The sequence below is a fragment of the Marinibacterium profundimaris genome, assembly GCF_002210095.1.
GTDB classification, from domain to species: Bacteria; Pseudomonadota; Alphaproteobacteria; order Rhodobacterales; family Rhodobacteraceae; genus Marinibacterium; species Marinibacterium profundimaris.
The window spans coordinates 1-94,619 of the sequence record NZ_AQQR01000015.1 but is presented as its reverse complement, the minus strand read 5'-3'; the positions used below and the strand labels follow the sequence as shown (position 1 = coordinate 94,619).

Below are 94,619 nucleotides of genomic sequence, written 5' to 3'. Positions count from 1 at the left end.
TAACCTGAAGGTCAGAGGTTCAAATCCTCTCCCCGCAACCAAAATAATTTGCGTTTTCAAATGCTTAACCGCCGCCCTCTGGGGCGGCGTTTTCGTTTCAAACGCCCGTGGAAGCACTGTGGAAGCAAGAAGGGCCGAAGTCCTTCATATCGCTTCGTAAATCCGTGCCTGCTTCCCCGCGGCTGGACACGCTCGACGCCAGGTCACGCGCTAGTGTTCCCCACCTGACGGAGGATTCCAAGCATCAGGCCGACGTGTCAGTGTCGGGGCATGAGACGCGATGACATCTGCCTTTACCTGAGCCCCGCTGACCGAGCCGAACTCCAATCCCTGATCGCCGACCGGAACACGCCGCGCAAGCTCGTCTGGCGGGCGAAGATCGTTCTGGAGACGGCGGATGGTCACGGCACGGGCGAGATCATGCGGCGCGCGCATACGTCGAAGCCCACCGTCTGGCGCTGGCAGGAACGATACCTCGATGAGGGCTTGGACGGCCTGAAGCGCGACAAGACCCGCCCCTCTCGGGTCCCGCCGCTACCGCGGGAGACACGCATGAAGGTGATCGCCAAGACGGTGAGGGAGAACCCTCCGAACGCGACCCACTGGAGCCGCTCGATCATGGCCGAGGCGGTCGGCATCTCGCCGTCGAGCGTGGGAAGGATATGGGCGGACGCCAGGCTGAAGCCGCATCTGACGAAATCCTTCAAGGTCTCGAACGATCCGATGTTCGAGGAGAAGGTCACCGACATCGTCGGGCTCTACCTCGACCCGCCGGAGCGCGCGGTGGTGCTCTGCGTCGATGAAAAATCCCAGATCCAGGCGCTTGACCGGACCCAGCCGGGGCTGCCGCTGAAGAGGGGTCGCGCCGCCACGCTGACCCACGATTACAAGCGCCATGGCACGACAACGCTGTTCGCGGCGCTCGACGTCAAATCCGGCAAGGTGATCGGCGAGTGCCTGCCGCGCCATCGGGCCAGGGAATTCCTGAAGTTCCTGCGCCGCATCGACCGGCATGTGCCGAAGTCGCGCGAGGTGCACCTGGTGCTCGACAACTACGCGACCCACAAGATACCCGAGGTGACGGCCTGGCTTTCGAAGCACCCGCGCTTCAAACTGCATTTCACGCCGACCAGCGCGTCATGGCTGAACATGGTCGAACGGTTCTTCGCCGAGATCACGTCACGGCGCATTCGGCGCGGCAGTTACACCAGCGTCGGCGACCTCGAGGCCGCCATCTACGACTACCTCCTGCAGCATAACGCCAACCCGAAGCCCTTCACTTGGACCAAGTCGGCAGAGGACATCCTCGCCCGCGAGCGCCGCGCGCTGAATGCCCTCGATGAAATCCGCGGAAACAGGTAGCAAGCGTCAGACTCGGAACACTAGGTTCCGAGCCCGCATCAGGCAGCGACTCAAGCCGGGGCGTCGCCGTCTGGCAAGAACGGAACGTTGGGCCCCTCACAGGGAAAGGCGAGGTCAATTTCCTTTGCGACCAGCGACTGCATTCTCCAGAGATACGAATCCCGGATGCCCATCTCTTCGAAGTGGACGACCGTGTTGTAGAGGTAGTCGGCGCAGCTCCCAGCGTGCCCCACGGCGGTGGCAAGGCGCCGGGCCTGTTCCTCCTCGGGAAGATAGATGAAGTCGTCGTCGGCGGAGTGTGCGCAATAGAAGGCCAGTGCGCGAACGGCCCCAGTAGACGACCTCGCGCTCACCCAGCGCAAAGATGGAAGGTCTACCAGATAGGAGATCTCGCGCCGCAGGAGCGTCAGGATCCGTGCTTCGCGATCATCATCGGGCAAACGGAAGACGGCCCCGAGGCACGAACCCCCACGCGCCAGGGCCAGCATGAGACCAGGTGCATCTGGTGTCGCGCGGTAGTTTCTGATGTTGAGGCAAAACGCGCGCCGCCACCCGTGGACCACTGCACGCCGCCTCTCCACATGATCGAACGCGGGTTTCCAGAGAAGCGAGCCATACACGAACACCCACAAGGGTTCTCCCTCACAGTCGCTGGCAAGCCGAGCGGCGAGTTCCGACATCTCGGACTCCGTCAGCGGGGTGAGATGGGGTGAAGTGGGCTGGGCCGGTTTCTCGACCACCCGGTGAGCGCGCCTGACATGCTCTTCCGTCAGCGAGAGCCTACGTAGACGCACATTCTGCGTCATGCGCAAACGCCCTCTCTTCTTCCGCGCATGGTAACCGCGCCTCCCCACGCGCTCGCTGACTTCGGCATGAGCCTGACCTCCTCCGCGAGGCCCGATCAGACCGGCCCGATCCGGGCCGCGACCAGTTCCTGCAGGCGCCAGAGGCCGGGGTCATGCATCCCGCGCGCCTCGAGTTGCATCACCGTGTTAAGAAGGTACTCCGCCCCCGTACCGAGGTGGCCGCAGCTTCTCGACAGCACATCGGCGATCTCTTCCGGTGTCAGGTCGCCGGCATACTGAGGCGCTCGGCGATTCATCACGAAGACGAGTGCCGGCATGGGGCCATCATCGGTCTGCACGTTGAGCCAGCGAGGGATGTTGGTATTCGGCTTGATCGTGAACTCGCGCCGGAAGAGCGTGTTGAACTGCGTCTCCAGATCTTCGTCCGGCAACTGGAACAGGACGCCCTGGCACCTCCCGCCACGATCGAGCGACATCATGAGGCCGGGGTACTCCGGTGATCCGCGGAACCGCCACTGCCGCAGGCAGAATGACCGGCGCCAGCCTCGCAGGATACCGCCCTGCTCCCCCAAATGCTCGATCTCGGGCCTCCAGATCAGGGATCCATAGGCGAACAACTGCGTCGGCCTGTCTGGTGCAGGATGCGAGGCGAGTATGCGGGAGACCCAGTCCGCGTAGTCCTCGTCCGTCTGTGGCTGAAGGCCGGGAGGTTGCCCCTCATCCGTCATGTCCCGATGAACGAGTGCGACATGCGCAGGGGTGAGCGACAGCTCTCTCTGGCCACCTGCCATCGGCTTCATGGAAGGCCCGCCCTTTTCGCGCGGATGACGGTGCTCGCCAACGCGCCGTCGGCCAGACTTCGGATGTAGTTGATCCGACGCTCGACGAAATCGGGGCCGAGCAGCACTTCGTTCGCCTGGTGCTGGCCCGTCAAAGGAGCAGCTCCGGCCGCCTTCATGCGCCGCGCGAGCTCCACATGCGCATCGGTCTCGTCGTCGACCGATAGCACGTCAAACCCCGCGTCTCGGAAGTGACCGATCAGCTCTTCGCTGGCGTCGACGTGGCTTCCTGCCGCGTCCCGCGCCCATGGCAGGGGATACTGCGGCTCGCCCGCGTTCGAGGTGACCTCGGTCCAGAGCAACGTGGCCCCCGGCTTCAGGACCCGGATGCATTCGCGCAGGACCGCCGGTCTGTCGGGAAGGTTCATGCCCACGTAGAAGCAATAGGCGTGGTCGAAGATGCCCGCGCCGAAAGGCATGTTCGCCGCATCTGCCTCGATGAAATCCACCTCATCCGCCAGTTCCGCGAGACGCGTCAGTTCGGTGGCCGCCACGACGAACTGGGGAGTCAGGTCGATCCCGGTCACACGGCATCCGAAGACGCTCGCGAAGTACCGCGCCGGCCCGCCGATGCCGGACCCCACGTCGAGGAGATGGGCACCCCTCGCTGGGTTCAGCTTCGCCGCGTGGTCCCGCGTCGCAAGGAGTTCCCGACCGTGCAGCTGGTCGAAGGGAAAGAGTTGCTCGGCCGCGAGCGGCTTGCCATCCGTCGCCGCCCACGGAACTGCGGCGAGGATACGCTCCACGATGTCCGCCGAGGCGTAGTGTTCCTGAACGCGGGCCGACATTAGACGGCCCTCTTCTTGACCGTCTGGATTTCTGCCCCTGTCGTCGAGAACATCCAGAACATCAGCAGTGTGCCCAGGACCACGAGAACGGATCCCGGCGGCGCAAGCGCTCCGCCGCCGCCGCGGTCGATGTCGAACTTCCCGGCAACAAGGACCAGCGCACCGATCTGGAAGAGCGCGAACTGCGGCCAGGCCAGCCTGCTGGACAGGAGCGCGGGCCAGTTGCGGTAGAGCAAACCGAAAAGCACGGAGAGCACGAACCCCAGTAGGTTTGCGTGCGCATGCGAGTTGGCGAACTGCAACTGGTCGGTGATGCCGAGATAGATCCCGAAGATCATGCCGGCGACGAGCCAGAGAAACCCTGCGAGTACGTAGAGGCGATCCATCTTCACGAGCCTGCACTCCTTTCAAAGAAGGCGGCCGCTGGTCACGCGGAAGCGTGCGTGGTCAGACAGTCTTGGAAGCGTTGCGCCTCTTCTCGCCCTTTGACAATGGAAACCTTGTGATGCCCAGCCTCCGAGCGGCGTCCCGTCTTCAGAAACCGCAACGCTTTCCACCCCTTCAGGTTTTGGCCCTGAAGGTCTGAGGGTAGAAAACACCCTTAAAACAATGCGTTGCCGTGATCTCAGTTTTCGCGCAACTTCGCAGAAATGCGACGCTTCTCATAACCTGAAGGTCGTAGGTTCAAATCCTACTCCCGCAACCAGTTTTAGCGAACAGGCCGCACCCGAAAGGGTAGCGGCCTTTTTGCTGTCCGAAAAACTCAACAGTTCCAACAGCTTGCCGCGGATCTCCAGCGTGTGTAGCTCCGCATCCTCGTCCCACGAGACGACCACCGTCTCGACCAGCGTATGCAACTCGTCAGCCGCCGGGCCCGCCACGGCTTCGTCCATGAGCGTTCCCACCAGATCCTCAACATGGGACCGGTAGAGCGCGGGCAGATCCGTTGGAAGCTCGATCGGCGCAGGGACGAGCGTGTCGCGTTCTGCTTGTAGCGCGGAAAGTTCAGCGTCGACCGCGTTCAGGCGCTTGATGACCGGGGATGAATAGTCGCCGTTCTCTACTGCAGCCATCAGTTTGTAGTGGGTCTTCTGGACCTCCCGGATCCGGGCGTCGTGTCGCTGGAGCACTTTCCCGCTTTCCTGCTCCTCCGCGCGCTTCCTGGCGATATAGCTTGAGCGAAACTGTTCGTAGGCCTCCTCCTGCATCAGCCCTTCGCGCAGGCCGCCGAGGATCGTCTCTGCGGCGTCGGCCTCCGAGATGCCGGGCATGCCGGTGCAGACGGCCGCGCCCTTCTCCTTGGCATTGGCGCAGTAGTAGCGCCTCCGAGTGCCTTTGCCGGCCACGGTGAGATTGCCGCCGCACTGACCGCAGGTCAGAAGCCCCGAGAGAAGATACTTCCGCCGTCGCGCGCTCTGTGCCGCTCCGGCACCGGTCTTGCCGTCAGCTTCGGCCCGGGTGCGGGAGTTGTCGATCAGGTCCTGGCGTGCCTTGACCTTGTCCCACAAGTCCTCGTCGATGATCCGCAGTTCTGGCTTCTCGGTGGTGAGCCATTCTTCGGGTGGGTTGGGCTTGGAGACCCGGCGACCGGTCTCGGGATGCTTGGAATAGCGCTGCCGGTTCCAGACGTGCCGCCCGATGTAGAGTTCGTTGTTGAGGATTCCGGTGCCGCGTGCGCGGTGTCCGTAGATCGTGTTGGCCTTCCAGTGACCGCTGCCAGCGCCGCGTCCCCGTGGGGCAGGGACGGCGGACGCGTTGAGGTCGGCCGCGATCTGTCGAGGCGACTTGCCGGCGGCATATTCCTCGAAGATACGGCGCACGATCGCAGCCTCTTCCGGGTCGATCTGCATGATGCTGCCGTCCGACTTTCCGCCCCGGGGCGGGAGAACCTCCGAGCGATAGCCGTAGGCCCGCCCGCCGGTGTTCTTGCCGGCCTCGACGCGGCCGACGAGGCCGCGACGGGTCTTGTGCGAAAGCTCTTCCAGGAACAGCTGTGCGAAGGTCCCGAGGATCCCGATATCGAAGATCCCGAGCTTTCCGCGGTGCAGCTGATGCATCTCGACATCGGCGTAGTTGGCCTTCTTGTAGAACATCATCAGCTGCTCGAGGTCGCGCGCCAGCCGGTCGAGATGCTCGAAGAGGACGATGTCGCAGCCACCCTCCGAGATGAAGGCCTGCAGAGCCTTGAAGCCCGGGCGGCCCGCCATCGCGCCGCTGATCGCCACGTCTTCGAAGACCTGCACCACGGTCCAGCCATCCTGTCGCGCCGCGTGCTGACGGCAGAGCCGCACCTGGTCCTCGATCGAGGTCGGGTTCTGCAGATCGCTGGAATATCGCGCGTAGATGGCGACGCGGACGGGCTTGGCGGATTGGATCATTCGAAACCTTCAACAGGGGGCGGCCGGGCGACAGAAGCTGACGCATTCGTCACGCGCTGTCCAGTCTCAGTCCAAACACGGAAATCCGGATGAAAATATGACGGGCGTTCCATAAATCGGCCCGAATCCACCGGCACAACGCGACTACCGCGTCCGGAGTGTCCGCCTTCGTGTTGCCCTCCCGGGCAGTCCGCTTGGCGGCAACTTCGGCGATGAGGTCGATCAGGTTCGCGAGGGCCATGCGCTTCTCCTTCGGCTGTGGACACCGAAAACCGACAGACTGGCGAGAGCAGCGCCCTCGGGTGTGATTGACGAGCCCGTGCAGGCAGGACCTGCACGGGCTTCTCATTTGGCGGGCGCGCCGACATCTGTAGCAGCAGAAGGTTCGTCGGCGCGCCCTGACGCGGGTGTTCCGGCCCGCGTGTTTCCTCAGGCTGCTGCGCGCAGCCCCTCCAGGGCTTTCTCGGCGCGCAGGATGTCGTGCACCGCCGAGAGGGTGGCGTAGAGCTCGATGACCACGGCGAGGGCGTTCGAGAGGCGGTCAGCCTCCGGCGTGAGCCGTTCCTGGCCCCAGGTCTTGTAGTCGGAGACGTTCTCCGGGCTGTGGTCGTAGCGCGTCTCGACGTAGGTGCCCTCGGCGATCTCGGCGTCGAGAACGCCGACCAGCTCGTGGAGCATCGCCAGAATGCCCTTGTCGAAGATCTTGCCGGCCCGCAGCAGCGCGGCGAGCTTCTTCGCCTCCTGCTTCGGCTTCGGCGCTACGAGGTCGAGCACATCCTGGTCGATCCCGGTGGCAGCGGCCCGCGCCAGCGGGAAGCACGAGGCAGCCATGGCGGTGATCTCGGAGGCGGATTTGAATGGCATATCCATTGGTCTTTCCTTGTGTTGATCGAGAGGGGAGGAGCAGCGGCGAGAGCGCGGTTCCCTATTGGAAACCGCGGTCTTCGCGCGCCTGCTCTTCCCGCCGCTGTTCTTCGCGGTAGTAGGCGGCAATGTCGGCTTCGGCCTGGATGCGCGCCCGGATAGCGTTCATCCGCTCCAGAAGGGCTTCGTCCAGGCGGCCGATGATCTGCGGGCCCTTGGTCCGGCCATGGAAGCCGCTGTGGTTCACGTGCACGATGATGCGCCGTGCGCAGACGAACCGCGTGGGCTTCGACAGCCCGGCTGTCTCCCGCGCGGAGGGTTGCTTTACGATGACCTCGTAGCCGCGGTTCGCGCGCGTATCGGCGGAGGTGCCGTAGGCGATCTCGACGAAGCGATCGTCGCCCTTGGCCAGCGTGTCGAGCACCAGGCAGGGACGGCGCTTCGGCGCGCCGGCTTCGTCATCCTCTTTGGCGAGAGGAAAGCGGAACAGCACGACGTCGCCGCGCAGCAAATCCGCGCTTGTCGCAACCGGCGTGAAAGGCTGGGGATGATGATACATGAGGGCCTCCTGTGGCGTGGGAAAACGACGCCAGCGGGAAAGCCTATCTACTCAAGGCGGTGGTTCAGCTGCGCGTCACAAAGACCGCGCGGCTGAACCACAGCCAAATCGGGAGAGCGCCGAGAGGGGGGGCCCTCTGGGCAAAATCTGCCCATGGAGGATCGGAGAGCCACAGCCGGACGCAGAAGAAGAGGCATGCGCGCCACGAACGGCACCACAAAAGTGTCGTGAAACGGCCCAAAGCCGACGACCTTACCAGAGTAGCGCGCTGCGTCATACAGCCCAAGGCTGCCGATGCGACTGTCTACAGCGCAAACTGGTTGATTTATTCAGGATACACCCAAGGAAAACATCCACGGCCTCGCACTAGAAGACGGCGCAGTTGCAGTAGCACACGGCACACCTTATCAGTTGTATTTGGGACATAAACAGGATGGCAAATGCCCTCGAAGCCGCGCGCAAGTAAATATATCAGCCTTAATGTGTTAAACGATCTTGGCTCACGATCCGCCCGCAGGCGGTTCATTTGGACGTTTATCATTCTGGCCGCTGTTACAGCTCTTTCCTATTGGTCTGCATCTCTGTTGGAGCCGGAGAATACATGGTCAAATTTCATTCGGTCCGTGTCATCCAACCTCTTTTCCGCAGCTCTAACTGTTCTGGTTGTCTACGGCGCATATATTTATTTTATCCGAGAGGATATCGAGAGACCGGAGATCGAAACGCTGCGACCTGGGGATATATCCGATGAGATAAAGGAACTGCCTGAAGATACGGCGTTCTACTTTCTTTGGGCGAGATCAGCGACATACTTCCGGGCCGAAACGCTTCAACGGTTGAGTGACAACGCGCGAAAGGCTCGGAAAACCATAGATGTCACTATTCTGCTGCCTGACCCTCAAATAAAAAATCTGTCCGAGGTCTATGAAGATATGGTAGGTATTCTGGGGGAGAATGACGGGAAAGACAAGCTATTCAAGAATGCAGTCGCCACCTCTGCGGCATGTGCCTTGGCTGCCGCGAACAATCGAAACCTCAAAGTTCGAGTTTGCTTATCAAACTTCATACCATCATTCCGAATAGATATGTCGGATCGAGGTGCAATCCTTACCGAAGACGACAAGTCTCTATATGCGCTAAAATTTTCAAGACAGAGCCAATTTTTTGAAATGTTTCGCTCAATGATTATCAGTGAGGTGGAGCTATCTCGGACAGTTGATTTGTCCGCCTACCAGTGGAAAAAGCACCGTGCCGGCGATGAAGACATTCCCGTAGAAGCGCTTCTCAGCTTTGGCTTCCCAGAAGATAGAGTCAGAGAGTATCGTGAGGAGATATTCTCTATAATCAAGCCGAAGGATCACCGCTACAAATGAAAGTTGAAAAGCGTCACATTCGGAGTTTTCGCGTTCACCCGCTTGGCTTTTACTATTTGGTTTTGTCCTCTGGCGAAGTGACCCGTCGCCTTCATGTTTACAGCGAAAATGCCGATTTCTCGGCAGATAACACGTGGCACACCCATGAGTTCGACTTGGACTCCAACGTTCTCGCTGGATCTATTAAGAACTATATAGCTGAGTTCGTTCCGGATAGAGAGGCAAACCTGAAGGAATTTTCGGTGACCTACGATGATGGTAGGTCGATACTGCATGAGACGGGGAGGCTTGGAGCAATATCAGAGGTGGTAAACTTTACCTGCGGTGCGGGGCAGCACTACTTTATTAAGGCCGGAACGATACACCGCGCTAAAAATATGGATAGCCCGTGCGTGACTCATGTAAGAATGAGGCATCAAGGGCAGAAAATATTCAGCTACGGATCTGAGGAATCTCCATTCTTGCGGAGGCAGGTTAGTGATACCGAGTCTTCTGAGATATTCGAGATACTTCGTGAAAATGACTTAATTGCATTTTGATAGGCAGCCGGGCGCGATTTATTTTAACCGATCTGTCTCGAATGCTGCTTCTTGCCTTCGTGAACGTAGTCGCCAAATCTTGCTGTCGACACTTAGCTCACAGTCGCTAATCGTTCGTTGCGCAGCGAATGGCGGCTGTGAGTCACTTTCAGTCTCTCGCGACCTTTCCGATGCTGCGGCGTGGGAGGCTTGATGCTGTAGACGACCCTGGGTCAAAAACCCATTTGAGCGTAGTAGGGATCCTTCTTGAGCGCAGGATGATCCACATGTAGGTTGGGAGCCAATGAAGCGCTGCTGCCATTCTTCGCGGCGGCCAGTAGGATCAAGACCTTGGGAAAGAAGAGTGCCTGAGGAAAGGTGTGATTTGGAGCTTTGATGTAAGCTTTGAGCGATTGGCTAAAGCTGGTCGAGCTACTTACCGACAGTAGATACTCGTATACATCGTCGGCATCTTGCGAGTTCAGCTTGCGAATGAAGTCAAGATACTGACCCCATTCGGATTCACCAATGAACAGAGACGTCAGCCCCGCAGCGGCCCGGCTGAGCCAGAAGTCGTCTGAAATTCGCTCGATATTGTCATCCAGAAGGCATTGTATTTGTGGGCGATCTAGAAAGCGAGCTGACACGAATATTGCACAGTGCAAGCCAATATCGCTCGTTGACGCGGCGTGTTTGCAGAATTCTTCCGCCCGAAGTGTGCATGCTTTGGTCTTGCGAAACTTGGCGTGAAGCATGAAGCCCGCCACATCTACGTATGCAGCATCGTCAACGAACACGCCGCTTCTCACCATTGCGATCAATTTCTTGAGGACTGTATTTCCTCTACTCGTTCTGGAGAGGTATCGCAGTGCTGTTGGCCGCATTGAGGGATTATGCTCGACCTGCCAGAGGAGGTCCTCTTCACTGACGCTTCCACCTGCTTCGTAGATCAAAGTCAATACATGTTTATAGATCTTTGGGCCATTGCCCCTAATGAAACGCGATTTCTCGCTCGGACCGCCAGCAGAGGTCCGATCAAGCCAAGCCTCATATTTCGAGGTTAAGATCGCCTTGGCGAACTTTAAGAATCGTTTCTTCTCGATAAGCGCCTCTACCCGTGAGAGCGTCAAATTCTCCGAAATACAGAAATGAGCGAATGCCTCCTGCTGTGATAGTATTTGAGTCTTCGAGGAGTTGAGCCTGAGTTGGCGTGATTGTAGGGTTAGATCAATATCTCGAACAATGACCTTTGCTTTCTCAACAGAACTCACGCCGATATCCATGTCGTCCATAAATCTGGCGTAGTTAGACACCGCTGAGTGCTCGCAAAGCTTGTCCACCTCGTAGAGCATAGCGTTCGCCAAAACACGTGTTGCTGATGTCTCAATTTGAGGCATGCCGACTTGTGTCAAAGGCATGAAATCTGGCGTCCATGTCAGGCGGTTCAGCACATGGATCAGCAGGTCGAGAATGGACTCGCGGATGTCTGCCAGGGAAGAGACGATGTTTCTAAGGTGCTGAAAGTTGATAAAGTCGTAGAAATTCGCGACGTCGGTTATTACGATGTAGTTGTTCTCCTTTGCAAAGCCAAAGATGCTCTTTTGAAACTTCTTCCAGCTTGCAAATGATCCGTACTCGAAGTCGCTTTGCTTAAAACCCTTCGTGAATTTTCCATCATCGGGCTCGAAAAAAGCTGACTTGCTTGGAGCTTTATGCTTCAACTCAAAGTACACCGACCTGGAGAGCCTTTCCAGAACGAGTAGGTCTTTTGGGTGTATCAAAGTCATTTGTCGGCAAAGGCCGCGAGACTTCTCAGCCAGATACCTCTTTGGCATGCGTACGACATAGTTGCCCTCACTGACCTCCCTGTGTACGCGTTGAAGTAGACGAGTTATATCTTGGTCAATGTCTCTATATTCAACCGCGTCGAATATGAGCTGCTTCCGTATTTGCGGCTTCGTTCGCTTCTTCCACTCCTCCTTCAAGAGGCTTATATCGAAGACGTCCTTGATATCACTTTGTAGAAACTGAAAGTTCGGAGATTGCAAAACCAGCCTCGCACATTGGTCGCTTAGTTATCGGACTGAGTGGCCTCGCTGGCAAGGGGGGACGCATCATGAGGTTTTGCTTTTGGACAGCGCGTCGACGTCGCAAATGCGACGAAGTGGTGTGCTCCGATCAGGTCAGTTAGTGAACGGCTACATGCGGATCGCCGCCATTCGAGCGGACCGCCGCGAATGTCTGGAAACCCATCATCATTACCCCGACCGGCGCCGGTGATGAGAACGCTCCGAAAAGCGTTCTCTTCTCCGGCGCGGTGCGCCTCGCACTAACGGCCTCGGGGTGCAGGGGCGTGGCGAACGGCCCCTGCGAGCAGGCGGGGGTTCGGGGGAGGAGTGCGGAACGACGCTCCCCCGGGAGCAGGGGTTGCAAGGGGAGTGCGGAACGATGACCTTGCCGCCCTCCGCGGAGGAGTGCTCGCCGCACAGGCGCCCCCGGCGGGCGGGGTTCCGGGGCAGCGCCCCGGGCGAACGGCAGGCCGAACGCAGGCACCGCAGGTGCCGAAGTGCGGGCTGTTTAGTGAGTAATGACCCCACACATCCGTTCGCGGCTGCGTCTGGCCGGTTTCTCCGGTGCGGGAAAACATCAACCCATTTTCTGACCTCAACGTTTGGAGGTCAGACATGGCAAGCAAGAAGCACCCGGTGGTCCTGCGGTTCGAGGGCATGGACCCGAGCGATATCGGTGGCTACGAGGCCCACCGCTATCGCAAGGGCGGTGACCTCGGACACATCGACCGGAACAAGCCGAAGCCCCGTCGGCTGATCGGCTCACAGATCTGGGCGGAAGAGGCGCGTGCCGAGATTGAGCTGATGAAGGTCGAGACTTTCGCAGCTGAGCTCGAGGACCTCGACCGGCGGAACCGGCGAAAGGATCTCGAGAAGCGGCGGATCGAAGGGCCCCGCGATCCCTGGCGGGCGTCGCGGCACGGACCGATGCGCGAACTCATCCTGACTGCCAACAAGGACTGGTTCGAGCAGACCGAGAGCAGCGATGTGGAGTTCAGCACCTCGCGCGAAGAACTGTTCGAGGAACGGGCCGTCGCCTGGTTGCGCGAAAACTTCGGCGACGACGTCATCCATGCCCGCGCCGATCTCGACGAACAAGCCTATCACATCCACGCTGTCATCATGCCGCGCGCGACCGTCAGGAAATACGGGATCGAGTGCCGTGTTCTGCAGCCCTCGATCCATCCGCTTATCAAGGACTACGAGGCCGCGCAGGACAGCGTCGGCGAGTGGTTCAGCGAAATCGGTCTGGTGCGCGGCGAGAAACGAAAGCAGGCCATCCGCGACGCGCTGAACGACGGTCGGACACCTCCGATCAATCCGCGGCATGTCCGACCCACAGAGTGGCGCGCGAAAGAGGAAAAGCGCCTCGCCGAGAAGGCCGCTGAAGTCGAGACCCGCGAGCGCGATCTCGTCGAACGCGAAGACGACGCGGCAACCGTCCTGGCCTTTGCCGAGGCGGTGGCGGCGGGCGAGATCGACACTGACGGGCGTCCGGCCAAGAGCGCCAAGGCAAACGGGAACCCCCAAACGCAACCATCGGTCAAGAAGGCAACTCTCGGATTTGCTGCCGCGCGCAAGGCCTTCCGGGCAGTTGCAAAGCGGCTCGGTGCGATGGCCGAAGAGAAGGCGCGTCGTGAGGCGCAAGAGCACATCGCGTCCGAGATTGCGGAGATCAGGGCCGCAGACGAAATCATCCTCGAGATCGCTCGCACGATCTCGCAAGACCAGCGGAACCGGATTGCGCAGATCCGGCGAACGCTGACCGCGAAGATCATGGCGCTCGATCCGCGGGCGAAGGGGCGTTCGAAGGGGCCGAACTCACGGTTCGAGGAGCCGCAGTGATGGCGCACAGGTACCGATTCTTTCACCAGAAAGGTCCTACTGAAGAAGAAGTGTTTTCTTTTCAGTCGTTTGGCTTGGCAAGTGCAATTTTCTCGTTTCCGTCCGCTGAAGCGCGAAAATTTTCGACTCCACATTAAGCGCAAGCCGGATGCGGCGGGCGGCAAACCCAAGGCTCCGGTGACATCGCAACCGCAAACCCGGAGTATTCCAAATGAAGAAATCGCTGTCCCAGAAACCCGCCCGCAAGCCCCGTTCGACGCAGTTCGAGATGACCCCCGCCATGGAGGCTCGCATGCAGAAGGCGATGGTTTCGATCGCCAATATCGCCGACCAGAAGGCCCGCAAGAACGACAAGATCCAGCGAGAGGCCCGCATGGCCATTGCCGAAACTTTCGACGCTTGGCTCGACTGGCTCGAAGAAGCCGCACCCGAGCAAATCGAGGAAATCTTCTTCGAACTCGGCTGCTTCGCCACCGCCACCAACCGCCGCCGGATGTTCAAGCACGCCAAGGCACCGGAAGGCGTCGCAGAGCGCGCGCAGCAGCAGGTCGATCGGTGGAAGGCCGATGAAGAAGCAGCCAAGGCAGCCGCCGACGATGACGTGCAATCAAAGCCTGATGCCGCCGAAAGCCAGGCGTGAGGGCTTCGCCCCGCGCGCAGAATGCGCGTGGAGGCGCAGATCACCGTCTCACCTGCAAAATCGTTCGCCAAAGACCAAATCCTGCTCCCGCAACCAAAATCCTACGCGTTATCAAACGCTTGAACGCCGCCCTCCGGGGCGGCGTTTGCGTTTGGGACCACCGTGGAAGCACTATGGAAGCAAGAGGGAACGAAGTCCTTCATATCGCTTCGTAAATCGATGTCTTCGATGTCCTTTGCTTCCAGTTCCGCTCGATAGGGATCATCGCATCAATTCCGGCCGGGATCCCGCTGCCAAAGGCGAGCTCTCGAACATCGACCGCGACAACATCCAGTACCGGCCGCTGTTCGGTCATGAGCACGAACTCGGTGATGGTGAAGTCCTAAACTTGCTGGAAATTCGGCTGGGGTGCCGCCCTGCTGGGAGGTGACGGAACCACCTTCGCCGGTTGCCGCCGGCGCCAGCCCGGGAGCACCCCATGAGCAAGAGAGTACCGCCGTCGATGCGCACCCGCGAGACACTGTCGTCGCTGATCGAGGGGCGGCTGTCGTCGCCCGACGGGCGCTCGGAGCTGGTGAAGCTGGCCACCCGGCTGATCCTGGAGGAGGCGCTTGAGGCGGAGACCCGGGATGCGCTGGGGCGGGACTACTACGAGCGCGGCGCGGAGGAGGGCCGGGGTTATCGCAACGGCTGCCGCACCGGGCGGCTGAAGACGGCGGAGGGGGCGATCGAGTTCTCCGCGCCGCAGGTCGCCGGGCGGGACGAGCCGTTCCGCTCCGAGATCCGCGAGCACGCCAAGGGCCGGACCGAGGCGCTGGAGGAACTGGCGGTGGAGATGCTGGCGCGGGGCCTGTCGGTGCGCGACATCGAGGACGCCTTTCGCGCCGACGACGGGCGGCTTCTGCTGTCGCGCACGGCGGTGTCCGAGCTCGGCGAGCAGCTCTGGCGGGACTATCAGGAGTTCGCCGCGCGGGACCTGAGCGAGCACGAGATCGTCTACCTCTTCGTGGACGGCATCGCCGAGCGCGTCCGCCCGGGTCAGCGGCGCGAGCCGGTGATGGCGGCCTGGGGCTTCACCGCGACCGGGGCGCGGGTTCTCCTGCACCTGATGGCCGGATCGAAGGAGGACGCCGAGACGGTGTCGGCCTTCTTCCAGGACATGCGCGCCCGCGGGCTGGGAGACCCGGCCCTGGTGGTCTCGGACGGCGCGCCCGGCGTGATCAAGGCGATCGAGACCTGTTTCCCGCGCTCGGCGCGCCAGCGCTGCCTCGCGCACCGCATGCGCAACCTCGCCGCCAAGGTCCCCGAGGACGTCTGGCCGGAGGTCAAGGCGCGCGTGCAGGCCGTCTACCAGGCCCCGAGCCGGGCGATCGCGCGCGATCTCGCGAAGGGCGTCGTCGAGGACTTCGGACGGGACCTGCCCTCGGCCGTGACCTGCTTCGAGGACGACTTCGAGGCGTGCATCGCGCACCTGCGCATGCCCGTCACCCACCGCCGGGCGATCCGGACCACGAACCTTCTGGAGCGTCTCTTCGTCGAGGAGCGCCGCCGGCTGAAGATCATCCCCAACGCCTTCGGCGAGCGCCCGGTGCTCAAGCTCATGTTCGGCGCCATGACCCGCGCCGCCGAGCGCTGGCGCTCGATCCGCTTCACCGAGTTCGAGCGCCGTCAGATCGAGGCCGTCCGGCAGGAACTCGCCGCCGAATACGAAGCCGCCGACACCACCGCCACTGCCGCCCGGCAGGCTCGCCCCGTCACCGGAATTTCCAGCAGTTCTCAGACTTGACCCTCGGTGATCCCGATGGACAAACGCAAGGTCGCTCAGTGCGCTCTAGACTTTGGATCGTCTCGTCAAGTGATACACAGCGGCCGACACAACCAAGTTCGCTTGAGCCGGCGATCGCGAGCCCCTTGAACCATCGCGGGCGTGGGGCGTTGGCGGTCGGCACGGCGGGTCGCGCGGTCGATCGTACGCGCGAGTGCGTCGCAGCAGCGCATAGGTTTGGATGCGGGAAACATAACGTTATTTGACTTGACATATCCTACGGGACATATCTCCAGCCTAGGAGGACGCCATGACTGTGCACGACGCCGCAGCCTATATTTTGGAGCAGGGCGGCGAGATGACTGCGATGAAGTTGCAGAAACTCGTCTACTACTCGCAGTGCTGGTCCCTGGTTTGGGACGAAACCCCTTTGTTTGAAGAGGTTATCGAGGCATGGGCTAACGGTCCCGTTAGCCCTGATCTGTATGCGGCTCACAAGGGCAGGTTCAAGGTTGCACCTGGCTCCATTCCCGGCAACCCTTCGACCCTCAGCGCAGATCAGCGGGCGACCATAGACGAGGTCATGAAGTTTTACGGGGCCAAGTCTGCACAGTGGTTGAGTGATCTCACTCACCTTGAAGCGCCTTGGCGGATGGCACGCGAGCGGGCAGGCGCCTCAGATGGGCAGAACTGCCAAGAGCCAATCACGCTGTCCGACATGCATGAGTACTATTCGGGTCTCGGCCAAGAGCCTGCGAAGGAATAGATGTCGCGCAAGGAAGCGCGCATTGCTCGCAAGATTCAAAAACAACTCAAAGACAGCGAGAAGAAGGCCCGACTTGTGGAAGCGGTCACGGTTGACCACGAGCCGCGCGTCCTTATCGAGCCTGATGAAACGAAGTCTGTTCGTGCCGGTGCTAGCCCGGAGAGCATTATGCAGATGAGCATGGCTTACAAGTTGTTCGACTATGCTGACCGCGATGGAGCGTGGACTTGGGGGCAGGCGCGTAATTGGTGTTCGCCGGACGCGAGAGCGGGAGCTGGCTGCGCTGTCCGGGCAGCAATGGATGCGATGAGCAGCCTTACGTGGTCCGAAATCCTCTCCCAGACTACCGGTGGGAAGGAGCGCCACAGGAAGCACCACTCCCAGTCATGGGACAGTTTGTGCGACGAAGCCCAAGATCGCTGGATCGAGATCGAGCGGACAGAGGAAGAGCTGTTTCGGTTCAGAGTCGGCGGCAAGGAACGCATCTGGGGCGTAAGGCAGGGCGCAACATTCTTTGTCGTTTGGTGGGATGCCGAACACCAAATCTACCCAACCGAAAAGAATTGATCCCTCCGCCAGGCTTTTTGCGCGCACTGTTCATTTGTCGATTTTCCTCTTTCCTCGGAGAGACTCATCTCGAGGCTTCCGTGACGGGTATGCCGAGCTCAATCACGCCGTTTAACAGAGCGACGCGGGCCGGATTCCAGAGAGCGATTGCTTTTGCGCCATGTGGTCGGCTTTGCGAAACCGGCCAGTTCCACTTGCCGGAGTAAAACTGAGCTCAATCTCTCCGACCGTGGCAATGTTTGAACTTTTTTCCTGATCCGCAGGGGCAGCGTTCATTCCGTCCAATTTTTCGTCCACCTGGACGCGTAGCCGACGTTACAACAGGCTCAGTTCTACCCATCTGCTTTGCGATGTTGGAAAGTGAGCATGGAGGAGCAGTCAGCCGTTGAGGAGGGGGCCCACGCAGCGCCTCGAGGAGCCGCCCGTCCGGCAGCACCGCCCATTTGTAGATCTGGATTGCTGTCCAGCCGGTCGCTTTGCAGCCCCACTCGTTGAAGCTCATCAGCTCGCCGCGAAACTCGACACGCTTCCCGTCCACCACGGTAGCGGCGCTATCTGGTCGGTCTTTTATCGTGAGGATGGTGCCAACCGGCAGAAGCCCCTCGTCGACCATTTCGCGTGTCTTCATCAGCCGCGCTCGGCCCGACTTGGCTGGCGCGGGTGGCACTTCCTCAAGCGACGCTTCGGCGAGCTTGATGCTATCGGTCGTGGTCGACGTCTCGGAAAGCCTGTCGAGCTTGGCCATGAAAGCCTCTACCCGCGGATAGAAGCTCCGCAGCCCTGATCGCCGTAGCGAGGCGCGGACTTCGCCTGCGGTGAGGCCAGCGGCCCGTTTGGCGACCAGACGGACAAACGCGTCGTCTTCCGTAATTGCGTCGAGGACGGCCTCGACCTGCCGGTCCACCCGCCACTCCGTCCAAAGCGCGTCGATCGCGCGCGCCTGCATCCGGCCGCGGGACAGGAGCGAGAGCGTAGCGGCGATGTCTTCGATCGCGGCAGACGGGTCGTCGAGCAGGACCGTCAGGAACAGTTTCTCTTCCGCTTCGACCGGTGCGTGGACCTTGTAGATCCTCCAGGCCGCGCCATTGGTGAGCACGCACCAGTCCACACCGGCGGCGTTGGCATAGTTCAGGGTCTGCAGGAGCGGCTTGCGGTCATCCAGGCTGACCCCGAGCGCCTTGGCCTCAACGAAGAGCGCCGGAGTGCTGTGGAGGAAAAGGGCATAGTCGACAGGATTGTCAGCAGCCGTGTGGCGGTATTCGCTTCTGACCTCTTCGACGTCCTGAAGATCCCATCCGAGCGCTTCGAGGACGGGAAGGATCAACACGCGTATCGTATCGGACTCGGTCAGGCGAACACGGCGATCCCGATAGCTTAGGATTCGTGTCCGAACAGTTGGGAGACAAGCCGCCAATGCGTTGAGTGAGTCTGCTATCGTCATGCTGCCCCCTCGAGAACCAGATCGCGGTTGAGCAGAACAATCTGCTGATCCTGAGGGCGGCGGGCGCTCGGGTCGGTATCGAGCCCGAGCCGTCTCAGCGCGTAGTAGAGGAGCGCTCGTCGGACCTTGATCTTGGCCTTGCCGCTACGCATTCCGTAGTCGAGCGCGATGACCTTGGCCTGCGTCTCCGAAAGTTCTGGATGGGGTCCGACCTCCAGGGTGACCACGGAATGCCAGTCGCGATCTTGTTCGGCCGACGTTTCACTCTCCCGCGATCCGCGGATGCCGAGGATCCGTGAGAGCAGGAAGTCCTTGAAGCACTCGTCGGTCAGACAGAACGCCCGCGTGTGCCAGCGGAACCCGTCGAACGCGATGGCGTGCGGCGCGATCCACCGCCAGCGTGGCTCCGGGCTGGACAGGGACTGATATTTCACCTCGGTCGCCTCGGAGCGGCGGATGGCGCCGACAACAGCCCGCAGCGTCACAGGATCGACACCACGCACTGGCGTGGGGGCGGATGCGTAGGGTGGCAGGTCAGGGATCCAGCAGTCCTCGCGCTCCAGCACGTCGTCGGCAACGAGGCGGAGCTGTGAGAGGTAGTGCGCGGCGTCTGGAGGGCGGAACTTGCAGTCGAAGTCGGACCCGCGGACATAGGTGCGCGCGCTCTTGTCGTAGACCATGTTGTCCGGCGCCAGCGCGATGTATCGGTTCAGGTCGGAGGATGCCTGGTTCACCGAGACGCCGAACTGCTGCATCACGTCGATGCGATTGACGTGCCCCTCCCAGAACAGGCGGAACTCGATGAACTCGAGGCGCTGCTCGATTCCCCAGCGTAGTTCGGCCTTGTCCCTGTCCACTCTGCACTCCCGCCCGGCCCTGCGCGCACGCGAACTGTGCGCGCCCAATTTCTGGGCTTTCTTGGAGGGTAGCCGCGAGGGATTGTGCAATCAATCGAAAAGGGGCGCAGCGGCGCGCGATTATCCCAAGGATTGCCTGAGGTTCTGCGCCACCGCATCGGCAGCCATCCGCACCGGCTCGGCCGCCAGATGGGCGTAGCGCGCCGTGGTCTGGACCTGCGTGTGGCCAAGGAGCTTGCCGATCATCGGCAGTCCCTGACCCGAGGCGACGGCGGTCGACGCGAAGGTGTGGCGCAGGTCGTGTATGCGGACGTCCTTCACCCCGGCGCGGGCGCGAACGCGCTGCCAGAAGGGCTGGAGATCGCTCAGGCGCTTGCCCGGCAGGGTGCCGGTGATGACCCACGGGTTCTCGTCGATGCGCTGAGCGTCGCGGAGCAGATCGACGACGGGCTGGCCGAGATGGACGACTTTGGCGCCGGACTTGGAATCCGGCAGGCGCAGGACGCGCTCGGCCAGATCGACGTATTCCCATTTCAGCGTCATGATCTCATTCAGCCGACACCCAGTCAGGATCAGCAAGCGCGCGGCGAGGATGGCCGAGGGCAGTTCGATCCCCTCTACCTCCATCTCGCGCAGGACCTCGCCGATCCGGCGGAGTTCGGCCGCGCTGAGAAAGCGCTCGCGCTTCTCCTCGGGGTATTTCCGGATGTGCTTTCGCGGGTTGGTGCCGTCCGGACGCAGGCCCCACATCTCGGCGAGGCTGAACATCTTCGAGACCACTTCGAGGCAGCGGTTCGCCTGATAGGGGATATGGCGGAGGTCGTGGTGGAACTTCGCCACGTCCGCCAGGGTGGTGCCCGTGACCGTCAGCTGCCCGAGCGCGGGCAGGATGAAGCGTTCGAGGTTCCGGCGATATTCCTTGGCTGTGCTGGCCTTCACGCGGATCGCGATGTGTTCCTTGTCGAACCGCTCGGCCAGCTCCTTCACCGTGATCGCCCTGCGCCCTGCGTCCCGCTCGGCGGCGGGGTCCGCGCCATTGCGCGCGGCGGCGACGATGGAGATGGCGCGGTTGCGCGCCTGCTCGCAGGTCAGCACCGTGCTGGGCCCGAGGCTGATCCGCCGGGACCGGCGTCCGGCGCGATACTGGACCACGTAGCCCTTGCGCCCGCTCGGCAGCACGCGCAGTCCGAAGCCGGGGATCTCGCTGTCCCAGACGAAGTATTCGGCGGGTTGGGCTTCTGCGGCGTCAACTAGGCGTTTGGTGATCCTGGGCATGGCGCTCTTCGGTGGTTCTCTCGAAGTTCCACAGTGCTGAAGTGCGGGCGACAGTCAACGAACACATTGAAATTGCGAAGAAAAAGGAAGTGGCTCGCATTTCCGCGCAGGGCGTTTCGGCGCGCTGGCGCGGGAAATCGACGAACCGCGCGAATCAGAACGCAGGTTTCGGACCCGGTGGACCGCTGATAGGCTCGGGGAAAAGAAACTGGCGATCCGATGGCTTCCAAGACCACCCTCAATGCGAAGAACCTCGAAGCGCTGGGCGCCGAGCGCCTGGCGCAACTACTGATCGAGGTCAGCACCGGCAACGCGGCCGCCAAGCGCAAGCTGCGGCTCGCGCTGGCGGGAGCCCAGAGCCCGAGGGAGGCCGCGCGGGAGATCACCAAGCGGCTGACAAGCATCGCCCGCGCCCGCAGCTTCATTACCTGGAAGAACCGCAAGGCGCTGGTCACGGATCTCGAAACCCAGCGGCGCGCCATCGTCGAGCAGATCGCGCCTGCCGATCCGGACGAGGCGCTGGCGCTGATGTGGCGGTTCATCGCGCTCGCCACGCCCGTCTTCGAGCGCTGCGACGACTCCAGCGGCACGGTCATCGGCATCTTCCACCAGGCCTGCGCCGATCTGGGCCAGCTCGCCGAAAAGGTTCGGCCGGATCCGCAGGCGCTCGCCGGCTCTGTCCTCGATGCGCTTCAGGACAACGGCTATGGCCAGTATGACGGCCTGATCGGCATCATGGCCCCGGCGCTCGGCGACGAGGGGCTGGCGGCCCTGAAATCGATGGCCGAGGACCTCGGTCGTTCGCCTGTGCCGGTTCCGCCTAAGGACCAATGGAAGGCGGTGGGCTGGGGCCCGGGCGGCACCACCTACGAGCACGAGATGCGGGCGCGCGAGCGCGCGAGCACGGTCGCCATGGCGCTCAAGGACATCGCCGACGCGCAGGGCGACGTCGACGGCTTCATCGCCCAGTACGATCCGAAGACGCGCAAGGTGCCGCAGATCGCGGCCGAGATCGCGCAGCGCCTGCTCGCGGCCGGCAGGGCAGGCGAGGCGCTGGGGTTCCTCGAGCGCGCGGAGCTGGGCGACGGCCTGCGGGTGCCGCTGGCCTGGCAGGACATTCGCCTGCAGACGCTGGAGGCGCTGGGTCGAGGCGAGGAGGCGCAAGCGTTCCGGTGGGACTGCTTCGAACGCACGCTCTCCGACAGCTACCTGCGAGCCTATCTCAAGCGGCTGCCCGACTTCGACGACATCGACGCCGAGGAGCGGGCGATGGCGCACGCCATGGCCTATCCGAGCCTTCTTCACGCCCTGCAATTCTTCCTCGACTGGCCGGCGCTGGATCGCGCCGCAGAACTCCTGATGGCCCGGCACGACGAGATCGACGGCGACCACTACGAGTATCTCGCGCCCGCGGCGGAGGCCCTGTCAGAACGTCATCCGCTGGCTGCAACGCTGGTGCTCCGCGCGATGATCGACTTCACGCTCACGAGGTCGCGGGCGAAGCGGTATCGCTATGCCGCCGAGCACCTGGTCTCATGCGCCCGGCTCGCGCGCGACATCCTGGACTTCGGTGCGTTCGAGACGCACGACGCGTATGTCGCCCGGCTGAAGGAGGAGCACGGCAGGAAGTTCGGTTTCTGGTCGATTACCGCTGCCTGATGGTCGTGCTACCGGAAAATCAGGTCTCGGCCCCTTGGAAGCATTGTGGAAGCACGAGGCCGAAAGACGCTGCGCAATCCTGACAGATCGTGCGCAGCGGGGTCGCTTCGCCGGCATCGGCAAGTGTCGGAAACTGCGCAAGAACTCGCGGTTCCGAGTGATTGTTCATGGTTCGTTCGACACGACTCATAACCTGAAGGTCAGAGGTTCAAATCCTCTCCCCGCAACCAAATATTCCTGAAAAGCGCCCTACAGGGCGCTTTTTGCATGGAGGTCCTCCAAATAGCGTCAGCGGCCTCGTTCAGCTCTCGGTGCATCGACCCACCGGAGTCTGCTCAGGCCAACTGAACCGCTGATCGGAATGCCTCGACAGGCGTTCGCAAGGAAAACGCCGGAAGTGGGGGGAGGGGGCCGTCTGCCCGCTTTGCTTAAGGCCGGTCCACCGCTTCGCTTTCTCAGACGTGATCAACGGCGCATCGGGGTCACCGGATCTCCATCGTGACCGATTTTTCCGACAGGGCCTCGCCGTCGCGAAGCAGGGTCACGGTGCCGGTGTAGGTGCCGTGAGGCCAGGATGGCTGGCTCAGGCGCCGTCCGGCGGCGCGAAAAAGCTGGGCCTGCGGTCGATCGAGCTTGGCATCCTGGGCAAGGAACCGCCCCTCGGGGCCGTCGATCTCCAGCCGCAGGATGTCGCCGGCCCGGCTGCCGTAGGCAAAGCCGAAAAGCACCAGCGCGGGGGCCGTGTTGGAAAGGCGCCCGATCGCCGCGTCACCTGCCTTGATCGCGTCGAAGTCCGGAACCGAACTGGCGAAGCCTGCGTCGATCAGCCCTCCCGGGGGCACGGCGGGTGTTTCGGCCCAGAGGCCGGACGCCGGGGCGGCACAGTCTTCGCCTGCGGGGCGGAAGGGGTCTATCGGATGGCCGTCCTTGCGGACGGACAGGTGCAGGTGCGGGAACTGGGTCTGGCCGGAAAGGCCGACCTGGCCCAGCGGATCGCCCGCGACGACACGGTCGCCCGAACGCACGGTGATCGAACCCGCGCGCATGTGGCAGTACTGGGTTTCCCAGCCGTCCCCGTGGCGCAGCACGACGCCGTTGCCACACTCGCGTCCGTCCACGGAGGCGTCTTCGTTGGGGGAGTAGAGCCGGTCCGGCATCCCGTCGCGCAGTCCTGCCACCACGCCGGGGGCGGCGGCGCGGACGGTTACGCCGCGATCCATATCGGCCAGGGTTGGCAGGGCGAAATCTGTGCCCTTGTGGCCGTCATAGGTGAGAGAGCCGCACAGGTAATCCCGGGCGTCAGGGCCCGGGTCGTGGTCCATCAGCTGCTGGATGTAGCAGGTGTCGCCCAGGGTGCAGTCGATTGGCATCTCCAGAACGACATCGCTCGCCGCGGGGAGCGCGGCGAGCGACAGGAGGGCGGCGGCAGCCGCCCGTCTCATTATTCAGCCGTCAGCAGGGGCGGCTTGTCGCCCGAGAGGCGAGGCTTGCCGGGGCCTTCGATCTGCAGGTCGATCTCGCCATCCTTGACGCCGACCTTCACGACGCCGCCCTTGGCGAGCCGGCCGAACAGAAGTTCCTCGGCCAGCGGTTTCTTGATGTTCTCCTGGATCACGCGGCCAAGCGGGCGGGCGCCCATCTTGTCGTCGTAGCCCTTGTCGCCCAGCCATTGCGCGGCCTCGGGCAGAAGCTCGATCGTGACATTGCGATCCATGAGCTGCGCCTCGAGCTGAAGCACGAACTTCTCGACCACCTGCAGGATGACCTCTTTCGGCAGCGGCGCGAAGGAGATCACGGCATCCAGACGGTTGCGGAATTCCGGCGTGAAGGTGCGTTCGATCGCGGCCGTGTCCTCGCCCTCGCGGCGGTCGCGGCCGAAGCCGATGGCTTCCTTGGCCTGTTCCGCGGCACCGGCGTTGGAGGTCATGATCAGCACCACGTTGCGGAAATCCACCGTCCGGCCGTTATGGTCGGTCAGCTTCCCGTGGTCCATCACCTGCAGCAGGATGTTGTAGACATCCGGATGCGCCTTCTCGATCTCGTCGAGCAGCAGGATGCAATGCGGATGCTGGTCCACGCCATCGGTCAGCAGCCCGCCCTGGTCAAAGCCGACATAGCCCGGGGGCGCGCCGATCAGGCGGGAGACCGCGTGTTTCTCCATGTATTCCGACATGTCGAACCTCAGCAGTTCCACGCCCAGCGAATCGGCGAGCTGCTTGGCCACCTCGGTCTTGCCGACACCCGTCGGCCCGGCGAACAGGTAGTTGCCGATGGGCTTCTCGGGCTCGCGCAGACCCGCGCGGCTGAGCTTGATTGCCGAGGCCAGCGCCTCGATCGCCTTGTCCTGGCCGAAGACCACGCGCTTGAGCGTCGCATCCAGATCCTTGAGCACCTCGGCATCGTCCTTGGAGACGTTCTTCGGCGGGATGCGGGCGATCTTGGCGACGACGCCCTCGATCTCCTTCACGCCGATGGTCTTGCGCCGCTTGCTCTCGGCCACCAGGTGCTGCGCCGCGCCGGCCTCGTCGATCACGTCGATGGCCTTGTCGGGCAGCTTGCGGTCGTTGATGTAGCGCGCCGACAGCTCCACCGCCGACTTGATCGCGTCGGAGGTGTATTTCACCGCGTGGTGCTCCTCGAAATAGGGCTTCAGGCCCTTGAGGATCTTCACCGTGTCATCGACAGACGGCTCGTTCACGTCGATCTTCTGGAACCGGCGGCTCAGCGCGCGGTCCTTTTCGAAATGCTGGCGGAACTCCTTGTAGGTGGTCGATCCCATGGTGCGCAGCTTGCCGCCCTGAAGCGCGGGCTTCAGCAGGTTGGAGGCATCCATGGCCCCGCCCGAGGTGGCGCCGGCACCGATCACGGTGTGTATCTCGTCGATAAACAGGACCGCGTCGGGATGCTCTTCCAGTTCCGAGACGACGGCCTTCAGCCGCTCTTCGAAATCCCCACGATAGCGGGTCCCGGCAAGCAGGGCGCCCATGTCGAGCGAGTAGATGGTGGTGTTGGCCAGCACCTCGGGGGTCTCGCCGGCAACAATCTTGCGCGCGAGGCCTTCCGCGATGGCGGTCTTGCCGACGCCGGGGTCACCCACCAGCAGCGGATTGTTCTTGCGCCGGCGGCAGAGCACCTGAATACACCGCTCGACCTCGCTGTCGCGGCCGATCAGCGGATCGATGCTGCCTTCGCGCGATTTTGCATTGAGGTCCACGCAATACTTGGCCAGCGCGCTTTCCTTTCCATCGTCTTCAGGCTGTGACGCCTGCGAGGTTTCTTCCTGCGGAGAATCGGCGCCCTGGACCGGGCGGCTTTCGCCGAAGGCGGGGTTCTTGGCGACGCCATGGGCAATGAAATTGACGGCGTCGTAGCGGGTCATCTCCTGCTCCTGCAGGAAATAGGCGGCGTTGCTTTCGCGTTCGGCGAAGATGGCGACCAGCACGTTGGCGCCGGTGACCTCGGTACGGCCGGAGCTTTGAACATGGATGGCGGCGCGCTGAATGACACGCTGGAAGGCTGCGGTCGGCACTGCTTCGGAGCCGTCCACATCGGTGACCAGGTTGGCCAGTTCTTCGTCAATGAATTCAACAAGGGTCGACCGCAGCTCGTCGAGTTCGACGTTGCACGCTTTCATCACGCGCACGGCGTCGGGTTCATCGAGCAGGGCAAGGAGGAGATGTTCGAGCGTTGCAAATTCGTGACGTCGCTCGTTGGCAAATGCCAGCGCTGCGTGAATGGCCTGCTCGAGGGAGTTCGAAAATGATGGCACCTGGCGTGCTCCTCTGATCTGGGCCGGCGTGAGGGGGGTCAGCTCGGGCCGGTCCCCCAAGACCAACCATGTGCTCATAGTATTAGAGTTTGGTTGATCATGGGTGGGCTTCAAGTTTTTTCTGCGCTTGCGCGATCACATTTCCCGCCGGATCTGCGCGGACGAACAGAATTGGGGCGCTGTTGCGGGGCGGTCGGGAAAGGCCGTCCCGGACAGGATCGGCAGGCGCGCCGACAGCGGTTCGAGGGAAGGATAGACAAGTATATATGGCGCGATCCCGGAATTTCATCTCTCCTCTCCGACTCGTTAACGATAACCCGTTACCGGGGCGTTAAGCGCGGTCTGACGATGCGGACCGGCTTTGCCCCGGCGCGGGCCGGATGGCGGCGGATTGGACCAAAGGATGAGGCCGAACGCCTCTGCGCACCTGTCCGACGGCCCGTTTCGCCGCGCCCGCGCCCGTGAAGACGCCGTGTCACGGCGCCGGATCACGATGTGTTACGGGCCGGGCGGGGCAGTGGCCCATCAGAAACTGTCCTTCCGCCGCCGGATCTCGCCGAAGACCTCCGCCGGGTCGGCGCCGGCCATGCCCAGCTGCTCGGCCAGGGCGGGGGCGCGCAGGAAGGGATTCGTCGCCTTCTCCAGCGCCAGGGCCGAGGGCACTGTGGGCTCGCCCTTGTCGCGCGCGGCTGCAATATCGGCGACGCGGGCCTGCAGATCCGGGTTGTCGGGATCGACCGACAGGGCGAACCGCCCGTTGGCCTGCGTGTATTCATGCCCCGAATAGACGACCGTGTCATCGGGCAGGGCGGCCAGCTTCGACAACGAGGCCCACATCATCGGCATGGTGCCTTCGAACACCCGCCCGCATCCCAGCGCCATCAGGCTGTCGGCGGTGAAGGCGGCGTTGCTGTCGGGGAAGTGGTAGGCGATGTGCCCGACCGTATGGCCCGACACGTCCATCACTGTCCCGGTCGAGCCGCCCACGGTCACCGTGTCGCCCTCGGCCAGCGCCATGTCGAGCTTTGGCAGGCGGTCGGCATCGGCGGCATGGCCCACGACCTTGGCATCGGGATGCGCGGAAAGCACCTCGTCCAGCCCCTGGACGTGGTCGGCGTGGTGATGGGTGATCAGGATGTGCGACAGTGTCCAGCCCTTCTCGGACAGCGCCGCCAGGATCGGCGCGGCCTCTGGCACGTCGACCAACGCGGTCTCGCCCGAGGCCGCGTCATGGGCCAGGAAAGCGTAATTGTCGGAGAGGCAGGGAACGGTGACGATCTTAAGGGGCATGGCCTTTCCTTTTCGCGCTGCTAAACTTCAGCAGAGACTGACTGATCCCCGGACCGCCCGCAATGCATCTCGACGTCCAGGACCTGCGTAACTTCTACTACCGCAGCACGCTCGGCCGTGCGGCGCAGCTGTCGCTGCGCACGCGGCTGCTGGAATACTGGCCCGAGGCCAAGGCGATGACGGTGGCGGGATTCGGCTTTGCCGTGCCGCTGCTGCGTCCCTACCTGCCGGATGCGCGCCGCGTCGTGGCGCTTATGCCCGGGCCGCAGGGGGTGATGCCCTGGCCGGCGGGGCAGCCCAATGTCTCGGTGCTGGTCGAGGAAACGCTCTGGCCGTTTGAAACCGGGCGGCTGGACCGGCTGGTCTTGCTGCACGGGCTTGAGACATCGGAACATCCCTCGGCCCTGCTGGAAGAAGTCTGGCGCGTGCTGGGGCCCGGCGGCAAGGCGATGTTCATCGTGCCCAACCGGGGCGGGCTGTGGTCCCGGTCGGACAACACGCCCTTCGGCTTTGGCCGTCCCTACACGCTGACGCAGCTGGAAACACAGCTGAAGAAGCACGGCTTCCTGCCCGAACGCCACACCGCGGCGCTTTACCAGCCACCCACCGAACGCCGTTTCTGGCAGAAATCCGGACGCCTGATCGAACGCATGGGCCGGTCGATGCCGACGCGTCTGGCCGGCGGTGTCTTCATGGTCGAGGCGTCCAAGCGGGTTCACCCGCCGCGCGGTACGGTAGAACGCCGCGGGGTGCGCGATCCGCTGCAGATCCTCGAGGGGATGACGGAGCCGGTGGCCAAGCCGGTCTGAGCGCGAACGGGATCCGAGCCCCAACCATGCGTCCCCTCTGCCTTTCTCTTCAGCACCGGCGCATGTCTCATGACACGTCCGCCCCGGATCCGGCGCAACCGTGAGGCGCGAAAGGGGCGGGGGAATCACGCGAGCGTGCCCATTTCGTGAACGTTTCAAGTCACGCCCGGCGCGCAAACCGTCGCACTTGCGCTAACGGCCCATATTAAGCTGAAATTTGCCTCCCAGCTATTTCGTTAATGCTTGTTGCGGGGTGGGGGAGGCTCTGCTAGACCCACGCTGATTTTGCCGCCCCGGTATTTTCCGGGTCGGTCAACATGCCTACGCGCGCCGACTGGGCGGTGCCGGGGCCCGAAAGATCGGAAGGGTGGACGTGTCCGAACCAGCTTCGATTTCCGCCGGCATTGCAGCACGCTATGCCTCCGCGATTTTTGAAATCGCGAAAGAAGAATCCAACCTCGACAGCCTCGAATCCAGCGTTGACGACCTGTCAAACGCCCTGTCCGAAAGCGAAGACCTGCGGTCGCTGATCTCGTCCCCGATGATCTCGCGCAGCGAGCAGGGCGCGGCAATCGCGGCCATCGCGGACAAGATGGAACTCGCCGACGTGATGCGCAAGGGCCTGGCCCTGATGGCGCAGAAGCGCCGTCTGTTCGTGCTGCCTCAGCTGCTGACCGCCCTGCGCGAGAAGCTGGCCGAGAACCGCGGCGAGGTGACCGCAGAGGTGACCAGCGCCGTCGCGCTGTCGAAAACACAGTCCGAAAAGCTCGCCGCTATGCTGCGCGACAGCGCCGGCAAGGACGTTTCTCTCAAGACCACCGTCGACGAAGCACTCATCGGCGGCATGATTGTAAAGCTGGGCTCGACCATGATCGACACCTCGATCCGGTCCAAGCTCGCCTCCCTCCAGAACGCCATGAAAGAGGTCGGATAAATGGGTATCCAAGCTGCAGAGATTTCTGCGATCCTGAAGGACCAGATCAAGAACTTCGGCCAGGAAGCCGAAGTTTCCGAAGTTGGCCGCGTGCTCAGCGTGGGTGACGGGATTGCACGCGTCTTCGGCCTCGACAATGTTCAGGCCGGCGAGATGGTGGAATTCCCCGGCGGCATCCGCGGGATGGCGCTGAACCTCGAAACCGACAACGTCGGCGTCGTGATCTTCGGCTCCGACCGCGACATCAAGGAAGGTGACGTCGTCAAGCGCACCAACTCGATCGTGGACGTTCCGGTGGGTGACAACATGCTCGGCCGCGTCGTCGACGCGCTTGGCAACCCGGTCGACGGCAAGGGCCCGATCGAAACCTCCGAGCGCCGCGTCGGCGACGTGAAGGCGCCGGGCATCATCCCGCGCAAATCCGTGCACGAGCCCATGGCGACCGGCCTCAAGTCGATCGACGCCATGATCCCGATCGGCCGCGGCCAGCGCGAGCTGATCATCGGCGACCGTCAGACCGGCAAGACTGCCGTGGCACTGGACGCCATCCTGAACCAGAAATCCTACAACGAAGCCGCCGGCGACGACGAGAGCAAGAAGCTCTACTGCGTCTACGTGGCCGTTGGCCAGAAGCGTTCGACCGTTGCGCAGCTGGTGAAGAAGCTCGAAGAGACCGGCGCGATGGAATATTCCATCGTCGTGACCGCAACCGCGTCCGAACCGGCCCCGATGCAGTACCTGGCGCCCTACACCGCGACCGCGATGGCGGAATTCTTCCGCGACAACGGCCGCCACGCGCTGATCGTCTACGATGACCTCTCCAAGCAGGCCGTCGCCTACCGCCAGATGTCGCTGCTGCTGCGCCGTCCGCCGGGACGTGAAGCTTACCCGGGCGACGTGTTCTACCTGCACTCCCGCCTGCTGGAACGCTCGGCCAAGCTGAACGAAGACAACGGCTCGGGCTCGCTGACGGCTCTGCCGATCATCGAAACCCAGGGCGGCGACGTGTCGGCCTTCATCCCGACCAACGTGATCTCGATCACCGACGGCCAGATCTTCCTGGAAACCGAACTGTTCTACCAGGGCATCCGCCCCGCCGTGAACACCGGTCTGTCGGTTTCGCGCGTCGGCTCCTCGGCCCAGACCTCGGCCATGTCCTCGGTCGCCGGCCCGGTGAAACTGTCGCTCGCCCAGTACCGCGAGATGGCCGCCTTCGCCCAGTTCGGCTCCGACCTCGACGCCGCGACCCAGCAGCTGCTGAACCGTGGTGCGCGCCTGACCGAGCTGATGAAGCAGCCGCAGTATTCGCCTCTGACCAACTCGGAAATCGTCTGCGTCATCTTCGCCGGCACCAACGGCTACCTCGACAAGCTGCCGGTGAACCAGGTTGGCAAGTTCGAAGCCGGTCTGCTGAACTTCCTGCGGACCAAGAAAGCAGACTTCCTGCAGTGGATCACCGACGAGGACCCCAAGTTCAAGGGCGGTGAACCGGTTGAAAAAATGAAGGCTGTTATCGACGAATTCGCAGCCGACTTCGCGTAAGGGGACTGGTCGATGCCTAGTCTCAAGGACCTCAAGAACAGGATCGAGTCGGTCAAATCGACCCGCAAGATCACCAAGGCCATGCAAATGGTGGCCGCCGCGAAACTGCGGCGGGCACAGGAAGCGGCCGAGGATGCGCGCCCCTATGCCGAACGGTTCAATGCCGTGATGGCGGGGCTGGCGGCTTCGGTCGGCGAGAGCGACACGGCACCCAAACTGCTGTCCGGCACGGGCAGCGACAAGGTGCACCTGCTGGTCGTGATGACGTCCGAACGCGGGCTGTGCGGTGGCTTCAACGCCAATATCGCCAAGCTCGCCCGGACCAGGATCGCCGAGCTGCGGGCCGAAGGGAAGACGATCAAGATCCTGACCGTGGGCAAGAAGGGCCGCGATGCCCTGCGCCGCGACTACAAGGATCTGTTCGTCGACCATGTCGACCTGAGCGAAGTGAAGACGCTCGGCTACGCCAATGCGCAAGAGATCGCGCAGGCGGTGCTGGACCGGTTCGACGAAGGCGAGTTCGACGTCGCGACGATCTTCTATTCGAAGTTCGTCAACGTGGTCAGCCAGGTGCCGACGGCGCAGCAGATCATCCCGGCCTCCTTCGATAAGCCCGAGGAAGATGCCGGCGCGTCGACGCTGTACGACTACGAGCCCAGCGAAGAGGCCATCCTGGCCGATCTGCTGCCCAAGGGCGTTGCGACGGCGATCTTCTCGGCCCTGCTCGAGAACGGCGCTTCGGAACAGGGTGCACGGATGTCCGCCATGGACAACGCGACCCGCAACGCCGGCGAGATGATCGACAAGCTGACGATCCAGTACAACCGTTCGCGTCAGGCCGTCATCACGAACGAGCTGATCGAAATCATTTCCGGCGCCGAGGCGCTGTAAAAAGACAACCGGAGACGAAACATGGCTAACGCAAAAGGCAAAGTGACCCAGGTCATCGGCGCCGTTGTCGACGTTCAGTTCGATGACCACCTGCCCGAGATCCTGAACGCGCTGACCACCGAGAACAACGGCAAGAAACTGATCCTGGAAGTCGCGCAGCACCTGGGCGAAAGCACCGTGCGGACCATCGCGATGGACGCGACCGAAGGTCTGGTGCGCGGTCAGGAAGTGACCGACACCGAAGGCCCGATCTCGGTCCCGGTGGGCAACGCCACCCTCGGCCGGATCCTCAACGTCGTCGGCGAGCCCGTCGACGAAGGCGGCCCGGTCAACGCATCGGAAACCCGCCCGATCCACGCCACCGCGCCGGAATTCGCGGAACAGGCGACGGAATCGGAAATCCTGGTCACCGGCATCAAGGTCGTCGACCTGCTGGCGCCCTATTCGAAGGGCGGCAAGATCGGCCTCTTCGGCGGTGCCGGCGTGGGCAAGACCGTTCTGATCATGGAACTGATCAACAACATCGCGAAGGTGCACTCGGGCTATTCCGTGTTCGCCGGCGTGGGCGAGCGGACCCGTGAAGGGAACGACCTCTACCACGAGATGATCGAATCCAACGTGATCAAGCCGGACAACCTGGAAGATTCGCAGGTGGCCCTGGTCTACGGCCAGATGAACGAACCGCCGGGAGCCCGTGCCCGCGTCGCCCTGACCGGCCTGACCTTGGCCGAGCAGTTCCGCGACCAGTCCGGGACCGACGTTCTGTTCTTCGTGGACAACATCTTCCGCTTCACGCAGGCGGGCTCCGAGGTGTCGGCTCTGCTGGGTCGTATTCCTTCGGCCGTGGGCTATCAGCCGACGCTGGCCACCGACATGGGCCAGATGCAGGAACGCATCACCTCGACGAAAGCCGGCTCGATCACCTCGATCCAGGCCGTCTACGTTCCCGCGGATGACCTTACCGACCCCGCGCCTGCAACGACCTTCGCCCACCTCGACGCAACGACCGTTCTGTCGCGTGCGATCTCGGAACTCGGCATCTACCCGGCCGTGGACCCGCTCGACAGCTCGTCGCGGATTCTCGACCCGCAGATCGTCGGCGAAGAGCATTACCAGGTTGCCCGTGACGTCCAGGGTATCCTTCAGCGCTACAAGTCGCTGCAGGACATCATCGCCATCCTCGGGATGGACGAACTGTCGGAAGAGGACAAGCTGACCGTGGCCCGCGCCCGGAAGATCCAGCGCTTCCTGTCCCAGCCCTTCGACGTGGCCAAGGTCTTCACCGGCTCGGACGGTGTCCAGGTCCCGCTGGAAGACACGATCAAGTCGTTCAAGGCGGTTGTTGCCGGCGAATACGACCACCTGCCCGAAGCGGCCTTCTACATGGTTGGCGGCATCGACGAGGTGAAGGCCAAGGCCGAGAAGATGGCGGCAGACGCTGCATAAGCCAGCGGCGGGCTGACCCCCGCCCTGCGCGGCCCCAACCGCCGGGTGTCGGGCGGGGGTCTCCCCCGCCGCTCCCGCACAGGAGAACAATATGGCAGACTTGATGCAGTTCGACCTCGTCAGCCCCGAACGGCGCCTCGCGTCGCTCGAGGCGAGCGCGGTGCAGATCCCCGGCGCCGATGGCGACATGACGGCCATGGCCGACCATGCCCCGACCATCACCACCCTGCGCCCCGGCATCCTCAAGGCGGAAACCCCGCAGGGCGCGTCGGAATATGTCGTGACCGGCGGCTTTGCCGAGATCTCTGCAGGCGGCATCACCGTGCTGGCCGAAAAGGCGATCCCGGTCGACGAAATGACCCGCGATCACCTGGACGAGCTGGTCGCCGGCGCCCGCGCCGCGCATGAGCAGGCCAAGAAGGGTGAGACCGACCAGTCCTTCGTCGACGAGGCCGCCAAGCTTCTGGCCGACATGGAGGCGCTCGGCGACCACATGTCGCTGTGATGCGCCGGCTGCGTGCCGAACCGGACAATCAAGGGGCTTCCGTACCGCGGAGGCCCCTTTTCTTTGGCCCTTCCTTCCGGCCTTTGCCCCGGGCGCATGACGCTTTCTCTTGAAACCCGCCCGAATATGCGACTTCCTTGTCGGACATAAGTACGAGAGGCGGGTCTCCGCGCCGGCCTCGAAGCCTCCACGGACGCGATGAAACAACTGCGCAATCACCTGGTCGGGATCGATCAGGGTGAAATCAACCTGTTCTCCGACTTCCAGGACGGCGGGGACATGTGGACGGGCAGGGGCCCGCGGGAACGGCGCGGGACGGTGCGGTTCTCGTCCCGGTTCCGCCAGCCGCCGGCGGTGCATGTCTCGGTCTCGCTGTGGGACGTGGATACCGAAAGCCACATGCGCGCCGATCTCTCGACGGCCAACATCACCCCCGAGGGCTGCGAGATCGTGTTCCGCACCTGGGGAGACAGCCGCGTCGCGCGCATCCGCGTGGCCTGGATGGCGATCGGGGAATTGCCGCACGCGGATGACTGGCAGCTGGACTGACAGCCGCCGCGACGGCCAGGGCGCGCGGGCCCCCGGGCGGGGGCCGGCACAGGTTCCGTTCGAAGTGACCCGCCTCAGCGGATGCCGGGATACAGCGTCTCGTAGATCGGTGTCAGCGTGTCCTGCTCAAAAAGCGAAGAGACCGACGTGCCGTTCCAGATGTTCAGGATCGCCTGCGCAAAGACCGGCGCGGTCGGCACGATCCGGATGTTGTGCGCGCCCATCACCGGCTCGGTCGGCTGGATGGAATCGGTGATCACCAGCGAGGACATGACCGACTTGGTGATCCGCTCCACCGCCGGGCCCGACAGCACGCCGTGGCTGATATAGGCATGCACTTCCTTGGCCCCGTTCTCCATCAGCACCTCGGCCGCCTTGCACAGCGTGCCGGCGGTATCGCAGATGTCGTCGACGATCAGGCAGATCTTGCCCTCGACCTCGCCGATGATGTTCATTTCCGCCACTTCGCCCGGCTTCTCGCGGCGCTTGTCCACGATCGACAGGGGCGAGTTGATCCGCTTGGCCAGTTCGCGCGCGCGCGCCACGCCGCCGACATCGGGCGAGACGACCATCAGCTCGTCCATCTGCCCCTGGAAGCGCGAGATGATGTCCAGCGCGAAGACCGGCGAGGCATAGAGGTTGTCGACGGGGATGTCGAAGAAGCCCTGGATCTGCGCCGCGTGCAGGTCCATCGTCAGGATCCGCTCGATCCCGGATCCGACCAGCATGTTGGCCACCAGCTTGGCGGTGATCGGGGTGCGCGCCTTGGTCCGGCGATCCTGCCGGGCATAGCCGAAATACGGGATCACGGCGGTGATCCGCGCGGCCGAGGACCGGCGCAGGGCGTCGGACATGACCAGAAGTTCCATCAGGTTGTCGTTCGCCGGGTTCGACGTCGACTGGATGATGAACATGTCCTCGCCGCGCACGTTCTCGTAGACCTCGACGAAGATCTCGGCGTCGTTGAACCGTTCGACCCGCGCGTCGACAAGCCCGGTGTGGACGCCACGGTGCATGGTCATGCGTCGGGCGATGGCCTCGGCCAGGGGCAGGTTCGCATTCCCGGCGATAAGCTTGGGTTCGTTGAGTTGCGGCATGAATAGATTTTCCTCGGGCGGCGACGGGCCAGAACGTCAGATTCGCTGTGTTGACACCGATTATCACGCCCGTACGGTCGCGCAAAGGTGATGGTCCCGCGCAGGGGCGGGCAAACGGATCATGGGGGCGAATCGCGGTTATGAAAGACGGCATTGGGGGCAGCTCGACCCGCGACGGCGCTTGTCCCGGGGGCCCCGCGGTTCACGTTACGCGCATGGGACAGGGCCCGCGCCAGCTGCTGGCCCTGCATTGCACGCTGGCCCAGGCCAGCGCCTGGAAGGGGGTCGCGGCCCGGCTGGACCGTATTGCGCGGCTGACGGCCTTCGACATGCCGGGCCATGGCCGCAGCGCCGACTGGGACGGGCAGGGCGATTACCTGGAAACCGTGGCCGGCATCGCCGCAGGGCTGATGGAGGGGCCGATGGATGTCGTCGGCCATTCCTTCGGCGCGACCGTGGCGCTGTGGCTGGCGCTGACCCGGCCCGAGCTGGTGCGCAGCGCCACCCTGATCGAGCCGGTGCTGATGTGCGCCGCCCGAGGGACCCGGGCCCTGGCCGAGCACGAGGCGCGGCTGCAGCCGACGCTGGATGCGCTGGCGCAGGGCGATCGCGCGACGGCGGCGCGCCGGTTCAACGCCATGTGGGCGGACGAGGACGCGATCGGCTGGGATGACCTGCCCGCGCCGGTCCGGGCCGGCATGACCCGGGCGATCCCGCTGGTTTCGGCGGCCGGCGAGACGCTGACCGGGGACCGGCTGGGCTTTCTCGCGCCCGGGCGGCTGGAGGGGCTGCGCTGCCCGGTGCAGCTGATCCGGGGCAGCGACACCGACCCGGTGATCGGCGAGATCAACGACCAGCTTGCGGCGCGCATCCCCGGCGCCGAGAACAAGATCATCGCCGGGGCCGGGCATATGGTGGCGATCACCCATGCCACCCAGACCGCGACCGAGATCCGCGCCTTCATCGACCGCCACCCGGACTGATCCCTCTCCGCCGGGCGCCGCGCCCCGGGCAGCCCTTCGCAACTGCGGGCTGCCCTTCGGTGAAGGGCGGACGGCTCTGCGCACCGGGGGAGGGGGCGCGGACACCCCTTTGCCCGGCCGGGGCCCGGCGGGTGGTGGGCCTTGGCCCTCGGGCGATACGCGACGCCTTCCCGGCCGATGATCCGCAATGCGGGACAATGCTGACACTTTTAAAGACATTGTGTACCCTGGCGCAATCCAGTCAGGGCGGCTCAAGATGACCAATCTCGAAGATGTGGCGCAGCACTACCACTCCGGGCATCTGCTCAAGCGGATTTCCGATGGATGCGCAGCACTTGACCTGACCCCACCTATTCCCCACGACGCCCTGGCCCCGGTGGATGAATTCCACATTGGCGGTCGCCTCGCCACGGCCCCCTTCGTGCAGTCTCTGAACCTGTCACCCGAAAGCCGGGTCGTGGATCTGGGCTGTGGCCTTGGCGGCCCGGCACGTTTTGTGGCGTCGGTCACCGGGGCGCATGTCACCGGTGTCGACCTGACCGCGGAGTTCGTGGAAACCGGGCGCCATCTCACGGAATGGACGGGCCTGTCGGATCGGGTCCGGCTTGTCGAAGGCAGCGTGCTCGATCTGCCGCTGGATACCGGATCCATGGACGCCGCCTACATGATCCATGTCGGCATGAACATCGCGGACAAGACGGGTCTAGCGCGGGAAGCGAAACGGGTGCTGAAACCCGGCGGCATCTTTGCGATCTACGACGTGATGCAGGTCGGAGAGGGCCAGATGGACTATCCGGCGCCCTGGGCGTCCTCTTCGGATCTGAGCGCGCTTGCGTCGCCTCAGACATATGAGGCGGCTTTGAAATCCGTCGGATTCGAGGTGACCGACCGGATCGACCGCACCGCATTTGCCAAGCAGTTCTTCGCGGATCTCGCCGCCGCGCAAAGCCGTGCGGATGGCCCGCCGCCGCTGGGGCTGCATCTTGTCATGGGCGAGGATACGGCGTTGAAGGTGCGGCACATGATTCAGAACATAGAACGCGGATTGATTGCGCCGATTGAACTGCACGCGCGTCTGCCGGTTTAGCCCCTGGTGGCCGCCGCCGGCTCGTGGCCGGCGTTCCCGCATGATCTTCGCACCGCGCCTTTTGCCCGATCCTCGAAGACCTGGATCCGGCGGGAAAGGCGCCTGTGCCTGATGCGCGACACCTGTGCTTTTCCTGCGCCGCAGGGGGATGCGTATGTTACCAAACGGTAAATGCGCGCTCGCAACCCATTGATTCCTATAAGGGCGGAAAGTGTCCCACGCGTGGGACACTCCCCCGGGCTCAGCCCTTCAGAACCTCGAGGAACCGGTCGATCCCGTCCTCGCTCACCGACCAGTCGCAGACCAGCCGCGCGGTCAGCCTCTCCTCCGGATCGGCCCCGTCCAGGTCACCTTCCCAAACGTAATATTTCGCCCCGGCCTCATGCAGGGCCTGGTGCCGTTTCCTGGGGAAGGACGGGAAGATCATGTTCGCCTGCGGCTCCCACTCGAACCCGGCCCCGGCGTCCTTCAGCCCGTCTGCCAGCTTTGCCGCGCCATCGTTGGCCATCCGCGCCAGCCGCAGCCAGAGGTCATCCTGCAGATAGGCCGCCATCTGGGCCGACAGGTAGCGGTGCTTGGAGAACAGATGCGCCCCCCGCTTGCGCCGCAGCTCGAATTCCCAGGCCTTTTCGGCATCGAAGAAGACCACCGCCTCGACCCCCATGCAGCCGTTCTTGGTGCCGCCGAAGGACAGCGCGTCGACCCCGGCGCGCCAGGTCATCTCGGCCGGGGTGGCGTTGGTGGCCACGAGCGCATTGGCAAAGCGCGCGCCGTCCAGGTGGACCGGCAGGCCGAACTCCTTCGCCACGGCGCAAAGCCCGGCCACCTCGCCAGCGGTATAGACCGTGCCCCGCTCGGTCACGTTGGTGATCGACACCGGCCCGCGCTGCGGCCCGTGGACGCCGCGCGTCTCCTCGCCCGCGATGGCCGCGCGCAGGGTCTCGGGCGTCATCTTGTCCGCATCGCCCACCAGCGTCAGCTTGGCGCCGCCGGTGAAGAATTCCGGCGCGTTGCACTCGTCCTCATGGATATGCGCGACCGGCGAGCAGAACACCGTCTGCCATGGCGTGGACAGCGTCGCCAGCGCCAGCGAATTTGCCGCCGTGCCGGTCGCGACCAGGTAGACGACGGCCTCCGGCGCCTCGAAGATCTCGCGGATCCGGTCCTGGACCTCCGCCGCCAGCGCATCGGCGCCGTAGCCCATCGCGTAGCCCTCGTTCGCCGCGGCCAGCGCGGCCATCACGTCGGGGTGCACGGGGCCGGTATTGTCGGAGGCAAAGAACATCAGATGGGCTCCTCGATGATATGGTCTTCCCAGTCGTCCTGGTCGATTTCGAACTCGGGCACGGTGCGCAGGCGCATCGACACGCCGGCCGCGTGCACGCTTTCGGGATCGCCGGTGATCAGCGGATGCCACTCGGGCAGGGGCTTGCCCTGCCACAGCAGCCGATAGGCGCAGGTCTCAGGCATCCAGTAGGCGTGGGTGTCGAGATTGGAGGGCTTCAGCACGATGCATTCCGGCACGAACTGGTGGCGGATGTCGTACTGGGCGCAGCGGCAGGTGGTGTCGTCGAACAGGCGGCAGGCCACGCGGGTCAGGGCGACCTCGCCGGTGTCCTCGTCCTCCAGCTTGTTCAGGCAGCACTTGCCACAGCCGTCGCAGAGCGCCTCCCATTCCTTCGGGCTCATCTGGTCCAGCGATTTGCGTTCCCAGAAGCGCGACTTCAGCCCCTTGCGGTCGATCGGGTCGCTCATAGCGCGGCCAGGATCTGCCGGGCGCGGGCGCAATCGGCATCCATCTGGGCGATCAGCGCATCCAGCCCGTCGAACCGCGTCTCGGGGCGCAGGAACTCGACCAGCCCGACCGACAGGGTCGCGCCGTAGAGATCCGCGGAGAAATCGAAGAGGAAGCTTTCAAGGTTCGGCACGTCGCGGCCGAACATCGGGTGCAAGCCCAGCGAGGCGGCGCCGTGATAGCTGCCCGTGTTGGGCCCGTCGAGCACATCGACCAGCACCGCATAGACACCGGACGCCGGGGCATGCAGCCCCTCGATCGAGATATTGGCGGTGGGATAGCCCAGCTCGCGGCCCTTCTGTTCGCCGCCGATGACGGTGCCCTCGATCCGGTGCCAGTGGCCCAGCATCCGCGCGGCATCGCGCGGGCGGCCCTCGGCCAGCGCCTCGCGGATCGCGGTTGAGGAGACGGTGACGCCGGTATCCTCGACCAGCGGCGCGATCGTGACGCCAAAGCCCATCTCCGCGCCAAAGCGCTCCAGGTCCTCGGCGGCGCCGGCGCGATCCTTGCCAAAGCGGAAATCCCGGCCGACGATCACGTGGCTCAGCCCCAGCCCTTCGGAGATGACGATGCGGGCGAAGTCTTCGGGGGTCAGCCCGGCCAGCGCGGCGTTGAAGTTCAGCTGATAGAGCCGTTCGACGCCGAGCTTCTCCAGCCGGTGCGCGCGGGCGCGGGCGTCCATCAGCCGGAAGGGGGGCGAGTCGGGCGCGAAATAGCTGCGCGGATGCGGCTCGAACGTCAGCACGCCGAGCGGGGCGCCAGGCGCGACCTTCCGGGCGATGTCGATTAGAGCCTGGTGACCCAGATGCACGCCGTCAAAATTGCCAATCGCGGCGCAGGCGCCGCGATCCTGGGCTTCGACGAATTGATAGTCCCGGATGATCCGCATGGCGCAAGCCGTACCCGCGAGGGCAGGGAGGATCAAGCGCCTGTTGCGGGCCTCCGGCAGGCGGAGGGAGCTTTCTCTGCACCGCCCCGGTCGCTGCTTTTCCCTGTGGCACCGCGATGGGGGGAGAGAGGCGTAGGGTGGGGTTTCACCCCACCGCCTGCGGGGCGTCAGTCGAACTTGCGCGAGGGCGCCAGCACCGTGGCCTCGCCGACAAGGACCTTCTTGCAGTCCACAAGGCATTGGCAATCCAGCGTCACCCGGCGTTTCGCCGGGTCGATCGCGGTCACCGTCACCTCGGCCCGGACCATATCGCCGGGACGCACGGGGCCCAGGAACTTCAGCGTCTGGCCCAGGTAGACGGTGCCATGACCCGGCAGCTGTTCTCCGATGACGGCCGACACCAGCCCGGCGGTCAGCATGCCATGGGCGATACGCCCCTCGAAGATCGTGTCGCGGGCGTAATCGTCGTCCAGGTGCACCGGGTTCCGGTCGGTCGAGACCTGGGCGAACATCTCGATATCCTGGTCGGTCACCACCTTCTGCAAGGACCGGGTCATGCCCATTTCGATGTCTTCGATGCAGATCGTGCCGCGGGGCAGATTGTCCAGCATGGTCCGAGCTTCCGGGATTGGTGGGGTAACAAAATACTTTCTGAGATCCTTCTATAGTAATTAAATTACTTTGCAAGTGCAGAAAGTCAAGGGCGGCGCTGTACTTTAGGGGGATGTCAGCTTTGGGGGCGCTGCCCCCGTCGCCCGATGGCGACTCCCCCGGAGGTATTTGGGCCAAGAAGAAGACGTGAAGAGACACCGCGCCGGCGGTGGGCCGGGCGGTGACGGATTATCTGGCTGGGGGTCAGCTCAGCGCAGGTGGCCGATGGAGAAGGTGGGCTGGCGGCCTTCGCGGGCGATATAGGCCTCGAGCGCCTCGGGGTCGGGCTGGCCGCGGGTCTTGGTGTCGGCCGCGGCGAGGCCGCCGGTGACGAACAGGGAGTCGAGATCCTCGCCCATCGCGCCGGCGATATCCGTGTGGATGCCGTCGCCGATCGCCAGGATCGACTGTGCCGGAAAATCGTGGCCGAGCGCGGTCAGCCGGCGCCGCGCGAGATCGTAGATCGGCGGATGCGGCTTGCCGAAATAGAGGCTTTCGCCGCCCATCTCGGTGTAAAGCTGCGCCAGCGCGCCGGCGCACCATTCGCGCACCTCGCCCCGGTCGACGACGATGTCGGGGTTGGCGCACAGCAGCTTCAGCCCGCGTGTCTTGGCCAGCAGGAATTCGGGGCGGTTCACCGACGGGTCGGCCAGCGGATCGAAGGGGCCGCAGCAGGCGATCCCCTCGGCCTCGTCCAGCTCTACCCGTTCGATCGGCAGCGGATCGTCCAGCAGCTTTGGCGGCTCGAAGAAGCCCAGGTCGCGTTCCGGTTCGCCCATGAACCAGACCTTCCGGCCGATGGCGCCGGTGAACATCGCCACCCGTGCGCTGTCGCCGCTGGTGGCGATCCCGTCCCAGCAATCGTCGGGCACCCCGAAATGGTCGCGGATCTGCTGTTCGACCCCGGCGCGGGGTTTGGGTGAGTTGGTCACCAGGATCACCACTCCGCCGCCCTGGCGGTAGCTCTGCAAGGCGGCCACGGCCTCGGGCAGGGCGCGGACGCCGTCATGCAGGCAGCCCCAGAGATCGACGAACAGCGCATCGTAGCGCGACGAGACCTCGGAGAGGGCGGAAATGATCTGGGTCATGGGCGGCGTGGCCTCCGGCGGTGGTTTGGTCTTGGTCAAACACGAAACCGGGCCCTGCCGCAAGCGGCGATGGGCCATGGCACCAGGGGGGCGAAACGCAAAGGGGCCGCCCGACGGCGGCCCCTGCAACACGCGATCCCGGTCGATCAGACCTTGAGGCTTGGGATGATCTGCTTCTTGCGGCTCATCACGCCGGGCAGCACCACGGTGTCGCCGGACACCGAGGCGCCAAAGCTCTTCTCGGCCACGCCCTTCACCAGGTCGTTGGGGACCAGCAGCGTGGCCTCTTCCTGCAGGATGTCGATGACAAAGAGAAGCACCTGGTCGACACCGTCTTCGGCGGCCACGGTCTTCATGCTCTCGACCAGAGAGTCCTTGCGGTCCAGCACGACGCCCGGCGCGGTGGTTTCCAGGACCGAGACGCGGAACTTGGTGCCGTCGACCTCGTATTCCTTGCTGTCCATCCGCAGCAGCTCGGCATCCGAAAAGGCGCCGACGTCCGACTTGGCGGCGAACATCTCGGCGGCGTAGGAGGGAATGTCCACGCCCAGCTCGCCGGCCAGCTTCTCGGCCACGGCCTTGTCGTGCGGCGTGGTGGTGGGCGACCGGAACTCCATCGTGTCGCTGAGGATGCAGGTCAGGGCCGCGCCCTTGATCGCCTGCGGCATGCGGTCGGCGTCTTCGCCCATCAGGTCGATCAGGATGGTCGCGGTGCAGGCCAGCGGGCGCACGGTGATATCGATCGGGCCCTTGGTTTCCAGGCCGCCGACCAGCTTGTGGTGGTCGATGATGCCCTGGATGTCGGCCTTGTTGATCGAGGCCGGCAGCTCGGCCGGGTTGTTGGTGTCGACGATGACGACCGGCGCATCCTCGGCCACGTCCTCGATGATCGCGGGCTTGGGCAGGTCCCAGCGCTCCAGCATGAAGGCGGCCTCGGTGTTGGGCTCGCCCAGCAGAACGGGGGTGGCATCGGTGCCCTGCACCTCTTTCAGGTACCAGGCCCAGATGATGGGCGAGCCGGTGGAATCCGTGTCGGGAGACTTGTGGCCGAAAACTTGCGTGGTCATTCGAAACGATCCTTCAGGCTGCAAGGGGTGGTCTGGCGATATGCAATTCGCGCGCCTTATAGGGGTCAGCCCCGGCCTTGTCACCACCGCGTGACCGCCTGCGACGTCTGTGCCCGCTTTGCGCCGACCGGCGCGCGCACGCCGCCCCGGAATCCACCGTCATCGCAGGGGGTTCACGCGTTCCGCCGCCTTGGCTGCCCTGTCCGGGCCCTCCAGCCGCGCCGCCCGTCGCCCCCGGCGTGCACCGCCCCTGCTTCATCTTTGCACAAATACTCATGCGACAGGGGCCGCCTGGCCCGCCGCCAGGGCCTCTCGCGCAGGCGCGGGCCAAATCACTCGTCGCCGACGGTCAGCGTCACCCGGTCCCCCGCGAACCAGGTTCGCCCGAATTCCACCGGCACCCCGTCGGGATCGGCATTCACGCTTACCGTCCGCAGGATCGGCGCGCCTTCGGCGATCTGCAGGTGCAGCGCCTGGGTCGCGTTGGCCTCCTTCGCCGTGATCCGGGTGGACACCCGCGTGTAATCCGGCACCCCGCAGGCCGCCAGCGCTTCGGTCACCGAGGCGATGCGCTCCAGAGCCTCGGGCAGGCCGGGCAGACGCTCGGCCGGGAAGATCGACTGGAACACCGCCACCGGCTGCCCGTCGGCCAGCGATAGCCCGTCATAGACATGCACCGCCGCGCCGGGGTCCAGCCTCAGCGCCTCTGCCTCGGACGCGCCGGCGGCCTGGGTCGTGATCGACAGCACGCGCTTCGCCGGCGTGCGCCCGCTGGCCGCGATGTTCTGGTGAAAGCGCACCCGCCGCCCGATCGCGTAATCCGTGGGCGTCGCCGCCACGAAGACGCCCGAGCCGCGCCGGGGATGCACCAGCCCTTCCTCGGCCATCGTCGCCAGCGCCCGCCGCACCGTGTGGCGGTTCACCCCGAACCGCCCGGCCAGCTGCGCCTCGGTCGGCAGCCGGTCGCCGGTGGAGAACCGCCCCTCGGCGATGTCGGTGGTCAGCGACCGCTTGATCGTCTGCCAGATCGCCGTCCGGGTCATCCGCGCACCTCTGCCGTCATGAAAGTTTCAAGTCTTTCCATTTGCGCACCGCCGCAGGGGGCGCTATGATTTGTATAGTTGTATAGTAGATATCGACAACCGGGCAAGGGCAAAATGGCGGACGAGACAGCGGATACGGAACGGCGGAAGGCATGGATGAGCCTTCTGGCCAAGGCACCCGAGGCCGAGCTGCTGGAGCTTTGGGCGGCGTATGACGACGCGCCCGGCTTCGACTGGCTGCGCGCGCCCGAGGCGGGCGGCGTGATGGTGCGGGGGCGGCTTGGCGGGACCGGGGCGCCCTTCAATCTGGGCGAGATGACAGTGACGCGCTGCTCGCTCTCGCTGGCTGACGGTACGGTCGGCCATGCCTATGTGCAGGGCCGGTCGAAGGCGAAGGCCGAGGCCGCCGCGCTGATCGACGCGCTGATGCAGACCGGCGCCGCGGCGGATGTGCAGGGCCGGATCCTCGCGCCGCTGGGCAACCTGGTGGCCGACCGGGCCAGCCGCCGCGCGGCGAAGGCCGCCGCCACCAAGGTCGATTTCTTCACCATGGTCCGGGGGGACAACGCATGAGCACTGCCGCAACCGCCGCCCTGACCGGGGGCTTCGCCAACCCGCCCGTGGATGCCGCCCATGCGTTCCGCGCGACGATGGATGTCATGGCCCGCCCGGGCGAGATCCGCCAGCTGACCCAGGCCCGCCCGCCGGCGCCGCTGTCGGTCGCGGCCGGCACGCTGATCCTGACGCTGTGCGATCCCGAGACGGGTCTGCACCTGGCCGGCGCGCATGACACGAAGGATGTCCGCGATTGGGTCGCGTTCCACACCGGCGCCCCGATCGTGCCGGCCGAAGCGGCCACCTTCGCCCTTGGCACCTGGAAGGCGCTGAGCCCGATCTCGCGGTTTCCCGTCGGCACCGCGGAGTATCCAGACCGGTCCGCGACGCTGATCGTCGAACGTGCCGAACTGGGGGCTGCCGGCGCCACCCTGCAGGGGCCGGGCATCCGCGAGACCGCGACGCTCGACCTGCCCGAGGTCGCCGCCTTCGCCGCCAATCACCGGCTCTACCCGCTGGGGCTGGATTTCTTCTTCACCGCCGGGAGCCGGGTCGCGGCCCTTCCCCGCAGCACGGCCGTCATGGAGGGCTGAGACATGTATGTTGCCGTCAAAGGGGGCGAACGCGCGATCGACAACGCCCATGCCTGGCTGGCCGAGGAGCGCCGCGGAGACCTGTCGGTCGCCGAGCTGTCCATCGCCCAGATCCGCGAACAGCTTTCGCTGGCCGTGAACCGGGTGATGGCCGAGGGCTCGCTGTTTGATCCCGACCTTGCCGCGCTGGCGATCAAGCAGTCGCGCGGCGACCTGATCGAGGCGATCTTCCTGATCCGCGCTTATCGCACCACGCTGCCGCGCTTCGGCATGACACGGCCCGTGGAAACCGGCGAGATGCGCTGCGACCGCCGGATCTCGGCCACGTTCAAGGACGCGCCGGGCGGGCAGGTGCTGGGGCCGACCTTCGATTACACGCATCGCCTGCTGGATTTCAAACTCGCCGCCGAGGGCGAGCCCGTGCCGGTGCCGGAGGCAGAAGGGCGGGCCGAGCCCACGCCGCACATCACCGAATTCCTCGCCGACGAGGACCTGATCCAGACCGAGCCCCGGGACGACACCGAGCCGCGCGACATCACGCGCCAGCCTATGTCCTACCCGGCCGACCGCGCGACCCGCGCCCAGGCGCTGACACGGGGCGACGAGGGCTTCGTCCTCTCGCTCGCCTATTCCACGCAGCGCGGCTATGCCAAGAACCATGCCTTCGTGGGCGAGCTGCGCATCGGCATGGTCGATGTCGAGATGGAGATCCCCGAGCTGGGCTTTGCCATCGACATCGGCGAGGTCCAGCTGACCGAATGCGAAACCGTGAACCAGTTCAAGGGCTCCAAGACCGAACCGCCGCAATTCACCCGCGGCTACGGGCTGGTCTTCGGTCAGACCGAACGCAAGGCAATCTCGATGGCGCTGGTCGACCGGGCGCTGCGCTGGGAAGAGCTGGGAGAGGATGACAAGGGCGCGCCGGCGCAGGACGAGGAATTCGTGCTGAGCCATTGCGACAACATCCAGGCCACCGGCTTTCTCGAACATATCAAGCTGCCGCATTACGTTGACTTCCAGTCCGAGCTGGAGCTGGTGCGCAAGATGCGGCGCGAGGCGGCCGATGCCGCCGCGGCCCGGGAGGCGGCGCAATGAGCGTGATGGACGAGTACAACTTCGCCTATATCGACGAACAGACCAAGCGGATGATCCGCCGCGCGATCCTCAAGGGGCTCGCCGTGCCGGGCTACCAGGTGCCGTTCGCCTCGCGCGAGATGCCCATGCCCTATGGCTGGGGCACCGGCGGCGTGCAGGTCTCGGCCGCGGCGCTGACACCGGACGACCGGCTTAAGGTCATCGACCAGGGCGCGGATGACACGACCAACGCCGTCTCGATCCGCAAGTTTTTCGAGCGCACCGCCGGCGTGGCCACCACCGAGGAGACCTCGGAAGCCACGATCATCCAGACCCGCCACCGCATCCCCGAGGTCGAGCTGACCGAGGACCAGATCCTCGTCTACCAGGTGCCGATCCCCGAGCCGCTGCGCTTCCTCGAGCCGCGCGAGACCGAGACGCGCAAGATGCACAGTCTCGAGGAATACGGGCTGATGCATGTGAAGCTCTACGAGGACATTTCGCGCCACGGCAACATCGCCACGGCTTTCGCCTACCCGGTGATGGTCAACGACCGCTACGTGATGGACCCGTCGCCGATCCCGAAATTCGACAACCCCAAGATGGAGATGGCCGCGGTCCAGCTGTTCGGCGCCGGCCGCGAACAGAGGATCTACGCGGTGCCGCCCTGGACCAAGGTGGTCAGCCTCGATTTCGAGGATTATCCCTTCGACCCCTCCAAGGCCGACCATCCCTGCGATCTCTGCGGGGCCGAGGACAGCTATCTCGACGAGGTGATCCTGGACGACGCGGGCAATCGCATGTTCGTCTGTTCCGACACCGATTACTGCCGCTCGCGCCGCGAGGCCGGGCACGAGGGCCGGCTTGCCGCGGAGACGATGGCATGAGCCCGCGGAATTTTTCGGAAACCTATGGCGTGCCGAGAATTTTCGTCGAAAATTCTGGCGCAGGAGGCAAGTCATGACACCATTGCTGCAAGTGCGGGACGTGGCGAAGTTTTACGGCGGCCGGATCGGCTGCACCGGCGTCTCCTTCGATCTTTATCCCGGCGAGGTCATGGGCATCGTCGGCGAAAGCGGGTCGGGCAAGTCCACGCTGCTGAACTGTCTCGCCGGCCACCTGCCGCCCGATGACGGCCAGGTGATCTTTGACACCCGCGCCGACGGGCCGGTCGATACCGTCACCATGTCCGAACCCGCGCGCCGGATGCTGGGCCGCACCGACTGGGCCTTTGTCCATCAGCACGCCCGCGAGGGGCTGCGCATGGGCGTCTCCGCGGGCGGCAATATCGGCGAACGCCTGATGGCCGTGGGCGCGCGCCATTACGGCGACATCCGCCATTCGGCCGAGGACTGGCTGGGCCGGGTCGAGATCGACACCGGCCGGATCGACGACCGGCCGACGCAATTCTCGGGCGGCATGCAGCAGCGCCTGCAGATCGCGCGCAACCTGGTCACCGGGCCGCGGCTGGTGTTCATGGACGAACCGACCGGCGGGCTCGACGTGTCCGTCCAGGCGCGGCTTCTTGACCTGCTGCGCGGATTGGTGCGCGAGATGGGTCTGTCGGCGTTGATCGTGACCCATGACCTGGCCGTCGTGCGCCTGCTGGCCGACCGGCTGATGGTGATGAAGGACGGCCACGTGGTCGAAACCGGGCTCACCGACCAGGTGCTTGACGATCCGCAGCACGGCTACACGCAGCTTCTCGTGTCCTCGGTGCTGCAGGTCTGACGCGATGATGCGGCTCTACTCCAACGCGGGCGGCCGGCTGGCCGCGATGCCGGAGGGAACCGACCCGGGGCGGGCGGTCTGGATCGACGTGCTTGCCCCGGGCGAAGAAGATGCCGCCATCCTGTCGAAACTGGGCATTGCCCTGCCGACGTTCGCCGAGATGCGCGAGATCGAGGTCTCGAGCCGGCTGTTCCGGCTGGGCGACACCGACCATATGACCGTGGTCCTGCCCGGCCGCACCGCCGACGGGGTGGAACGTGTCCTGCCGGTGAACCTGTTGCTCTCGGAGGACTGCGTGGTGACGATCCGCTACCACGGGCCCCATTCCTTCGAGAGCTTCCCCGAGCGGGCCGGCACCTCTGCCATGGGCTGCGGCACGCCGCACCGCATCGCGCTTGGCCTGATCGAAGAAGTCGTCGGGCGCCAGGCCGACCATATCGAGGAGATCGGCGAGACGCTCGACGTTCTGCTCTCGCAGGTGCTGTCGAAGGAGCCCGACCGCTCGCCCGACAGCATGCGCGACACGCTGCGCACCTTGGGTCTGCAGGGCGAGATGCTCTCGCGCCTGCGCCTGGCGCTGCTGTCGCTTGAACGGGCGACCAGTTTTCACCGGCGCACCCATGTCCCGAAGGACCCGGAGATGGCCGAAATCATCGATGGCGTTCTGCGCGACATCCAGGCGCTGGTCGAACACGCGGAATCGGTGAACGAGAGGATCTCCTTCGCCACCGACCTGACCCTGGGGCTGATCCAGGTGGATCAGAACACCACCATGCGCACCTTTTCGATCATCACGGCCTTCTTCCTGCCGCCGACGCTGATCGCCTCCATGTACGGCATGAATTTCTCGCGGATGCCGGAGCTCGATTCACCCTGGGGTTACCCGGTGACCCTTGGCGTCATGGTGGGCTCCTCCGTCCTGGCCTACATCATCTTCAAATGGCGCCGCTGGCTCTAGCGGCCCCGACCACACCGAACTCCCGGAGTACCTTTCGATGATCCAGATCGAGAATGTCGCCAAGTCCTTCACCCTTCATAACCAGGGCGGCACCGTCATCCCGGTGATGGAAGGGGCCAGCCTCACCGTGGCGCCCGGCGAATGCGTGGCGCTGGTGGGCGCCTCGGGCGCGGGGAAATCCACGCTGATGCGCCTGATCTACGGCAATTACCTGGCCGCCTCGGGCCGGATCCTCGTGGGTGACACCGATGTCGTCACCGCCGAGCCGCGCGAGATCCTGGACCTGCGCCGCCACACGCTGGGCTATGTCAGCCAGTTCCTGCGCGTCGTGCCCCGGGTGCCGACCCTGGACGTGGTGGCCGAGCCGCTGCTGGCGGTCGGCGTGGATGGCGAGACAGCCCGGAGCCGGGCCGGCGAGCTGCTCTCGCGCCTCAACATCCCCGAGCCGCTCTGGGGCCTCAGCCCCACCACCTTCTCGGGCGGTGAACAGCAGCGCGTGAACATCGCGCGCGGCTTTGCCCATACCTATCCGGCGCTGCTGCTGGACGAGCCCACCGCCAGCCTAGACGCCGGCAACCGCCAGGTCGTGCTGGACCTGATCACCGAGGCCAAGGCGCGAGGCGCCGCCATCGTCGGCATCTTCCACGATCTGCCCGCCCGCCAGGCCGTGGCCGACCGCGAGGTCGATGTCTCCGCCTTCACGCCGGGGATGGCGGCATGAGCCAGGGCCGGCTCGTCGCCGTCGTCGGCCCCTCGGGCGTCGGCAAGGACAGCGTCATGGCGGCGCTGGTCGAGGCCGACCCGGCCTGGATGCTCGCCCGCCGCGTCATCACCCGCCCGTCCGAGGCCGGCGGAGAAGACTTCGAGGGCGTGAGCGAAGAGGCCTTCCGCGCCCGCGACGCCGCCGGAGAGTTCCTGCTGTCCTGGGAGGCGCACGGGCTGCACTACGGCGTGCCGCGCGCCATCGAACAGGATCTCGCGGCGGGCCGCACGGTGCTGGTCAATCTCTCCCGCGCCGTGCTGCTTCAGGCGCAGACGCTGCGCCCCGATCTTCAGGTGATCTCGCTGACCGCGCCGCCCGAGGTGCTGGCCGCGCGGCTGTCTGGCCGCGGGCGCGAGGCGGAGGACGAGCAGAAGCGCCGCCTGTCGCGCGGGTCCCTGCCGCTGCCCGAGGGGCTGGCGCAGGTTCACCGCATCGACAATTCCGGCGCGCTCGACGACACCGTCGCCGCCGTGCGCGCCGCACTTCAGCCGGAAAGCGTGTAGCGATGGATCATCCGGAACCGGCCATCGGGGCCTTCGCCCACCAGCGCCATGTCGGGGATGTGAAACGGGCGCGGCAGCATTGGATCCAGGTGCTCGCGCAGCCAGGCCTCGGCCGGGGCGGCCTCGTCGTCGCTCAGCCGGCGGGACAGGGTGATGTGGAACCGGAACTGGTCCATCACGTAGGGGTAACCCCAGCGTTGCAGATGTGCCTCCTGCGCCGGGCTCAGCCCGGCCTTGCGCCGCTGCTCCAGCTCGGCCTCGGGCGCCGGCGCGCGAAAGTCGTCCAGCCCTTCGACACAGGCGGCCGCCAGATCCGACAGGGCGTTGGCGTCGCCCTCGGGCCGCAGCGCCAGGAACCCGCCCATCCGCGCCAGGCCAAGCCCGTCCAGCGTCACCGGCTTCAGCCGCGCGCACAGCGCCTCGGCCGCGGCCATCAGCTCGGCGGGGCTGCGGCCCCCGGCCAGCCTGAAGGGCGGCTTGATCGTGCCGTGCAGCCCATATTTGCGCGGCCGCTCGGTGATCCCGGCCACGTCGATGCCGGGCGCCTCGGGCGGCGCCACCTCGGCGCCGGTTTCCATGTCCCAGCCCAGCCAGGCCGTCGCCAGACGGGTCCAGTCGGCACCTTCGGGCGGGGCGAAGTAAAGCGCGTAGCGCGAAAATTCCATATGCGGTCACTCCGTTGGCTGTCGGGGGCAGATAGGCCATGAAAGACGAAATCCAGATGACAGAAGACGTGATCCTTGCCAATGCGCGGCTGGTCCTTGCCGACGAGACCGTGACCGGCGCGCTGGTGATCCGCAATGGCGAGATCGCCGCGATCGACCAGGGCGCTACGGTCAGCCGCGGTGCCGTGGATTGCGAGGGAGATTACCTCGCGCCCGGCCTGATCGAGGTGCATACCGACAATCTCGAACGCCACATGAAGCCGCGCCCGCGCGTCGCCTGGCCGCTGGATCCCGCGATCCTCGCCCATGATGCGGAACTGGCCTCGACCGGGATCACCACGGTCTTCGACGCCCTGCGCGTGGGGTCCATCCCCACCGGATCGCGCGCGCCCTATGGCAAATACGCTCGCGACCTGTCCTCGAAGATCCTGGCCATGCGCGAGAAGGGCGTCTTTCGCATCAGCCACTTCCTGCACCTGCGGGCCGAGATCTGTTCGGAGACGCTGATCGAGGAGCTGGCCGAGTTCACGCCCGAGGACCGGGTCGGCATCGTCAGCCTGATGGATCACATGCCCGGCCAGCGCCAGTTCAGCGATATCTCAAAATACCAGGAGTACATGTCCGGCAAGTACGGGCTGACCCAGGCGGAATTCGATGATCATGTCGAATCGCTCTATGCGCTCCATGCCCGGCTGGGTGCCGACAACGAGGCGGCGGCGGTGGCCGAGGGCAAGCGGCTGGGCGCGGCGCTGGCCAGCCACGACGATACGACGGTCGAGCAGGTCGAGGTCTCTGCCGGCCATGGCGTGCGTCTGGCCGAATTCCCGACGACGGTGGAGGCTGCCGCCGCCAGCCGTGACGCCGGCATCGCGGTGATCATGGGCGCGCCCAACGTGGTGCGCGGCGGGTCGCATTCCGGCAATGTCGCGGCGATGGATCTGGCGAAGGCCGGGCTGCTGGACATCCTGTCGTCGGATTACGTGCCGTTCTCTCTGCTGACCGGCGCGGTGCAGCTGGGGCAGGAATGGGACGACATGGCGCGCGGCCTCGCCACCGTGACCGATGCACCGGCCCGGGCCACGGGCCTGACCGACCGGGGGCGGCTGGCGCCGGGGCTGCGCGCGGATCTCGTGCGGTTCCGTCTTGCGGACGGTCATCCCGTGCCGCTGGCGACCTGGTCGCGCGGCCGCCGGGTCTGATCCGGCTCAGGTCCGGTAGAACAGGTAGCGATCCGGGGCGATGCTGTCCGGGCCGGTCACCTGTTCGAACCCCACCAGAGGCTGGCCCGAGACGATCATCCCGCCCGGCACCATGACCTGCGCCAGGTCTTCCGACAGCTTCGCCGCCTCGGCCACGTCCTCGTCCTTGATCCCGCGGCCCAGGTCGTAATGCGCCAGCGCGATGCCATCGCTGCGCCGGCCCAGCTCGGCCAGCATCGGCGCGGCCTCTCCCATCAGGAAATCTTCCTCTGGCGGTTCGCAGGAGGGATGGCATTGCAGAACCCGGTCGATCACCCAGATCCGCCTGTGCGGCAGGATCTCGCGGATATGATCGTAGGTCCGCCCGTTCCCAAGGCCGAGGTCGAGCACATCGCCCGCAACCCCGGCGACCTGGTCGGCGGCCCAGTTGAGCCCGTCGCGTTGGGCGCTCAGGCGGCGCAGCATGGAATCGAGACGGCTCATGGGGTGGGCTCCGTGATATGGGGGGCGCGGGCATCCCAAAGGGTCAGGGGCGCGCGGGACAATCGGGTGAGAAGGTCGGCGACGAAATGCCAGATGGCCTCGTCGTGGACCAGGTGATGGGTAAGCAGGCCGTAGGGCTCGGCCGCGTCGGCGCGGCCCTCGCGGCGATCTCTGAGGTCACAGGCCATCTGCGCGATCAGCCGGTCGGGGGCAACGAGGCTGCGGCTGCCGCGCCAGTCGATCGGGTCGAGATGGGTGTTGATCCGTCTCAGCCCCGGCGCGGCTTCCGCGTCCTTGCGGGGCGTGAAGGTGGAGATCGTCGAAAACCGCTGTTCGGGCAGCATCGGCAAAAGATCCGGCGCGATCCGGTTCCAGGGCGGCACGAACATCGGCGCGGGCTCCGTCCCCAGGACGTTCGCCAGGCGGGCACGAGAGGCCCCGGCCTCCGCCGCCATCTCCGCCACCGGGCGATGGGCGCCGAATTCCGCCTTCTTCTCGCCCTCCGGCGCGTTGTTGGCATGGGCCCAGCCATGGGTGACAGGCACCACGCTCCCGCAGCCCCGCAACCGTCGGGCCAGTGTCTCGTTGGCCTCCGCCGGGATGATCGCCAGGTGCAGCGGCCATCCCGCCCCCTCTGCCATCTCAATCAGCTGGTCGAGCGCCGGGGTGTCGGCAATCGCGTCGTCATCGCGCCACCAGACGGGCAGAGGGGCCTGCAGCCGCTCCAGCTCGGCCTCCAGCGGGGACCAGTCCGTCATGCGCAAACCATCCCTTCGCAGATCCGCACGGTTTCCGCCGCGCCATCGTCGCGCAGCCCGTCGCGGCCTCGTTTTCCTTCCGACGTCACCCGCGCCACAGCATTCAGCAGGGTGTCGGCATCCAACTCCGCACTGGGCACCGACGCGATCCCGGGCAGGGCCGAGAGGCTTTCCGCCCGCAGCCCCTGTTCCACCTCGTTGCCCGCATCGAAGGGCACGAAGACCGCGGGCGTCCCGGCCTGCAGGATATCGAGCGCGGTATTGTAGCCGCACATGCTGACCGAGGCCGCGGCATGGGACAGCATCTGCCGGAAATCCCGGCGCGGCGGCTCCAGCGTGGCATTGGCGGGAGCCTCGGCCTGCAGCGTGGCGATCCGGTCCGCCCCGCCACCGACCAGCAGCCGCCATGGCCGGCGGTCGTCCAGCTTTGCGGCCGCCAGCGCGGCGCGGAACAGCCCGTCGCCCACCGGCCCACCTCCGGCGCTGACCAGCACCTCGCCTGTGCCCTCGGCCTGCGGATGCGGCCCGGCCGGGGCGGGGGCCACGTAGCCGGTGTAGATCAGCCGCCCGGCCAGCGCGCCGGAGACCGGCCAGCTCAAGGACAATTCGGTCCGCACCGGGTCGGAATGCACCAGCACGCCGTCGTAGAACCGCGTGATCATCTCGTCCGCCCAGTCGGCCTTGGCCAGCTTCGACGGCGGTGCGAGGATGTCGCGGATCGAACTGAGGATGCGCGGTGGGCGGGGCAGGGCGCGGGCCGCCTCAAGCAGCGCGGTGAACTCGGCCCGCAGGTTGCGGCGGCCGAAGGGGAACAGCTCGGTGATCAGCAGGTCCGGCGCAGGGGAGAGGCAGGCCAGCAGCGCATCGGTCCGCGCCGCGCGGTAGGCGTCGTCGGCCAGCGTGCCCTCGGCCTTCAGCAACCGCGTGAAATCCGTCCCGTCCGAGCGCAGCGGCGGCAGCTGCACCAGCGTCACGCCCGTTGTGTCCAGATGCGGCGCCGGAGCCCCACCGCTCGCCACGACGACCTCGTGCCCGCGCTCGGCAAAGGCCCGGCCCAGCGTCAGCGCGCGGCTCAGGTGCCCGGTGCCCAGCAGGTGGGTGACGGTGATCAGGACCCTCACGGCGCGGGCTCCAGCCGCACCGGCTCGCCCTCGGGCACCAGCCGGTCGCCTTCGATCGAGATGACATAGAGCCGGTTGCGTTTCACCTTGAACGGCGCCGGGCCGTCGAAATCCCAGTCATGCGCCAGCGCCAGGATCACCCGCATCACGCCGATATGGCAGACCGCGACATTGTCGCCCTCCAGCCCGGCCAGCCAGGGCGTCAGCCGTTCGGCCACCGCGCGCGGGGTTTCGCCGCCGGGCGGCTCGAAATCCCAGCCCCAGTTCTCGATGTCGCTATAATGCGTGCCCGGATCGGCCAGCAGGTCCGCGCCCTTCTGGCCCTCCCAGTCGCCCCAGGCCATCTCGATCAGCTCCGGCGCCGCCTTGGGGCGCTGCCCGCCCGAAACCAGCTCGGCCGTGTCCAGCGCGCGTTCCAGAGGGCTCGACCACAGCATGGCTTCGTCCCAGGGCGCGGGCAGCCGCTGGGCCGACAGCTCATCGCGGGCCTCGGCGTCCAGCATGATGTCGCTGCGCCCCTGGATGCGGCCGGCGCGGTTCCATTCGGTGTGACCATGGCGAAGCAGGGCAAGGCGGGTCATGCGCGGACCTCCAGCAGGGGGGTGACAGTGGCCCAGAAGCGGCGGGCCGCGGCGGGCAACAGGTGATGCGCGCGGATCGCGGCGCGGGCGGTGCGGCCGGCCTCCTGCCGGCGGGCCGGATCCTCCAGCAGCCAGTCGCAGCGCAGGGCGAGGCCGGCGGCGCCGGTCGGGACAGGCGGGTTCTTCGAGGGCTCGGCCACCACGTCGCGCACGCCGGGCCGGTCCTGGGCGACCACGGGCACGCCATGCGCCTGCGCCTCGAGATAGACCATGCCGAAGGCCTCGTTCACCCCGGGCCAGAGGAACAGATCGGCCTCGGCATAGGCGGTCTCCAGCGCGGCGCGGTCCAGCTGGCCCAGCAGCGAGACGCGCCCAGCACAGGGCGCGAAGAGCGTGTGCACCGCCTCGCGCGCCGGGCCGTCGCCGGCGATCTGCAGGTGCCAGCCGGGATGGCTCAGCGCCGGCAGCGTCGCGGCGATCAGCCGGTAAGAGGCCATCTTGTCCCCCGGCCGCATCATTCCCGCCGCCAGCAGCCGCCCCGGCACCGGGCGCCCCGGCGCGGGCAGGTCGTCGCGGGCCAGAAAGGGCGGCAGCTGCGCCAGGATCTGCCCCGCGCTCCGGTCGCGTTCCAGCGTCTCGCGGTCCTGTTCCGTCGGGTAAAAGATCACGTCCGCCGCGTCCGACGCGGCTTCGGCCGCCGCGGCAAAGCCGGCCCAGGGCCCGGTCAGACGCTTGCGCGCGCGCGAGCTTTCGATCAGCACGTAGGGAATGCCCCGTCGCCGCGCGACCTCGGGCCCGATCAGGTCGGGGGCCTTGTAGTAATTGTGGTAGCTGACCCAGAGCGCCACGTCATCGGGCAGCTCGGTCACCAGCCGTTCGACCTCGGCCGACGCGTCTGCGCGCAGCCGGGACTGGTTGGCGGTATCGCCGCTGCCGTCGCGCAGCCGCAGCTCCGAGGCCAGGATCACCTCGGCCCCCTCGCGGGCCAGCATCGCCATCAGGTTGCGCGCCATCTCGCGGTCCCCCGAGGGCACGGGATGGGTCGGCGCCTTGAGCGGGGCGAAGAAGGCCACGCGCATCGGGCTCAGGCCCCGTCACGGAGGCGCTCACGGTCACGCTCACCGGCGCGCGTGCCGCACAGCGTGTCCAGCCGCTCTGACAGCCGCGCGATACCGGGATCCATTCGGAAGTCCTGCCGCAGCCTGTGATAGGCGGCATCGGCCAGCGCGGCGGTCACCGCCGGATCGGCGGCCATCTGCGCGATCGCGTCGGCCAGCGCGTCAGGGTCGTCGTCGGACAGGAACCCATGCACGCCGTCCTCGATGAACTCGGGGATCGCCGACACCGGCGTCGACAGGATCGGCAGCTTCTGCGAGGCCGCCTCCATCAGCACGTTGGGCAGCCCGTCACGATCGCCGTTCCCGGCAATGCGCGAGGGCAGGACGAACAGGTCGGCGGCCTGCATCGAGGCAATGACCTCGGGCTGGGTCAGCGCCCCGCGCCAGGTGATGCGATGCGCGATCTTCAGCGCGCCGGAGCGCGCCGCCAGTGCGGCCTTGTCGCCGCCGCCGCCGATATGCTCCCAATGCCAGTCCAGCGTCGAGGGCAGCAGGGCCAGCGCCTCGATCAGCCGGTCAAAACCCTTCTTCTCGACCAGCCGCCCGACGCTGAGCATCCGGAACGGCTGGCCCGCGCCGCGCACGGGGCGGTCGGGCGGGGACGGAAACCGCGCCATGTCGAGCCCGTGATAGACCAGGTCCACCCGCGCCGGATCATCGGCCAGGGCGCGCAGGTGCTCGGCCCCGAAGGCGGTGCAGGTGGCGCCGAAGGCGGCGCCATGGGTGGCCGCGCTCAGCTTCTCGCGCTTTTCCCACTCGGGCGACGTCCAGATGTCCTTGGCATGGGCCGAGAAGGACCAGGGCAGGCCGCGCATGATCGCGGCATAGCGCGCGACCGAGGACGGGGTGTGCATGAAATGCGCGTAAAGCCCGCGCACGTCGCCCGGCATCTCGGCCGCCAGCACGCAGGCCTGGCCGAAGCGGCGCCAGCGGTTGCGGCTGCCGTCGCGTTTCAGATCCGCGCGCCAGGCCGTCCACGCGGCGCGGTAGCCGGGCAGGCGGCGCGCCCGCCACCAGCCACGCAGCACGCGGCCCGGTTCGTCATGCAGGTATTCGGGCAGGTAGTTCACCTTTGCCTTCAGCCGGTCATGCAGCGGATGTGTGGCCGTGTCGGTCGGGTGGCGCAGCGACCACAGCTCCATCGCGTGGCCCGCCTCTTCCAGCGCGACCAGTTCCTGGGCGATGAAGGTCTCCGACAGGCGCGGCCAGCCCTTCACCAGCACGGCCAGCGGCGGGGTCTTCGTCATTCGGCGGCGCACTCCCGGCGCTGCGCCAGCAAGGCGCCGACCCGTTCGGTCACGTGGTCCAGCCCGTCCAGCAGCCCCTGCGGGAACGAGGCCGACGGGCGCGGCCGGTCGGCCAGGCCCCGGATCGCGGCGATCATCGCCTCGACCGTCAGCCCGTCGCGCCATTCGTCGATCACGCCGACCAGGCCCATTTCCTCGGCCCGGTGCGCGCGGATGTATTGTTCCAGCCGCGGCACGGTGCGCGGCACGATCACCGCGGGCCGGTCGAAGGTCAGAACCTCGCAGAAAGTGTTGTAACCGCCCATGCAGATCACGCCGCGTGCCCCGGCGAACAGCGTCTCGATCTGGCTCTCGAAGCCCACCGCCTCGACCCGCCCGTTCAGCGCCTGGACCCGCGCCTCGAAATCCGCGCGGGTGTCGCCCGACAGGAACGGCCCGTAGACGAGGATCGCGCGGGGCGACAGCGTCGGGTCGGTCTCGTAGGCCTGGAGCACCAGGTTCACCATGGTCTCGCCATCGCCGCCCCCGCCGGGGGTGACAAGGATATAGGGTTCTTCCGGCGCGGGGCCGAGTTCCACCTTGTCGCGGCGCAGATAGCCGGTGAAGACCATGCGGTCACGCAGGGATTTGCTCAGCGGCAGGCTTGCGGTGGGGTCATAGACCGAGCGCAGGCCATAGACCCAGAGTTCGTCGTAATAGGTCTCTGCCGCCTCGACGGCGCCCTTGCGCGCCCATTCGTCGATCAGCACTTCGGGTTCGTCCAGCACGTCGCGCAGGCCAAGCACCATCTTGGTGCCGCCTTCCTCCAGCAGCCGGCGCAGGGTCGGCAGAAGCTCTCCGCGAAAGCCCGAGGGCTCCTTGTCGACGATCAGCAGGTCGGGCCGGAAGCGCTGGGCGGCGGCCTCGATCAGGCCGGCGCGCAGATCCGTCGTCTCGTCGATGTCCAGCCCCAGCGCCTGGCTGGCATAGCTACCATCGGCCAGCTTGGTGACGCCGGGCAGGCGGATGTGGTCGACCCGGGGCGGAAAGGCGAAGCGGCCGGCGACGGGCGATCCGGTGAGGATCAGCGCCGAGGCCTCGGCATCGACCTCGGTGATGGCGGTGGCCAGGGCGCGGGTGCGGCGCAGGTGGCCCAGTCCGAAGGTATCGTGGCTGTAAAGCATGACCCGTGGGGCCCGCCCGCGCGGCCCCCGTTTCCTCGTGATCGTGGAATTGGTCATCGTTGCTCGCTCAACCCTGGCCGCGTGCCGGTTACGCCCGGCCCGTCGGATGTCATGCGGATCGTGGGCGCGGCAAGGGCCGCACATGTGGAAGGTTCCTGTTTCACCGGCCCGCTCCGAGAGCCCATGATAAGCGGGACAGGCGGGATTGGCGATGAATTTGACGGGTTCGGCGCCTGTCCGGGTGGCAAACCGGTGCGCGCTGGACGCATTTCGGGCCCGGATCGGCGCGTTCGCATCGGCGCAATCGACCAGTCGCCCGCCATCTTCGCCAGTCCCCGTTCTGCCTGCCCGATCAGCCTGCCTGCCTGGCCTGGCGGCGGGCGCTTGCCCCCTTGGTATTCAATTCGGACCGAGATGCAACGCATTTCCGACAATTGCTCCGGTCAGCGGCGCTGTCGAATTGCACCGGCCCAAACGCTTGGCTAGCGTTTGCCGACCGCGGCCTGTCTGCGTCCTCATTCCGGGTGTGCCCATGACCAGTCGTTTGATGTTGCCCAAGCTTTCCCGCATGGCGCGGGTGCTCTGCGCGGCGCTCGCCCTTGGGGTGATCTGCCTTCTGCTGATGGCCGATCCGGGCCGGGCCCAGACACTGCCGGGGCTGGGAGGAGGCGGAACGGGCACGTCCGGCAGCAACGCCGACAGCGGCTCCGACAACCTGGCCTCGGCGTTGCGACAGGCGGCCGAGGCCGGTGTCAGCGTCGTCGTGCTCGACCCCGATGGCAGCGTGCTGGGCGCGAGCAGCGCCTCGACCGGCCAGAATACCATCGCCGAGGCCGAGATATCGACCCTGATGCAGACCTACCATACGGTCGAGACCTTCGTGGACCGCTTCGAGGAGCGTCTCGCCGCGCTGCCGGTGTCGGTGAACGAGGTGCTCTACATCCTGCGCGCCACCAGCCCGGACGGGCGGATCGTCACCTATGCCAAGGTGCTGTTCTACATGCTCGTGCTGCTGGCGATCGGGCGCATGGTGATGGTCGAGGTCTTCGGCAAGCGGCTGATGCGGCGCTTCGTGACATCGCGCATCCTCGAGAAACCGCGCGGCTATTCCGAGAAGGTGCCCTTCCTGGTGATGCGGTTCCTGGTGGGGATGGTGGGAACCGTCCTGGTTCTGGTGCTTGTGGTCCTGGCCGGCTTCCTGGTGATCGGCAATGCCAACGATCTCTCGGTCGAGATCACCGCCGCCGCGATCCTTCTGGCCTTTTTCCTGACCCGCACGGTGGGCGACCTGTGGCGCATGATCCTGTCCCCCTACCTGCCGCAGTACCGCATCCCGCGGCTCACCGACCGCGAGGCGCAGCGGCTGTATTTCTGGGTCTGGGGGATCACGGCCTACGGGATCTGGACCGGCTATTTCGCCACCTGGATCAAGGAAATCGGGCTGAACTACAATGTCTACGCGATGCTTTCGCTGGTCATGCTGCTGATCGCGATGGTGGCCAACGTGGCGATGGTGCTGGTCAATCGCAAGGCGATCACCCGCGCCATCCTGCACGGGCGCGCACTGATGGAGGTCAACTGGGCCACCCGGACCATCTCTCTGGTCTGGGCGCCTGCGCTGGTGCTGTTCTTCGTCTTTGCCTGGTTGCGCCACAGCTACGATCTCGTGCTGGACATGGAGGAACGGTTTCCCCTGATCGCGGGGGCCTACGCGGTGTTCCTGACGGTGGTCGTGGTCTACGCGGTGATGAACTACGCGCTGGAGCGGTACTTTGACCGGGTGCGCCGGCGCGAGGCGGTGAACCGGGACATGGCCGAGGCCGAGGCTTCGGAAATCGGTCAGCCGGCCGAAATATCGCACCGCCCGATGACCTACGAGGCGCTGTTCCGGCAGGTGGCGGGGATCCTGGCCTTTGCCGCCGGGTCCTATGCGCTGGTGCTGATCTGGCTGCCCGAGAACAAGCTGATCAACGATACCCTGATCGGCAATTTCCTTGATGTCGCGATCGTCCTCTTCATGGGATACATCGTCTACAACCTTTTCCGGATCTGGATCGACAACATGATCGCCCAGGAAGAGCCCGCCGCCGAAGAGGCGGAGTTGGGCGACGAGGGCGGTGCCACCGGGGCAAGCCGGCTGGCCACCCTGCTGCCGCTGTTCCGGGGCGCGATCCTGGCGGTGGTCGTGGTGACGATCGGGCTGATCGCGCTGATGGAGCTGGGCGTGAACGTGGGCCCGCTCTTTGCCGGCGCGGGCGTGGTGGGCATCGCCATCGGCTTCGGCGCCCAGACGCTGGTGCGCGACATCTTCTCGGGCGCGTTCTTCCTGATCGACGACGCCTTCCGCAAGGGCGAATACATCGACATCGGTATCGTGAAGGGCACGGTCGAGAAGATCTCGGTCCGGTCGTTCCAGCTGCGCCACCACCTGGGCGCGCTGCAGACGGTGCCCTTCGGCGAGGTGCAGGTGCTGACCAACTTCTCGCGCGACTGGGTGATCATGAAGCTGCCGCTGCGGGTGACCTACGACACGGATGTCGAGAAAGTGCGCAAGCTGATCAAGAAGCTGGGGCAGCAGCTGCTCGAGGATCCGGTGATCGGCGAGAATTTCATCCAGCCGCTGAAAAGTCAGGGCGTGATCGAGATGCAGGACAGCGCGATGATCATCCGGGTGAAGTTCATGACCAAGCCGGGCGACCAGTGGCTGGTGCGCAAGAAGGTCTACGAGGAGATCCGGGCGCTGTTTGCCCGCGAGGGGATCAGGTTCGCGCATCGCGAGGTGACGGTGCGGCTGGCCGACGAGAATGCCGAGGATCTCACCCCGAAACAGCGCGACGCGGTGGTAGGCGCGGTGCAGACCGCGATCGAGGAAGAGATGATGGACGAAGACCGCAACGAGCACGGCGACGATCGCTGATCCTGGCCGCCCCGGCGAAATCTCCCTGCATCTCCTCGGACAGGTCGACCTCGGCTGGTTTCTCGATCACGCGCGGCTGGCCGAATTCCGACAATCCTTACCATTCGCCACCCGGTGACACGCCGGCTTCTGCCCCCCAAACCGCCCCGATCACCCCTGGCGCATCATTTTTCCCGGCGCGCCGGGGCGGGGGGTGGCCAGGCCTTGGTCGGCCAAGTATGCATTGGGAAACGGGCGGGCCGGTTCCGGTTCCGCGCCGCCCCGTCATCCCGGAAAGGATCTCTCAGATGCTGCGTCCCCTCGCTTCTCTGCTGCTTGCCGCCGCCATGGCCGTGCCCGCCACGGCCCAGACCGTCGACCGGATCCGGTCGGAGGGAGAAATCCGGCTGGGCTACCGGCAGGATGCCGCGCCGCTCTCCTATGTCGACGATCAGGGCGTGCCGGCCGGTTACACGGTGCAGGTCTGTGCCCAGCTGGCCCAGGCGCTGGGCCGCGCGCTTGATCTGGAAGAGATCGAGATGACCTTCGTCCCCGTCGACACGTCCAATCGTTTCGCCAAGGTCGCGGACGGCGAGATCGACCTGCTCTGCGGCGCCTCGACCATCACCATGAGCCGGCGCGAATTCGTCGATTTCTCGATCCCGATCTTTGTCGACGGGACCGCCGTGATGCTGCCCGTGGGGGCCGAGACCACCTTCTCCGCGCTCAACGGGGCCTCGATCGGGGTGCGGTCCGGCACCACCACAGAGGAGGCCCTGGGCAACACGCTGACCCAGACCGGGACCGAGGCCGAGGTAGTCACCTTCGACAGCCACGAGGAGGGGCTCGCGGCGATGCAGGCGGGCGAGATCGCGGCCTATTTCGCGGACCAGTCGATCCTGCTGTTCCTCAACGCGGGCAACCGGGACTTCATGGTCATGGACCGGCTGCTGACGATCGAGAAACAGGGCCTCGCCCTGCCGCGCGGCGATGACGAGTTCCGCTTCCTTGTCGATGGGGCGCTCTCGGGGCTTTACAACACCGGCGTGATGGAAGGCATCTTCCGCGAGACCCTGCCCGGCGTCGAACCCGGCCAGGCGATGCAATGGCTGTTCCGCCTCGGCCCGATCCTGCCCTGATGACCGCGCAGATGTCCCACGCGTGGGACATCTTGCCGACCACATGAAATCAAGGGGTTACAGGCGCGGATTTACCGCGCCTTAACTTTTTGCGAAGCACCGCGCCGGTCGGCCTGCCGCCGGATTGCGGACGGCACCCGGGATTGCAACGGGCCGACGAGGCTGAGCCCGCCGACATGCCGGCACCTTTTCCAGCCCCATCGCCCGGCCCGTCCGTCCGGTCTTTCAGGATCGGCAGCACATCCGGCGACCTGCGATCCGGACGCGTCTCTCACGCGCGGACCTGATCGCCCGGGCACCACGCCCTTTGTTCTTCTTGGCCCAAATACCTTCGGGGGGAGGCCTCCGCAGGAGGACGGGGGCAGCGCCCCCGAACCCGGCCGGCTATCCACGCCTAGTCCTGGTAGGGATCCAGGCTGTCGCGCAACCCGTCGCCCAGGAAGTTGAACGCCAGCACCACGACGATGATCGGCACCATCGGCAGGGCCGTCCAGGGATAGATCTCGATCGAGGCGAGGTTCTGCGCGTCGTTCAGCATGACCCCCCAGCTGACCGCCGGGGCGCGCAGGCCGAGGCCGAGGAACGACAGCGCCGTCTCGCCCAGGATCATCGCCGGGATCGACAGGGTGGCCGAGGCGATCAGGTGCGAGGCGAAGTTCGGCAACAGGTGCCGCCCGATCACGCGGCCCGGCTTGGCGCCCATCATCTCGGCCGCGCGCACGTATTCCTCTTCGCGCAGGGACAGGAACTTGGCGCGCACGGACCGTGCCAGCCCGGGCCAGTCGAGGATGCCGAGGATGATCGAGATGATGAAGAACACCGCCACCGGCCCCCAGTTCGACGGCACCGCGGCCGACAGGGCAAGCCAGAGCGGCAGTTCGGGCAGAGATCGCAGGATCTCGATCACGCGGTTGATGACCCAGTCGATGCCGCCGCCGAAATAGCCGGCGATGGAGCCGAAGAAGATGCCCAGCGAGAAGGACACGAGGATGCCGATCAGCCCCACGGTCAGCGAAAGCTGCGCCCCGTAAAGGATGCGCGAGAACACGTCGCGCCCCAATCGGTCCGAGCCCCAGACGAAGACCGTCGTGCCCTCGGCCGGGCAGAACAGATGCGTGTCGGAGGGGATGAAGCCGGCCAGCTTGTAGGGCGTGCCCTCGCAGAACCAGCGCAGCGGCGCGGGGTTGTCGGTGTCGGGGACGAATTCCCACTGGAAGGTCGTCAGGTTGGCCTCGGCCGTCACCGGGTAGATGAAGGGGCCGATGAATTCGCCCTCGTGGAACAGGCGGATCTTCTGCGGCGAGGCATAGAGATATTCCTCGTTCCGCTCGTTCGGCCCGTAGGGTGCGACAAAGCCCCAGAAGGGCAGCATGATGTAGGAAAAGGCGATGAACAGCCCCGAGATCAGCCCCAGCTTGTGGGTCCGGAACTTGCGCCAGACCAGCACCCAGCCGGGCGCGTCCAGGTCGGCGCGTTCGAGATCCAGCGCCGAGGCGGTCGGATCGAAGGGGGCGTCATCGACGAAACGGTCGGGTCTGTCGGTCATGACTCGCGGCCTTCGTAACGGATGCGGGGATCAAGCATGACCAGCAGGATATCCGAGATCATCGTGCCGATCAGGGTCAGAAGGGCCACGAACATCAGGATGAAGCCCGACAGGAACTGGTCCTGCGTCTTCAGCGCGGTCAGCAGGGTGGGGCCGATGGTCTGCAGGCCAAGCACGACCGAGACCAGAACCGAGCCGGACACCATCGAGGGCAGCAGGTTGCCGATATCGGCCACGAAGGGGTTGAAGGCGACGCGCAGCGGGTATTTCACCAGCATCCGCCGCTCGCTCAGGCCCTTGGCGATGGCGGTTTCCACATAAGGCTTGCCCAGCTCGTCCAGCATGTTGGCGCGCAGCCGCTGGGTCATGGCCGAGGCGCCGGATGTGCCGATCACGAAGGTCGGCACGATCAGGTGCACCAGGATCGACTGCAGCTTGTCCCAGGTCAGCGGCTGGCCTTCGAAGATCGGATCCATCAGCCCGCCGATCGGCAGGTTGAAATACTTGTGCCCGTAATAGAACAGGATCAGCGCCAGCAGGAAGTTCGGCGTGGCCAGGCCCAGGTAGGCCACCAGTGCCGCGGTATAGTCGATCCAGCTGCGGGATTTCGCGGCGGCCAGCATGCCCAGCGGCAGGGCCACGGCATAGATGAAAAGCACGGCGGCCAGGTTCACCACCACGGTCAGCCAGAGGCTGTCGCCCACGATATCGGCCACGGGGCGTTCGAATTCGAATGACCAGCCCCAGTCGCCCTGCAGCAGGCCCGAGAAGCCGTTGGGCCCGGGCAGGAAGCCGACCCAGATCATGTATTGCTTCCACAGCGGCTGATCGAGCGAATATTCGCGGCGCAGGAATTCGGCCTTGGCGACGCCGGCGCTTTGCCCGGTGGCCCGCAGTTCGTTGATCTGGTTGGACAGGTAATCGCCCGGCGGCAGGTTGATGATCGCGAAGACCAGGACCGAGACCACCAGGAGCGTGAGCACCATGGTCATCATCCGGTAGAGGGCGTAGCGGAGCGTGCTCATGATGCGGTCTTGTCTTTCGGCGGCCTGTCGGGTCTTGGCGGCTGGCCCCGGTGGCGGGGCGGGCTGATCGTGGCGGGCGGGCGGGGGCGCCCGGTTTCATGCGGTGTCACGCGGCGCGCCCCGGCCAAAGCGGCGGGGGCGCAGATCGCGTCAGTCCGCGAAGAAGAACTCCTCCGGGCGGTGGATGCCGAAATGGGCCCCCGGCTCCCAGGCCCAGATCGCCTGTTCCGGCACGTTGCGCAGGCGGTTGTTGACGACGATGGGCTGGGGTGCCTCGGCGAGGATGCCGATGCCGAAGAGGTTCTCGGCGTGGATCTTCAGCGCCTCGGTCCAGGCGGCGGTGCGCTCTTCCTTCGTGGTGGCGGTCTGCCAGTCGTTGCACAGCTCAAGCAGGCGGATGGCCGGTTCCATGTCGGGCGGCTCGCCCGAGCCGCCGTTGGTCTGGTAATACTGGCCCCATTTCGGCCAGGCAAAGAATTCCTGCCGGCGCGGGCAGAGGTAGGAGGGCGAGGTATAGGCCTGCGGGATCCCGTTGTCCCACCCGTACCAGACCGCGGCCATGGTGGTTCCGGCGAAGACGCGGTTGTAGAGGATGTCGCGGTCCAGCGGACGCATGATCAGATCCACGCCCACATCGCGCCAGTTGTCGATGATGATCTGCAGCGCGTTCTCGACCTCCTGCCGTTCTCCGGCGGTCTCGATCACGATCTCCATCGGGCGGCCGTCGGGCAGCAGGCGGATGCCGTTGCCCTGGCGTTCGGTCAGGCCGGCCTCGTCCAGCAGGGCATTGGCGGCCTCGACGTCATGGGCGGCCCAGGCGTCGCGGTTTTCCTGGAGAAAGAAAGGGCTTTGCGGCAGCACGGTCATGGAGCCGGGCTTGGCCAGCTTGAAGTACAGCGCCTGGTTGATGGCATCGCGGTTGATCGCCATGCTCAGCGCACGACGCACGTTCACGTCCCGCAGCACCTCGCGCCAGACCGGATCGTTGTAGTTCAGGTTGGGGTAGATCGCGATCTGCGAGGCATAGCCGTTGCCCCAGAGATAGGTGGTGTAATTGCTGCCGTCGGCCTCGCCCTTGCGCAGGATCGAGATGTCGCGGAAATCGAGCCCGCGGCCCTGCAGGTCGCTTTCGCCGGCATTGGTCTTGGCGGCGACAAGTCCGCCGGCCACGATCGTCATCTCGACGTCGTCGATATAGGGCAGCTGCTGCCCGGTGCTGTCGATGCGGTGGTAATAGGGGTTGCGCTGGAACATGTGGCGCGTCTGCTTGCCGTCCGACATGTTCACCCAGGGCTGCAGCGTCGGCAGCTCGGGGTTGTCGAAGCGGTGCATGTTGTCGACCTTGTTGTGCAGCGCGGCCCAGCTGCGCAGGCGGTTTTCGTCCACTACCTGTTCCAGGTCCTCGGGAGAGACGTAGTTGGCGTGGAACTGGCTGACGTAATGCTTGGGCCGGTAGATGAAGGGCGGCACGGCCATGGCCAGCGTGGCCAGGAAGGCGGGGTTGGGGTCTTCCCAGGCGTAGACGACGGTGTATTCGTCGGGGAAGGTCACGGTTGGGAACTTGCCGTTCACGCGCAGGAAATCGGGCGGACCGGCGGGGCTGAGCTCTTCGTTGTTGGCGACATCGTTCCACCAGTAGGCGAAATCGTCCGAGGTGAAGGGATGGCCATCGGACCATTTCATCCCCGGGCGCAGGTTCAGCGTGTAGACGCGGTCGTCCTCGTTGTCGACGCTGAGAAGGATGTCTGGCTGCAGCTCGTAATTCTCGTCGTAGCCGACGAGGCGGGCATAGCCGTAGACCACCATCTGGCGCACGTCCTTGGAGCGCGACACCATGGTGCGCAGCGTGCCGCCGGGGGTGCCGGTGACGCGGCCCTTGGCCTCGAGATCGACGACCAGAGGCGTCTCGGGCAGGCGTTCGGCCACCGGGGGCAATTCCCCGGCGGCGACCTTGTCGGCGAAATAGGGGGGCTCCTGCGGGTCCAGGGCCCAGGCGGGCAGCGCCGTCATCAGCAGCAGCGCGGTTGCGGCGCGCAGGCGGCGGAAGGAAAGCAGATCAGACATGTTGGCGTACCTTGTGTCCGGGGCTCATCGTGGTGAGCGCGGGGAAATCATCCTCGCCGAAGCGGAAGGCTTCGGGCCAGTCCGACGGCGCACCTGCGCCGCGGGCCACGGTGGCGAGGTCGATGGGGCGATTGACATCCGGCTCGGGCTGCGCGGCGATCAGCGCCTTGGTGTAGGGATGCCGGGGATCGAAGAACAGCGTTTCGGCCGGAGCCTGTTCGACGACGATCCCGGCGCGCATCACCGCGACCTCGTCGGCGATCCGCGCGACCACGGCCAGGTCGTGCGATATGAAGAGGTACGACAACTTATGCCGGTCGCGGATCTCTTCAAGCAACGACAGGATCTGTTCCTGCACGCTGACGTCCAGCGCAGAGGTCGGTTCGTCGCAGACCAGCAGCACCGGATCCAGCATCAGCGCGCGGGCGATCGACAGGCGCTGCCGCTGCCCGCCCGAAAAGGCATGGGGAAAACGCTTCAGCATGTCGGATTTCAGCCCGACCTGTTCGATCAGCGCCGCCGCCTTGTCGCGGCGTTCCGAGCCCGAGCCGATGCCGTGGATCTCGAGCGGTTCGGTCAGCGCGTCCTGCACCCGCATCCGGGGGCTGAGCGAGGAATAGGGATCCTGGAACACCATCTGCGCGTTCTTCTGGAATTCCGTGCGCTCCTCGCGCGTCATCTGGTTCACCACGACCGGCTCGCCGCCGGCAGAGGGCCGGAACAGGACCTCTCCGCCCGGGTCGGGCTTTTCGGCGCCAAGAGCGATCTTGGCCAGCGTGGTCTTGCCCGAGCCGCTTTCGCCGACGATGGCCAGCGTCTTGCCGCGTTCCAGCGCCAGGTCGACGCCGCGCACCGCACGGGCCAGCATGTCCGGTTTCCATGCCACCGAGGCGCGCAGCCGATAGGTCTTGTTCACGTCGCGCATCGTCAGGATCGGGTCGTTGCTTTCGACCTCGGGCGCGGGTTCGTCGACGGTGGGGATTTCGGGCGCAGCGGCAAAGAGCTGTTGCGTGTAGGGATGCGTCGGATCGGACAGGATCGGGCGCGCGTCGCCCTTTTCCATGACCCGGCCGCGGTGCATGACCACCACATGTTCGGCCATGTTGGCCACCACGCCCAGGTCGTGGGTGACGAGGATCACCGACATGCCGGTGTCCTTCTGCAGCGTCTTGATCAGGCCCAGGACCTGCGCCTGGGTGGTGACGTCCAGCGCGGTGGTCGGCTCGTCCGCGATCAGCAGGTCGGGCTTGGCGACCATGGCCATGGCAATCATCGCCCGCTGGCGCATTCCGCCCGACAGTTCAAAGGGATAGGACCGGTAGACCCGTTCCGGATCCGCGAAACCCACGCGTTCGAATTCGCGCAGGACGTCGCGCCTGGCCTCGCGCTCGGACGCGCCGCGGTGGATCCAGAGCACTTCGGACACCTGGTTGCCGATCCGGTGCAACGGCGAGAGCGAGCGCATCGGTTCCTGGAAGATCATCGAGATCGCGTCGCCGCGCACGTGGCGCATCTGACGTTCCGTGAGCTTCGACAGTTCGACCACGCCGTCGCGGCCGTTGAAGGTGATCCGGCCCGAGCGTACCTGCGCCGAGCGCGGCAGGATGCGCAGCACCGACCGGCAGGTGATCGTCTTTCCCGATCCGCTTTCGCCGACCAGCGCAAGCGTCTCGCCACGGGGCACCTCGAACGACACATCGCGGACAACCGATTGTTCCCGGCCGAAGCCGATTTCGAGATTCTCCACTGTCAGCAAAGGCGTCATCAAGGCGCTTTCAGTCGTTTATTTTCTGTTCAGGATCGGCGAGCGGCTCTTGTTTACCTTCGCGCGGGGCTGGTCGTTTCGTCAAACCCGAATCGCCGCTGTGCCGTGATTTCCCTGAATATTTTCCTCTGTGAGCGTCCCGGACTACACATTGCCGGGGAACTCTGGCATGGACTTTGCAGCCCTGTGACCGCCCGCCAATCCGGAGAGAAACCCATGACCCGCCTCGACCTTTTCATCGACCGCATGGTGTCGCAGCGCGCCTGTCTGGACCACGCCATCGCCGCCACGGACGGGCTTGCGGGGCCGGTCTTCGAACTGGGGCTGGGCAATGGGCGCACCTATCACCACCTGCGCGAAACGGTCGTGGACCGGGATATCTATGTGTTCGAGCGCGAGATCGCCTCGCATCCCGACAGCACGCCCGAGCCCGAGTTCGCCATCCTCGGCGACGTGATGGAGACCCTGCCGCAGGCGCTGCAGCGGTTCGGTCCCACCATCAGCCTGGCCCATGCCGACCTGGGCGGGCACAATCGCGACAAGAACGACATCTTCGCGCGCAAGGTCTCGCCCCTGATCGAGCCGCTGCTGGCGCCCGGCGGGCTGATGGTGTCGTCGGACCGGATGTATTTCGACACGCTCGAAGAGCTGGCGCTGCCCGAAGGCGCGGTGCCGGGGCGCTGCTTCATCTACCGCCGCTGACCCGGGCGGCGCGGGCAAGGGCCGAATTCCGGAATGCTGCCCCCCTGGTGCGGGGCCGGGGCCTGCAACCTGAGGGGTGGCGGGCCCGCTGGCCTGCTCAATTAATGGGCGCGGCTTCTCTTCCCCTGGGCGTAACTTCCTGTCTCCTCCCTGCGCGCACTGGCCCGCTTCGCGATGGCGTTGAATTGTGAGCCTGCAAACAGCGTGCAACGGGGACGGCGCCCCGACAGATGAGGACGGCGCCCCAACAGGAGGTGACAATGTCGAAATCCATTCTCGCGGCGGCCAGCGGGCTGGCGCTTCTTGGCGGGTCGGCCATGGCGCAGGAGCTGACCGAGGTGTCCTTCGGCACCAACTGGGTCGCCCAGGCCGAGCATGGCGGGTATTATCAGGCGCTGGCCGACGGCACCTATGAGGCCTGCGGGCTGGACGTGACGATCGTGCCGGGCGGGCCGCAGGTGAACAACCGCGCCATGCTGATGGCGGGCAAGATCGATTTCGTGATGGACGGGAATTTCCTTCTGGCCTTCAACGCGGTGGCCCAGGACATCCCGGTCGTGACCGTGGCCGCGCATTTCCAGAAGGAACCGCAGGTGCTGCTGACCCATCCCGGCAAGGTCGACAGTTTCGAGGGGCTCAAGGATCTCGACAAGCTGTTCATCGGCGACAACGGGTTCCAGAGCTTCTACCAGTGGCTGATCACCGATTTCGGCTTCGAGGCCGAGAAGCGCGTGCCCTACACGTTCAACCCCGCGCCCTTCCTGGCCGACGAGAACAGTGCGCAGCAGGGCTATATCACGTCAGAACCCTTCGCGATCGAGCGCGAGGGCGGGTTCGAGCCGGACATCTGGGTGCTGGCCGACAAGGGCTTTTCGACCTACGCGACGATGGTGTCGGCCATGGCGGAGACGATCGAGGAAAAGCCCGAGGTGGTGAAATGCTTCGTCGAGGGATCGGCGATCGGCTGGGCGAACTACCTTTACGGGGACCCGAGCGCGGCGAACGCGCTGATCCAGGAAGACAATCCGGACATGTCGGATGAACAGCTGGCCTATTCGCTGGAGAAGATGCTGGAATACGGCATCGTCGACAGCGGCGACAGCCTGGAGCTGGGCATCGGCGCCATGACCGATGCCACGATCAAGGATTTCTACGACAAGATGGTCGCCGCCGGTGTCGTGGAGGAGGGGCTGGATTACACCAAGTCCTACACGCTGGATTTCGCCAACACCGGCGCGGCGCTGCCGGTGAAGGCGGCGCTGACCGGGAACTGAGGTGAGCGGGACCGAAACACTGGACGCGGCGACGATCTCGGCGCGTCCGCCGCTGATGCGGCTGGACCAGGTGGGCAAGACCTTTGGCCGGGACGTGGTCGCGCTGCGCGGAATGGCGCTGGACGTGCGGCAGGGCGATTTCATATCGCTGCTGGGACCGTCGGGCTGCGGCAAGTCCACCGCGCTGCGCCTGATCGCGGGTCTGATCCACCCAAGTGCCGGGCGCATCCGCTGGGACGGCCCGCAGGAGCTGGGCGTAGTGTTCCAGGAACCGACGCTGATGCCCTGGGCCACGGTCGAGGACAACGTCTGGCTGCCGATGCGGCTGAAGCACCGGTCGAAGGCCTCGGTGAAGGCGGATATCGCCGAGGCGCTGGAGCTGGTCGGCCTGACGGGGTTCGAAGGCGCCTATCCGCGCGAGCTGTCGGGCGGGATGAAAATGCGGGTGTCGATCGCGCGGGCGATGGTGACGAAGCCGAGCCTGATCCTGATGGACGAACCCTTTGCCGCGCTGGACGAGATCACGCGGTTCAAGCTGAACAACGACCTGCTGGCGATGAAGGAGAAGATCGGCTGCACGGTGATCTTCGTGACCCATTCGGTGTTCGAATCCGTCTTCCTGTCGGATCGCATCGTCATCATGGCGGCCCGCCCGGGACGTGTGATCGAGGAGCTGACGGTGGCGGAGCCCTATCCGCGCACCGAAGTGTTCCGCACCAGCGCCGAATACGCCGCCCATTGCCGCTCGGCCTCCGAGGCGCTGAAACGCGCGATGGGAGAGCCGGTGTAATGGGGCAGGGCAGAGCCATGGGAGAGCGGGCATGAGCATCGCCGACGAACGCCTGGCCGAGGCGCCGATGGACCCCGAAGAGGCCGCGCGCCAGCGCAGGCAACGGCGCGACAGGATCGGGCGCTGGCTGGTGCCGCTGGTCGTCGGCGCGCTGGCGATCTGGGGCTGGGACCGGATCGTCGTGGTCAACGAGATCCCGCATTACATCCTGCCGCGCCCCGGGCTGGTGGCCAAGACGCTCTGGATCGACTGGGCCACGCTGGCGTCCTCGCTGATCATCACGCTGAAGGTGGCATGTGCCGCGCTGCTGGCCGCGATCATCGGCGGCGTCGGGATCGCCGTGCTGTTCACGCAGTCGCGCTGGCTGGAGATGGCGCTGTACCCTTACGCCGTGATCCTGCAGGTGACGCCGGTGATCTCGATCGCGCCGCTGATCCTGATCTACATGGATACCGTGCCGGCGATCATCCTGTGCGCCTGGATCGTGGCCTTCTTTCCGATCCTGTCGAACACGACGCTGGGGCTGAACTCCACCGATCACAACCTGCGCGACCTTTTCACCATCTACGGCGCCACGCGCTGGCAGCGGTTGCGCTTTCTGCAGCTGCCCTCGGCGCTGCCCTATTTCCTGGGCGGTCTGCGGATCGCGGGGGGCCTGAGCCTGATCGGGGCGGTGGTGGCCGAGTTTGCCGCCGGGACGGGCGGCATGGGCGCGGGGCTGGCGTTCCGCATCCTCGAGGCCGGGTATCGGCTTAACATTCCGCGCATGTTCGCGGCGCTGTTCCTGATCGCGGGGGCGGGCGTGGCGATCTATGCGCTGACCAGTTTCATCAGCCATTTGCTTCTGCGGAAGTGGCACGAAAGCGCCATCAAGCGGGAAGTCTGAGGAGAAGACATGAAGGACAACGTCGCTGCCGCGAAGGCGGCCCTGGCCCATCTGGAGATCGACGAGAACGCCGCCGCGATCAAATCGAAAAGCCGGGATTTCTTTTGGTACTCGCCGGTGCTGAAAGAGCGGCTGGATCACGTGGTGGCCGATTTCGTGGTCAGCCCGAAATCCGAGGCCGAGGTGATCGAGGTGCTGAAGGTCTGCTATGACCACGACGTGCCGGTCACGACGCGGGGCGCGGGCACCGGCAATTACGGGCAGGCGATGCCGCTGGCGGGCGGCTGCGTGATGCACCTGCGCTATCTCAACCGGGTGAAGTCGGTGATGCCCGGCCGCGTGGTGGTCGAACCCGGCTGCCTGCTGAAGGATCTGGATTCCGAGTGCAAGGCGCAATCGGGGCAGGAGATCCGCATGTTTTCCTCGACTTGGGCGACGGCGACGATCGGCGGGTTCATCGCCGGGGGCTCGGGCGGTGTCGGCTCGGTCCATTGGGGGTCGTTGCGCGATCTGGGCAACATCATCCGCCTGCGGGTCGTGACGATGGAGGAACAGCCGCGCATCCTGGAATTCACCGGAGAGGAGCTTGCGCGGGTCTCACATGCCTATGGCACCAACGGGATCATCACCGAGCTGGAGATGCCGCTGGCCCCGGCCTACGAGTGGATCGACATCTTCGTGGCTTCGGACGATTTCATGGCGGCCACGCATTTCGCCGACGAGCTGGCGAACGAGGATGGCATCCTGCTCAAGCTCGCCTCGGTCTACGAGGCGCCGACGGCGCATGCCTATTTCACACGGGTCAAGCCGCATGTGGACGAAGGCACGCATCTGATCGGGCTGATGGTGGCGCCGCAGTCGATGGACGGCTTCCTGACCTTCCTGAACCGCCGGGAGGACATGCGGATGATCTACCGCTCGGACGATCACGACTGGCCGCGCGCTCCGGGGCCGGTCTTTGAATACGGCTGGAACCACACGACGCTGCGCGCGCTGAAGGTGGAACCGTCGATCACCTATCTGCAGGTGCGCTATGCCTTTCCCGACCACCTTGAGCTGATCGCGAAGATGCGGGACGATTTCAGCCCCGAGGTGCTGCAGCACCTGGAGGCGATCCGGATGAACGGCAAGGTGGGCTTTGCCGGATTGTCGATGGTGAAGTTCACCACCGAGGAACGGCTGGACGAGATCGTCCGCCTGCACGAGGAGGCCGGCGCGCTGATCTTCAACCCGCATCGGTACACGCTGGAGGAAGGCGGTCGGCAGACGGTGGACGACACCCAGCTGGCCTTCAAGCGCGAGGCGGATCCCAAGGGCCTGCTGAACCCCGGCAAGATGATCGCCTGGGACGATCCGGACTGGGATTACGCGAGGATGTACGCCTGGCCCGGGATGAAGGCGGCGGAATAGATGGCGCGGGCGCTGGTTCTTTTTGCGCATCCGTGCCCCGAGAGCTTCTCGGCCGCGCTGCACAAGCGGACGGTGGAGGCGCTGGGGGCTTCGGGATGGGAGGTCGATGATTGCGACCTGAATGCCGAGGGGTTTTCGCCGGTTCTCACGGAAGAGGAACGGCGCGGTTACCATGACGAAGGGCCGAACCTGGAGCCGGTGCGGGAGTATGTCGAAAGGCTGAGGGCGGCGCAGGCTCTGGTGATGGTGTTCCCGGTGTGGAACTTCGGCTATCCGGCGATCCTGAAGGGGTTTCTGGACCGCGTGTTCCTTCCCGGCGTGTCGTTCCGGCTGGAAGACGGGTTCGTGAAACCGAACCTGACGCATATCCGCAAGCTGGCGGCGGTGACGACCTATGGCGGCACGCGCTGGCGCGCGATCGGGGCGGGGGATCCGCCGCGGCGCTGCGTCAAGAGGGCGGTGTGGAATGTCTGCCGGCCCGAAAAGATGCGCTATCTCGCGCTCTACGATATGAACCGGGCCAGTGACGAGAAACGGGCGGCATTCCTCGCCCGTGTGGGTAAGGAAATGGAGGCGTTCTGAATGCGGGCGCTTGTTGTGTATTGTCATCCCCGGAAGGCGAGTTTCACCGAGGCGGTCCGGGAGGTGGTGCTGGAGAAGCTGGCGGCGGTCGGGGCCGAGGTGCGGCTGGTGGATCTGTATGCAGGGCCTTTCGCGCCGGTGCTGACGGCGCAGGAGCATGAATGGTACGAGGACGAGAGCCTCAACCGGCAGGGGATCGAGCAGGAGATCGAGGATCTCACGTGGTGCGACACGCTGATCTTCGTCTACCCGACCTGGTGGTACGGGTTGCCGGCGATCCTGAAGGGCTGGCTGGACCGGGCTCTGGTGCCCGGTGTGGCCTTCCTGATGCCGTCGGAGGGACATCCGGATATCCGGCCGGGGCTGAGCAACATCACGCGGCTGGGGGTGTTCACCACCTGCGGGGCCAGTTGGTGGCTGACGCGGTTCGTGGGCGCGCCGGGCAAGCGGACGCTGCTGCGGGGCCTGCGGCTGATCTGCGCGCCGCGGTGCAAGACGACCTTCGCGGCGCATTACCTGATGGATTCATCGACGCCCGAGAGCCGGGCGAAGCACCTGGCGAAGGTTGCGCGCAAGATGGAGCGGTTTGTCGGGGCGGCGAAGGCGCCGGAGACGGTAAACGCGTGATGCGACCCCTCCCCGCGGGCGCCCGCTCCCACCCACCCTCCCCGCGGGCGCCCGCTGCCCTGTGCGCCTGAATTCGAGTGGTGATCCCGGAGACGACCAGATGACCCGACGCCTTGACTGGGCCGAGTACCGTTACGAGGAATTCGGCAAGTGCGACCCGATGGAGACCATCGCGATCCTGCCCACCGCCGCGATCGAACAGCACGGGCCGCACCTGCCGGTGGGGACCGATACGCTGATCGCCGAGGGCATGCTGGCCGAGCTGCGGCGCGTGGTGCCGGAGGACCTGGATATCCGCATCCTGCCGGTGCAGGCGGTGGGGAAGTCGAACGAACATCTCTGGGCCGGGGGCACGCTGACGCTGTCGGCGGCGACGGCGTTGCAGGCCTGGGTGGAGATCGGGCTGTCGGTGGCGCGGGCGGGGGTGAAGAAGATCGTGATCGTGAATTCCCATGGCGGGAACCTGGACCTCGTCTCGATCCTGTCGCGGGAGCTGCGGGTGCAGGCGGGGATGCTGGCGGTGAAATGCCAGTGGGGCGGGTTCGGTGCGCCGGAGGGGCTGTATTCGGAGGAAGAGGTCACCCACGGGATCCATGGCGGGGATCGGGAGACCTCGCTGATGCTGGCCTTTGCCCCGCACACGGTGGACATGGGGCGCGCGGTGGATACGCCGTCGAGTGCTGCGGTGACTGAGATCCCGCCGATCGGGCCGGTGAGCTATGGCTGGATCGCGTCGGACCTGTCGGAGACGGGGATCGTCGGCGAGGCGGCGCAGGCGACGGCGGAGAAGGGGCGGGCGACCTGTGCGCATCAGGTGCGGGGGTTCGTGGAGCTGCTTTACAAGGTGAAGCGGATGAAGCTGCCCGGGACGGTGTGACCTGTTGGGAGCGGGGCAGGCTTGTCCCACGCTCCCGCCCGCCCACCCCGCGCGGGACAATCCTGCCTTTTGGCGGGTGATCTCTTTTACATGTCAGATGGCGCGTTGCGCCGTGCCTTGCGGGGGGTGGGCTCAGTCCGTCCAGCAGCCGGGGCCGACGCGCCAGGCGACGAGGGTGCGGCCTCGGTAGGCGCCGCCGGGGATGTCCCAGCGGGTGAGCTCGGTAACCTCGGTGCCGGGGGCGCAGAGGGGCGGGACATCAGCGAAATCTGCATAGAGGGCCGGGGCGGACTGGCCCGTGGGGTAGGGGAAGCGCTGGGCGTAATAGTGGGGCACATGGCCCTCGAAGGGGACGGACCAGGGGGCGATGCCGGTGCCCTTGGCAGCGTGGAAGAGATCGGCGAGGAGATCGCGGCTGGTGGCGACGACATCGGTGAGGCCGGCCTCTCTCGCGGTCGAGAGGATCCGAGCGCTGGCCTCGGCGCGGCCGACGTAGCGGCCCAGGACCAGGCGGTCGTTCAGGGTCCAGCTGGTGGCGAAGACGGCGGCCAGCGGCAGGGCGAGGGACAGCGCCAGGTTGATGCCGAGTGCTGCACAGTAGATGCGGCGCGCGCGGTCGAAGAGCCAGGGCGCGGTGAGGATCACGGCGGCGACATAGGCGGGCGCGGCCCAGTTGGCATAGGCACGGCTGAGGATCGCCTGGACGCAGACCAGAAGGATGATTGGCAGGCTCATCCAGATCAGCCAGCGAGCGGGCCAGTCTCCGGTGACGATCTTGCGGGCCACTACCACGAGGTAGGCGGCGAAAAAGACCGGGCCCATGACTCCGAACTGGCCGCCGAAGAATTCGGCGAGGCCGGAGAAGTTCAGGCGCAGGCGGGTGGAGGGATCGTTGATCCAGTCGACGTTGTCGGCGGTGTGCGAGACCGTGGTCAGGCCGTTCTGGAGGTTCCAGAGGATGTTGGGCGCGAAGACCACGAGGAAGGCCAGCGCGGCCAGCGCGGCGTCGCGCCAGGAGATCCGGGCTCCGCGCACGAAGATCACCGAGAAGAGCGCGCCCAGGACGAAGTAGATCGCCGCGTATTTCGCCATCATGCCGAGGCCGACGGCCGCGCCCATGGCCAGGGCCACGCCGGCGGAGGAGCGTTCGGTCAGCTTCAGCCAGAAGAACAGGGCCAGCGCGAAGAAGGGCAGCAGGATCGTGTCGGTCGAGATCAGCAGCGCACCAAGCGCCACGCCGGGCATGGAGGCATAGGCGATCCCCGTCGCCGCGCCCGCCACATCGCCCCAGAGCCGGCGCGCGGTGGCTAGCACCACCAGCGCCGCGGCGCCGTGGAACAGGGGGCCGGGCAGGCGGATCCAAAAGGGCGCATCGCTGCCCGCCACTTCGGTGAATGCGCGGATTACCCAGCCGATCAGCGGCGGCTTGGAGTAATAGCCGAATTCGAGGTTCTGGCCCCAGGCCCAGTATTGCGCTTCGTCCACGAAGAGATCGGCGCTGGCGAAGGCCAGCAGTACGACCCGGTAGAGCGTCAGCGCGAGGACGGCGAGGACGCCGAGGCGCAGCGCCTCAGGTGCGGTGCTTTTCGGCGCGGACCAGCCAGAGGTTGCGGGCATAGATGAAAATCCCAAGCGATTGTCCGAGGATGAAGACCGGATCCCGGCGGTGCAGCGCATAGGCGAACAGGATCAGCCCGCCGCCGATGGAGAACCACCAGAAGACCTCGGGCACGACAGACCGCCTGGCCTTTTCCGAGGCCAGCCATTGCAGGATGAAGCGCATCGAGAACATCAGCTGGCCGATAAGGCCGACCAGGACCCAGATCAGCTCGGCCAGGGTGGTGACGCGGAAGAAGGCGAGCAGCGCGTCCATCAGGCGGTATCCCCGTCCGGGGTGCGGCCGACCTCGGTCGGTTTCTGTGTCTTGCGGCGGCGGATCAGCCAGGCCACGCCGAACAGGTCGTAAAGCCCGACCAGCGCGCGGCCGATGTTGGAGTATTTCGAGCGCCCCGCCTCGCGGGCTCGGTGGCTGACATCCACATGGGCCACCGCCCAGCCGTCGCGCGTGAAAAGCGCGGGCAGGTAGCGGTGCATGTGGTTGAAGTAGGGAAGCGCAAGAAAGGCATCGCGGCGGAAGGCCTTCAGCCCGCAGCCGGTGTCTCGGGTGCCGTCGTTCAGTAGCCAGGACCGCAGCCCGTTGGCGAAGGTCGAGGCCGAGCGCCGGGACCAGGTGTCGTCGCGGTCAACGCGCTGGCCGGCGACAAGGCCCAGGTCCGCCGGGCAGTGCCGGTCGAGGAAGGGCGCGGCCAGCGCGGGGATCTCGTGCGGAGGGTTCTGGCCGTCGCCGTCGAGGGTGCAGATGATGTCGCCCCGCGCGGCATGGACGCCGGAATGCACCGCCGCCGATTGCCCGGCCGAGACCGGATGGCGCAGCTGGCGGAGCCAGGGGAATTCGCGCTGGAGCCCGGCGATCACCGCGCCCGTGCCGTCGTCCGATCCGTCATCGACGAGGATCACCTCGAAGGGTGCGATGGAGGCGCAGGTCTCGGCGATCTCGCGCACGAGCGCCTCGACGTTCTCGGCCTCGTTCTTCATGGGGGCGATGATCGAAATCATGTGGAGGCCATGCCGGTCCGTTTGGTTCCCTTCGGGTCGCCGGGCCCGGTGGCCGCGGCTCCGGCGCTGCCGGGTCGGCGTCTTCTAGCGGCTTGCCCCGGACCGCGCAAGCGAGGCGGTCCGGGACGGGGGATCCCGCCTACGGGGCGGGGGTTTTGCGGTCGGGCGGGGCCCAAGAAAATTCGCCGAATTTTCTTGGGCCGGTGGCCGCGACAACGGGCGGATCAGCCGTCGGGCTGCGCGGCAGCGGGGCGGGATCCGGACCCCTTGAGCCATTCGCGCAGGATCTGCAGCATCACGTAAAGCACGGGCACCACGATCACGCCGATCACCGTCGCCGCCAGCATGCCGCCGAAGACGGCGATGCCGATCGCGCTCTGGCTGGCAGCACCCGCGCCGCTGGCGACCACCAGCGGCACCACGCCCAGCAGGAAGGACAGCGCGGTCATCATCACCGCCCGGAACCTCTGACTTGCGGCCTCGATCGCGGCCTCGCGGATCGTCAGCCCGGCGGCGCGGCGCTCCATCGCGAATTCGACGATCAGGATCGCGTTCTTCGAGGCGAGGCCGATCAGCATCAGCATCCCGATCTGGGTGTAGAGGTTGACGTCGCCCCCGGTCACCGCCACGGCGCCCAGGGCCCCGAACAGCGCCACGGTCACCGACATCAGGATGCCCAGCGGCATGGTCCAGCTTTCGTATTGCGCCACGAGGAAGAGGTAGCCGAAGATCACCGCCATCACGAGGATCAGCGCCACCAGCCCGCCGGCCGACTGCTGCTGCTGGGCCGTGCCGGTCCATTCATAGGCATAGCCCGGGGGCAAGGCACTGGCCGCCTCCTCCTCCAGCACGCGGATCGCGTCGCCGGTGGCATAGCCCGGCGCCGGCACCGCCGTCACCGTGGCCGAGCGGAACATGTTGTAGCGGTTGATCACCACCGCGCCGAGCTCGGTCCGGTCGGTGACCAGCGCGCCCATGGGCACCATCTCCCCGGTCTGGGAGCGCACGTAGAGGCGCGAGATGTCGTCGACCGTGTCGCGGAACGATCCGTCGGCCTGCAGCATCACCCGGTAGACTCGCCCGAAAAGGTTGAAGTCGTTCACGTAGTAGCTGCCCATCTGGGCCTGCAGGGTCTGGAACACCTCCGCGACATTGACGCCCAGCGATTTCGCCTTCTCGCGGTCGAGATCGACGAAGATCTTCGGCACGTTGGCCCGGAAGGTGGTGTAGGCCTGGGCGATCTCGGGCCGCTGGTTGGCGGCGTAGACCAGGCTGCCGAGCGCCGCCGACAGATCCTGGACCGAGCCGCCGCCGGCCTGCTGGACCTTCATCTCGACCCCGGCCGACATGCCAAGCCCGGCGATAGGCGGCGGGTTGAAGGCGATGACGCTGGCGGCCGCTTCCTGCGCGCCGATGCCCAGGATGCGCTGCAGGATCGCGGTCGCCGACAGGCCGGGATCCGTGCGGTCGTCCCAGGGGGCGAGGTTCACGACGATCAGCCCGACGTTGGACGACGTGCCGTTGAGCATGCTGAAGCCGTTGATCAGGATCGTGTTCTGCACCCCGTCAAGCGCGAGGATCTGCTGGTTCACCCGCTCGCTCACCGCCTCGGTCCGGCCGAGGGCCGCGGCATCGGGCAGCTGCAGGTCGACGAAGAGCGCGCCGTTGTCCTCGGTCGGGATGAAACCCGCGGGCAGGGACCGCAGCAGCCCGCCGGCCGAGACCACCATGACCACGACGATCACCAGCCCGATCAGCGGGATCCGCACCAGCCGCCGGACGATGCCGGTATAGCCGATCCGGGTCTTGTCGATGCCCTTCTCGAACATCGCCAGCAGCCCGCCCGGTGGGCCGGAGCGCGCCTTGAGGATCATCCCGCAGAGCGCGGGCGAAAGGGTCAGCGCGTTGATCGACGAGATCACCACGGCGACCGAGATCGTCACCGCGAATTGCGAATAGAGCCGCCCGGTGATCCCGGGCATCAGCGTGACCGGCAGGAAGACCGCCAGCAGAACCAGCGTGGTGGCGATGACCGGTCCGGTGATCTGGCCCATGGCCTTGCGCGCGGCCTCGGCCGGGGACAGGCCCTCTTCGGCGATGATCCTCTCGACGTTTTCGACCACGACGATGGCGTCGTCGACCACGATGCCGATGGCCAGCACCAGGGCAAAGAGCGACACGGTGTTCAGCGTCATGCCGAAGGCCAGCAGGAAGGCGAAGGTGCCGATCAGCGACACCGGGATCGCCACGGCCGGGATCACCGTCGCGCGGACCGAGCCGAGGAAGACGAAGACCACGGCGATCACCAGCACGAAGGTCATGATCAGCGTCACCACCACGTCGTTGAGCGATTGCTGCACGAAATCGGTGGAATTGTAGGGCACCTGGTATTCGAGGTCGTCGGGGAAGAGCGACGAGAGGCGTTCGACCTCGGCCAGCACGCCGTCGGAGACCGCCAGCGCGTTCTCGCCCGGCGCCTGGTAGACGGCGAGCACGGTGGAGGGCTGGCTGTCGAAGGTGCCCGAGGCATTGTAGTAATTCGCGCCAAGCTCGACCCGCGCCACGTCGGACAGGCGCACGATGGCGCCGGCGTCGCCGGTGCGCACGACGATATTCTCGAACTCGGTGACCGAACTCAGTCGCCCGCGCGAGGTGATCGTGTACTGGAACTGCTGGTCGCCGGGCACCGGGGGCGCGCCGATCTGGCCGGCCGACACTTCGAGGTTCTGGTCACGAATCGCGGCGATCAGGTCGCCCGGCGTGATGCCAAGCCCCGCCATCCGGTCGGGATCCATCCACATCCGCATGGCATATTCGAAATTGGTCAGTACCTCGGCCTGGCCGACACCGGGCACCCGGCTGAGCGCGTCCTTGATGTTGATCGAGGCGTAGTTCGACAGGAAGACCTCGTCATAGGTGCCGTTCGGTGAATAGAGCACCAGCAGCATCAGCATGTTGGTGGCGGCCTTCTGGGTGGTCACGCCGGTGGCGGTGACCTCGGTCGGCAGGGTGGCCATGGCGCGGGCCACGCGGTTCTGCACGTTGACGGCGGCGATGTCGGGGTCGGTGCCGACGCCGAAGGTGACGTTGAGAGAATAGGACCCGGTGTCGGAGCTGTCCGACGACATGTAGATCATGTCGTCCACCCCGTTGACCTGCGCCTCGATCGGGGCGGCGACGGTGTTTTCCACGGTCTGGGAATTGGCGCCGGTGTAATTGGCCGTCACCCGCACGACGGGCGGGGTGATGTCGGGGAATTGTTCGACCGGAAGGACGGTGTATCCGACGATGCCCAGGATCGTCAGCACGAGAGAGATCACCATGGCCATCTTCGGCCGCGATATGAAGGTCGAGGAGAACATGGCCGCTTACTCCGACCCGTCGCCGGCGAGGACCGGTTCGACCGTGACGCCCACGCGGACCTTTTGCAGCCCCTCGGTGATCACGGTCTCGGCCTCGCGCAGCCCGTCCTCGACGACCACGTCGGTCTCGACCTGCGGGCCAAGGGTGACGTAGCGCTGGCTGACATTGCCGTCGGCGCCCACGACCAGGACGAAATCGCCGCGCTGGTCGCGCTGGATGGCGGCCTGGGGGATGGCCAGCTCTTCGCTGGGGATCGGGGCGGCGATGCGCAGGGTGACGAAACCGCCATCCGAGATCAGCTGCCGGCTGTTGTCAAAGCGCGCGCGGATCGCGATGGAGCCTGTGCGGGGATCGACGCGGTTGTCGACGAAGACCAGCTCGCCGGGCGAGTCCAGCGCCTCTCCGGTGGGCAGGATCACGTTGACGGCCGGCTTGGTGTCGGATTGCGTGAGTTCAGGGCCGGTGAGATCCAGCGCCTGCAGAAGCGCGATGAACTGGCGTTCGGTGATCGAGAAGGTCACGAAGATCGGGTCAAGCTGCACCAGCGAGACCAGAGGCCCGGAGGAGGGGGTGACCAGCTCTCCCTCGCTGACCTCGATGCGGCCCAGCCGGCCGGAAAAGGGCGCGTGAACCTCGGTATAGGAGAGGTCGAGCTCGGCCTGCCGGATCGCGGCCCTGGCGGCGGAGACCGAGGCCTCGGCGACGCGCTGGTTGGCCAGCGAAATGTCGCGCTCGGCCTCGGAGCCGGAGCCGCGTTCGAGCAGCGTGGATTTTCGTTCGTAATCGATCCGAGCGAGTTCGAGGTTGGCCTCGGCCTGCGCCAGGTCCGCCTTGCGGGCGGCGAGGGCGGCCTCGTAGGCGTCGGGTTCGATGCGGAAGAGCAGGTCGCCGTCGGCCACTTCGGCGCCGTTGTCCTGCGCGACCTCCTGGATGAAGCCGCTGACCCGGGCGACCAGGTCGATGGCGTCGATCGCCTCGCCGGTGCCGATGAAGGTGACCGACTGGGTCACGTCGATCATCCGCGCGGCGGCCACGGTGACGCGGGGCGTTTCCTGGGCCCCGAGCGCCTGCGGCATAAGCGAAAACGAGAACAGGCCCAGGGCCAGAATAGCCGGGCGGATCGGATACGGGACAGGCATGGCGCTTTCCTTGGGCTGGAGGCGGACTTCGGTCAGCCGGGATCAGGGGGAGTGTTCGGCCTGGATCCCTGCCTGTCAAACCCCGTGGGGCGCGCGCGCGCGGAAAAGTCTGGCCTGCCGCCAAAAATGTCGCGGAGGGCTGAAGGGGGCCGGGCGCCGCGGCCGGGGGGGGCGCCCGGCCCCGGCATGCCGGCCATAAGGTCCCTGTCGGAGATCCAGTCGTGCGCCGTGACCGGCGCGAATGCACCCCGGTCAGAGGCCCTCCATCCAGCCGAGCAGTTCTTCGGCCAGCGCCTCGCGCCCGGCCTCCAGCATCGGCATGTGCCCGGCCTTGGGAAGGATGACCGGCTGACGGCCATACCAGGCGGCGGTCAGCCAGATATCGAGCGCCGGCACAAGCCGGTCGCGACCCGCGCCGAGGATCATGATGTTCTGGCGCGGGCCGGGCATCGGGGCGAAGGGGGGCAGGCCGCTCGCGCCGGCGGTGGCCGTCAGGGATTCGTCGCGCAATTGGTTGACGAACGTAAGGTAATCTTGGTCGCCGACCCCGTTGGGAAAGAGATTGTGGCGCATCACGTGGTGATCGCTATGGGCCAGGCCGAAAAGGCTGTATTCCATCAGCGCCTTCCACAGCGGCGGGTTGGTTACCGCCATCTGCGCCGAGGCGCGCCACATGCCGTAGGGCGGGGCCGAGCAGATCAGCGCGATCCCGTGCGGCCAGCCGTTGCGCCGGGCGTTGTTCTGGGCCACCGCGCCGCCCAGCGAATGACCCACGGTGACCACCGGCCGTCCGATCGCCGCCAGCGCCGCGTTCAGCGCATCGGCGAAATCGTCCAGCGACGGTCCGTCGATCACCCCGGCGCCGGGCATGACCGAGGTCAGGATCGAGACCGCCTCGGTCGGGCTGCCGGCCCGGAAGGCCGCGCAGGCGGCACGGGGCAGGGCCGTCGGATCCGTGCGCATGGTCGGCCCGGACAGACGCCCCGGCAGGGTCAGGGTCCAGACGCGGTAGCCCTGTCCCGTGAAGCGGGCGAGGAAATCGGGTTTCCAGATCCAGCCGCCCGAGGCCATGCCATGGACGAAGAGAATGTCGAAGTCGCGCGGCGGGCCGCCGGTGGGCTCTTCGGGGGCCATGGACCAGCCGGGTTCGGCATCGAACACGGTTGCGTCGGACCAGTCGTAAGTAGTGCCTTCCATCACATGGGACCTCCGTGATGATTCGACAGGAAACGCTGTTAGAATAGCGTCTCTGACAGATAATGCTGCGCTGCAGAAAGTCGCGGGGAATTTATGCTGCATGCGCAAAGTGTCGCTCAAGATCGCGTGTGCGGAGGACGCGTCCGGTCACGTCGTCGGGGCGCTGGGCGGGCGCGGGATGCGGCGTGTTGCCATGCGGGCAGAGCCTGGCGGTGATGCGGGCAGGCGGCGCGGGCGGTCTTTTGGCACCTTGGCGCGCGGAGGAGGGGCGCGGTGCCTGGCTGGAGGCTCTGGCGGCGGAGCTGGAGGCGCGGTTCGAGGGGATCGGCACGGCGGCGGCGAAATGGTCACAGCTGTGTGACGCCCCTTGCGCGGGCGGGGAAGCTGGGCAAGCTCCGACCGACCCTTGTTGCGGAGACCGACATGACCGATCAGCCCCGGCGCGCCGCCGACATCCTTGCGCGCAGATTGTACGATGCCGGCTGCCGCCATGCCTTCGGGATGCCCGGCGGCGAGGTGCTGACGCTGGTGGATGCGCTGGAACGCGCGGGGATCCGGTTCGTGCTGTGCAAACACGAGAACGCGGCCGGGTTCATGGCCGAGGGGGTGCATCACCGTGACGGGGCGCCGGCGATCCTTGTGGGGACGCTGGGGCCCGGATTGCTGAACGGGATCAACGTGGTGGCCAATGCGCAGCAGGACCGGGTGCCTCTGATCGTCCTGTCGGGCTGTGTCGATGAGGCCGAAGCGCTGAGCTACACCCACCAGGTGCTGGATCATCAGGCGGTGATGCGCCCCATTACCAAGGCGACGTTTAGGATGAGCGCCGAGGGCGCGGGCGTGCTGGCCGACAAGGCGGTGGCGATCGCCATGAGCCCGCGGCAGGGGCCGGTGCATATCGACGTGCCGATTTCCGTGGCCGAGGCGCCGGGGGCGGTGCTCCCCGCCCCTGGGCGGGGGCGTGTCGCGGCCGTGGCGCCCCATGGCGCCGATCTGGCCCGGGCGCAGGCCTGGCTGGGGGAGGCGGAGCGGCCGCTGGCAGTTGTCGGGCTGGACGTGCTGCGCGACGGGTCGGGGCAGATCCTGCGGGCCTTTCTGGAACATTTCGGGATCCCCTTCGTGACCACCTACAAGGCCAAGGGCGTGCTGCCGGAGGATCATCCCTTGTGCCTGGGCGCGGCGGGGCTGTCTCCTCTGGCCGATTGCCACCTTCTGCCGCTGGTGCGGGAGGCGGACCTGGTGCTGGGGATCGGATATGACCCGATCGAGATGCGCACCGGATGGCGCCATGCCTGGGAGGCCGACCGGCAGCGTGTGATCGACATCGTGGCCGAACCCAACACCCATGACATGCATTACGCGACGCTGGAGATCGTGGCCGATACCGGCGCCGCGCTGGAGGCGCTGGCGCAGGGGGTCCCGGCCCGCCCGCGCTGGCCCGGGGGCCAGCCCGAGGCGACCCGCGCCACCCTGTCCGCCGCCTTTCCGGCGACAGAGCCCTGGGGACCCGCCGGGGTGATCGCCGAGGCGCGCGCGGTGCTGCCGGCAGAGACGCTTGCCAGCGCCGACAGCGGGGCGCACCGGATCCTGCTGTCGCAGATGTGGCGCTGTGACGAACCCAAGGGGCTGGTCCAGTCCTCCGGGCTGTGCACCATGGGCTGCGCGGTGCCGCTGGCGATCGGCATGGCGCTGGCCGAACCCGAGCGTCCGGTGGTGAGCTTTTCCGGTGATGCCGGGTTCCTGATGGTCGCCGGGGAACTGGCGACGGCGAAGGAACTGGGTGTGCGGCCGATCTTCGTGGTGTTCGTCGATGCCTCCTTGGCGCTGATCGAGCTAAAGCAGCGGCAGCGGCAGATGCCGAACCGGGGCGTGGATTTCGCGCAGCACGATTTCGTGGCGATGGGGCGGGCCTTTGGCGGCGAGGGCGTCACGGTGACGTCGCGGGCGGAGCTGCGGGCGGCGCTGGAGGCCGCGATGGTGGCGGAAAGCTTTACGGTCATCGCAGCGACGATCGGGCGCGAGGCCTATGACGGGCGGATCTAGTGCCGACCCGCCTCTGAGGCCGGGCGGCGGACCGAGCGACGCGCGGGCAGACTGACCCGGCGCCCGGTCCTCCACCAGTGCTGGACTGTTGGCGTCCGATGCAGCGCGAGACATGATTTCGCCCGCATTTCGGGCTGTGAATGTTTCAACCGCTCACGCGCTGGTATGCCAAGGTCACCAATGCGTCAAAACGTCTGAAACACATACCCGCATGGGGCGAACGGTTGATACCTCTGGATCAGAGATGTTCATCCGATGACAGGACACGCCATGCGACACGATCTCTTCGGCCAGCCCACGAGCCTCGACAGCCCTGCCGTGCTGGAGGACTGGAACGCCGCTCAGCGGGCCTTCCTGGCCCATGGGACGCAAACGCCCAGCTGGCTTGCCCGTGTGCTGGAGGCGGAGCCGGGCTTTGCCCTGGGTCAGGCGGCAAAGGGGCTGTTCATGCTGCTGCTGGGCCGGCGCGAGATGCTGGAGGTGGCGGCCGAAGCCCATCGCGCGGCGGATAGGGCGGTGCGCGACGGGCAGGTGACGGCGCGCGAGCGGGGCTTCGTGGAGGCGCTGGGCCGCTGGATCGAGGGGCGGCCCTCGGCGGCGGTCACGGCTCTGGAACAGGTGCTGGACGATCATCCCGACGATGTCCTTGCGATGAAACTTGGCCATGCGATCCGCTTCGTGCTGGGTGACAACCATGGCATGCGCGCCTCGATCGAGCGGGTGCTGCCGGCCTATGCGCCGGATCATGCCGGGCGCGGATACCTGCTGGGCTGTCATGCCTTCGCGCTGGAAGAGACCGGAGCGTACCAGAAGGCCGAGATCGCCGGGCGGCAGGCGCTTTGGCTGGCGCCCGACGACGCCTGGGGCCTGCACGCGGTGGCGCATGTGCATGACATGACCTGCGACGCGAAGGCGGGGCTCGACTGGCTTGAGGGGCGCGAGGCGGCCTGGGCGCATTGCAACAACTTCCGGTTCCACGTCTGGTGGCACAAGGCGCTGATGCACCTGGACCTTGGCCAGGTCGACACGGTGCTGGCCCTGTATGATGCCGAGGTGCGCAAGGAGCGCACGGACGATTACCGCGACATCTCGAACGCGACCTCGCTGCTGACCCGGCTGGAACTGGACGGGATCGACGTCGGCGACCGCTGGGAGGAGCTGGCCGGGCTGTGCGCGACGCGCACCGATGACGGCAGCCTGATCTTTGCCGATCTGCACTACCTGCTGGCGCTGACCGCAACCGGAGATCATGCGGGAACAGAACGGCTTATCGCGCGTATAGCCAGGGACGGACAGAAACAGGACACGGAGGCGCAGGAGCGTATGGCCGATCCGGGGCTGGCGGCGGCCAGGGGCCTGCAGGCCTTCGGCGAGGGAGATTACGCACGCGCCTTTTCCGACCTGGAGGCGGCCCGGGCGACGATGCAGCGCGCGGGCGGCAGCCACGCGCAGAGGGATGTCTTTGAACGCATCACGATCGACGCCGGCCTGCGGGCCGGGCGGTTGGATGCGGCGGAACGGATTCTGGAGGAGCGTCGGCGAATGCGCGCCGGGAAGGACGATCAATTCGCCGCAATCCGCCGGGATCTGATCCACGCCGGCCGAGGTCTTGCAAGTGGCCTCGGCGGCGCGCAAAGGGTTCCGGCACAATAACAAAAGACGACGATCATAGGGGAGGCAAATGCCCAGCCTGTCGCCCACCGCGGCCCGTGCCGCCAGCCGGCCCGCCGCATCAGACGCGGCGCGCCAGGACAGTGAACCCGGCCCCGCATCCGCATCTGCGATGCCGGTCCACAGAGCGGCCGACAGCGCCGTGACCGACCCTTCGGGCATAAGCGGCAAAGCCTGTCCCGCCAGGGCAGAGGACGCCAGCGCCCGCGCATCCGCGGGGACCATGGCCCCGCCAGTGGCGACGGGCGGCGCCGACATGGCCACGCCCATTGGCGTCTCAGGGCCAGCCGCGGCCGCGACGACCCGGGACCTGCGCCTCGACGTGGCGCGGGGGCTGGCGATGTTCATCATCCTGGTGGCCCATATCCCCGGCAACCCCTGGGCAGGCTGGATCCCCGCGCGGTTCGGGTTCTCGGATGCGACCGAGATCTTCGTCTTCTGCTCGGGCATGGCTTCGGCCATCGCCTTCGGCGGCAGTTTCGAGCGCAAGGGCTGGGCCATCGGTACCGCACGCGTCGCCTTCCGCTGCTGGCAGGTCTACTGGGCGCATATCTGTCTGTTCTTCTTCGTCGCCATGACCATGGCGGCGCTTGACACCTACGGCTCTTTCGAGGGCAGTTACGTGCACGAGCTGAACCTGGGCTGGTTCTTCGACGATCCCGCGCGCCAGATCGTGGGTATCTTCACGCTGACCTACGTGCCGAACTACTTCGACATCCTGCCGATGTACCTTGTGATCCTGGCGATGATGCCGTTGATGATGGCGCTGGTGCGGATCAGCGTGGCGGCGGCGATCACCGGCAGCCTGTTGCTCTGGACGGCGGCCAACCTCGGGCTTCTGCCGCTGCCGGCGGAACCCTGGGGAGACCGGCAATGGTTCTTCAATCCCTTCGGCTGGCAGCTGCTGTTCTTCACCGGATTCGGCTACATGCGCGGATGGTTGCCGAAACCGCCGCGCAGCGCCGGTCTGGCCTGGGCAGCGGCCGCCTTTCTGGTGCTGGGCGCGCCTTTCGGGTCGTGGAAGGTCTTCCTGTGGCTGAATGATGCCTGGCCGGCCCTGGGCGCGCAGATCCGGGCCACCTGGCCGATCACGGAAGAGCTGAGATTCAAGACTGAATTCGGGCTCTTGCGCTATATCCACTTCCTCTCGCTGGCCTATGTGGCGTGGTACTGGGCGGGCGAGGGCGGACGGCGCCTGTCGTCGCTTTACAACGGGCGTTTCGGCCATTTCATGCTGACGATCATCACCAAGGTCGGGCAGCAGAGTCTTGCCGTCTTCGTGAGCTCCATGGCGCTGGCCAGGCTCATCGGGTTCGCCTTCGACCAGCTCGGGCGTTCATTTATTGTCGTCACGGCCGGGAACCTCTTCGGGTTCTTCCTGCTTGTCCTCGTAGCCTACACGGCCTCCTGGTTCAAAACCCAGCCCTGGCGGAGCAAGCGTATATGACGATCAGCCGAAGACAGTTTTGTGTCTCGACCCTTCTGGCGGCCGTGGCCGCCGGACCCGTGCGCGCGTCCGGCGCGGCGTCCACGTTCGATCACGGGCTGGTGATCGCGCGGGCCCGTGACCTGGCGGCGCAGAAGTACAGCCAGAGGGCGGCGGTCCCTCAGGACTGGCAGGACCTCGATTACGAGCAATACCGCATGATCTGGCCCCGGCACGACAGGGCGCTGTGGTACGGGGAAGAGCGGTCCTACGAGGTCGACCTGATGCACCCGGGGCTGTATTTTCCGCGGCCCGTGACGATCAACGTGGTCGAGAATGGCCAGGCCCGCCCCGTGGCCTTCGACGCCGCGCGGTTCGATCAGACCGACAAGCTGCCGCAGCTGAGCCAGGGCGAGACGCTGGGCTATTCCGGCCTGCGCCTGCGAACGGAGCTGGACGGATCGGGCGAGAAGACCGAGTTCTGCGTCTTCCAGGGCGCCAGCTATTTCCGGGCGATCGGCGCGGGCGAGGTCTATGGTCTGTCGGCCCGGGGACTGGCACTGAAGACCGCGGACGCGCGGGGCGAGGAATTCCCAGAGTTCATCGAGTTCTGGCTGGAAAGCCCGGGCCCCGACGACCGCGAGATCATCGTGCACGCGCTGCTCGACAGCCCCTCGGCGACCGGCGCCTACCGGTTCGAGATCACGCCGGGCACCTCCTGTGTCATGGAAGTGGAGATGACGCTTTTCCCGCGCGAAGAGCTGAATCATGTCGGGCTGGGACCGCTGACCTCGATGTTTCTCTTCGACGAGAAGGATCGCACCCGCTACCACGATTTCCGCCCCGCCGTGCATGACAGCGACGGGCTGCTGATCCGCAACGGCGGGGGCGAGACACTCTGGCGCCCGCTGAACAACCCGCGCGAGCTGCAGATTTCGTCCTTCGTGGACGAGAACCCGGAGGGCTTCGGCCTGATGCAGCGGCCGCGCAAGTTTTCGGACTACGAGGACCTCGAGGCGCTTTATCACAAGCGCCCCGGTCTCTGGGTGGAGCCCAAGGGAGACTGGGGACGCGGGGCCGTCACGCTGGTGGAGATCCCCGCCGACCGCGAGGTCTATGACAATATCGTCGCCTATTGGCGTCCGGCCGATCCGATGCCCGCAGGGCAGGAAGTCAGGCTGGGCTATCGCCTGACCTGGGGCCAGGACAACCCGCTGGCCGGGGGTCTGCCGCAGGTGATCGACACCGCGATGGGCGACGGGGCGCAATCGGGCAAGCTGGTCACGATCGACTTTGCCCCGCACCCGATTTTCGACGACGGATTGGACGGAATCGACATCCATGTCGCTTCCCCACATGCCGGGACAACGGAGGGAGTGCTACAGCGCAACCCCGAGACCGGCGGACCGCGACTCGCCTTCGGCTTCGAGCCGGGCGAGCAAACGATGGTGGAGCTGCGCGCGCAGCTTCGCAAGGACGGTGCTGCCGCCAGCGAGGCCTGGTTGTACCGCTGGACCATGTGAGGCCTTTTTCCGATGTTTGACAATCTTCGCCTGATGCCCCCCGAGGCGCCCCTTGCAATGCCCGCGCAGAATTTCGCGGCACGTTTCCGTGACGACCAGGCCCCCGGCCTGCGGAACCCGAAGGATGTCGCGCTGTGGCGCGTGCTGGCCTTCAGTCCCGCGACCGTGGCGACGCTTGGCCTGATGTGGATCATGCACGGATGGTTCGTGGCCGACGGGCTGACCTGGCTGGAAATCGTGCTGCTGGCCCTGATCGCCTTCAACTTCTTCTGGATCTGCCTGACGGTCAGCACCGTTGCGCTGGGTCTCGTCTCTCTCACCCGCAAGAGCGCGCCGGTTGACGAGGGCCAGGCGCAGCCGATGAAGGTCGCGCTGCTGATGCCGGTCTACAACGAGGTGCCGTGGTACGTGCTGGGCAGCGCCAAGTCGATGCTGGAAGAGCTGCGCGAGAAGGGACGGGGGCACCATTATGCGCTTTTTGTCCTGTCCGATACGCGCGACGAAGAGATCGCGATGCAGGAGCAGGCCGCCGTGGCCACGATCCGGGCCTCGCTGTCGCCGGGGCTGGAGCTGTATTACCGCCGTCGCGAGACCAACACCGACCGCAAGGTCGGCAACATCGGCGACTGGGTTCAGAACTGGGGCGCGGACTGGGATGCGATGCTGACGCTGGATGCCGACAGCCTGATGTCCGGCGACGCCATCGCCCAGCTGACCGATGCGCTGGCCCGCGACCCGTCGGCCGGCCTGATCCAGAGCTTCCCGCAGCTGATCGGCGCGCAATCGGTCTTTGCCCGGATGCAGCAATTCGCCAACGGTGTCTACGGTGCCGCCCTGGCCGAAGGCATGGGCCGCTGGTGCGGCGAGGAAGGCAATTACTGGGGCCACAACGCGATCATCCGCACCCGGGCCTTCGCGGCCTCGGCCGGTCTGCCTCGGGTGCGCGGCCTGCGCGGCGGCGGCCTGATCATGAGCCACGATTTCGTCGAGGCGGGCCTGCTGCGCCGCGCCGGCTGGAGCGTGCGCTTCCTGCCGCGGATCCGGGGCAGTTATGAAGAGACGCCGCAGACGCTGATCGACCACATCCAGCGCGACCGGCGCTGGTGCCAGGGCAACCTGCAGCACCTGCGTCTGCTGGGCGCGCGGGGCCTGTCGGCCATGTCGCGGTTCCACCTGTTCCACGGCGCCATGGGCTACCTGATGTCGCCGATCTGGTTCGCGTTGCTGGTGATGTGGGCGGTGATCGGTATGGGCGAGGACCGCTCGGTGCTGACCTATTTCTCGCCCTCGAACCCGCTGTTCCCGACATGGCCGGACGTGAATGACGGCCAGCATGTTCTGGTCATCATCCTGGTCTACGCCATGCTGCTGATGCCGAAGCTGATGGGTATCGCCGCCCTGCGCCTGGGTGGAGACCGGTTCAGCGCCTATGGCGGGGTGGGGCGGTTCGGCCTGTCCTTCGTGACCGAGGTCTGCCTGTCGGTGATCTATGCGCCAGTGCTGATGGTGCAGCAGATGATTGCCGTCTTCCGCACCGCCTTCGGTCTGCAGAAGGGCTGGTCGCCGCAGATGCGTGAAGGCGGCCAATACAGCCTGGCCACCCTGGTGCAGTTCCACGCGCTGGAAACCGTGGTGGGCCTTGTTCTGATGCTGGGGATCTTCACGGGCTTCGTGTCGGTCTGGCTGATGCCGATCGGTCTAAGCCTGGCGATTGCCGTGCCGTTGTCGGCGCTGAGCGGGTTCTGCTTCCGCAAGCCCGGTGCCCTGATGGCCACGCGCGATGAATATGTCGAACCGGCGATCACCCGCGCCGCACGCCACTACCGGGCCGAGCTGAAATCGGTTCTGGACGGTTCGGCGGCCGCGACCGCGGCCGAGTGATCGCGAAACACCTGACGACCTGCGCCGGCCCGGGATCCCCCCGGGCCGGTTTCGTTTCGGCAGCGCTCAGCCGGCGACTTCTTCGAACCAGTCCAGCATCATGTCGGCCCAGCCTTCGGGCACCACGTGACCGCCGGGGAAGAGCGCGAATTCCAGCGCGCTCTGCGGCGCGCAGTCCGACCAGCGCCGGCGCATGAACTGGCCGGTCGTGGCGAACCCCGTCGGCTTTTCGTCGATGCAGCCATTGGCTTGCCGCCAGATCTCGAGCCCGGCAAAGATATCGCCCTGCTGCCAGGCCCCCTCGCCCAGCATCCGCCCTTCGAGCGGCACGGTCGTGTCCGTCCACCCATGCGTATGGAACAGCCGCACGGGCCCGGCGCAATTCGCCGGATGCGGGCGCCAGAACCCGCCGGAGACAGGGGCGTAGGCGGCAAAGGTCTCGGGCGCCGCGCAGGCCAGGTAGTTCACCATGAAGCCGCCGGCGGAGAAGCCCGACAGGATCACCCTGCTGTCATCCACCCCGAAGCGCCGCGCGGCATCCGCCGCCACGCCGGAGAGGAACGCGGTTTCGTCCCGTCCCGAACCGTTTTGCAGGAAGTTCCAGCTTTGCGGCCCGTCCCCGCCGCGCCTGAGCCCCTCCGGAGCCATCACCGCGTAGCCGCGCGACAGAAGCGGCTCCACCATCTGGGCATTGCCGATGGTGGCCGCGCCCCGGCCGCCGTAGCCATGCAGGAAGATCACCACCGGCGCGCCCGCCGGATCGTCGGGCAGGCGGATATGGTAGGCGCCGCCGTCGATCCCGCAGGGCGCATCGTCTTCGGCACAGCCGGCCTGCGCCGTGGCGGCCAGCAGCAGCCCCACGGCCCATGCGGCGAGGAATTGTCCTGGTTTCACCCCTGGTCTCCTTCATATGGTGTGACGGGCAGGTCCCGCGCGATCCAGCCCGGTCCCGCGGCAGAGCCGATCATCCCCTCGGGTATGTCGATGATCCCGCCAATCCCCCGCGTCGTGAGCTCTTGGCTCATTCGGGCCGAGCGTACGCCGCGCGCGCAGATCAGCGCAACGGGCTGGCCGGGGTCGGCGATCTCGGCCAGCCGGTCGGCGAAATCCTCTCGGCGCATGTCCAGCGGATGGGCCGCCGGGGCGATCCCGGTCGCGGCCCATTCGTCGGGACGACGGATGTCGATCAGGGTGATCTGGCCGGCCTGCGCAAGCTCGAACGCCTCGGTGGCTGTCAGGGAGCCGGCCCGGTCGGGCAACAGGGGGCGCGTGGCGGAATAGGACAGAAGACCGACGGCGGCGCCGACCAGGCCGAAAACGAGCAGGTCGCGCCGAGCCAGCCGGACGGGGGGACTGAAATCCTGCGTCATCGCCGATCCTCCGGGCGTCTTCACGTCGTGTCCCTTGCGGGGGGCCGACGGGCTCAGATCTACCATGCCCGGGCCTTCGCGCCGAACACACGTTCCTGTCAAAGCGCCGCCATGGGACAGGGCGCAGGTGAGGCGCCGATCACCCGGGTGGGTGGCTCGGCCCGACACACCCTCCTTTGTGATCCGTCAGGGGACGCGCCACGGTCCCGCGCTTTACGGGACATTTTGCGTCGGCTCGGCCAGGAAAAAGGATGTGCGGCGCGGCTGGCAGCCCACGATAGGCGTTTCATCAACGTTTGGTGGGTCTTCTGCAGGGCGCCCCAATATACGCGCTGCCGGGCCCGGGGGCACGAGAAGAGCCGGAGAGGGGCCAGGGAAGTTTTCGCAAGGGCAGGTGAAAAAAGTGCAAAAAGGCTCTTGCGACTCGTCCGTGCTATCCGTAGATACCCCTTCACCGGCGGCGCTGAGGCGCACGACGGGGCGGCCGAG

General features: G+C 65.9%; 86 protein-coding genes. 42 read left to right on the top strand and 44 right to left on the bottom strand.

The genetic code is table 11. The annotated features are described in order from the left end of the window. Positions 1-270 precede the first annotated feature (270 nt). Positions 271-1,362, top strand: coding sequence for an IS630 family transposase (locus tag ATO3_RS22345; RefSeq protein WP_088652125.1), 1,092 nt, complete (start codon positions 271-273; stop codon positions 1,360-1,362). A 50-nt stretch (positions 1,363-1,412) separates the two neighbouring features. Here ATO3_RS22345 and ATO3_RS22340 read toward each other — a convergent pair whose 3' ends face one another. The 8 genes from ATO3_RS22340 to ATO3_RS22305 form a co-directional block, all read right to left on the bottom strand. Then, positions 1,413-2,042, bottom strand: a complete 630-nt coding sequence (locus ATO3_RS22340) for a gamma-glutamylcyclotransferase (protein WP_158218043.1) — start codon at positions 2,040-2,042, stop codon at positions 1,413-1,415. A 221-nt stretch (positions 2,043-2,263) separates the two neighbouring features. Continuing rightward, positions 2,264-2,968, bottom strand: a complete 705-nt coding sequence (locus tag ATO3_RS22335; RefSeq protein ID WP_198963341.1) for a gamma-glutamylcyclotransferase — start codon at positions 2,966-2,968, stop codon at positions 2,264-2,266. Continuing rightward, on the bottom strand, positions 2,965-3,795 hold the full coding sequence (locus tag ATO3_RS22330; protein WP_088652123.1) for a class I SAM-dependent methyltransferase: 831 nt from the start codon (positions 3,793-3,795) through the stop codon (positions 2,965-2,967). The genes ATO3_RS22335 and ATO3_RS22330 overlap by 4 nt, the downstream gene beginning before the upstream one ends. Next, positions 3,795-4,181 (bottom strand): hypothetical protein, encoded by a 387-nt coding sequence (locus ATO3_RS22325; protein ID WP_143747333.1) that lies wholly within the window; start codon positions 4,179-4,181, stop codon positions 3,795-3,797. Before ATO3_RS22325 ends, ATO3_RS22330 begins: the two co-directional genes overlap by 1 nt. Positions 4,182-4,457: 276 nt before the next feature. After that, complete coding sequence (locus ATO3_RS22320) at positions 4,458-6,173, bottom strand: recombinase family protein (RefSeq protein WP_143747332.1); 1,716 nt, start codon at positions 6,171-6,173, stop codon at positions 4,458-4,460. 49 nt (positions 6,174-6,222) lie between these two features. Then, positions 6,223-6,414: a hypothetical protein gene (locus tag ATO3_RS22315; RefSeq protein WP_088652121.1), complete on the bottom strand. Its 192-nt coding sequence runs from the start codon at positions 6,412-6,414 to the stop codon at positions 6,223-6,225. A gap of 188 nt (positions 6,415-6,602) precedes the next feature. Continuing rightward, positions 6,603-7,043: a hypothetical protein gene (locus tag ATO3_RS22310; RefSeq protein WP_088652120.1), complete on the bottom strand. Its 441-nt coding sequence runs from the start codon at positions 7,041-7,043 to the stop codon at positions 6,603-6,605. A gap of 55 nt (positions 7,044-7,098) precedes the next feature. Next, complete coding sequence (locus ATO3_RS22305; RefSeq protein ID WP_088652119.1) at positions 7,099-7,596, bottom strand: hypothetical protein; 498 nt, start codon at positions 7,594-7,596, stop codon at positions 7,099-7,101. A gap of 440 nt (positions 7,597-8,036) precedes the next feature. Between ATO3_RS22305 and ATO3_RS28595 the strand changes: the two genes are divergently transcribed. Both ATO3_RS28595 and ATO3_RS22295 read left to right on the top strand, forming a co-directional pair. Then, entirely contained in the window at positions 8,037-8,969 is a 933-nt protein-coding gene (locus ATO3_RS28595; protein ID WP_143747331.1) for a hypothetical protein, read from the top strand. A 155-nt stretch (positions 8,970-9,124) separates the two neighbouring features. Next, entirely contained in the window at positions 9,125-9,508 is a 384-nt protein-coding gene (locus tag ATO3_RS22295; protein ID WP_143747330.1) for a hypothetical protein, read from the top strand. A 212-nt stretch (positions 9,509-9,720) separates the two neighbouring features. Here ATO3_RS22295 and ATO3_RS22290 read toward each other — a convergent pair whose 3' ends face one another. Next, positions 9,721-11,220 (bottom strand): RNA-directed DNA polymerase, encoded by a 1,500-nt coding sequence (locus tag ATO3_RS22290; RefSeq protein WP_158218042.1) that lies wholly within the window; start codon positions 11,218-11,220, stop codon positions 9,721-9,723. A gap of 951 nt (positions 11,221-12,171) precedes the next feature. Between ATO3_RS22290 and ATO3_RS22285 the strand changes: the two genes are divergently transcribed. Then, positions 12,172-13,401 carry a plasmid recombination protein gene (locus ATO3_RS22285; RefSeq protein ID WP_143747328.1) on the top strand — a complete coding sequence of 410 codons (1,230 nt, stop codon included), beginning with the start codon at positions 12,172-12,174 and terminating at the stop codon, positions 13,399-13,401. A gap of 211 nt (positions 13,402-13,612) precedes the next feature. Continuing rightward, positions 13,613-14,041 carry a hypothetical protein gene (locus ATO3_RS22280; RefSeq protein ID WP_088652114.1) on the top strand — a complete coding sequence of 143 codons (429 nt, stop codon included), beginning with the start codon at positions 13,613-13,615 and terminating at the stop codon, positions 14,039-14,041. Between the two features lie 199 nt (positions 14,042-14,240). On the opposite strand, the gene ATO3_RS28590 is transcribed toward ATO3_RS22280, so the two are convergent. Then, positions 14,241-14,396 (bottom strand): hypothetical protein, encoded by a 156-nt coding sequence (locus ATO3_RS28590; protein WP_198963340.1) that lies wholly within the window; start codon positions 14,394-14,396, stop codon positions 14,241-14,243. A gap of 123 nt (positions 14,397-14,519) precedes the next feature. Between ATO3_RS28590 and ATO3_RS22275 the strand changes: the two genes are divergently transcribed. The 3 genes from ATO3_RS22275 to ATO3_RS22265 all read left to right on the top strand — a co-directional run bounded on the left by ATO3_RS22275 (position 14,520) and on the right by ATO3_RS22265 (position 17,139). After that, positions 14,520-15,827, top strand: coding sequence for an IS256 family transposase (locus ATO3_RS22275; RefSeq protein ID WP_088652113.1), 1,308 nt, complete (start codon positions 14,520-14,522; stop codon positions 15,825-15,827). A 289-nt stretch (positions 15,828-16,116) separates the two neighbouring features. Continuing rightward, positions 16,117-16,572, top strand: coding sequence for a Panacea domain-containing protein (locus tag ATO3_RS22270; protein WP_088652112.1), 456 nt, complete (start codon positions 16,117-16,119; stop codon positions 16,570-16,572). Continuing rightward, the gene (locus tag ATO3_RS22265; protein ID WP_088652111.1) at positions 16,573-17,139 is read left to right on the top strand and encodes a hypothetical protein; all 567 of its coding nucleotides are present in this window, start codon (positions 16,573-16,575) and stop codon (positions 17,137-17,139) included. Positions 17,140-17,353: 214 nt separating this feature from the next. On the opposite strand, the gene ATO3_RS22260 is transcribed toward ATO3_RS22265, so the two are convergent. From ATO3_RS22260 to ATO3_RS22250, 3 genes are all read right to left on the bottom strand, one after another. After that, on the bottom strand, positions 17,354-18,463 hold the full coding sequence (locus ATO3_RS22260; protein WP_158218041.1) for an SEC-C metal-binding domain-containing protein: 1,110 nt from the start codon (positions 18,461-18,463) through the stop codon (positions 17,354-17,356). A gap of 113 nt (positions 18,464-18,576) precedes the next feature. Then, positions 18,577-19,437: a WYL domain-containing protein gene (locus tag ATO3_RS22255; RefSeq protein WP_088652109.1), complete on the bottom strand. Its 861-nt coding sequence runs from the start codon at positions 19,435-19,437 to the stop codon at positions 18,577-18,579. 120 nt (positions 19,438-19,557) lie between these two features. Beyond that, on the bottom strand, positions 19,558-20,712 hold the full coding sequence (locus ATO3_RS22250) for a tyrosine-type recombinase/integrase (RefSeq protein WP_088652108.1): 1,155 nt from the start codon (positions 20,710-20,712) through the stop codon (positions 19,558-19,560). A 219-nt stretch (positions 20,713-20,931) separates the two neighbouring features. On the opposite strand from ATO3_RS22250, the gene ATO3_RS22245 reads away from it, so the two are divergent. After that, positions 20,932-22,371 (top strand): DUF6880 family protein, encoded by a 1,440-nt coding sequence (locus ATO3_RS22245; protein ID WP_088652107.1) that lies wholly within the window; start codon positions 20,932-20,934, stop codon positions 22,369-22,371. A 482-nt stretch (positions 22,372-22,853) separates the two neighbouring features. Here ATO3_RS22245 and ATO3_RS22240 read toward each other — a convergent pair whose 3' ends face one another. From ATO3_RS22240 to gloB, 3 genes are all read right to left on the bottom strand, one after another. Then, complete coding sequence (locus tag ATO3_RS22240; protein ID WP_088652106.1) at positions 22,854-23,813, bottom strand: M23 family metallopeptidase; 960 nt, start codon at positions 23,811-23,813, stop codon at positions 22,854-22,856. Continuing rightward, a complete protein-coding gene (clpA, locus tag ATO3_RS22235; protein WP_088652105.1) occupies positions 23,813-26,140 on the bottom strand; it encodes an ATP-dependent Clp protease ATP-binding subunit ClpA in 2,328 nt (775 codons plus the stop codon). The genes ATO3_RS22240 and clpA overlap by 1 nt, the downstream gene beginning before the upstream one ends. 525 nt (positions 26,141-26,665) lie before the next feature. Then, positions 26,666-27,430: a hydroxyacylglutathione hydrolase gene (gene gloB, locus ATO3_RS22230; RefSeq protein ID WP_088652104.1), complete on the bottom strand. Its 765-nt coding sequence runs from the start codon at positions 27,428-27,430 to the stop codon at positions 26,666-26,668. A 62-nt stretch (positions 27,431-27,492) separates the two neighbouring features. Between gloB and ATO3_RS22225 the strand changes: the two genes are divergently transcribed. The 7 genes from ATO3_RS22225 to ATO3_RS22195 all read left to right on the top strand — a co-directional run bounded on the left by ATO3_RS22225 (position 27,493) and on the right by ATO3_RS22195 (position 34,106). After that, entirely contained in the window at positions 27,493-28,239 is a 747-nt protein-coding gene (locus ATO3_RS22225) for a class I SAM-dependent methyltransferase (protein WP_088652103.1), read from the top strand. 373 nt (positions 28,240-28,612) lie between these two features. Next, positions 28,613-29,173: a F0F1 ATP synthase subunit delta gene (locus tag ATO3_RS22220; protein ID WP_088652134.1), complete on the top strand. Its 561-nt coding sequence runs from the start codon at positions 28,613-28,615 to the stop codon at positions 29,171-29,173. Next, positions 29,174-30,715, top strand: a complete 1,542-nt coding sequence (gene atpA, locus ATO3_RS22215) for a F0F1 ATP synthase subunit alpha (protein ID WP_088652102.1) — start codon at positions 29,174-29,176, stop codon at positions 30,713-30,715. A gap of 12 nt (positions 30,716-30,727) precedes the next feature. Beyond that, positions 30,728-31,606, top strand: a complete 879-nt coding sequence (locus tag ATO3_RS22210; protein WP_088652101.1) for a F0F1 ATP synthase subunit gamma — start codon at positions 30,728-30,730, stop codon at positions 31,604-31,606. Positions 31,607-31,627: 21 nt separating this feature from the next. Continuing rightward, positions 31,628-33,052: a F0F1 ATP synthase subunit beta gene (gene atpD, locus ATO3_RS22205; RefSeq protein ID WP_088652100.1), complete on the top strand. Its 1,425-nt coding sequence runs from the start codon at positions 31,628-31,630 to the stop codon at positions 33,050-33,052. A gap of 91 nt (positions 33,053-33,143) precedes the next feature. Further along, positions 33,144-33,557: a F0F1 ATP synthase subunit epsilon gene (locus ATO3_RS22200; RefSeq protein ID WP_088652099.1), complete on the top strand. Its 414-nt coding sequence runs from the start codon at positions 33,144-33,146 to the stop codon at positions 33,555-33,557. Between the two features lie 198 nt (positions 33,558-33,755). Further along, positions 33,756-34,106, top strand: a complete 351-nt coding sequence (locus ATO3_RS22195; protein WP_088652098.1) for an H-type lectin domain-containing protein — start codon at positions 33,756-33,758, stop codon at positions 34,104-34,106. A 74-nt stretch (positions 34,107-34,180) separates the two neighbouring features. Here the strand turns inward: ATO3_RS22195 and ATO3_RS22190 are convergent, their stop codons facing one another. Further along, on the bottom strand, positions 34,181-35,203 hold the full coding sequence (locus ATO3_RS22190; protein WP_088652097.1) for a ribose-phosphate pyrophosphokinase: 1,023 nt from the start codon (positions 35,201-35,203) through the stop codon (positions 34,181-34,183). Positions 35,204-35,418: 215 nt separating this feature from the next. Here ATO3_RS22190 and ATO3_RS22185 point away from each other — a divergent pair, with 215 nt between their 5' ends. Further along, positions 35,419-36,186: an alpha/beta fold hydrolase gene (locus ATO3_RS22185; protein WP_198963339.1), complete on the top strand. Its 768-nt coding sequence runs from the start codon at positions 35,419-35,421 to the stop codon at positions 36,184-36,186. Positions 36,187-36,442: 256 nt separating this feature from the next. Next, positions 36,443-37,273 (top strand): class I SAM-dependent methyltransferase, encoded by an 831-nt coding sequence (locus ATO3_RS22180; protein WP_158218040.1) that lies wholly within the window; start codon positions 36,443-36,445, stop codon positions 37,271-37,273. Between the two features lie 241 nt (positions 37,274-37,514). Here ATO3_RS22180 and ATO3_RS22175 read toward each other — a convergent pair whose 3' ends face one another. From ATO3_RS22175 to phnF, 7 genes are all read right to left on the bottom strand, one after another. After that, positions 37,515-38,558, bottom strand: coding sequence for a threonine aldolase family protein (locus tag ATO3_RS22175; protein ID WP_088652094.1), 1,044 nt, complete (start codon positions 38,556-38,558; stop codon positions 37,515-37,517). Then, positions 38,558-39,028, bottom strand: a complete 471-nt coding sequence (locus ATO3_RS22170; RefSeq protein ID WP_088652093.1) for a YcgN family cysteine cluster protein — start codon at positions 39,026-39,028, stop codon at positions 38,558-38,560. The genes ATO3_RS22175 and ATO3_RS22170 overlap by 1 nt, the downstream gene beginning before the upstream one ends. Continuing rightward, positions 39,025-39,957, bottom strand: a complete 933-nt coding sequence (locus tag ATO3_RS22165; RefSeq protein ID WP_088652092.1) for a bifunctional riboflavin kinase/FAD synthetase — start codon at positions 39,955-39,957, stop codon at positions 39,025-39,027. The genes ATO3_RS22170 and ATO3_RS22165 overlap by 4 nt, the downstream gene beginning before the upstream one ends. Positions 39,958-40,124: 167 nt before the next feature. Beyond that, the gene (locus ATO3_RS22160) at positions 40,125-40,568 is read right to left on the bottom strand and encodes a MaoC family dehydratase (RefSeq protein ID WP_088652091.1); all 444 of its coding nucleotides are present in this window, start codon (positions 40,566-40,568) and stop codon (positions 40,125-40,127) included. 249 nt (positions 40,569-40,817) lie between these two features. Next, positions 40,818-41,696: an HAD family hydrolase gene (locus ATO3_RS22155; RefSeq protein ID WP_088652090.1), complete on the bottom strand. Its 879-nt coding sequence runs from the start codon at positions 41,694-41,696 to the stop codon at positions 40,818-40,820. Positions 41,697-41,842: 146 nt separating this feature from the next. Continuing rightward, positions 41,843-42,763, bottom strand: coding sequence for a manganese-dependent inorganic pyrophosphatase (locus ATO3_RS22150; protein ID WP_088652089.1), 921 nt, complete (start codon positions 42,761-42,763; stop codon positions 41,843-41,845). 332 nt (positions 42,764-43,095) lie between these two features. Beyond that, the gene (gene phnF, locus ATO3_RS22145; protein ID WP_088652088.1) at positions 43,096-43,806 is read right to left on the bottom strand and encodes a phosphonate metabolism transcriptional regulator PhnF; all 711 of its coding nucleotides are present in this window, start codon (positions 43,804-43,806) and stop codon (positions 43,096-43,098) included. A 114-nt stretch (positions 43,807-43,920) separates the two neighbouring features. Here phnF and phnG point away from each other — a divergent pair, with 114 nt between their 5' ends. The 8 genes from phnG (at position 43,921) to phnN (ending at position 49,983) form a co-directional block, all read left to right on the top strand. After that, a complete protein-coding gene (gene phnG, locus ATO3_RS22140; RefSeq protein ID WP_088652087.1) occupies positions 43,921-44,379 on the top strand; it encodes a phosphonate C-P lyase system protein PhnG in 459 nt (152 codons plus the stop codon). Next, positions 44,376-44,954, top strand: a complete 579-nt coding sequence (phnH, locus tag ATO3_RS22135) for a phosphonate C-P lyase system protein PhnH (protein ID WP_088652086.1) — start codon at positions 44,376-44,378, stop codon at positions 44,952-44,954. Before phnG ends, phnH begins: the two co-directional genes overlap by 4 nt. 3 nt (positions 44,955-44,957) lie before the next feature. Next, positions 44,958-46,049, top strand: coding sequence for a carbon-phosphorus lyase complex subunit PhnI (locus ATO3_RS22130; protein WP_088652085.1), 1,092 nt, complete (start codon positions 44,958-44,960; stop codon positions 46,047-46,049). A gap of 5 nt (positions 46,050-46,054) precedes the next feature. Then, positions 46,055-46,915 carry an alpha-D-ribose 1-methylphosphonate 5-phosphate C-P-lyase PhnJ gene (locus ATO3_RS22125; RefSeq protein WP_088652133.1) on the top strand — a complete coding sequence of 287 codons (861 nt, stop codon included), beginning with the start codon at positions 46,055-46,057 and terminating at the stop codon, positions 46,913-46,915. 73 nt (positions 46,916-46,988) lie between these two features. Further along, entirely contained in the window at positions 46,989-47,759 is a 771-nt protein-coding gene (phnK, locus tag ATO3_RS22120) for a phosphonate C-P lyase system protein PhnK (protein WP_088652084.1), read from the top strand. A 4-nt stretch (positions 47,760-47,763) separates the two neighbouring features. Beyond that, positions 47,764-48,717 (top strand): CorA family divalent cation transporter, encoded by a 954-nt coding sequence (locus tag ATO3_RS22115; RefSeq protein ID WP_088652083.1) that lies wholly within the window; start codon positions 47,764-47,766, stop codon positions 48,715-48,717. A gap of 37 nt (positions 48,718-48,754) precedes the next feature. Then, the gene (gene phnL, locus ATO3_RS22110; protein ID WP_088652082.1) at positions 48,755-49,438 is read left to right on the top strand and encodes a phosphonate C-P lyase system protein PhnL; all 684 of its coding nucleotides are present in this window, start codon (positions 48,755-48,757) and stop codon (positions 49,436-49,438) included. Next, entirely contained in the window at positions 49,435-49,983 is a 549-nt protein-coding gene (gene phnN, locus ATO3_RS22105; protein WP_088652081.1) for a phosphonate metabolism protein/1,5-bisphosphokinase (PRPP-forming) PhnN, read from the top strand. The genes phnL and phnN overlap by 4 nt, the downstream gene beginning before the upstream one ends. Here phnN and ATO3_RS22100 read toward each other — a convergent pair. Further along, complete coding sequence (locus tag ATO3_RS22100) at positions 49,965-50,648, bottom strand: DUF1045 domain-containing protein (RefSeq protein ID WP_088652080.1); 684 nt, start codon at positions 50,646-50,648, stop codon at positions 49,965-49,967. The two genes, phnN and ATO3_RS22100, sit on opposite strands and share 19 nt — an antisense overlap. 56 nt (positions 50,649-50,704) lie before the next feature. Between ATO3_RS22100 and ATO3_RS22095 the strand changes: the two genes are divergently transcribed. Beyond that, positions 50,705-51,847 carry an alpha-D-ribose 1-methylphosphonate 5-triphosphate diphosphatase gene (locus tag ATO3_RS22095; protein ID WP_088652132.1) on the top strand — a complete coding sequence of 381 codons (1,143 nt, stop codon included), beginning with the start codon at positions 50,705-50,707 and terminating at the stop codon, positions 51,845-51,847. Positions 51,848-51,853: 6 nt separating this feature from the next. Here ATO3_RS22095 and ATO3_RS22090 read toward each other — a convergent pair whose 3' ends face one another. The 7 genes from ATO3_RS22090 to ATO3_RS22060 are packed head-to-tail and all read right to left on the bottom strand — an operon-like array spanning position 51,854 to position 58,375. Next, positions 51,854-52,330 (bottom strand): class I SAM-dependent methyltransferase, encoded by a 477-nt coding sequence (locus ATO3_RS22090; RefSeq protein WP_088652079.1) that lies wholly within the window; start codon positions 52,328-52,330, stop codon positions 51,854-51,856. Beyond that, complete coding sequence (locus ATO3_RS22085) at positions 52,327-53,088, bottom strand: polysaccharide deacetylase family protein (RefSeq protein ID WP_088652078.1); 762 nt, start codon at positions 53,086-53,088, stop codon at positions 52,327-52,329. The genes ATO3_RS22090 and ATO3_RS22085 overlap by 4 nt, the downstream gene beginning before the upstream one ends. Further along, positions 53,085-54,209 carry a glycosyltransferase family protein gene (locus ATO3_RS22080; RefSeq protein ID WP_088652077.1) on the bottom strand — a complete coding sequence of 375 codons (1,125 nt, stop codon included), beginning with the start codon at positions 54,207-54,209 and terminating at the stop codon, positions 53,085-53,087. The genes ATO3_RS22085 and ATO3_RS22080 overlap by 4 nt, the downstream gene beginning before the upstream one ends. After that, entirely contained in the window at positions 54,206-54,790 is a 585-nt protein-coding gene (locus ATO3_RS22075; RefSeq protein ID WP_088652076.1) for a histidine phosphatase family protein, read from the bottom strand. The genes ATO3_RS22080 and ATO3_RS22075 overlap by 4 nt, the downstream gene beginning before the upstream one ends. Continuing rightward, a complete protein-coding gene (locus ATO3_RS22070; protein ID WP_088652075.1) occupies positions 54,787-55,869 on the bottom strand; it encodes a glycosyltransferase family 4 protein in 1,083 nt (360 codons plus the stop codon). The genes ATO3_RS22075 and ATO3_RS22070 overlap by 4 nt, the downstream gene beginning before the upstream one ends. A gap of 5 nt (positions 55,870-55,874) precedes the next feature. Continuing rightward, positions 55,875-57,155, bottom strand: a complete 1,281-nt coding sequence (locus tag ATO3_RS22065; protein ID WP_088652074.1) for a glycosyltransferase family 4 protein — start codon at positions 57,153-57,155, stop codon at positions 55,875-55,877. Continuing rightward, positions 57,152-58,375, bottom strand: a complete 1,224-nt coding sequence (locus ATO3_RS22060) for a glycosyltransferase family protein (RefSeq protein WP_088652073.1) — start codon at positions 58,373-58,375, stop codon at positions 57,152-57,154. The genes ATO3_RS22065 and ATO3_RS22060 overlap by 4 nt, the downstream gene beginning before the upstream one ends. A 475-nt stretch (positions 58,376-58,850) precedes the next feature. Between ATO3_RS22060 and ATO3_RS22055 the strand changes: the two genes are divergently transcribed. Beyond that, positions 58,851-61,235: a mechanosensitive ion channel family protein gene (locus tag ATO3_RS22055; RefSeq protein ID WP_233152262.1), complete on the top strand. Its 2,385-nt coding sequence runs from the start codon at positions 58,851-58,853 to the stop codon at positions 61,233-61,235. A 287-nt stretch (positions 61,236-61,522) separates the two neighbouring features. Next, on the top strand, positions 61,523-62,353 hold the full coding sequence (locus tag ATO3_RS22050) for an amino acid ABC transporter substrate-binding protein (protein ID WP_233152261.1): 831 nt from the start codon (positions 61,523-61,525) through the stop codon (positions 62,351-62,353). A 394-nt stretch (positions 62,354-62,747) separates the two neighbouring features. Here ATO3_RS22050 and ATO3_RS22045 read toward each other — a convergent pair whose 3' ends face one another. The 4 genes from ATO3_RS22045 to ATO3_RS22030 form a co-directional block, all read right to left on the bottom strand. Further along, entirely contained in the window at positions 62,748-63,899 is a 1,152-nt protein-coding gene (locus ATO3_RS22045) for an ABC transporter permease (RefSeq protein WP_088652072.1), read from the bottom strand. Beyond that, positions 63,896-64,924, bottom strand: a complete 1,029-nt coding sequence (locus ATO3_RS22040) for an ABC transporter permease (protein ID WP_088652071.1) — start codon at positions 64,922-64,924, stop codon at positions 63,896-63,898. Before ATO3_RS22040 ends, ATO3_RS22045 begins: the two co-directional genes overlap by 4 nt. A 150-nt stretch (positions 64,925-65,074) precedes the next feature. Continuing rightward, positions 65,075-66,988 carry an ABC transporter substrate-binding protein gene (locus ATO3_RS22035; RefSeq protein ID WP_088652070.1) on the bottom strand — a complete coding sequence of 638 codons (1,914 nt, stop codon included), beginning with the start codon at positions 66,986-66,988 and terminating at the stop codon, positions 65,075-65,077. Then, positions 66,981-68,753 (bottom strand): ABC transporter ATP-binding protein, encoded by a 1,773-nt coding sequence (locus ATO3_RS22030; RefSeq protein ID WP_088652069.1) that lies wholly within the window; start codon positions 68,751-68,753, stop codon positions 66,981-66,983. The genes ATO3_RS22035 and ATO3_RS22030 overlap by 8 nt, the downstream gene beginning before the upstream one ends. A 216-nt stretch (positions 68,754-68,969) precedes the next feature. On the opposite strand from ATO3_RS22030, the gene ATO3_RS22025 reads away from it, so the two are divergent. The 8 genes from ATO3_RS22025 (at position 68,970) to ATO3_RS21990 (ending at position 75,901) form a co-directional block, all read left to right on the top strand. After that, complete coding sequence (locus ATO3_RS22025; protein WP_088652068.1) at positions 68,970-69,455, top strand: class I SAM-dependent methyltransferase; 486 nt, start codon at positions 68,970-68,972, stop codon at positions 69,453-69,455. 260 nt (positions 69,456-69,715) lie between these two features. Then, positions 69,716-70,729, top strand: coding sequence for an ABC transporter substrate-binding protein (locus tag ATO3_RS22020; protein ID WP_088652067.1), 1,014 nt, complete (start codon positions 69,716-69,718; stop codon positions 70,727-70,729). 55 nt (positions 70,730-70,784) lie between these two features. Continuing rightward, positions 70,785-71,519, top strand: a complete 735-nt coding sequence (locus ATO3_RS22015) for an ABC transporter ATP-binding protein (protein WP_088652129.1) — start codon at positions 70,785-70,787, stop codon at positions 71,517-71,519. Positions 71,520-71,550: 31 nt separating this feature from the next. Then, entirely contained in the window at positions 71,551-72,405 is an 855-nt protein-coding gene (locus ATO3_RS22010; RefSeq protein WP_088652066.1) for an ABC transporter permease, read from the top strand. A gap of 9 nt (positions 72,406-72,414) precedes the next feature. Further along, a complete protein-coding gene (locus ATO3_RS22005; protein WP_088652065.1) occupies positions 72,415-73,815 on the top strand; it encodes an FAD-binding oxidoreductase in 1,401 nt (466 codons plus the stop codon). Next, the gene (locus ATO3_RS22000; protein WP_088652064.1) at positions 73,816-74,397 is read left to right on the top strand and encodes an NAD(P)H-dependent oxidoreductase; all 582 of its coding nucleotides are present in this window, start codon (positions 73,816-73,818) and stop codon (positions 74,395-74,397) included. It abuts the gene before it with no gap. Further along, positions 74,398-75,024 (top strand): NAD(P)H-dependent oxidoreductase, encoded by a 627-nt coding sequence (locus tag ATO3_RS21995; RefSeq protein WP_088652063.1) that lies wholly within the window; start codon positions 74,398-74,400, stop codon positions 75,022-75,024. 100 nt (positions 75,025-75,124) lie between these two features. Continuing rightward, positions 75,125-75,901, top strand: a complete 777-nt coding sequence (locus ATO3_RS21990; RefSeq protein ID WP_088652062.1) for a creatininase family protein — start codon at positions 75,125-75,127, stop codon at positions 75,899-75,901. A 132-nt stretch (positions 75,902-76,033) separates the two neighbouring features. On the opposite strand, the gene ATO3_RS21985 is transcribed toward ATO3_RS21990, so the two are convergent. From ATO3_RS21985 to ATO3_RS21960, 6 genes are all read right to left on the bottom strand, one after another. After that, positions 76,034-77,518 carry an ArnT family glycosyltransferase gene (locus ATO3_RS21985; protein WP_158218039.1) on the bottom strand — a complete coding sequence of 495 codons (1,485 nt, stop codon included), beginning with the start codon at positions 77,516-77,518 and terminating at the stop codon, positions 76,034-76,036. Then, positions 77,472-77,774 (bottom strand): lipid-A-disaccharide synthase N-terminal domain-containing protein, encoded by a 303-nt coding sequence (locus ATO3_RS21980; RefSeq protein ID WP_088652060.1) that lies wholly within the window; start codon positions 77,772-77,774, stop codon positions 77,472-77,474. The genes ATO3_RS21985 and ATO3_RS21980 overlap by 47 nt, the downstream gene beginning before the upstream one ends. Continuing rightward, entirely contained in the window at positions 77,774-78,517 is a 744-nt protein-coding gene (locus ATO3_RS21975; protein WP_088652059.1) for a glycosyltransferase family 2 protein, read from the bottom strand. Before ATO3_RS21975 ends, ATO3_RS21980 begins: the two co-directional genes overlap by 1 nt. 224 nt (positions 78,518-78,741) lie before the next feature. Continuing rightward, positions 78,742-81,879, bottom strand: coding sequence for an efflux RND transporter permease subunit (locus tag ATO3_RS21970; protein WP_088652058.1), 3,138 nt, complete (start codon positions 81,877-81,879; stop codon positions 78,742-78,744). Positions 81,880-81,885: 6 nt separating this feature from the next. Next, positions 81,886-83,019, bottom strand: a complete 1,134-nt coding sequence (locus tag ATO3_RS21965; RefSeq protein WP_233152260.1) for an efflux RND transporter periplasmic adaptor subunit — start codon at positions 83,017-83,019, stop codon at positions 81,886-81,888. Positions 83,020-83,271: 252 nt separating this feature from the next. Continuing rightward, positions 83,272-84,216, bottom strand: coding sequence for an alpha/beta hydrolase (locus ATO3_RS21960; RefSeq protein ID WP_158218038.1), 945 nt, complete (start codon positions 84,214-84,216; stop codon positions 83,272-83,274). A 423-nt stretch (positions 84,217-84,639) separates the two neighbouring features. On the opposite strand from ATO3_RS21960, the gene ATO3_RS21955 reads away from it, so the two are divergent. The 5 genes from ATO3_RS21955 to mdoH all read left to right on the top strand — a co-directional run bounded on the left by ATO3_RS21955 (position 84,640) and on the right by mdoH (position 92,760). Next, entirely contained in the window at positions 84,640-86,259 is a 1,620-nt protein-coding gene (locus tag ATO3_RS21955) for a thiamine pyrophosphate-binding protein (RefSeq protein ID WP_088652127.1), read from the top strand. Between the two features lie 270 nt (positions 86,260-86,529). After that, positions 86,530-87,912, top strand: a complete 1,383-nt coding sequence (locus tag ATO3_RS21950) for a tetratricopeptide repeat protein (protein ID WP_088652056.1) — start codon at positions 86,530-86,532, stop codon at positions 87,910-87,912. Between the two features lie 274 nt (positions 87,913-88,186). Next, on the top strand, positions 88,187-89,377 hold the full coding sequence (locus ATO3_RS21945; protein WP_088652126.1) for an OpgC family protein: 1,191 nt from the start codon (positions 88,187-88,189) through the stop codon (positions 89,375-89,377). Next, entirely contained in the window at positions 89,374-90,879 is a 1,506-nt protein-coding gene (locus tag ATO3_RS21940; protein ID WP_088652055.1) for a glucan biosynthesis protein, read from the top strand. Before ATO3_RS21945 ends, ATO3_RS21940 begins: the two co-directional genes overlap by 4 nt. Before the next feature lie 12 nt (positions 90,880-90,891). Continuing rightward, positions 90,892-92,760 carry a glucans biosynthesis glucosyltransferase MdoH gene (gene mdoH / locus ATO3_RS21935; RefSeq protein ID WP_088652054.1) on the top strand — a complete coding sequence of 623 codons (1,869 nt, stop codon included), beginning with the start codon at positions 90,892-90,894 and terminating at the stop codon, positions 92,758-92,760. A gap of 66 nt (positions 92,761-92,826) precedes the next feature. Here the strand turns inward: mdoH and ATO3_RS21930 are convergent, their stop codons facing one another. Then, a complete protein-coding gene (locus ATO3_RS21930; protein ID WP_233152259.1) occupies positions 92,827-93,654 on the bottom strand; it encodes an alpha/beta hydrolase family esterase in 828 nt (275 codons plus the stop codon). Beyond that, positions 93,651-94,196, bottom strand: coding sequence for a rhodanese-like domain-containing protein (locus tag ATO3_RS21925; RefSeq protein WP_143747326.1), 546 nt, complete (start codon positions 94,194-94,196; stop codon positions 93,651-93,653). The genes ATO3_RS21930 and ATO3_RS21925 overlap by 4 nt, the downstream gene beginning before the upstream one ends. Positions 94,197-94,619 lie beyond the last annotated feature (423 nt).

Bases quoted from the DNA above. Each gene is read 5' to 3' on its own strand.
- ATO3_RS22345 (WP_088652125.1), top strand. From the start codon at position 271: ATGAGACGCGATGACATCTGCCTTTACCTGAGCCCCGCTGACCGAGCC.
- ATO3_RS22340 (WP_158218043.1), bottom strand. From the start codon at position 2,042: ATGTCGGAACTCGCCGCTCGGCTTGCCAGCGACTGTGAGGGAGAACCC.
- ATO3_RS22335 (WP_198963341.1), bottom strand. From the start codon at position 2,968: ATGAAGCCGATGGCAGGTGGCCAGAGAGAGCTGTCGCTCACCCCTGCG.
- ATO3_RS22330 (WP_088652123.1), bottom strand. From the start codon at position 3,795: ATGTCGGCCCGCGTTCAGGAACACTACGCCTCGGCGGACATCGTGGAG.
- ATO3_RS22325 (WP_143747333.1), bottom strand. From the start codon at position 4,181: ATGGATCGCCTCTACGTACTCGCAGGGTTTCTCTGGCTCGTCGCCGGC.
- ATO3_RS22320 (WP_143747332.1), bottom strand. From the start codon at position 6,173: ATGATCCAATCCGCCAAGCCCGTCCGCGTCGCCATCTACGCGCGATAT.
- ATO3_RS22315 (WP_088652121.1), bottom strand. From the start codon at position 6,414: ATGGCCCTCGCGAACCTGATCGACCTCATCGCCGAAGTTGCCGCCAAG.
- ATO3_RS22310 (WP_088652120.1), bottom strand. From the start codon at position 7,043: ATGGATATGCCATTCAAATCCGCCTCCGAGATCACCGCCATGGCTGCC.
- ATO3_RS22305 (WP_088652119.1), bottom strand. From the start codon at position 7,596: ATGTATCATCATCCCCAGCCTTTCACGCCGGTTGCGACAAGCGCGGAT.
- ATO3_RS28595 (WP_143747331.1), top strand. From the start codon at position 8,037: ATGCCCTCGAAGCCGCGCGCAAGTAAATATATCAGCCTTAATGTGTTA.
- ATO3_RS22285 (WP_143747328.1), top strand. From the start codon at position 12,172: ATGGCAAGCAAGAAGCACCCGGTGGTCCTGCGGTTCGAGGGCATGGAC.
- ATO3_RS22280 (WP_088652114.1), top strand. From the start codon at position 13,613: ATGAAGAAATCGCTGTCCCAGAAACCCGCCCGCAAGCCCCGTTCGACG.
- ATO3_RS28590 (WP_198963340.1), bottom strand. From the start codon at position 14,396: ATGACCGAACAGCGGCCGGTACTGGATGTTGTCGCGGTCGATGTTCGA.
- ATO3_RS22275 (WP_088652113.1), top strand. From the start codon at position 14,520: ATGAGCAAGAGAGTACCGCCGTCGATGCGCACCCGCGAGACACTGTCG.
- ATO3_RS22270 (WP_088652112.1), top strand. From the start codon at position 16,117: ATGACTGTGCACGACGCCGCAGCCTATATTTTGGAGCAGGGCGGCGAG.
- ATO3_RS22265 (WP_088652111.1), top strand. From the start codon at position 16,573: ATGTCGCGCAAGGAAGCGCGCATTGCTCGCAAGATTCAAAAACAACTC.
- ATO3_RS22250 (WP_088652108.1), bottom strand. From the start codon at position 20,712: ATGCCCAGGATCACCAAACGCCTAGTTGACGCCGCAGAAGCCCAACCC.
- ATO3_RS22245 (WP_088652107.1), top strand. From the start codon at position 20,932: ATGGCTTCCAAGACCACCCTCAATGCGAAGAACCTCGAAGCGCTGGGC.
- ATO3_RS22240 (WP_088652106.1), bottom strand. From the start codon at position 23,813: ATGAGACGGGCGGCTGCCGCCGCCCTCCTGTCGCTCGCCGCGCTCCCC.
- gloB (WP_088652104.1), bottom strand. From the start codon at position 27,430: ATGCCCCTTAAGATCGTCACCGTTCCCTGCCTCTCCGACAATTACGCT.
- ATO3_RS22225 (WP_088652103.1), top strand. From the start codon at position 27,493: ATGCATCTCGACGTCCAGGACCTGCGTAACTTCTACTACCGCAGCACG.
- atpA (WP_088652102.1), top strand. From the start codon at position 29,174: ATGGGTATCCAAGCTGCAGAGATTTCTGCGATCCTGAAGGACCAGATC.
- ATO3_RS22210 (WP_088652101.1), top strand. From the start codon at position 30,728: ATGCCTAGTCTCAAGGACCTCAAGAACAGGATCGAGTCGGTCAAATCG.
- atpD (WP_088652100.1), top strand. From the start codon at position 31,628: ATGGCTAACGCAAAAGGCAAAGTGACCCAGGTCATCGGCGCCGTTGTC.
- ATO3_RS22200 (WP_088652099.1), top strand. From the start codon at position 33,144: ATGGCAGACTTGATGCAGTTCGACCTCGTCAGCCCCGAACGGCGCCTC.
- ATO3_RS22195 (WP_088652098.1), top strand. From the start codon at position 33,756: ATGAAACAACTGCGCAATCACCTGGTCGGGATCGATCAGGGTGAAATC.
- ATO3_RS22190 (WP_088652097.1), bottom strand. From the start codon at position 35,203: ATGCCGCAACTCAACGAACCCAAGCTTATCGCCGGGAATGCGAACCTG.
- ATO3_RS22185 (WP_198963339.1), top strand. From the start codon at position 35,419: ATGGGACAGGGCCCGCGCCAGCTGCTGGCCCTGCATTGCACGCTGGCC.
- ATO3_RS22180 (WP_158218040.1), top strand. From the start codon at position 36,443: ATGACCAATCTCGAAGATGTGGCGCAGCACTACCACTCCGGGCATCTG.
- ATO3_RS22175 (WP_088652094.1), bottom strand. From the start codon at position 38,558: ATGTTCTTTGCCTCCGACAATACCGGCCCCGTGCACCCCGACGTGATG.
- ATO3_RS22170 (WP_088652093.1), bottom strand. From the start codon at position 39,028: ATGAGCGACCCGATCGACCGCAAGGGGCTGAAGTCGCGCTTCTGGGAA.
- ATO3_RS22165 (WP_088652092.1), bottom strand. From the start codon at position 39,957: ATGCGGATCATCCGGGACTATCAATTCGTCGAAGCCCAGGATCGCGGC.
- ATO3_RS22160 (WP_088652091.1), bottom strand. From the start codon at position 40,568: ATGCTGGACAATCTGCCCCGCGGCACGATCTGCATCGAAGACATCGAA.
- ATO3_RS22155 (WP_088652090.1), bottom strand. From the start codon at position 41,696: ATGACCCAGATCATTTCCGCCCTCTCCGAGGTCTCGTCGCGCTACGAT.
- ATO3_RS22150 (WP_088652089.1), bottom strand. From the start codon at position 42,763: ATGACCACGCAAGTTTTCGGCCACAAGTCTCCCGACACGGATTCCACC.
- phnF (WP_088652088.1), bottom strand. From the start codon at position 43,806: ATGACCCGGACGGCGATCTGGCAGACGATCAAGCGGTCGCTGACCACC.
- phnG (WP_088652087.1), top strand. From the start codon at position 43,921: ATGGCGGACGAGACAGCGGATACGGAACGGCGGAAGGCATGGATGAGC.
- phnH (WP_088652086.1), top strand. From the start codon at position 44,376: ATGAGCACTGCCGCAACCGCCGCCCTGACCGGGGGCTTCGCCAACCCG.
- ATO3_RS22130 (WP_088652085.1), top strand. From the start codon at position 44,958: ATGTATGTTGCCGTCAAAGGGGGCGAACGCGCGATCGACAACGCCCAT.
- ATO3_RS22125 (WP_088652133.1), top strand. From the start codon at position 46,055: ATGGACGAGTACAACTTCGCCTATATCGACGAACAGACCAAGCGGATG.
- phnK (WP_088652084.1), top strand. From the start codon at position 46,989: ATGACACCATTGCTGCAAGTGCGGGACGTGGCGAAGTTTTACGGCGGC.
- ATO3_RS22115 (WP_088652083.1), top strand. From the start codon at position 47,764: ATGATGCGGCTCTACTCCAACGCGGGCGGCCGGCTGGCCGCGATGCCG.
- phnL (WP_088652082.1), top strand. From the start codon at position 48,755: ATGATCCAGATCGAGAATGTCGCCAAGTCCTTCACCCTTCATAACCAG.
- phnN (WP_088652081.1), top strand. From the start codon at position 49,435: ATGAGCCAGGGCCGGCTCGTCGCCGTCGTCGGCCCCTCGGGCGTCGGC.
- ATO3_RS22100 (WP_088652080.1), bottom strand. From the start codon at position 50,648: ATGGAATTTTCGCGCTACGCGCTTTACTTCGCCCCGCCCGAAGGTGCC.
- ATO3_RS22095 (WP_088652132.1), top strand. From the start codon at position 50,705: ATGACAGAAGACGTGATCCTTGCCAATGCGCGGCTGGTCCTTGCCGAC.
- ATO3_RS22090 (WP_088652079.1), bottom strand. From the start codon at position 52,330: ATGAGCCGTCTCGATTCCATGCTGCGCCGCCTGAGCGCCCAACGCGAC.
- ATO3_RS22085 (WP_088652078.1), bottom strand. From the start codon at position 53,088: ATGACGGACTGGTCCCCGCTGGAGGCCGAGCTGGAGCGGCTGCAGGCC.
- ATO3_RS22075 (WP_088652076.1), bottom strand. From the start codon at position 54,790: ATGACCCGCCTTGCCCTGCTTCGCCATGGTCACACCGAATGGAACCGC.
- ATO3_RS22070 (WP_088652075.1), bottom strand. From the start codon at position 55,869: ATGCGCGTGGCCTTCTTCGCCCCGCTCAAGGCGCCGACCCATCCCGTG.
- ATO3_RS22065 (WP_088652074.1), bottom strand. From the start codon at position 57,155: ATGACGAAGACCCCGCCGCTGGCCGTGCTGGTGAAGGGCTGGCCGCGC.
- ATO3_RS22060 (WP_088652073.1), bottom strand. From the start codon at position 58,375: ATGACCAATTCCACGATCACGAGGAAACGGGGGCCGCGCGGGCGGGCC.
- ATO3_RS22055 (WP_233152262.1), top strand. From the start codon at position 58,851: ATGACCAGTCGTTTGATGTTGCCCAAGCTTTCCCGCATGGCGCGGGTG.
- ATO3_RS22050 (WP_233152261.1), top strand. From the start codon at position 61,523: ATGCTGCGTCCCCTCGCTTCTCTGCTGCTTGCCGCCGCCATGGCCGTG.
- ATO3_RS22045 (WP_088652072.1), bottom strand. From the start codon at position 63,899: ATGACCGACAGACCCGACCGTTTCGTCGATGACGCCCCCTTCGATCCG.
- ATO3_RS22040 (WP_088652071.1), bottom strand. From the start codon at position 64,924: ATGAGCACGCTCCGCTACGCCCTCTACCGGATGATGACCATGGTGCTC.
- ATO3_RS22035 (WP_088652070.1), bottom strand. From the start codon at position 66,988: ATGTCTGATCTGCTTTCCTTCCGCCGCCTGCGCGCCGCAACCGCGCTG.
- ATO3_RS22030 (WP_088652069.1), bottom strand. From the start codon at position 68,753: ATGACGCCTTTGCTGACAGTGGAGAATCTCGAAATCGGCTTCGGCCGG.
- ATO3_RS22025 (WP_088652068.1), top strand. From the start codon at position 68,970: ATGACCCGCCTCGACCTTTTCATCGACCGCATGGTGTCGCAGCGCGCC.
- ATO3_RS22020 (WP_088652067.1), top strand. From the start codon at position 69,716: ATGTCGAAATCCATTCTCGCGGCGGCCAGCGGGCTGGCGCTTCTTGGC.
- ATO3_RS22015 (WP_088652129.1), top strand. From the start codon at position 70,785: ATGCGGCTGGACCAGGTGGGCAAGACCTTTGGCCGGGACGTGGTCGCG.
- ATO3_RS22010 (WP_088652066.1), top strand. From the start codon at position 71,551: ATGAGCATCGCCGACGAACGCCTGGCCGAGGCGCCGATGGACCCCGAA.
- ATO3_RS22005 (WP_088652065.1), top strand. From the start codon at position 72,415: ATGAAGGACAACGTCGCTGCCGCGAAGGCGGCCCTGGCCCATCTGGAG.
- ATO3_RS22000 (WP_088652064.1), top strand. From the start codon at position 73,816: ATGGCGCGGGCGCTGGTTCTTTTTGCGCATCCGTGCCCCGAGAGCTTC.
- ATO3_RS21995 (WP_088652063.1), top strand. From the start codon at position 74,398: ATGCGGGCGCTTGTTGTGTATTGTCATCCCCGGAAGGCGAGTTTCACC.
- ATO3_RS21990 (WP_088652062.1), top strand. From the start codon at position 75,125: ATGACCCGACGCCTTGACTGGGCCGAGTACCGTTACGAGGAATTCGGC.
- ATO3_RS21985 (WP_158218039.1), bottom strand. From the start codon at position 77,518: ATGCCCGCAACCTCTGGCTGGTCCGCGCCGAAAAGCACCGCACCTGAG.
- ATO3_RS21980 (WP_088652060.1), bottom strand. From the start codon at position 77,774: ATGGACGCGCTGCTCGCCTTCTTCCGCGTCACCACCCTGGCCGAGCTG.
- ATO3_RS21975 (WP_088652059.1), bottom strand. From the start codon at position 78,517: ATGATTTCGATCATCGCCCCCATGAAGAACGAGGCCGAGAACGTCGAG.
- ATO3_RS21970 (WP_088652058.1), bottom strand. From the start codon at position 81,879: ATGTTCTCCTCGACCTTCATATCGCGGCCGAAGATGGCCATGGTGATC.
- ATO3_RS21965 (WP_233152260.1), bottom strand. From the start codon at position 83,019: ATGCCTGTCCCGTATCCGATCCGCCCGGCTATTCTGGCCCTGGGCCTG.
- ATO3_RS21960 (WP_158218038.1), bottom strand. From the start codon at position 84,216: ATGGAAGGCACTACTTACGACTGGTCCGACGCAACCGTGTTCGATGCC.
- ATO3_RS21955 (WP_088652127.1), top strand. From the start codon at position 84,640: ATGACCGATCAGCCCCGGCGCGCCGCCGACATCCTTGCGCGCAGATTG.
- ATO3_RS21950 (WP_088652056.1), top strand. From the start codon at position 86,530: ATGCGACACGATCTCTTCGGCCAGCCCACGAGCCTCGACAGCCCTGCC.
- ATO3_RS21945 (WP_088652126.1), top strand. From the start codon at position 88,187: ATGGCCACGCCCATTGGCGTCTCAGGGCCAGCCGCGGCCGCGACGACC.
- ATO3_RS21940 (WP_088652055.1), top strand. From the start codon at position 89,374: ATGACGATCAGCCGAAGACAGTTTTGTGTCTCGACCCTTCTGGCGGCC.
- mdoH (WP_088652054.1), top strand. From the start codon at position 90,892: ATGTTTGACAATCTTCGCCTGATGCCCCCCGAGGCGCCCCTTGCAATG.
- ATO3_RS21925 (WP_143747326.1), bottom strand. From the start codon at position 94,196: ATGGTAGATCTGAGCCCGTCGGCCCCCCGCAAGGGACACGACGTGAAG.